This window comes from Paenibacillus sp. RC84 (assembly GCF_041260495.1).
Taxonomy (GTDB): domain Bacteria; phylum Bacillota; class Bacilli; order Paenibacillales; family NBRC-103111; genus Paenibacillus_F.
In genome coordinates this window covers 229,633-344,975 of record NZ_JBGBYL010000005.1, presented here as the reverse complement: position 1 = coordinate 344,975, position 115,343 = coordinate 229,633, and the positions used below count along the sequence as shown (strand labels likewise).

Sequence of the window (115,343 nt, the reverse complement as noted above, 5' to 3'; positions counted from 1 at the left end):
CCGATTATTCTTGTGTATACGTATTCAAACGACGTGACTTTCAATGTCGTCAGCACAGAGCTGCAGAAGTCCAGCACCAAACAGCTTACGTTTTTGTCGGGTCAGATCGATTCGCGCATCAGTCAGATGATGGATTTCAGCCTGGTCTTCGCGAAAGATCCGAATGTGAGTAAATTCAACGGATTGAATATATGGGAAGACCGCTACGACCGGATGCAGACGCGGTATGTCATTCAGGAGAAAATGGCGCTCCAGTCCCGGGTGACCGACATTTGGCCGGCCCGGTACGCGGTCTACTCCCAGCAGAACAAAGACGTCATCTCCAATTACAAATCGCCGGCCTTCGACGAGGACTATTTACAGAATAACAGGAGCGGGAAATGGACCTACGGGGACGGAAGCGGCAAAGCTCCGGGAGGGCTGGACGCTTTTTACTGGTTCTATAATGACTCTCTTGCCCAGCCCGGCATGTTGACGGGCAGCAGTCTCGTCATCGAAGCGAGCTTCAGCTATGAGAATATCCAGAATATGCTGGATACCTACAAAGCGGGCGGACAAGGCGATCCGTTTTTTTACCACAAAGGGGATACGCCGATCTTGAACCGCAGTGCGGATAAGCGCCTGTCGGAACAATTGATAAGCTACCTGGACGAGCACTCCCCCGACAATACGACGCAGCATGTCGTCAAGCTGGACGGCAAAAATTATCTGGTCAGCTCCGTAAAATCGTCCTACCTGGATTGGCATCTGGTTGATGTGGTTCCGCTCGATCAGATCCTGGGACCCATTTCGTTCAGCCGGGATCTGTTCTACTTCTCGATGTTCCTCCTGTTCGTTGTCGGCATTTCGGCCTCGATTCTGCTGTACCGGAACGTCCAGAAGCCGATTCTCAAGCTGATCAACGGACTGCGCCGTGTTCAGCGCGGAGACTATTCCGTCCGTCTGCATACCCGGGACCACAACGAATTTTCGTTCCTGTTCTACCGGTTTAACGATATGTCCCGCCAGATCCAGGACCTGATCGAGAACGTGTTCAACGAGAAAATTCGTGCCCGGGAAGCGACGCTCAAACAGCTTCAGGCTCAAATTAATCCTCATTTCCTGTATAACTGCCTGGGCTACATTATTAACATGGCCCAGATGAAAGATGAGGAAGCCGTCGTCGCGATGGCTTATAATTTGAGCGCCTATTACCGCTATACCACGAGGATGGAACGGGAGACGGCCTCTCTCGAAGAAGAGATCAAGCTGCTTGTCAACTATCTCGATATCCAGAAGCTCCGGAACGGCCGGATCGACTACCGGATCGACATTCCCGAAGAAATGCGCAGCCAGTCCGTTCCGCGCCTGATACTCCAGCCGATTGTGGAAAACTCCGTCATTCACGGAGTCGGCAAATCCTATACCTCCGGCGAAATCCGGATCACCGGCGAGATATCGGACGGCTTCTGCAGAATCTATGTCGATGACGACGGACCGGGATTGAATGCCGAGCAGGAGTCGGCGCTGAACCGGAAAATGCGGGAGCCGCTGCAGGAAGAAATGGGCTGCGGCTTGTGGAACACGAATCAGCGCATCATGCACCAATTCGGCAGCCGGTCTTATCTGGCTTTCGTCAAATCGCCTCTTGGCGGACTCCGGACCGAAATCGTCTGGGAGCTCCCTCCTGCCGCACATATATCCGACTATTCGAGACCTCAAGGAGACCTTAGACATGCAAATGATCATCGTTGACGATGAAGCCCACTGGGTAGACAACCTGTCCCTGCACAAGCCGTGGCACGAACTCGGAATCGAACAGGTGCACCGGGCTTACTCCGCCCACGAGGCGCTGCAAATCATCGATACCCATCCGATCGATATCGTGATCTCGGACGTTCAGATGCCCGAAATGACCGGCATCGAGCTGATCGAACGAATAAGAATCCGCGACAAGAAGATGAAGTGCATCATCCTGTCCGGACATTCGGAATTCGAATACGCCAAAAAAGCGCTCCGGCACAACGCCGTCGATTATCTGCTTAAGCCGCCTACCGACCAGGAGCTGTTCGGCGCCGTCAAAACCGCGATGGATCAGCTCAAGGCGGAATGGGAACTGATCAGCTCGCTGGAGCGCACCCGGCATACGCTTCGCGAGAATTTGCCTATTCTGCGCGGACAGCTTCTGCTCGATGCCCTGCAAGGCCGTCGGCTGTCCACGGACGAATGGCACCGGAAGCTCAGCGACTACGGGCTGCCGTTCCATTTTGAGAACAGCGCGTTAATGCTCGTCAGGCTCGAAGAAGAATTCGGCCGGTACAAGAACAACGGACAGCCCTTGATCGAATATGCAATCATGAATATGGCCGAGGAGATCATGGGCGAATTCATGGAAGTGTGGGGCGTCAAGGAGGAGCACGGCTATCTGGTGTTTCTCCTGCAGCTCAAAGAATCCGCCGGCGGCGCCGGTCAAGAAACCCTCCTGGAGAAGCTTTCCCAGCAGCTCCAGCACAAAGTGAAGCAGTTCCTGAAAGGCTCCCTCTCCATCGTCATCACGGAATGGTTCGCCTTTCCGGAGCAGCTGCCCGACCGTTTCCGGCAGGCTTCCTCCTATTTCCGGGAAATCGTTGGCGACGAACGGGATTTCGTTGTACGCGTCAACGAAGTCGACCACACGCCGGCGCAGGGGCCGCTGAACGCGCTGTACGTTCCCCCCTCCCTCATTAACCTGCTGGAGGCCGGTCACTGGGATGCGGCGGAAGCCAAGCTGGCGGCCGTTTGTACGGAGCTGGAGGAGAAATGGCCGGAATCCTGGGAGCACTGCATGGAAGCCGGATTCCTCATCACCGCTTCCTTCAGCAATCTCGCCCACCGCAGCGGCTATACGCTTACGAAGCTGCTCGGGCCAGAAGATATGGGAGCGCTGCAAAGCGGAGAGGCTTTTGTCACCATCAAAAAACTCGGAAAATGGTCGCTGAGCGTGCTTACCAAGCTCAAAGAAGTCAGCTCCAGCAGCGTCAAGGACAGCCGCTCGCAGTACGTGAAGAAGATACAGGAGTATGCGGATAAACATTTGCACGAAGACGTCTCCCTGCGGGCTTTGGCGGACCATATCAATTTGCATCCGACCCACTTGTCCAAAATATACAAGATCGAGACGGGCGAAGGCATCAGCGAGTATATCTCCCGGCTTCGCATGGAACGCGCCTGTCATCTGCTCAAAGCCACCGGCAAGAAAGTGTATGAAATCAGCATGGAAATCGGCTACATGGACCCGGCCTATTTTATCAAAGTGTTCAAGCGCCATTTCGGGGTTACCCCCCAGGAATACCGTGACGGGGCTTTATTACCATGACAGATTCCTATCGAAACTAACAAACTCATATAGATGCTTTCCCCGGAAAATTGATACAGTAACACTTGTAAGGATCACACAAGTAGGGGGAAATGACGAATGGTCAAGTTCAGGAAATTGGGATCGGTTCTCATCACGGCGGGACTTGTCACGCTTACGGCCTGCGGCGGAGCATCCAATGACACATCGAAAGGCAGTCCTGCTTCCTCCGGAGCCGAAGCCGCCTTCTCCAAAGGAAAATATGATCCGCCGATTGAAATCAGCTCGGTGCTGATGCCCAAGAAGTACGTTCAGGGCGACACCAAGGAGAACAACGTCCACGATCGGTGGATGCTAGAAACGTTAGGCATTAAACATAAGGATACCTGGTATCCGGCCAATGATGACCAATATAAGCAAAAGCTTCAGCTTGCGATCGCTTCGGGTGAAAAACTGCCTGATTTCGTATCCGTGCCGACCAATCCGGTCCTGACCAATCAGCTCATCGATTCCGGCCAGTTCATGCCGATTGACGAGCTTTTCGACAAGTACGCCAACAAAATTTTAAAAGATCATTCCGCAGCGCATCCGGAATTATGGTATCCGTTCACGAGAGACGGCAAGAAATACAACATGCCGATTCTCGAGTATACCGACAATGACGACACCCTGCTGTGGCTGCGCGAAGACTGGATGGAAAAGCTGAACCTTCAGGCGCCTAAGACGATTGCCGATCTGGAAAATATCATGGACAAATTCAAAAACCAAAACCCGGACGGTCTCGCTCCGAAAGACGTTTTTCCCCTAGCTATATCGCTGAAAAACAATACGAACACTTGGATGGGGTCGCTTGACTGGCTGTTCGGCGCATACGGAACGATCCAGGAGCAGTGGAACAAGGACGCTTCCGGCAGCCTTGAGTACGGCTCCACCAACCCCGGCGCCAAAGAAGCCCTCGCCAAGCTGAAAGAATGGATGGACAAAGGCTACATCCATACGGATTCCGCTTTGTGGGACGAAGCCAAATCGGCGGAAAGCTGGACCAAGGGTACCGCAGGCATTCTGCCCGGAGCCAACTGGGTACCGGACTGGCCCGCACCGGATTTGCTTAAAAACGTAAAAGGCGCGAAATATAAAGCCTATCCGATACCTGCCGGACCTAACGGCCAAATCGGGACGAAATGGCAAAATTCCGGCGTTAACGCCAGTATCATGATCAACAAAGACGCCAAACATCCGGAAGCGATCTTCCTGTATTACAACTACCTGCTCGACAACCTGGCTAACCCGGCAGCCGGAAGCAACTATGAATACGGCTTTGCAAAAGGCTACGACTGGGATCTCATCGACGGGAAACCGACCAGCGACAAAGAGAAAATCAAAGATTTCTCGAATGAGTTCCCGTTCTTGACCGGTCCTGCCCGAATTCCGGATCTGTATATGAAAACGCTCGTGAAACTCGCCGACGGTAAAACACCGGAGACCCCTTACGAGAAGCAGATGGCCGAATTCCGCAAACCGGAAAACTGGGCCGCGGCCAAAGTCGTCATGTCCCAGCGGGACATCCGCAAGCAGAACTATTTTACAGGTGCGGCTACGCCGACGATGGTGTCCAAGTGGAACCTTCTCCGTCAATCGGAAATGGAAACGTTCAACAAAATTATTTACGGCAAACTGCCCATCACGGCTTTTGACGAATTTGTCGCCAACTGGAAAGCAAACGGCGGCGAGCAAATTACGAAAGAAGTCAACGACTGGTATAAGTCGGTCTCGTCCAAATAGCGGTTTCACCGAAAAAAGCCCGGCAAACGGATCGCTTGACGATCCGCTGCCGGGCTTTTTGGTATGCGGAAGTCCGGAACTTACCTCCGGACTTCCGTTTTTTTCGTGTGCTTATCGTGCTTCTAATACCGTCCTTACCGGTCCGTCCCGCAATCACTCCCAGATCGTCTCAGTTCCCTTGACTGCCGTCTTCGGCAAGAAACGCATCCACGTGACGGGTGTATTTCTCGTACCACGCTTCCCATTCCTTCTTCCGGGAGGGAATTTCCTCTCCGTCCAACAGGAGCCGGACCACCTCCAGGCATACGTGCCAGCCTGCGAGGTCTTTCGGGGTATGCGCGGTTATGGCTTGCAGCTTTTCGATCAAAACCAAATGGCATCCTTCCTGTTCGGGATACAGTTCAAAACGTACCCGGTCCTCTCCCCACGTATATTCGAATATAGAGGGAGGGTGCAGCTCCAGGATGTCCAGTTTTTCAAAGCTGCCGTCCGGCATATTGAATCGGATAAATCCGCCTTCACGCAGTTCCCCTACCTCCAGCTCGGAAAACCAGCGGGACAGCTTGTCATTCTCCGTAAGCATGGACCACAACGCCTCAGCGGAATGCCCAAAAGAACGGTCAAAACGTGCGACGTATCCGTCCGGGTCCTTTTCAAGAATCGCCAGCATCATAATCTCCTCCTGGTTAACCTCCACAATTTCAGATCATTTCGACGGCGACCGTCTGACCGGTTGTTCTTCTGTTAGTTTATCAGTCGGGGATGTAAAAACAAAATGGCTAAGCATTTTCGAACAATATCTTCTTTTCAAAGAAAATTAATAAAGGATTATACCATCTAGTCATCAATCTACCAGATATAGTAATTAGGATCATCTATTGGAATCCCCAAAAAGATTCTAGTATATGGGTGTACTTCTATTTAGTTGTAATAGAGTAAACGCTTGGGCGATTACGACTAGCGCTCCGAAAAAAATTAACGAAAGAAGGTCATTTGATGAAAAAAATCGGTATTTCACTGCTCTCCCTCTTTACGTTCCTGTTCTTTGCCTCGTCTGCTTTTGCCGTCACCGGACAAGGCGCCGCGCGTCTGATCACGACCACCAAGCATACGGCGATCCAGGGGACGCTGACGATCCCGAGTACTTGGAATGTATCGAATGACGGCAGTTACATCGCGTTCTACCTCGGGCTGGACGTCGTATGCGAAGGCGGCATTTCATTTAAGCCTTCCACGGGCTGGAACAAATTCCTGAACTGCGGCGGCGGCGAAGGAAGTGCCTCGAACAAAACGGCGCCGCTGACTGTCCAGCCCAACCCCGGGGATACAATCTCCCTGAAGCTGGTCAATAACTTGAACGACACCGCCACTCTCTATGTAAACGGCGTCGCGGCTTATATAAACCTTCCGGTCGCGAATGCGGGTGCGCTTAAAGCGGCAACAACCGTAAAAATGGTTCATTCCACGCTGGATAACCAGGACAAAAACAGCTACACCAACGCTTCTTTCAGCAACGTGCTCGTGCAATCGCAATCCGGCGGTAGCTACACCGCTTTCCCGAGCAATATTTCTCCGGACTTCCCGCTCGGCGGCCAAGGGGATTATGTGATCAATTCGAGCAATCCGCTGGGCACCACGTTAAAAGCCGGCAAATAAAACGACGGCTTTATGATCGGACGGCAGCGCCATCCGTGTCCGAAGCGGCTCGTACACCGCTTACCTTCCTAAAAAGAACCGCTTTGCGCGGTTCTTTTTTGATTTTATGGGATGAAACCGGAATTTCTAAACTAAAAGATTAAAGTGCTAAGATAATCTTTATGTACGCCGACTCCCTAAAATCCCCGCGATATCGCCGCTTCCTTATCACTTGCATCCATGTTGTATAGTGAGGATATAGGAAGAAAGGAGAGGTTGATATGTACGTTAAGCATGAGCGGCCCGCCCCTGTGGAGTATGCCGAGTTGAGGAGACTCACAGGGTTAGCTCCCTTGGAAGAAGCCGCAGCCGCGGCCGGTTTGAGCGGCTCCATTTTCACGGTTGTTGCCCGTGACGAGAAATCCCGGCTCATGGGAATGGGAAGAATCGTCGGGGACGGAGCCTGCTATTTTCAAGTGGTGGACATACTGGTGCATCCTTCTTGCCGGGATCAAAGAACGGGTACCGAAGAGACGCTTATGAAGGAAATTGTCCGTTACCTGGAAGAGAATACGTCTGAAGGTTCCCAGGTGATTGTCATCTCGGATACGCCGGGAATCCGGTTGTACCAATCGTTCGGGTTTAAGCTTATGTACCCGGACTTTTACGGAATGTCGAGAATTTCCCGGCAGCCGGTTTAAAAGGCGTGGAAGATTAGTCTCAGGGGAGTCACGGGTGAGCTTCGGTTCGCTCCTGTGAGCAAATGCTTGCCGGCGTGTCTGAAGCTTCCCCTCCCATAGAGCCGCCCGGCGAACCCCGTCCCCGCACGAGTAAAAAGGTTCCTGAACCTGCCTTGAGAACAAGGTGGTACACGAACCTTTTTTGGTCTGGCATCCCGTACCGGAACGTAGCGCTCCTACCCCATCATCTGCTTCACAAGCTCGCGGTTCCGCTTCTTGAAGATGTCGTTGTGGGAAGAAACCATGCCGGTTTTATCCGAGCCGGGCTGGATATACTGCTTCGCCTGGTTGACCGCATTCGCCGCGTCCTGGAAAGCGCCTGCGATTAAATGCAGCTTGCCGTCATGCTTCAAAATATCCCCGGCCGCATAAAGCCCTTCCACGGTCGAGACGCTCGAAGCATTGCCCGCAATGTAGAAATCGTCCGCAAGCTCAATATCCAGCCCGCTGCTTTTGAGCAGAGTGCTGTCCCGTTCATAGCCGTGATTGATGATCACTTCATCGACCGGCACATGTGTAAGCTCACCCGTCAGGTGATTCGTCAGTTCGACATACTCGATAATGTCATGGCTGGAAGCCGCGATCAGCCTCGTGATCGACGAATTCAGGAAGCAGACGGCGGAGCCTTCCATCAGCTGTTTAACCTGAGCTTCATGCCCGGTTAGCGCATCTTTGCGGTGGGTCAGATACACCTGCTTCGCTACGGATTCCAGCTCGTTCGCCCAGTCGACCGCCGAATTTCCGCCCCCGGAAATGATCACCGTCTTGTCCTTGAAGCGCTGCAGCGATTTCACCGTGTAGTTCAAGTTCGAAACCTCGTACCGCTCCGCTCCCTCGATTTGCAGCCTTTGCGGCTTCAAAATTCCTCCGCCGACAGCCACGATCACCGTTTTGGAATAATGCGTTTGCCCGGATGCGGTATGTAAAACAAAATTTCCTTCGTCGTCGCGGTTAATCGACTCCACCTTCTCATTCAGCACCACTTCGGGACGGAACGTCAACCCCTGTTCCACCAGCTTTTCAATGAGCTGGGCCCCGGTAAGAGGCGTATGTCCCCCGACATCCCAGATCATCTTCTCCGGGTACACATGAATTTTCCCGCCCAAATGCGGCTGAAACTCGATGATCTTCGTTTTGAGTTCCCTTAACCCACTATAGAAAGCGGAGTAGAGACCCGCCGGCCCCCCTCCAATGACGGTTACATCGAATAGTTCTTTCTCGTTCATGTTCCCTCACTCCTTGCCTTAGAGTTGTGATTGATTATCATTCTCAATAAAATATACGATCTTTTCTTGAATTTTACAAGTCAAAATGCAGGTTGACAAATGTTTGCCCCCCCTTTAAAGTAGTTATGTACTGATGATGATAATCATTATCAATGAAAAGGTATTTATTTTTACACAGCTACTGGGGGTTGCATCATGGTTCGCCTATATACAGATGAACTGAATATTGGGTATGGGGAACGTTTAATCGTTAAAAATTTGAGCGTATCGTTTCCCGACAAAAAAATCACGACGATTATCGGCGCCAACGGCTGCGGCAAATCGACGCTGTTGAAAGCCGCGACCCGGATTATTTCCCATCAGTCGGGCTCTATCCTTCTGGACGGCGAACTGATTTCCAAGGAAAACACTAAAGTTTTGGCCCGAAAAATGGCCATCCTCCCCCAGTCTCCGGAAAGCGCAAACGGGCTTACGGTCGGCGAACTCGTATCCTACGGCCGGTTTCCGTATCAGACGGGCTTCGGCCGGTTATCGAAGAAGGACTACGAGGTCATCGATTGGGCGCTTGAGGTCACGGGCACGAATGAGTTCAAGTACCGCCCCGTCGACGCCTTGTCGGGAGGACAGCGGCAGCGCGTCTGGATCGCCATGGCGCTGGCTCAGGAGACGGACATTATTTTCCTTGACGAGCCCACCACGTACCTCGATATGGCGCATCAGCTGGAAGTTCTTGAGCTTCTGCAAAAGCTGAACCTGGAGCAGGGGCGCACCATTGTCATGGTCCTTCACGACCTCAACCAAGCCGCCCGGTTCGCCGACTATATCATCGCCCTTAAAGACGGCGAAGTCGTAAAGGCCGGGAATTGCGAAGAAGTAATAAGCCATGAAGTTCTGAAGCAAGTGTTTCAGATCGATGCGGAGATCGGCCGCGATCCGCGTACGAACAAGCCGATGTGCTGCACCTATAATTTAATAAAGGGAGATTGACATCATGAAAAAACTTCTGCTACCCATTCTGCTCGTTCTGGTTCTCGCTCTATCCGCCTGCGGCGCCAAGCGGGAAACCACCGCCGATAAAGGAGGCGCTTCGGACAACAAACAACCTGCGACCATCACCTACCAGTCCGAAAGCGGTCCGGTTGAAGTTCCCGCAAACCCCCAGCGTGTTATCGTGCTTTCGTCCTTCACCGGTAACGTGATGGCTCTCAACGTAAACCTGGCGGGCGTGGATTCCTGGTCCAAAAAGAATCCCCGTTTCGACAAATTAAAGGACGTTCAAGAAGTTTCCGACGAAAGTCTGGAGAAAATCATCGAGCTGAAGCCGGATCTGATCATCGGCCTCTCCAATATCAAAAACGCCGACAAGCTGAAACAGATCGCCCCTACCGTTACCTTTACATACGGAAAAGTCGATTATCTCACGCAGCATCTGGAGATCGGCAAACTGCTCAATAAAGAAAAAGAGGCTAAAGCTTGGGTCGACGATTTCAAAAAACGGGCGGCCAAGGCCGGAGACGAGATTAAAGCCAAAATCGGAGCGGATAAGACGATTTCCGTCATTGAAAGCTTCGACAAACAGCTGTACGTCTTCGGCGATAACTGGGGACGCGGCACGGAAATCCTCTATCAGGAAATGAAGTTGAAAATGCCCGATAAAGTGAAAGAAATGGCGCTCAAAGACGGCTACTACGCTTTATCGGCCGAAGTGCTGCCGCAGTATGCCGGCGATTATGTCATCTTCAGTAAAAATCCGGATGCCGATCATTCGTTCCAGCAGACGGAAACGTACAAAAACATCCCGGCGGTTAAAAACGGCCATGTGTTTGAAGCAAACGCCAAAGAGTTTTACTTCAACGATCCGCTTACCCTCGATTATCAGCTCGATTTCTTTATCAAGAATCTCGGCAAATAAGCAGCGCCACCCTGAAGGGATTCTTTCTCGAAAGAATTCCTTCTTCCATTCCAGTACAGAAAAGATGAGACGGATGAACAAACAAAACCCGCGTATCCTACCTTTTTCATTCAAGCTTGCAGCAGGTATCTTCGTATTTGCCGGCCTGTTTATGGCGGCTATGCTTTTCGGCGCGGCCGATGTCACCGTGAAGGATGTCTGGCTTGCTCTCACCTCTTCCTCCACGAACGGGCAGATCACCCTCCTCCGAGAAATTCGGCTCCCCCGCGAGGTTGCCGCCATTTTCGTCGGAGCGGCGCTGGCCGTATCCGGAGCCGTCATGCAGGGCATGACCCGCAACCCGCTGGCCGACCCCGGCCTGCTCGGCTTAACCGCCGGCGCGAACGCCGCGCTCGCCTTCACGATCGCGTTCGTCCCGGCGGTGGGCTACTTCGGGATCATGGCGGCTTGCTTCGTCGGAGCCGTCATCGGGGCCGGACTCGTTTTCGGCATCGGGACACTCAAAAAAGGCGGATTCTCTCCGCTCAGAATCGTACTGGCGGGCGCCTCCGTGTCCGCTTTCCTGTACGCCGTTTCCGAAGGCATCGGGCTTGTTTTCAAAATCTCGAAAGATGTGTCCATGTGGACCGCAGGCGGTCTGGTCGGTACGACCTGGGGCCAGCTTCAGGCCATCGCCCCTTTTATCGCGGCAGGGATACTTATCTCACTCGTTCTCTCGAAGCAGCTCACCATTCTCAGCTTGAGCGAAGAGGTTGCCGTAGGGCTGGGCCAGAAGACGCTCCGGGTGAAAGCGATCCTTTTTGTGGTCGTCGTTCTGCTCGCCGGCGCTTCCGTCGCTCTCGTCGGAAATATGGCGTTTATCGGCCTGCTGGTTCCCCATATCGTCCGTGCCATCGTCGGAACCGATTACCGGCTCATCTTACCCATGTCGGCCGTATGCGGCGCGTCTTTCATGCTCTTCGCCGACACGCTCGCGCGGACTATCCATGCCCCCTACGAAACGCCTGCGGCCGCGATCGTAGCTATGCTGGGTCTGCCTTTCTTCCTGCTCATTGAACGCAAAGGAGGGAGAGCCCTGTCATGATCCATCCTTCTCTAATCAGAAAACAGCGGCTTCTGGTCGCGGGCGCTATCGTGCTTATTGCGTTAACCATCCTGGCCGGAATGGGCCTCGGGTATTCTTCCCTGTCGTACGACCGACTGCTTCCCACCCTGCTTGGGCAAGGCTCTTTCAAAGAAAATTTTGTCTTGTTCTCCATACGGCTGCCGCGGATTATCATCACCCTTCTGGCGGGAATGGGACTTGCCCTGTCCGGAGCGGTTCTCCAGGGCATTACCCGCAACGACCTGGCCGATCCGGGTATTATCGGGATTAATTCCGGCGCCGGCGTCGCCATTGCCGTTTTCTTTTTATTCGTTCCGATCGATCCCGGATCTTTCGTCTATCTGCTGCCTGTCGTCGCTTTCCTGGGCGCTCTGATTACCGCCTGCCTGATCTACCTGCTGTCGTACAGCCGAAAAACCGGCCTGCAGCCCGTAAGACTCGTACTGATCGGCGTAGGATTTTCCATGGCGCTGTCCGGCGTCATGATTGTGATCATCTCGTCCGCGGAACGGGTCAAGGTCGATTTCATCGCGAAATGGCTGGCCGGAAGCATCTGGGGAGCGGATTGGCCGTTTATCGGCGCCATTCTCCCTTGGCTGGTCCTCCTCATCCCGTTCGTCCTGTACAAAGCCAACCGCCTGAACCTGCTCGGCATGAGCGAAAGCGTCGCGGTCGGCGTCGGCGTCGCGGTCGAAAAGGAGCGGGCCGTCTTGCTGCTTGCTGCCATCGCACTGGCGGCCTCCGTCGTTTCCGTAACAGGCGGGATCTCCTTTATCGGTCTTATGGCGCCGCATATCGCGAAATCGCTCGTAGGCCCTAGAAACCAGATGTTTATTCCCCTCGCCATCCTGCTCGGCGGCTGGATGCTTCTCGTTGCCGATACGATCGGCCGCAATATTATCGAGCCCGACGGCATCGCGGCGGGGATTATGGTCGCCTTGATCGGCGCTCCTTACTTCATCTATTTATTGCTGAAAAAATAAAAGAACCCGTCAGCGCAGAGGCTGACGGGTTCTTTTCTGTGCCCGGATTCGGTAAAGCGCGATCTCCTTACTCATTTCAGAAGATCGGGACCGATCAGTTTTGGAAAAACCGGCGGGCAAAATTGAGTAAGCCGCCCGGTTCAGTGGCTTTTTGCCGGTAAAATTCCGGGTTCCGATCCAGCCGGTAGAGCCGGGCGGCAAAACAACCCCGGAAACGTTTGTGGGGGATTAATACCGCGATATCCCGCCCCTTGTGCGTAAAGGAGTCTACACGGCCACGGATTTGATCAGCGTCCCCTTGACGATAATCCGGTGGGTCGGATTTTTCATCGGGTGGCAAGTGATGAGAGTAATTTCACTATCCTTGCCGTTGCCTTGAAGTACCTCCACCTGATGCGGCAGTACGTACCGCTTCTCTTTGACTTGGTAAATAAACTTCCCGGATGAAGTGTCCACTTCGATCGTATCGCCGACGGCCACTTCATCCAGCCGGTTAAAGTTTTTTCCGTAAGTGAAGTTTCGGTGACCGGCAATGGCATAGTTTCCGATTTGCCCCGGTTTCCCCGTATTGGAGATGCTTGCGAGAGAAATCTTCATGTTTTCTGTAGTGGCGTCTGTCAGAACGGGGAGCTTCAACTGGATTTTGTCGATCACCAGGACCCCCTCCACGTGTTTACCGCCCGTCGCAAGTGAAATCGGGTCTTCCGCTGCGCTCGGAGCTTGTCCGGCAGAAGAAGCGTCTGTTTCGTTCTCCGGCTCCGATTGGTCGATAATCCTCAAATTGGTCTGCCACTGCTCCAGCAGCCTGCTCTGCTGTATATTCTCGTATCGGTCCTGCAGAGTCGGATACAGAAAGACAGCGATGCCCAGGATCACGCACAGCAGAGGGAGTATCCGTTTTGTCATCTGAACGCCCCGCTTTGATTTTAATTTTAGTCCCGTTTCTTTCCCCCGTAGAAAAACCCTTTAAGCAAACCCGTTTAGTCTCTAAACAAAGTTTACTTAAAGGGTGTCCATCCTTCAATAGCCGCCTTTTATTTTTTTAGGGCTAACTTTCTTCTCCAAAGCAGTCCGAGCACAATTAAAGCGATACCTGCGGCTTGTACACTCCAACGGCCGGTTTCACCCGTTTGAGGAAGTACGGCCGCCGGTAGGTTACCTTGTCCAGTAATCGGCTTTGTCTGCACCGTGACATCCAGAAGCGCAAGGGTCGTTTCGTTGCCTTGGCTGTCCTTGGCCGCTACGGTAAAGCGGTCCTTGCCTGTATAGCCTGGATCGGGGGTATACGTCCAACGGCCGTTTTCGTCAATCGTCACTTTGCCGTGTTCCGGCTGCTTGCCGATCAACGGCTTCTGCCCTTCCGGTACATCGACTTTTCCTCCGGTAGGCGTATCTTTGTCCGTTGTGACTTTACCTGCGGCCGGAGAGGACGTTGGCTCCGGAGTTGGCGTCACCGACGGTGTCGGTGTTGGCGTCACCGGCGGTGTCGGCGTCGGGGTTACCGACGGTGTCGGCGTTGGCGTCACCGACGGTGTCGGCGTCGGCGTCACCGATGGTGTCGGCGTCGGTGTTATCGACGGTGTCGGCGTTGGCGTCACCGATGGTGTCGGCGTCGGTGTTGGTGTCTCCGACGACGAATTATCGGACGGTGACGACGACGGTGTCGGTGTTGGCGTCACCGGCGGTGTCGGTGTCGGTGTCACCGGCGGTGTCGGTGTTGGTGTCACCGGCGGTGTCGGTGTCGGTGTCACCGGCGGTGTTGGTGTCGGTGTCACCGGCGGTGTCGGTGTTGGCGTCACCGGCGGTGTCGGTGTTGGTGTCACCGGCGGTGTAGGTGTCGGTGTCGGTACGGACACCTTGGCGTTTGTCACGTTCAGTGTGAAGCCGGCTGTGGAATTAATCGTAACGGGACGGTCGGTATTGTCAAGCACATAACCGGACGGCGCCGCTTTCTCTTTGATGATATAATCGCCGGCCAGCAGCTTTTTAAAGATCAATGTGCCTGTCGAATCCGTTGTTCCGCTATCAATCAGGGAACGCGAGCTTCCGGATTTGCGGTACAGTTCGAACACGGCACCCTGAAGCAAGTGCGAAGAGTCGGCCGCATCCGTTTTTTTGACGGTAAGCGAACCTCTGATCCCGCTGCCTGTACCGGAACCGCTGGATACTCCGACGATGATGCTGTCGGTGGTTTCTTTCGATACCACGCTTACGTTATTTCCGCTAAAGCTGACTTTGTTGGAAACCGTATCCTGATCGTTCGCAACGATTAAAGACTGATAGTCCAGAACGTAAGGCGCTGTAATTTCATGCAGGAAGCTTAGCTCGAACGTCTGCTTGCCATCGTCGTCCGTCAATATCACAAGCTTGTAATCATTCCCTTTGGCAGCCTCGGTGCTTTTGACAACGTCTCCGTTAGCGGCTACAGTCGTCGTGTACAATCGGAACGATTCCGGCATGAGCAGTTGGTTCTCTGTAGGCGTATCCACGATTTTGGCATCCGCTACCGTAGATTGTCCCCGGTTGATATGAATGGTCCAGTTGATTTTGTCTCCGCTTTGGGAACCGGTTTTGTTGACGTACTCGCCGCCTTTCGGAATCGTCACCTTGGCGGTCAATTTCTCCGATACGGGAGCGGTAGCGTCGAACAATTCCGCCGTGTTGTTAACCGTGCTGTCGATAAGCTCCCCGTCCAAACTCGTTTTATAAACAATATAGAACGGAGTGGAGGATGGCTTAAGAAGCGTCACCACCAGCTTATTCGCACTGTCAACCGAATAGCTGTACTCGGAGCTGTCGATGATCGTACCCAGGGAAGGGTTTCCGTTCGCTGCAATATTCATCGTATACAGAGCAAGCGAGCCCGGGACCAGAGTTTGTTTCGATTCGAGAAGGTCTTCGACGCTCGGGCTTGTGAGAGGCTTTCCGTTGTAGTTGACGCCGATTGTCCAGCTTAGCTGTTTCGTCGAGGCATTGTACGAACCGTTTTTGAATCCGTTGTTTTTAGCCTCGCTGCGCGGGGTGAAAGTAGCCGATACGGACTTTGTTTGCGCTGCGGATGTGCTGTCTTTCCACGTGATGCCCGCATTGTTCACAAAGTTCTTCGTGCTGCCCGGAGGCGTAATCCAATCGAAATTGTACTCCGTTTTATAGCTGATCGTAACGGTCTCCGAGAAAGGACCCGCGAAGGTCAGCTTGAATCCGGAATCTTCCGTTACCGTACCGTCCAGCGTATAGTCGCCAGGGCTGTTCAAAACCGTGCTTCCCTGCTTGACTTTAAACGTGCCCGGTACGATCTTCATCCCCTTATTCGGGAACGCATCCGTAATGACGACTTCGCTCATGGGCTGCTTATCGCCGTTTACCGTTAATGTCCAAGAAGCCGTTTTGTCCTGATAATTAGCGGCATCCATGCTCTTAATCAGCACGACCTGTTTGATTGTACGGCTATCGGTCGCACTGTCTCCGCTTCCCGACGTCACTTTATTGGCGATGGTTCCGTCGGCGATCACGCGGTCGGCCGTCTTGGTCTGATAGGCCACTTTATAAGCGGTGCTAACCGGCTGATTGAACTGCAGCTTAAACCCGTTCTTACCGGCAGCGGATGCGGATGTCACCGTATAATCGCCGGCCGGAATTTCGCCGCCGACCGTTTCGTTACCTGCGTTATCCAGCGTAACCGGGTACACTTTGACCGAGTTCGCTACCAGTTCGTGAGCATTGTCGAACAAATCGGTCAGAACGGCGTTCGTCTGGGATATCGCTCTTTCGTTGTAATTATACTTGATGGCCCAGCCGATCGTTTGTGTGGCCGCGTCGTAGCTTACGGAGCTCTTGCTGAGCGCGCTTCCGCGCTGTACGGTTACGGTCGCGCTCGCGCTGACCGCGCTCTGGTTGCTGCCCTTAAACGTGGCCGTGTTGTTAAATGTCGCCGGTGAGCCGTCCGTTACGGGCGTAGTAAACTGAACGCGGTACGCGGTCGTAATCGGACTATCGGCAAAACTCACCTTTACCGTTCCGCCCGATGTGTCCAAGGTATACTTGCCGGGATCGACAAGCGCCCCCTGAACGACCGTACCGTCCAGATTTACGTCCAGGTTATAAACCGCGGCTGTAACCGGAACGGAAAGTCCCGCCGGAAGCGGATCTGTCATCACCGCATTTTCGACGGATTTTAATTCTTTGTTAACGTCCACGGTCCAATCGATATGTTTAGCATTGTATCCCTGGGGAACACCGCTTTTTCCGATTGTCGAGGCAACGTTAGGTTTAAACTGGAGTGAAATGACCTGCTCTCCGCCTTTAATCGGAATTTTAATTTTCTGAAGGGTCGAGCCGGTTATCTTCTGTTTGTCAAACTGGGTTTGGATCGTTAAAATCCCGCGTACGTCATCATGTGTCTCTATGTAGGAGTTGAAGGTCATCACTACTTGACGGGTATCCTTGTTGACCGTAAACGAACCCACGTCATCGGATTCAATGAGAAGAGGTCCGCTTATGTTGTTGAAAAGAAGAAACTCCGTAGGCAGGGTGAAACGGAACGTATCCCCGTCCTTGTAACCGTGCCCGTCAGGCAGAGACCAATGATAATCCACCTGCACTTTGGAGCCCTGTTCGTAAACATTGTCAGTCACGACGTTACCGGCCTTGTCGTACACGGCCAAGGTTACGCTGTCCAAAATAGATCCGGTAATACCGGCCGCATTCGCCGCGCTCCACTGGCCGAATCCGTTAAAAACCTGGACGAAGACCAGCAGCGCAACAAGTGCAGCGCTAATTTTTTGCTTCAGCATGAACGTTTCACGCCTCCATTCCCTCATTTATTTGCTGAAGTCAATATCACCTTATGTTTGTAGTTAACTTGCAAGAGCATCGATCACCTGCGCCGTGCAGGAAGAAGACTCCGAGACGCTGAAGACGTCCGGCTCCTCATCTCTTCGGACAAGTGCATACAAAGTGGACAGAGACTTCAACGGTGATTTTTTTTGCCGTCCGGCATCATCAGGGTCTGATCTCTCCTGTTTCTCTCCTTTCTCCCGATCCGTTTATGCCGCAAAAAGGCACACTTTGTATTGTAGCGCGGCCATCTCGACAAAATCTAAACAACGGGAGCGGCACAAAAAAACCGGCCTGTATATACAGCCCGGTTTTCCTGATAAGCGGCTTGCCGAAAAAAGGACGGCCTCCTGTTCAAAGCACACTTGCGGCGCCTTCCCTCCACTCTTCCATCCACATTTGAACGGAACCCTCGGGAAGCACGTCCATTTCTTTGAGCAGCGCGCCCAGCCGGTTGAATTGTTCTTCTACGGCCTTGCGGTCCCTAAGAGAAGCATACAGCTTCATCAGCGGGAAATAGCTGCCTTCGAAGTGCGGGTATTTCTCCTGCATCCGGCTGTAAATCATGACGGCTTCATTAACCTGGCCATGACCGGCATAAAATTCTCCCAGCTTCCGCGCATGCTCGATCCACAAAATGCGCAGCCGCTGCCGCTCATTCTCCGCCCAGAGATAATCGCAATCCGCCAGAAAGTCTCCGGGATACAGATCCAGCACCTTGCGATGCTCCGCCGCATTGCCGGTATGAACGGCTTCCAGCCGGCTCAGATCCTGCTCCCATTCCTCCGAGTCGATCCGGATGTCTCCGGCGTCCAGTATATAACCTTCTTTTATGTTCATACTCCGGATTCCGATATCCGTTCCCGTATGTTTTAACGCCTGCCGGATATGATAGATCGTCGTATACAGATGTGCGGCCGCTTTCTTGGCCTCCATATCCGGCCAGAACATCTCCTGCAGGTCGCTTTTACGGATAGCCTGTCCACGGTGATGAATCAAGTAGGCGAAGAGCTCCTGCGCTTTGGCGGTACGCCACTTCAACCGCTCTACGGTACCGTTCAGGCGTTCGAATTGTATCGTCTGCAGCAGACGAATCCGCATGGAGCGGGACGAATCGTCCGTACGGGCGCGGCGGAAGAGCTGCGTTTTATCCGTCAGACGCTGGACGGTTTTTAAGAGCCGTTCCTTTCGCAGCGGCTTCATCACATAGTCGACAGCGTTCAAATCAAACGCGTGAACAGCGTATTTATCGTAGGCCGTAACAAATACGATGTCCAATTCCGGGCAAACCTCCTGCAGAAGCTCGGCCGCTTGTATCCCGGATTTACCGGGCAGATGTATATCGATGAACGCTACATCCGGCTGCAGCCCTTCGGCCTTGGCTATCGCTTCGTCCGCATCCGAATAGGAACCCGCCACTTCAATTCCCGGGATTGCTTCCAGCATGCGGTTCATCTGCAAAGCGGCAAGGGGCTCGTCTTCCAGAATTATCGCTTTTAACATCCTCAGTCCCTCCGAATCAGACTCTATTCTTTCAAACGAACTTATGTATCTTATCGGTCTTTTATCGTGTTGTGATAGATCGGCTTTTGGTCCAAAAAACAAGGGTTGGGTTTTCGCACCCTCTTCTCTACCATATCAGAAATGTAAGAGCCTTCCTACCTATTTTTATCAGGCCAAAAGAATTAGATCGTACGGAAACGCATTTTGAGATGTGAAAGGATTTCAAGGAAGTTTGTAGAAATGCAACAAGATGAAAACCTACAAAAAATTAAGAGTGTTTATATGGGTGCTTCTTTTTTTCCTGTCGCTCGGCGGACTGCGTCTGATCTGGTCCCAAATGACCTCCATCCCCGCTCATCCTCCGGCCGTTAAAGGATCGCTCAATTTGCAGAACTGGGATTTTGCCGAAAATCCGCTGGTAACGCTTGACGGCGAATGGGAATTTTATCCCAATCAACTGATTCCTTTCGAAAGCGGGTCGGAGGCACCGGCGAGGATGCAGGTTTTGCAGGTTCCCGGTTCCTGGGAGCAGGCCTTTGCCACGGAAGCGAAAGACAGCTACCGCTTCGGCAGTTACCGGCTGCGTGTGTCTCTACCCCGTGATACGAAGCTGACATTCAGCATCCGCCTGCCCGATATCCGCTCGGCTTCCGGCGTGTTCGTAAACGGTCAGCCGATCCATCTAATCGGCCGGCCGGCGGAGACAGTCGAAGGCTTTATCCCGGGCTACCGCCCCTCCTTCGTCACGTTTACGGCGGACAGCGGCCAAGCGGATCTGATCATTCATGCAGCCAGTCCGTCCTCTATGAAAGCCGGAGGCATTACGGGTTCGGTCCGTTTCGGTGAAGAGGGCGCCCTGACGCGCACCGTATGGATCGGCATCGGTTCGCAGCTTGCCATCGCCCTCGTTCTGCTGATCCACTCGGCCTATGCGGTGCTGCTTTATTTGATCGGCGCGCAGCGCAAATCCGTCCTCACATTTGCTTCGCTGGGTCTCTTTGCGGCGGTCGCCGTGCTTTTGGACGACGGCAAACCCCTGGCCGTCTGGCTGAATATGGGTTACGAAACCGCCACGAGGACGATATTGATCGCCTACACGGGAATCGCCCTTTGCCTGATTCAACTCGCAAGACTGTGGTTTCTCAAACAGACCGGCAAACGGATTTTTAGAATGCTTCAATTTGTTTATGTCCTGTACACCTTGTTCATTCTGTTCGCGCCCGCTTATATGGTCTCCCGCTCTTCCTTATTTTTAACGTTATCCGGCTTGTCGACGGATCTCGTCTTTCTTGTCCTTATGCTGAGAACGGTAAAAAGGGAAAAGGAGGACGGCATGTTTCTGCTGCTCGGGATTACGGCGGTCGTCTCCAACGTGTTCTGGGCCGCCATAGAGCCGGTAACCGGTCCGGAACCGGATTTTTATCCGCTTGACCTGCTTGCCGCTTTGTTTGCGCTTGCCGCCTACTGGTTTAAACGTTATTTCCGCACTTCCGCCAGGACGGCGGAGCTTGCCGAAAGATTGCAAAAGGAAGACAAACGGAAGGATGACTTCCTCGCTAACACGTCCCACGAACTGAGGAATCCGCTGCACGGAATTTTGAATATGGCTCAGACGGTTCTCCACACGGAACAGGTCAGGCTTACGGAGGACAGCAGAAAAAACATGGAACTGCTCTTGACGGTCGGGCAGCGGATGTCTCTGCTGCTCAATGATTTGCTGGACATCACGTTATTAAAAGAAAACCGCGTCCGCCTGCAGCCGAAGGAGCTGAAAATTCAGTCCGTCGCGGCCGGCGTGGCGGATATGCTGCGTTATATGACCGGCGGCAAGCCCCTGGAACTGAAGCTGGATATTCCCGAAACATTTCCGCCCGTCCTTGCCGATGAGAACAGGCTGACCCAGATCCTGTTTAATCTCGTCCACAACGCTATTAAATTTACGAACGAGGGGACGATTGTCATCGAAGCGCGTGTCCGGGACGGTCACGCCGAAATCCGGATTGCAGACACGGGAATCGGCATGGACGAGCGGCAGTTGGTCCAATTATTTCAGCCCTATGAGCAGGCCGATTCCGGGATTACCTCACCCGGTGGAGGGATGGGGCTCGGTCTTGGCATCTGCAAAAGCCTGGTGGAACTGCACGGCGGCGTGCTCGAAGCTTCCTCCGTGCCCGGGCAGGGCAGTGTATTTTCTTTTACGCTGCCTCTCGCGGAGCCGTTCCGGGCCGCTGTCTATCCGGCTTATCCCGCCGGACCGGACAAGAACGGTCCCTTCGGGCACGACGCCCTGTCCCCCGCTCCCTTAGCGGCCGCCGAAGAAGAACTCTCCCCAGCCAGCCCGACCGGACAGGCCGCGCAAGCCGTCCCGCAAGAGCAGACCGGTTGGCCGGAGAAGCGGCCGAGTATTCTTGTCGTCGACGACGATCCCGTCAACCTGACGGTGCTTCGCAACCTGCTGGCATCCGAAGGCTACCGCGTCGAAACGGCAGCAAGCGGCCGAGAAGCTCTGTCCCTATTGGACGGAACCGGCTGGGACCTTGTCGTCAGTGACGTCATGATGCCGCTCATGTCCGGTTACGAACTGACCCGGACCATCCGCGGCAGGCATACGCTGGCCGAGCTGCCCGTCCTCCTGCTTACGGCACGGAGCAGCCCGCAAGATATTACGGCGGGCTTTCTGGCAGGCGCGAACGATTATGTCACGAAGCCGCTGGGCGCTTACGACCTGAAGGCGCGGGTCCGCTCCCTGATCGGCCTCAAACTGTCGGTAGAAGAACGGCTGCGCATGGAAGCCGCATGGCTGCAGGCTCAAATCAAGCCGCATTTTTTCTTCAACGCGATAAACTCCATCTCCATCCTAAGCGAAATCGACCCGGCAAAAATGAGGTCGCTTCTGGAGCAATTTTCCGCTTACTTGCAAAACAGCTTCGATTTTCAAAACTCAGAGCAGCTTATCCCTCTTCAAAGAGAGCTTGAGCTTGTCCGCTCTTATCTCGCTGTAGAAACCGTCCGCCACGGAAACAGGCTCCGCATCCACTGGGAGATCGATGACATTCCCGGGCTCAGACTTCCGCCTCTATCCATACAGCCGCTGGTTGAAAATGCCCTCATCCACGGGGTGCCTGACAAAAAGTCGGGAGGCGTTATCCGGATCGAAGTGAAAAATCGCGAAAACGGGACGGAAGTCCGTGTTACGGACAACGGCACGGGGATGGACCCGGCAATCCTGGGGAAGCTCCAGGGCGTCCACGCCGGAGAAGAGCGCCGGGGAATCGGGCTGGCGAACACCGACCGCCGGCTGCGGCACATGTACGGCACGGGATTGACGCTCGAAAGCTCTCCCGGTCTCGGGACCGCCGTTTCTTTCTTCATCCCCGCCAGTTCAATGTCAGGCGATAGCTTGCAGCCGCGTAAACAACAGAAAAACTCAGTCTCTCCGGGGAGAGACTGAGTTTTTCTGTTGATTTCCCGCACATCCGTCAGTCCGGCAATCCTTGCGGCGTCTTGGCCGCGGACGGCTCGGCTCCTTGCCTGCCGCCGAATTTGAACAGCACGATGCCGGCGACGATGACCAGCACTCCGATCAGCTTGTTCAGCGTAAACGGCACCTTCTCCAGTCCCAGCCATCCCAGCGAGTCCCACAGCAGGGCAAAACTGAGCTGCGCCGTCAGCACGATTGAAATGGCATATGTCGGGCCCAGAAGCTTCATTCCCTGTACGAGGCAGATAACGACGCCGACGCCGATCATGCCGCTTACCCAATACCACAGCTGCATGTTTTGCAGGGCGAACGTTTGCTTCCCTTCCACCAGCAGACTGATGGTCAACGAAGCCAGGAACCCCATTCCGAGTACCAGGGTCGTCGTTGCCCAAGATCCCGTCCGCTCGTTTACTTTGCTGTTGAAAACCGTCTGCAGGCTGACCAGCGAACCGGCCAGAACCGCCAGCATTATCCCCAGTATCATGGTTTTGCTCCCCTTCTTTCTACAAATAACGCTATTCCCCGCACACGGTGAGGACCGCTAAACTGTATCACTCATAAATATTGTGACCGGCCAGCGCGCTCAGCCCTTCCCGGTCTTTAATCGTAATAAACCCTCTCGTACGCTGAAGCAGCCCTTCGCTGCAAAACTTTTGGATCACCCTGTTCAGATGCCTGTAGCTCGTTCCGATCAAATTAGCCGCATCCATGAGATGAGTCGTGCTCAGTTGCCCCCGGACGAGATTATCCGACTCTTCACAGAAAACCGACAGCAAGTAGCTGGCGAGCCGAACTTCTACCGGATACATCAAATTAAAACTGGAAAAATTCGAGTCGATGTAAAATTTCTGCGTAATAATCCCCAATAAAAATCGCAGCAGCGGAGCGTGATCGTTCCCGTACTTCTTGAGCCAGCGGTGATGAATTCCGATCATGTGAACCGGCGATACGGCTTCAACCGTGTTCACGATATCGCTTCCTCGTATATATTCAATATCCCCGATCACTTCAATCGGCGTCTTGAAGCAGAGAATCAGCGTTTTGCCTTCCGCGGAGGACGTGTAAATTTTAATTTTCCCTTTAACCAGCACATACAAATAGCGGGCCGGCTCGCCCCTGGAACAGATCATCTCTCCCTGCTCGAAGCTGAACAGAGACAAATGAGGGTTCAAGGCTTCGTTAAAAACCGTTTCCAGCCGGTGTTCCCGCAAATAACGGGACAACTGCTCCCGGTCCTGAATTTCTTTCACTGCCGGTCCACCTCCAGCCTTTTCCTTTTCCTTTTCCTTATCCTTTCCTCGAATCATTATCCTATCACAGTTTCAGGATCACGACACCCGCGATCATTAACCCGATACCGATGAACTGCGGCAGCTTCATTTTTTGTTTGGCGACGCCGAACCATCCGTTGATATCGACGAGAAATGTAAGGCTGAGCTGAGCGATCAGCAGCGCGGCAATCGTAAACGTAACCCCGATTTTCTGAATGGCCGTGACCTCGCTGAAAATGATGACCGCTCCCAGTGCGCCTCCGATCAGATAGAGCGGCTTAATCCCTTTGAAACTTTGCAGGCTGCCGTCCCGCACAAAAAGCAGGATAACCAGCGCTATCAGAAAGCCCGTCAGCTGGGTTATCGTGGCGGCCTGCCACGTGCCGATATCGTGGCTGATGCGTGCGTTGGCGACACCCTGCAGCGTAATGCATGCCCCGCCTAAAAATGCAAATAAAATCCCTTTCATTGCGGCCGTCTCCTTCGCTTAGAACTTCTTTCTTATTAAATCCCAGCCATAGGAGTGCAGAAAAGGACATATGTCCTGAAAGTCCATAAAAGGCTTCCAAGCTCACCGGAATCCCGAAAAAAATAACCGGCCTCTCGGGAGGCCGGTTATTCGGGTGCTGCTTTAAAGCAGCAGTGTGCGGAGACCTGCATAAAAACCGTCCGCTTAACTAACGGCACCGGGGCTTAGTCGTTCCTTCGCAAGCTCCGGAGACGGCAAGCAAACGAAGAGGATGAATTAATCTTCCAGTGTAGACAGGTCGCCGGTAGGCAGCCCCAGTTCCCAAGCCTTCAAAACGCGGCGCATAATTTTGCCGGAGCGCGTCTTCGGGAGCTTGTCGCGGAACTCGATTTCACGGGGAGCCGCGTGGGCCGCGAGACCTTTTTTGACAAACTGCTGAATTTCTTTGATCAATTCCTCTGAAGGCTCGTAGCCGTCCCGCAGCGCGATAAACGCTTTAATAATTTCGCCGCGCACCGGGTCCGGTTTGCCGATTACGCCCGCTTCCGCAACGGCCGGATGTTCCACCAGCTTGCTCTCGACTTCGAAAGGCCCGACACGCTCGCCGGACGTGTTGATCACATCGTCGACGCGGCCCTGGAACCAGAAGTATCCTTCCTCGTCCTTGTAAGCGGAGTCGCCGGAAATATACCACGGCTTCAGCCGGTAGTACTCGTCGTATTTCGCGGGATTGTTCCAGATGAGGCGCATCATCGAAGGCCATGGAGCGCGTACCGCAAGGTTGCCCATCCGGTTCGGCGGCAGCTCGTTGCCTTGATCGTCGACGATGGCCGCGATTACGCCCGGGATCGGCTTGCCCATGGAGCCGGGCTTAATCGGCATCGCCGGATAGTTGCAGATGACCTGCGCGCCGGTTTCCGTCATCCACCACGTATCGTGAATGCGCTTGCCGAATACTTTCATCCCCCAGCGCACCACTTCGGGATTAAGAGGCTCGCCCACGGACAGGATGTGGCGCAGAGAGGACAGATCGAACTGCTTGAGGAGATCGTCGCCCGCCGCCATCAGCAGACGGAAAGCGGTCGGAGCCCAGTACCACACCGTGACTTTGTAGGTTTCGATCGTCTGGTAGCTGTCATTCGACGAGAAGCGGCCGCCGCGTACAAGCGAAGTCGTCCCGTTCAGCCAGGGCGCCCACATTCCGTATACGGTCCCCGTTACCCAGCCGGGATCGGCACAGCACCAGTAAATATCGTCCGGCTGGAGATCCAGGACCGTTTTGGCGGTATGAAGATGCTGGATCATCGCGTTATGGACGTGCAGAACCCCTTTCGGTTTGCCGGTGGAACCGGATGTGTAATGCAGCTGCATGCCGTCTTCCAATCCAACCCACTCGATTTCCAGCTCATCGGACGCTTTTGCCATCAGATCATCGTAGGAAATTTCCCTGTCGCCCGGCTCGCTGTTCTCGCCGACCACGATGACATGCTTGAGCGCGGGCAGCTCGGAAACGGGAATGCGGTCTTTAAGCGCAGGGGTCGTGACAATAGCTACGGCTTCGGAATCCAGAAGCCGATCCTTCACCGCCGCTTCCATAAAAGCTTCGAACAGCGGGCCGACGATCGCCCCGATTTTTACGGCCCCGATATAAGCCGTATAGAGCTCCGGAGAACGCGGCATAAACACGAAAATACGATCTCCTTTGCCGATGCCGAGAGACCGCAGAGCATGACCGAATTTGTCTGAAAGTGTTTTCATTTGTGCAAACGTATACGATTCATTCCGTGCCGCGTCCGTGTAAATAAGCGCCGTTTTGTCCCCCCGGCCTTCTTCCACATGGCGGTCAAGCGCCTCGTAAGCGATATTTACTTTCCCCGTGCGGGACCACGTAAATTCCTTCTCCACATCCGCCCAGTCGAAATTGGCGTACGCCTCTTCGTAATCGGCCAGATTATTACCCGATGTAAGAACCGGTATGATTTCCTGTTCTTCCGTTTGCATCGTCATCCTTGCACTCATCCTCCCATTTTCTTTCCCGAATTCAATTTGTAATTTATCCTAATAAATTCCATCGGAATTGATTATATCTTACATTCACGGACACGACAATAAAAAACGGACGAAGAAACGGCATTTTACCCGGAGGTAACCGGCCCATGATTGTGCCCTGCCGCAGCGCGCCAGCCCTCTCTTTTATTGACAATGATAATCATTATCAGTATACTGTTGTTTGGAAAAGGCTACCCTTACAACCTACATATATGGAGGAATTCTACCGTGTTTAATCTCAAAAAGTCCGGCACGCTCGCTTTATGTATCCTGCTTCTACTTGCCTTGACGGCAGGCTGCGGCAATAAGGAGAGCGCACAGCCCCGCCAGCAAACGGTCACGGACGGGATGGGTCACCAAGTGAACCTACCTGCCGAGCCCAAGAACATTATCGCTTCTTACCTGGAAGATCCCCTGCTTGCCCTCGGCATCAAACCCGTGGCCCAATGGTCGGTAAAAGGCGGAAACGTACAGGAATATTTACGCCCTCAGTTGGAGGGAATTCCCGCCATCCCTTCGAATCTGCCGCCGGAGACCGTTCTCAGCTTCAACCCGGACCTGATCATCCTCCGCCCGGAAGCCGCCGCTCAAGAGAGTCTTTACGAGCAGTATGCGAAAATAGCCCCTACCTTTGTCCTCTCGAAGGAGGACGCCGACGATTATAAAAAAACATTAACGAAAATGGCCGAATTGTTAAACAAAAAAGAGGAAGCGAAAAAAGCGCTGGATGCCTACGACCGGAAGACAAAAGAGTCAAAAGACAGCTTGCAGAGAACGCTCGGAGACAAAAAAGTCGCGGTTCTGTGGCTCACCAAGAAAACCTTCTACGTCGTCAACGGAAATGTTTCCAGCGGAGCGGTTTTGTATGGAGACTTGGGCTTGAACAAACCGAGCCTGCTGAATTCCTTGCCGGACTCCAAGGCCAATTGGGTGCCCGTTTCGCTGGAGAAGCTGGCCGAGCTGGACGCCGATTATCTTTTTCTCGTCAATTACGATAAAGGCCAGGCCGGAAACCTGGAAGAAGACCTCTGGAAAAACATCCCGGCAGTTAAAAACGGTCACGTTTATGAGATCGCTTCAACCAGCAGTTGGCTGTATAACGGCGTCATCGCGGCCGAGAAAATCGTGGACGACGTCATGAAAGCGCTGCGTCCTTAACGACCGGACTCCATTCACACCTATACCGCCTGCTGACGTTCGCACTGCCTGCGTTCCCCGTTCCGGTTCCGCTTCGGCAACGGACGGCTGCCTTCTTGTGCAGGATTAGGCGGCCCCTATGGGCTTCGCCTCTAAAGTACCGTTTCGCAGAAAATCAAGCGTCTCCAAGAAAAAAAAGGACACCGGGGCAGCCTCCCCGATGTCCTTTTTACATGACGGTTATCCCACGGTGACGCGGTAATAATCGTTTACGCTGCGCTCGACGAAGCCCACCGATTTGTATAAACCCAGTGCGCGGTCATTGCTCGCCGCCACCTCCAGAGCCAGCTTGCCCGTAAGCCGGTTCGACTCCGCTATGGAAATCGCTTTGCCCAGGATCACTCTGCCGTGACCTTGTCCGCGGTATTCCGGGAGCACGCAAAATCCGGAAATAAACCCGCCGTCGTAGAGCTGAATGTTGATTTTCCCGATGGGAATCCCCTCAAGCTCGGCAATCCAGAAGCTTTCTCCGGCCGCGGCCAACTTCTGTTCGTTGAATCCCCTGGCATCCGATTCCGTGACGCCGAACCCGGCAACGTCCAGCCGGATCGCTAAGTCCATATCCGCTTGCTCCGCGGGACGCAGCTCGATTTGACCGGCAGAAATGACGGAGTTCAGCACGTCCCGGTCATAACCCGAGGGCAGCTCCATCCAATACTCGGAAAATTCATAAGCAGCTCCGGCATATCCGGCGAAAGAGCGCCCCGACTCCGACCCCCGCTGCACAATAAGCAGTTGTTCGGGTATTCCGCGCTTCCGGCATTCCTCGTCGGCCGCTTCGAGCAGCTTCCGAAAAATTCCCCGGCGGCGGTATTCCGGGTCCACCATGCCGCTGATTTCCGCTTCGCTGCTTTTAAAGGCAAACAGCGCCAGAAAACCGACTGCTTTTCCGTTCTCGACATAAAGCCAGTCGCTGCATTCTTCCGCTTTCCGGTTCTCGAGCATATCCCAGTTCAACTTTAACGTAATGGAATCGTATTCGTTACAGCGCTTTTCCAGCTCTTTCACTTGTGCCAATTGGTCGTGGGTTAAACGATTTACAGGTAGAACAATTCCGGTATCCGGCATTCAGATTCCCCTTATCCATGTAGTAAGAGCCGTGAAGGCTCCCGGTCCTATCCATTGTAAGCGAAAAATAGACCGCGCCGTTAAGGTGGATTTGATTATAGTCGTTTTTTCGGCCCGGGCGGCTGGTCATACCTTAGAGGCTTATCGCGCGCGATTGAGGCGGCAGACATACGGCGCGGCTCCCGGCGCACGGTGCGGAGCCGCATGACGGTGAGGACCGCGCCGCCCGTCTCGGCTCCTTCAAGCCCGCAGGGGGCCGGGATCGGAAAATGCCCCTGCTCGCGGCCGAGATTTCGGCCGTGAGCAGGGGCTTCTTTTAATAAGCGGCGGCCAGCGCTTTTTTTAAGAAGCGTCCGGTATGGGAAGCTGCGACCGCCGCCACCGTCTCCGGTGTGCCTGCGGCCACCACTTCTCCGCCCTTGTCTCCCGCTTCGGGCCCGATATCGACGACCCAGTCGCACTCGCGAATCATGTCGAGATTATGCTCCACGACGATAACCGTGTTGCCCGCGTCGACCAGCTTGTTCAGAAGCACGAGCAGTTGCCGGGTATCCCGCGGATGCAGGCCCGTCGACGGCTCATCCAGCAGATACAGCGTGTGCTGCTTCGTTTTGCCGCCCAGCTCCTTGGCAAGCCGGATCCGCTGCCCTTCTCCTCCCGACAGGGTCCGGACCGACTGCCCCCAGTGCAGGTAACCTAATCCCACTTCAGTCAAAAGAGCGATTTGTCCGTCCATCTTGATTCTGCCCTGCAAGAGAGGCAGGCTTTCCTGAACCGTCATGTTCAGCAGGTCCGAAATGGAGTACCCGTTGCAGGTGACTCGCAGCACTTCTTCCTTGAACCGACTCCCCCGGCAGACCGGACAGCGGACTTCAAGACCGGGCAGGAAGAACATGTCCATCGGCACAACACCGAGCCCCTGACAGTGCTCGCAGCGGCCGCCCGGCGTGTTGAACGAGAAATGCTTGGCGGTAAGCCCCGCCCGCTTCGCTTCGGGCAAGCCGGCATACAGACTCCGCATCGCCGTGAATACGTCGGTGTAGGTCGCAACGTTGGACCGGCTCATCCGGCCGATCGGCGACTGGTCGACCGTCACGATCCCGCCGATGCCGCCGAAACCGGTGATGCTCCGGCAGCCGCGGCGCTGCTGCTCGTCGCTTCCGCCCGCGGCCACCAGACCGAAAAGCAGGGTCGACTTTCCGGAACCCGATACGCCGGTGACGGCGGTCAGACAGCCTAGAGGAAAGGACACGTCGATATGCTTCAGATTCCGTTCATAGGCATCGTGAACGTTCAGAAACCGGCCGTTTCCCGGCCGTCTCTGCCGGGACAGGGACGCGGTCATGCCGGAAGACTCTCGCAGGAACGCTCCCGTGACGGAATCGGGGGTGGCCATAAGCTCCGCGAGCGTCCCTTCTCCGACGACACGGCCCCCGAAGCTTCCCGCACCGGGGCCCATGTCGATCACGTGGTCCGCGGCCTGCATCATTTCGACGTCGTGCTCGATGACGAGTACCGTGTTGCCGAGGTCTCTCAGCTGCTTCAACACGCCAATCAGCCCTTCGGTATCCCGCGGGTGCAGCCCGGCCGTCGGCTCGTCGAGGATGTACAGCACGCCGGTCAGTCCCGAGCCGAGGATGGAAGCGAGCCGGAGACGCTGCGCCTCTCCGCCGGAGAGCGATACCGTCTGACGGCTCAGGGATAGATAGCCCAGGCCGACAGCCACGATCCGCTCCGTCCGGACGGTCAGATCGTGCAGAAGCGAACCGACCATCTCCCTGGCCTCGGGCTGCAGCTCTCCCATCAGCCGCTGCAGCCAGCCGAGCGCATCCTGGAGCGCCCAGCCGGAAATATCGGAGATGGAAGCGCCGCCGACCGTCACCTGCCGGATGCTCCCCTTCAACCGGGCGCCGTGACAGGCGGCGCACGTCTCTTCAAGGAACAGCGCCGACTCGCCCGATTCGCCGCCTTTCTCCTTGTAGCGTCTCCAGATGCCGGTTACTACGCCTTCGAACTTCCCGCCGCTGACCGACTTGGGCGGCTTTACGTCCGGAAAATGCCCGGAGAACGCCTCGCTCTCGACACCGTAGTAAAGCAGGTCGCACTGGACGGCCCCGTATTCTTTAAGGGGCAGATCGGCATCGAAGGTGAAGCCGTAATGTTCCCCCGCCGCTTCGAGGATCGACAGGTTGTATTTCGTGATCATGTCATACCATGCCGTTACACAGCCGTTCCGCAAACTTTTCTCCTCATCGAAAACGGCATCCATGTTCAGTGTAACCGTATGACCGAGACCGCCGCATTCCCCGCAGGCGCCTTCCGGCGTGTTGTAGGAGAAATACCGGCGCGTAAGACGTTCCATGCCGGAGCCGCAATGCGGACACTTCACGGCCGGCTGCATGTCCTCCCCGTCTTCTCCGTCCCCCTGTCCGGCCGCTTCCCCGTCAGGTGCCGGTACGAAGCGCTTTCCGCAGTCCGGACAGGGCCGCTCGCCCAGTTTCTCGTAAATGACCCGCAGGTACGTATGAATATCCGTAATCGTACCGACGGTCGATCTCGGATTGCGGTTCGTGACATGCTGCCCTACGCTGATCGACGGGGATAACCCTATAATCGCGTCTACCTTCGGCTTGGCAATAGCGTCCGAGGTCATGCCCATCGACTCCATATACTGCCTCTGGCACTCGCGCTGGAGCGTATCCATGGCCAGCGTCGATTTGCCGGAGCCCGAAGGTCCTGTCAGCACGACCAGTTTGTATTTCGGAATGCGAAGCGTCACGTTCCTCAGATTGTTTTCCCGGGCTCCCCGGATCAAGATCTCGCTGCTCACAAATAAGTCCTCCGTTCGTATTTGATTCTTCTTCCTTAGTAGAAGCATTTTTTCCAGCCACACAACCTTATTCTATAACATTCATGCAAATGAGAAGGTTCAAGTCTTTTGGGCTTGCTGTATCAGGCACTTGCTTACAAAATGTGTAGCCATGCACTTTAAGGTTCTAAACGAATTGGAACGACAACCGTGCGGCAAAAATCCCCCGTTCTGCGTACAGAAGCTCTTCGGCCAGGAAAATGGCGTGCTTGATGCCGATGACTTCTTCTCATTCGACGAATGATTGGACGGAAATAAAAAGACACAGCACGTACACGTGTTGTGTCTTTAAACCGCAACGGATAGCTGCCGGTGTCCGGTCCGTATGTATTCTTTTTTTATTCGGGCGGGCCGTAAAATTTTTCAACCCGCGCTCGCATACATCCGGGTACTTTTTAACTCGCAGGGGTCCGTTGGTTCTACACCGTGATTTCTATGCTGTTTCCTTCCGGGTCCAGAACAACACTTTCAAAATAGCCGTCGCCGGTTACTCGGGGCTCGCCCTCGACCGTATATCCGTCACGTCTTAGCCGTTCCGTCAGCTCCACGACCTTGTCTTCGCTTCCGACCGAGAAGGCGATATGGGCATAGCCCAGGTAAACCCGCCCCTCATCTTTCCCGATACACGCCGGTTTGGTCATCAGCTCCAGTCTTGCACCGCTTTCGAACTGCAAAAAGTACGATTGAAACTGTTTCTTGACGTTCGTGTACTTATCGCCCGCCGATGCGCCGAAATAAGTTTCATAAAAGGCTTTCATCTGCTCCAGATCGGCCGTCCATAGGGCCGCGTGCTCGATTTTCATAAAAATCGCCTTCCCTTCCGTAAAATAACCGGTGATCGTCCGGCGGCTTGCGTGACGGCGAATTCAAGCTGCGCTTCGACGCTGTAATTGACCGCCCAGACATCTTTGGCGTAGCGTCCGTGCGTCTGCAAGCCGTCCAGCCACTTCCGGGCTTCGTCCGGGCTTACCTGATGGATATTCGCGTAAGCCTGCCGGATTTCCTCTTCCACGTCCGGCGCCATCCGGCTTCCGTCTCCGCATACATACAGCCGCCCGCCTTGTTCGAGCAGAGTGATCAGCTCCGCCGCATTCTCTTTCATCAGGTGCTGCACGTACGTCTTCGGCGTTCCTTCCACTGAGGGATCGGGCGCCCCCCGAATTTCACACGGACAAGGAGAAACGGTCCATGCTTGTCGAAGTAGTCCTTCGGGATATAACGGCTTATAAACGGAGGCGGACTATGAAAGTTAAACGAATCATTGCGAACCTGGAATCGCCGGAACTTGCGGCGGCCAAACGTTTTTATCAGGAGGCGCTCGGTCTCGATTTGCTGATGGATCACGGCTGGATCGCAACATACGGGAACCGCGAGACGATGAACGTCCAGATCAGCATCGCTTCGCAGGGAGGCTCCGGCACCCCTACACCCGCTCTATCCATCGAAGTGGACGATCTGGAAGAAGCGCTTGCACGCATGGAGAAGGCCGGCTTTCCTGCGGAGTACGGCCCTGTTGACGAGCCCTGGGGGGTCCGGCGTTTTTTTGTGCGCGATCCGCTGGGCAAGCTGGTCAACATTTTGTCCCATGGGCAAGAAGAATAAGCCCTTGTAAGCCCCGCTTGCGGAATATCGTTTTAAGATCCTGGCATAGAACGTCAAAAGCCGCATTCGGCCGTTATCGCAACGGTTCGAGTGCGGCTTCCGCCTGTCCCGGCATGCTTATCCCTTCAGCCGGAGGGCTTGTATGAACATAGCCAGAGCCGCTAGGCACGCGGCCGTACGAACATGATTCCAGGCGGTCCATTTGACGACATAACGCGACCACAAGTCGGCACCTTCCGCGCTTCCCGGGTTCACGGCATCGAGCGTGTTATTCAGCGGAACGTTGAACACCATCGTTACCGCAAAGCCGGCGGCATAAACCAGGCTGCCTGCCACTAACCAGCCGCTGCCCGGCTCTCCCCAGTTCAAGCACGAGGCGACCGCCAGCACGCAGTTTAACAAAGCCGTTCCCATAAACACGATGCCGAACAAGGGATTCAGAATGGTGACGTTGATCGACTGCATCGCCGCAATGCCCTGCTCCGCCGGTATCCGGGCGAGTGCGGTCATAACGAACGCCGAGAAGGCGAAAAACAAGCCCGCGTTCAATCCCGAACCGAGGGCGGAACAAAACGTTAAAACCGTAAGCAAACTGCCGCTCATTACGAATCTGCTCCTTCCGCTGAAGCCGGCTTTATCCGGCTGTCTTCTTCCCTCATTTTATAGCGGACATGTCACGCCGGGAAAGCCGCATTTCGTTATAACCGATTTGTACCGGAATCATCCCGTCGGCAGGCTTCCCGCCTTTTCTTGCCGTTCCTTTATTTTTTGCCAGTCGCAATGGGCCGCCTCGACTCTTTTCCACAATTCCTCCCGCTCCGGCTTGCTGTAGTTGACAAGCTGTTCATCGAACACACCGGCCAAAACCTCGAGCCATTGCGATTTCGTGCGAAGCTCGGTTTTTTCCAGTCCGCTTGCATCCCGCCTACTCCAGATACAGCCTCTGAGTTCATTGCCATCCGCCGCATTCCGTTGTCTGATCAGAAACTTATTAAACCAGGGAGATTCCTCGGAACGGATATAAAACTCGTGGTTCGGCTTGAACTCTTCAAGATCCGTCAGCACGTCGGGTGCGTAATCGACACCCGGAAAAGAAGCGAGGGGATCATGCTCCAGCCGCCAGCCGTCAGCCGCAACGCCCGACTCCGTCACCTTGTAGGTGTAAGGCCCCTGAACATAACGGCCATAGCTTAGAGGCAGCGGCTCGAAAGGCATATCCCCAAGCCCTACGTCGGCGATCCAGGTCCCGTTCCCCGCTTCTTCATCGGAAAAATCAACGGTCAGTCCCAGATGAAAAGAATTGATCCGCGGCTCGGCTCCCATCGGCTGAACGCCGGCACGATGCAAATTCACCCGGTAGCCGAGAGAATGCAGAAGAACGCTGAACGCACCGTTCAAATGGAAGCAGTAGCCGCTTCGCTGATTCAGAATGAGCGCCACCGATTCTTTAAACCCGATAGGGGCCGGTTTTCCGCCGAAAATGTCCAGTGTCTGCCAGGAAAGATGTTTGACGTGAGCTTTGTGCAGCTCAGCCAGATAAAGAAGCGTGGGCGCCCCGATTTCCGAAATCCCGATTCTTTTTAAATAAGCGCGCACTTCTTCCCTCGTCAATGTATACATAAAGAGTCACCTCGGGTACCCGTATTACGCTTGCCCGGAAATGGATTTCCTGCCGCGTAATTCCATTCTAGATGGGAGCGGAGGCACCTACAACGCCAAAAAGGAGCATCTGTACCGGTACAGATGCTCCTTGGAGTGCGGCTGTACATCTTCATGCAGTGCCTCACCGCGGGTTGAAAGATCGCGGGAGGCCGGGCTGTCCGCGCTAACATCCGCTGCCGCACCAAGAAAACAGGCGGACGCTCTCCACTGCAAAGCCTGCCTGTTGTCACCTTCGGTTTGGTATTTACATTTTACATGCGGGTGCCCGGAGGTGCCGGGTCTTATTCTATCGCGTAATTAAAAGCTTGGCGCCCCGGGCACGGGTGTCCGGTAAGTTTCGGACTGCGTCTGCGGATACGGCTGTCGTGGCTGCGCGTACATCTGATTGTACGCTGTGTTGTATGCCTGGTTGTGTGTCTGGTTCTGGTTGTACGCCTGGTTGTGCGTCTGCGTCGTATATGCCTGCGCGTTCGGCCGGGCATAGGGCTGGCCATACGAATTCCCCGCAGAAACGGAATTTGCGTAGAACGGCGAAGAATATTGAGCGGGATATCCGGAAGCAGGGTACCCGGCGCTGGAGATGCTCCCGTATGGAGCCGCCGGACCGCGATAGCCGATCGGAGCATTCACGGGCGGATACGGCTGGGCGGGAGCGGCCCCGTTAGAAGCGGCCGGGTAACCCGGCGGAAGAATCGAGCCTGCGTTAGCGGCAGTTCCGCTCCCCCGAATTTCATCGTTCGTTTCGCCGGAATTTCTGACTGTCTGCGGCTTTTGGCGGCAGTTGTCCAGCGGTCCGATCGCAACGGTTTTCGTAATGGGGGCGATCGCTTCTTTCCACTTTTCTTCATCCAGACAATAGGTTTCAGCCATTACACGGGCGGGGGTCAGCCTCAGAATATCCGAGCCCAGAATCACTTCCGGCGTAGGCGCATCGAATATCGCGATAAGATGGGTATCGTCTTCGGACGCCTCCTCATAATGCCACCACCCCTGCGGCACATTGGCTACCTGCCCCGTTTTAATGGGAATATGATAGAGCTTATTGGTAAAGGGATTGATAAACGAAACCGTAGCGGCACCCGAGACGCAGTAAACGAGTTCCGACGCGTTTTGATGATAATGCGGCTCCACATAATGCCCCTTGCTTAAATAAATGTCGAGCAGAGAGGCGTTGCCCAGCGTATTGAGCTGCTTATAGCCGAGCAGATTGATGTAATTGCGGCTGTTCGTTTTGAACACGGTGTTCTTCGGCAAATCATAAAAAAACTGGAGATCCGGTGAAGTGTAATCCATATAGGAAATCGCCAAATTCATCTTCTCCTTATTCGTGATGACGGAACCTCTCCTCCTTCCTATTTGTATGGGGGGACGAAATGTTTTATGTGCTTAAGTAAGTCCGGACTTCCAAACCCGTAAGGAAGGAGTACTCGCACGAATCCGCAGCAAACGGCACTGCTTGGCACTTCATGAAGCATGGCGTTTCTCGGCTTACAGAGATCGGCCGAACATGACAAGGGACACCCTCACCGAATCCCGGGGTGTCCCTTGTTTATTTCAAGCACGTAATTCCCGTCAATCACTCGCTGCCCGGTTCCATCAGCTCCAGCCCTGTCTTGCCGGAAAGGCGGACTGTTCTTGCACAGGTTTCCCCGGAATCGGTTCCCCGTGCCGCTACTTCGACAACGCCCTCCGAGCGCCGTTTAAGATCTACCGCTTGTCCGGCCCGGTAAACGTGGATAAAATCAGCGGACGCCCCCGTATGGCTGTGCACAATCGCGGTCAGAAGCCTGCTGGGATCGACGGAATCTCCCGGAGTCTGTACGGCAAGCAGCTCATCGCCCACCATAACTAGCGCCGTGTGGTACACGGATTCGCCGCCCAGCTCATACCGCATCTGCACGGCAGCCGGAGCCGTCGGGTCCTGGTCCCGCTTGCCGGTTAACAAAGACCTTCCGCCGGACGCCCGCGTAAGCGGTTCATCCTTCAGGCTTTCCGCAAGCAGGACGGGATTCGCTCCCACGCTCCCTTCACACGTTCCGGCTGCGGCCGGATGCCCCTTGCCCGGCCGTTCTCCGTGTTCCTCCGAAACAGGCAGCGGTTCCGCAGCCGGATGCATCCACCACTCTATGGATCGCGGCCCGCTGTCATCCGTGGTTACCCGGAACCAGTCCAGCAGCCAGCCGTCCGTCAGCAGCAGATGGCGGTCCAGAGTGCAGCCGGGATACGCTCCGGTCGATTGAAACCACGCGTAGAGGGCCTCCTCCGTTTCCTCGAATCGCCTGCACTGCCCCGTGTGGGGCGCCTGTGACAGGCCATCCAGCGTAACGGTGTTATGGCTCCGCGTTTCGGAGTACCACGCTTGACGCAGGGCGGACCCGTAAGGCACCACCCCGAAGTCGGGCGTCAGCGTCCCGGCGGGGTGCATGACGGTGAGATGAAGCTTGTCGAAATGGCCGTGAGCACCGCCGTGCCCGCCGAAATCGGCGAGGAACGAGAGCGGATTCCCGGCCCTCCTGCCGGCAGCGAAGCCGGTATCCGCCCAAAGCCTCGCGCCTCTCCGGGGCTCCCCTCCTTCACCGGCGGCATCCGGCTGTACGTCCTCGCCGTACAGCAGCGCCTCCAGCCCGCAGCGGGCACGCGGCGACGCGAGAGTCCCGCCAAGCTGGCGGTACGCCTCGCGGAGAATCGGCCGCAGGCCGCCGATCCCGTAGCGGGACAGCCCCTGCTCGGCGATCTCGGCGATCTCCCGGGCGTAAGGCCCCCGCTCCATAGGGCCGTCGTGCAGGGCCGGGAGCACGCCCCGGTCGTCGGCCAGATCCGCCATGGCCTCGAACATTCCGCGCATCGACCGGCCGTTCCCGCCTTCGCAGGCGTACAGGTCGATGCCGAACCTCTCCGCCATCCGGGCGGAGATGAGATAGGCGCGCAGCACGAACACGTGATAATACGTGCTGCCTTCAAACTCAAGTCCATCCGCGTTAACTCCGATGGACAAATGGTGCTTGAAGCCCCCTTCGCCTTCGATCAGCGCCTCCAGCGCGTCCTTCCGGCCTTGGGCCGCATAGACGCAGGAAAGGGAGGCGTTCAGCCAGGCGGTATAGTTGTTCTCGGCATTTTGCCGCTCGTGGATCAGAATATGACGATACTCCGTCATACTCTCCTCCAAGAGTCCCATGAAGATGCCGAGCGCTGCCGTCTCCTCCTCGCCGAACGATACGCCTTCGTCGCGCAGCAGAAGGTATGCGCCGATCAGCGTCGTCGACCAGATGGCTTCGGTCAGCGCCTGGTGGAAGGCTCTGCCCTTCAGCATCCAGCCCTGCGCGCCCGCGTGCACGGGATAGAACGGGAACTGCTCCGCGTACGCGATGAGCAGTTCCTTGCCGAGCTGCGCGCAGGGCTCGTCGCCAAGGGACGCATGCACGGCAGCCGCTTCAAGGGCTGCCCGGGCCAGCGACTGGTGCTTGAACACCAGCCAGGCGCCCCGGTATTCTTCGCCTTCCAGCACGCATCCGTACGGACAGCGGAATGACGAGGCCTCCGCCTCGGCCGGATCGAACAGCAGCTCCGTATGATGGACCGGGCACACATACTGGTGCCACCAGCCGCCGGGTTCCTGCGGAATCGCCAGGCTGCCTGCGGCATTCAGCCGGAGAAGTTCCTCACGGATGGCTTCCGCCGTCTCTCTCGCCCACGGAAAACGGGCCGCCTTGTCCCGGAAGCTTGCCTGTGACCGGGACAGCGGTCCCGAAGCCTCGGCCGGGCCGCCCGCTCCGCTCGGCTCGTTCTGCGGCATGACTCCTTGGGGTGCGTTCCGGAGCTGCGGCCCCCTCTTGCCATGGCGCTGAGGTGCGGGTTTGCCCGGGCCCTGCTGTCCGGATGCGTTCTCAAGCTCCTGTCGGGATTCACTGCCATCGCGCAGCCTAATACGCTCTCGATCTCGCTCCCACTCCCGTTCTCTTGTCATCTCATCATCATCCCGCCGTTAACCTCGATTGTCTCCCCTGTCAGGTAAGATGCCAGATCGGAGGCGAGGTATAGCACCGCTCCGGCGACATCCTCAGGCGTCCCCTCGCGCTGAAGCGGGATGCCGTTAATCGTGGCCTGACGGGCGGTATCCGTCGTAAACGTGGCGTGGAACATCGTGTTCCCGATAAACCCGGGAGACACATTGTTGACCGTGATGCCGCTTCCGGCGGCTTCTTTAGCCAGCCCTTTGGCGTAAGCCATCACGGCGCCTTTGCTGGCCGCGTAAATGCTGGAACCCGGCCCGCCCCCGTTATGGGCGGCGACGGAGGTCATATTGACGATGCGGCCGGAGCCTTTGGCAGCCATACCGGGCAGCACTCTTTTGCACATAAAAACCGTGCTCTTGAAGTTGACGTCCATGATCCGCGTATACATGTCTTCGGTCATTTCCGCGTTCGGAACACGCTGCACCAGGTGTCCGGCATTGTTGACCAAAATATCGACGGTGCCGCCGAAGGCCGCTTCCACCTCGCTTACCAGACGGTCGATTTGCGCGATGTCCGTCACATCGGCCTGAACCAGAACGGCTTCGCCGCCGGCTGCGCGGATTGTCTCCGCGACTTCTTCTCCCTGGGCCGTATTGCTCAGGCAGTTAATGCCGACCTTCGCTCCGTGTGCGGCGAGAGCGACCGCGACGGCGCGCCCTATTCCCGCATTGGAACCCGTTACAAGTGCAATTTTTCCCGTTAAATCGATAGCCATTTCAAATTCCCCCAGTTTCTCGGATAGATGTGCGCAGCTCGGTTAAAACCGGCTCAAGCAGTCGCGCCAAATTTTCCCCCATGCGGATATGCCCGTAATCGGAGGGATGGATAAGGTCGGTCGTCAGAGAAACAAAATCGGTCATGATTTCGCTTCCCTCCAGCAAATGAAGCCGAGGATGATTCCGGTCCGAAACGTATCGTCTGAGCCTGTCATTGAAAATCAGGTCGCGTTTCGTAAACACATGCTCCTCATCCCGAAAAAAAGTCGCCCGGTTCGGATAGATCGTCGTGACGAAAACAGGCTTGTGCGGGTTGCGCCCCGTCACCTCATCGAGCAAGTACGTGATCCGGCGTTCGAATTCCGGCGGGTCCATGACACTGCGCATATTGACGCCCAGCTCCAGAAATGCGGCATCCCAGCCGCTTCCGAGCGCCAAATGGTCGGCGGCTTCCTTCTCGCAGTAGCAGGTTCCGCTCAGCCCCAGATTAAGGGCATCGATTCCCAGCCTTCTGGCGGCCTGCTGCACGTAACTGTCGGTGTGGCTGAGCGAGCCCGCGCCCTGTGTGATGGAAGATCCGTAGGCGAGCAGAGTCAGCTGCGGCATCTCCGCTTTATGCGGCGGCCGAACCTCGTAACCGAAAGCGTCGACGTCATAAAAAACTGCCGTAAAGCGGTCGCAGTAAACGCGCCACACATCGGATGAGAACGCCCCGCTTTGCAGGGCGGACCTGTGCACCTCGGCAAACCTTTCCGGCTCCTCCAGCTGCAGGGTGACGGCCGTCCCGGCTTTCAAATCGTAAGCGGCGTGGAAAAAATCGCCCCGGAACACATAGACGCGGCCGTCCTTTTCCCGGGCTCCGAGCGTGATCCGCACATAGGGCGCTTCCGTCACAAAGCGGATTTCGCATCCGCTGGACTCCGCCGCTTTTGTGCGCCCTTTGGCCGACAGCGCCTCCCGGACTTCCCGGGGAAACCTCTGAAGGAGAAGACCCGGCAACCCCGGCCTCTGCTCCAGCTCCGAAACATTATGAAAATACACTCCGTTATGCAGCATGCTTACGCCTTTCCCCGCCCATCCGGCAGCGGATAAGATGGCCCGGGATGTTTGGACTCCCGAGCTTTTGACATCTTTTTTGAACGGAATTCCGATAAGTTCTGTGCTTAGTTACGGATTAATCGTCGTGATAAGCAGGACGGGAGCCTTGGCCGGATCCGTTCCTTCGAGGGAAGCGATTCTGGCCTCCGAGGTGACGAACAGCTTCAACTGGACCGAATCGACCGGCTGCGCGAGCGCAGGGAGAGTTACTTTAACGTAACCGTTTCTGCGGCTGGCCGATTTCCGCTTAATCTGCATCTCGGACTCCGTGCTGAAATTCGTTCCCGCCTTGTCGGACAGAATATTGTCCACATAGGTGTCTCCCCCGATTGCAAACGGATTCGTGGAAGAAGGACGCACCGTGTACACAACCGCCGGGGCGGTTGTGCCCCCGTAAGTTGCGCTTACCGAAGAAGTGCCCGGATTTGCCGGAGTCAGCCTCCCTTCGGCCGAGACGGCCAGCACGCCCGGCTGGCTGCTTGTGAATACCGCGCCGGAAGGCACGGGCTCAGTAGACCCGTCGGAATAATGCGCGACCACGACTAGCTGTTTCGGCACTCCGCCGAGAGCGAGCTGGGCCGGTACGCCCGTGAGGCTGATTCCCGTAAAAGCGGGCGTTGTCACACTAACGGTGTTACTGGCTGTCGTATGCCCCGCTCTGTCCAGCGCTTCGATCTTGAACGTGTAAGCCGCACCCGGCTGCAGAGAACCCGCCTCGTACGACAAGACATCTCCGAATACGGTGTCGATAAGAGCGCCGCTGCGGTAAATGCGGTAGCCCGTAATTCCCGTGTCGTCCGATGCGGCGGCCCATTTCAGCTTCACCGTACGGGGTGTCACGCCGTCCGTCGCCAGCGGATTCGGAGACGGCCAGGCGGGCGCTGCGGCGTCCGTCCTGCCGTCGGCTACATACTCATCCGCTCCGACATCGGGTATACCCGACCGGGCTTCTCTCTCCATGTCTTCCGTTACGAAAGACAAAGGACCGCCGCTCGCGTAATTGCCTTTGGAAGCGTTGATGGCCGGACTGTCCGCAGCGAGCTTCTTATAGGAGATATGACGCAGCGGCTCATATTCGCTCGATGCCCACAACCACGGGTAGTCTTGTGGTCCGAGCTCCAGGGTGGCGTTTTGCATGCTCGGGTAGACGACTTTGACCTCGTCTTCCGTCAGCGGCGCGGAATTTCCGGTAACGAGCGGCACGCCTTTCTGCGGGAACATCAGGTTGCCCGACCACGTCAACCCCGGAATCGGCGTCATGATACGGATCAGCTCATCCCGGGAACCGACGACGATATTGTTGGCGAAGGTGAGATTTTTCGGCGCCGTTCCGTAGCGGACCATCCCAAGCTCGATCCCGCTTTTGTTGTTCACCAGCGTATTGTTGGCGATCACGATGTTTTTGGCGATATAGTGATTGTTCGTCGGATCGATGGGACTCGTCATGTTGTCGTTGTCGCCGGTCGTGAACGCAAGCGTAGCGTCCCAGTTCGTGCCGGTCAGACCTTCGAAATAATTGTTGTACACGTTGTGGTTCTCGCCGTAGACACGGACTCCGCCGGTGCCGAGCGGAGCATCGTCGGGATCGGGACTCAGCACCTGACGACCTTTGCCGATGAACATGTTGCCGTACACGCTGGAGCCGCTGCCCGTACGCAGCGTTACGCTTCCGAGCGACTCGACGAAATAGTTGTAGCGGATGGTGTTCGCCCCGCTCTTCACCGAAACGATCTCCGTGTCCGAATCGCAGTGATCGAACAGGTTGTACTGGATCGTCGCATGGGCATCGAGGCCCGATAAAACCGATACCCCGATGCGGATCGGCTCCGATTCGTTGGACTGCCGCTCCAGCGTGTTGCGGAAAACGTTGTACTCGACCGTATCGTACTGGGTAATTTCGTACGGGATCGTGGAGCCTTCCGGACGGCTGGAGACACCGTCGAACAGAATGAACTTGCCTCTGTCGCGTTTATTTTCCATCAAATTGTGATCGATGCGGTTATGGTGGCTGTTCGTTCCTTTGATGTAAATCCAGTTCGATTTGTCCGCAGCCGTCGTGGCGCTTTGGGAACGGAAGGCATTATTCGTAATCCGAATATTGTTGGAGCCGTTCAGGTTAATCCACTTGTCCTGCGGATTCATCCGGAATTCCATATCCTGAATCGTGATATAGGAGCTCGTTTCAACCGTTATGCCCGTAGAAGGGAAAACGGCCTTGCCCTTGTGCTGCGCTTTCACGACAATCGGATTCTGGGCGGTGCCGTTCTTGCTGCGGACCGTAAATCCCGTGTAACTGCCGTCCGCCAGCTCGATCACTTCACCGGGCACAGCCGCGTTGAGGCGGGTCAGCAGCTCCGCCGTCGTCGTGACGGGCGGCTTTGCGGACGCCTGCGGCACGGTACTCACCGGCGCGCTTGCGCCGCTCTCGCCCGAGGCGTTCACGGCGCTGACCGTGAAGTAGTACGTCTGCCCCGGCGTCAATCCGGCGGCGGTGTACTCCGTCGCCGTGACCGGTGACGCGTTGAGCGTCGTGAAAGGTCCGCCGGCATTCGCGGACATGCTCACGTTATAGCCGGAGGCGGATGGCACGGCCGTCCACGCCAGCTTGACGGTCCCCGCTCCCCAAGGGGATGCGGACACGCCTGCCGGAGCGGACGGAACACCCGGCTGTCCGGGTCCGCCGCCCGTGTAGGCCGCCGCCTGAATGTCGTCGAAGGCGGTGGTGCCCGACTGGCTGTAGAGGCCAACCCCGCCCGATGTCAGCGGGGAAGCGTCGATGCCCGACAGGACAAGCGTGCCGCCGTAGTAGCCGTCCAGCTTAAGGCTTCCGTCTCCCTGGTGAATCACGTCCAGCTTCAGCGGCAGGTAGCCCTGGCTGTCGAAGGAAGGATTCAGCACGGTATTCGGAACCGATACGCCGCTGGCGTTAGGACTTCCGGGCGACTGCGGGACGGCCGTTTTGGAAGTACCCGTCACCCTCTCCAGATAGAACTGATAGCTGACCGAATTTTTCTTGGTCATAAACCGGTAATAGATCGGCTTCGTACCGCTGACCGAATATTTGGCGGCCAGTCCCGCGTAGGTGCTGTTGGCACCGGTTACCTTCACCCGGCCGGACAACGTTAGACTGCCGTCCGTAAGGGCGGGATTATCCGTTCCCCAATAGCCGTTGGCGATCAGATAGGCCGTGCCGCTGGTCGGATCCGTCTGCTGCAGGAAATGATTGGCATCCGCAGACCCTGTGGCGGGCTCCTCGCCTATGCTCCAGCCGGCGCTCCCGCCCATGACCGATTTCCAGGGTTGTGCGGCCGTAGGGCTGACGCCGACCGGAGATGTGTATCCCGTCTGGGAAGAACCGTAGCTCTCGAAAGGTTCAAGCCACGGGCCGGTCAAGCCGGCGGCAGGGACCGGATCGGTTAATTCCGCAGGCCCGCCTGTTTCGGTAGCGCTTACAGTTGTGACGAAAGCTAAGGAAAGGCATAGAGAGAGAACCAGCTGCAAACTTAGAAAAACACGGACGCGCGTTCTAAAACCCGGCATGCTCTTAATCATCCATCCACCATCCTCTCGGTTTCGATTCATGCCTATTATAAGTTCCGCCGGACCGCAAACCCATGACGCCTTTTAATCTGCATTGTGTTTTTTTAATTTCCGCCGCCTCCAGGAAAATAAAAAAACGCCTGCTCTAAACGAGCAGGCCCTGCTTACTGTAGCATCTGGTTCAAGTTCAGGAGCCGATGTTCGGAAACCGGATGGAAATCGAGGTGCCTTGGCCCTGGACGCTGCTTATGGACAGGCCGTACTTTTCTCCGAATACGAGCTGAATGCGGCGGTGCACGTTCATCAGCCCGATTCCTCCGTGCCCTTTACGGCCGGCGAGCGTGGAATCCGCAAGCTGGTTAGACTCCAGCTGGCGCTGCAGGGAAGCCAGCTTCTCCGGAGGAATGCCTACCCCGTTGTCCTCGATCGCGATTACGAGATCTCTGTCCTCCTTGTCCGTCCAGGCGTCCAGCCGGATATAGTGGTAATCCTCGATACCGTCCGCGAACGCGTGCTGAAACACATTCTCGATAAGCGGCTGGAGCGTGAGCCGGGCCGTTTTTTTCAGGAAAAATTCGGGCGTAATCCGCACATCCAGTTCGAAATCCCGCCCTACCCGGTGCTTCATGATCGTCATGTAGTTCAGCACATGCTTAAGCTCGTTGACGATGGCGGTTTCTTCGATATGCGTCTGCACCGAGTAGCGGAACATGGCGGCGATCGCGTCCACAATTTCCGTGATCTCTTCCGACTGCCGGATTACCGCGTAACAGATAATATTTTCCAGCGTATTGTACAGAAAATGCGGATTGATCTGGAGCTGAAGAGACTGAAGCTCGGCCTTCTGCCGCTCCAGCTCCGCGTCTTTCTTGTCCAGCTCCGTTTTGTACAAGGTATCCATCAGTTCGGACAGGCTTGCGACCATCAAATTGTAGCGGTCGATGAGTTCGCTGAATTCATTGCGCGTGCGCAGTTGGGGAATCTTCATCCAGTTTCCCTGCTCGGTTTGCCGCATACCTCTTTTGAGGATATGGATCGGTTTCGTGATGACCCGGCCGAACCGGTACGAAATGAGCAGCGCGATAAGCAGCGTGATGCCTCCGACCAGAAACGATAAATACCGGATGCTGGCGATAGGCCTGTTGATGTCTTCGGTCGGGATCGACACCATGAGATTCCATCCCGAATACGAGGACTTCCGGCTGACGATCATGCGCTCTTCTCCGAACGATGCGTCCGTGAACGAGGTCAGCTGCATGTTTTCGAGCTTGGCCAGCAGTTCGCTGTCTATCACCTGGCCGATTCGGGTTTTGTCCGGATGATGCACAATCCTTCCTTCATGATCCACAATAGAGAAAAAACCGCCCGGTCCGAGATTGACTCCCTTCCACAACGTGGAAAATTCATCCGATTTGATTTGGATCGTCAAAATGCCTTTGAATTCGTTAAACACCTGGCCGTGTATTTTACGCGAGAGCGTAATCAGTTGGGTGTCGCTTTCCGTAAACACGCTGTTATTGATGATTGTGAGGTTGCCGTTGGAATCGGTTTCCTTGTCCAGCTCCTCCAGAGTCGCTCCTGGAACCGGGTCCTGGATAATTTTCAGGGCCGGGTTTACGAAGTACACCCAGTTTTTGCTGTAATCCGTCAAATAGACGGTCATAATTTCCGGTGTTTTCAGAAAAAGCGGATCAATGACCTGCTTCTTGAGCGTATCCGTATATTGAAAATACGCGTAATCGTCCTTCGGCGGAGAGTCGAGAAATTTTCTTATATCCGGGTGGGTAAAAAGAGAAAGATGGGCGCGCTCGTACAGCTTCAAATACAGATCCGTATGGTTGACCGCGTTGGATACCGCCTCGATCAGATGCTGTTCGTTTTGCTGCCGCAGCTGACTGGATGAAATATGGTAGGAAAACCACCCGATCGACGCCGCCGTGATGATCACGACAACCGCGATGTAAATAAAGATCGTCCGGGACAACGTCTTTTTCATTTATTTGATGCCCAGCTGCTGCCGGTATTCAAGCGGAGAAACGCCGGTCACTTTTTTAAACATCCGGGAAAAGTGCGGGTAATTCTCGTAGCCGACCTCGTACGCGATATCGTTAGTACGGTAGCGAGGGATTTCCAGCAGCTTTTTGGCCAGCTCGATCCGTTTGAGAATCCGGTACTGGACGAACGTCTCTTTGTGCACTTTTTTGAACAGAAAGCTTAAATACTGCGGGGTGATGCCCAAATAATCGGCCGTATCTTCCAGCGACAGCTCCTTCGTGATATGAGCGTCCATATAGTCTTTGGCTTTCAGCATCAGATCTTGTCCCCCTCTTTGCAGCGCGAGCTCGTCGATAATTTTCAGAATGCTGACGTGAAGCTGTTCGAAATAATGAAGGTGATCGCCCGAATCCGGAATTTCCCCGACAACCGGGTGAAACCCTTTCAGGGCAAGCCTTTTCTTCAGCATCGGAAGACAATCCTTCAACAGCTGGACAAAATCGTAGTCCGTCCGGGAAGCCGTCAGGCAGTAAGTCTTGAGCTGCTCGAAATACGCCTCCATTTCCTCGATCCGCATCGACCACACCGAATCCGCTAAGTTCCCGATGAGATCCTCGTACTTGGAAATGGACAGAGCCGGGTTCCCCCGTGAAATGAGCCGGCCCAGCAGATCACCGATTTTAGCGGGTGTAAACGGTTTCAAAATATATTCTTTTACCCCGTACGAAATACAGTTCTGCGCATACTCGAAATCCCCGTACCCGGAAATGATCACCTTCTGCACGAGAGGGTATTGGTCGTGCACCTGTCTGCACAGCTCCAATCCGTCCATTTTGGGCATGCGGATGTCGGTTAAAAGAAGCTGAGGCAGCGATTCCTTCATCCGTTCAAGCGCCTCCTGGCCGTTACCGGCGGTCCTCACCCACTCGAAATCATACGGCAGCCGCCCCAGCATGGCGACCAGCCCCTGACGGATCAGCGGTTCATCGTCGACCACCAAAATTCGCTTCATGCCGTTCCCTCCTTCGTATACGGATCTGATGTTGTTGTGGAAGGCAAAAAACACATTTACCCGCCCCGGAGAGCGGATAAATGTTTAAACCGTTAGTTCGAATCGCCGAGCTTGACGCCTTCTTTCTTGTTGTACCGCTCGGTTGCTTCCTTGATGATATCATTTCCGCCTTTGGCTTTCCATTCCTCCAGCACCTTCGGCCAATCGGAGATCGGTTCTTTGCCGTACACCATTTTGAGCATATGGTCGAGGATGACCGGCGGCATATCGGAGAACTTCAGCCCGGCATCGGTGAATTTGGCGCTGGACGTAAGCTCCGGTGCGAACGAAATACCGTCCCGGCCTTCTTTGGCCACGATCGTATCGAATTGTTGGATCAGCTTCTTTCCGTCTTCCGTCTGGCTCAGCAGCGTACGGTTCAGAGCCGTATCCTCGACCAGGCGCAGAATGACCGAGCGGAACTGCTCCTCGTACGTTTCTTCCGGCGTTTTAGGCTGCTTGTAAACCACTTTGCCGTCCTGCGTCTGATACGTGTCTCCTTCGATCCCGAAGTTGAAGAACTTGTCGCCCTGCTCGGTCACCATGAAATTGAGCATTTTGACGATGGCGGCCGCTTTTTCCTTGCTCGCCTTGCTGTTGATATACGACAAGCCGCCGGTGTAGCTGTATTTCATCATGCCGCCCTTGCCGTCGTCTCCTACCGGTGACGGAATGATGACGACTTCGGATTTCGGATTCGTGACCTTCGTCGTGTTGATCCACGTCATGAGCAGGTTGGCGTTATGATTCCAGATGCCGGACTTGCCCGCATTGATGTTGTTCGTCCATTTGTTGCCGTCCACGCTGGCGAAATCTTTCGTCATCAGCCCTTCGTCGTACATCGTTTTGTAGACCTGGAGGGCCTTCTGCATTTGTTCCACCTTGAAAAATTTCGGTACGACTTCGTCGCCGATTTTCTCGAACATCGTGCTGTAAGGCATCACATCGTAGGCGCCGAAAATAAAATCGGAGTAGACGAAATTTTGCCGGAAAGCGAACGGCTGCTCGACCCCGTTCTTTTTCATGGCCCGCAGCACATTCAGAAACTCGTCGATCGTCTTCGGAGCCGGCAGCCCCGTCGCGTCCAGAAGATCCTTACGGATAAAAGTGGCTCTGCGGGTCGGTACCGATAAGTATTCCGGAATGGCGTAGATTTTCCCTTTGTATTTGACTTCCTCCCACGCTTCTTTTGGAATCGCTTTCAATAAATCCTGGCCGTATTCTTTCAACAGATCGTCAAGCGGCATGAACAGCCCGCCTTTTATCGCGCCAAGCATATCCGGCCCTTCCGGGAACATCCCCTGGATCGTATTCATGACGTCGGGGAGGTCGTTGCTGGCGAACATGAGAGCCGTCTTGGGCTTGAATTCGGCATGCGGCACCAGCTTGATATCCAGCTGTACGCCGGTCATCTCGCCGAGCTTTTTCACCCATTTGTCGTTGTTGATATCGGTGCTGGCGAGCGCATATTTGTTCAAGGAATCGCTCAGCGACAAGGATACTTTCACCGGTCCGGGCGGTTCCTTCGGACTCGCCCCTTGGCCCGAGCAGGCCGTCAGAGCCAAAGATGCGGTCAACGTGAGGAGCAGCGCGCTTTTTTTCCATCTTTTCATGTGGACATCCCCCTTAAGGTGCGTGTGTCTAACCTGATTCATAGCATCTTGAATCCTGGGATTAAGACTTGATCGATCCGATCAGCATGCCTTTAATAAAATGCTTCTGCAGGAACGGGTAGACAAGCATGATCGGGATCGTCGCAATGACGATAACCGCCATTTTGAGGCCTTCCGGTGACAAGTTGGCTATGTCGCCCGCCGTATTGGCAAGGTCCGAAGAATCCGTGACGACGTATTCCCTCAGCTTCACCTGGAGCGGGAACAAGGCCCGTTCGTTTATATAATAAAGCGCGTTGGAATAGTTGTTCCAGAGGGCTACGGAATAAATGATGCTCATCGTGGCCATCGCCGGCTTCGAAAGCGGCAGAATCATCGTCCACAGGATGCGCAGCTCCCCCGCCCCGTCTATCCGCGCCGACTCGATCAGTTCGTTCGGGATCGACTGGAAGAAAGAGCGCATCACGAACAGGTTAAACGCGCTGATCGCGCCCGGGAGCATCAGAGCCCACAGGCTGTCGAGCATTCCCAGCGAGCGGATGAGCAGGTAGTTCGGAATCAGCGGCGCGTGGAAGATCATCGTGATCAGCACGAGCACGAGAATCCCTTTGCGTTCCCTGTATTCGGACCGGGACAGCGGATAAGCCAGGCTGGCCGTCATCACCAGGGCGATCAGCGTCCCGGCGACCGTAACGAGAGCACTGATGCCGAACGCCCTCCAGATCGCCGACTGCTGGAGCACGGTGGTATAGTTCGACAGCGTCCAGTCGGAGGGCCAAAGCAGTACGCTGCCGCTGCTGAGCGCTCCGGCCCCGCTGAACGATTTGGCGACGATGTTCAGGATCGGCAAAATCATGGCAAGAGAGATCAGCAGCAGGATCACGGGATTCAGCAGCGCCGTCTTGCTTTGTTTTTCCAAGGGAGACAAGCTTGTTCCTCCTTCCTAGTATAATCCTTCTCCGGTAGTTTTTTTGCTGAATTTATTCGCCGATACGATTAACACGAAACCGATTAAGGACTTGAACAGGCCGATTGCCGTCGTGTAGCTGTATTCCCTCTGGATCAGGCCCACTCTGTAGATGTACGTGTCGAGAATATCGCCGCTTCCGTTCGTCAACGGATTCAGGAAAACGAAAACCCTTTCAAAACCGAGATCCAGAAAATTCCCGATCTGCAGCAGAAACAGAATCGTAATCGTCGGCATGATCGACGGAATCGTAATCGAGAACGTCTGCTTCCACCGGCTCGCTCCGTCCATCTGCGCGGCTTCGTACAGATCGGGGTTGATGCCGCTCATGGCCGCGAGATAAATGATCGTGCTCCATCCCGCGTCCCGCCAGATTCCGGAGCTTACGATAATGGAGCGGATGTACGAATCCTCCCCCATAAAGTACACCGGTTCCCGGCCGAAGAGGCCCAGAATGTAGTTGATGGCTCCGCTTGTCGGGGACAGAAGCTCGATCACAATTCCGCCTACGACGACCCAGGAAAGGAAGTGCGGCAGATAAACCGACGTCTGGACAAAGCGTTTGTAAGCCGCATTGCGCAGTTCGTTCATCATCAGCGCCAGAATGATCGGAATCGGGAAGCCGAACAGTAGCGTGTAAAACCCGATGGAGAGCGTATTCCCCAGAATACGCCAGAAATCCGCATACTCGATCATTCGCCTGAAATTGTCGAGTCCGATCCAATCGCTTTGCCAGATCCCCGCGAAGATGTTGTAATCCTGAAACGCCATCACAGATCCCGTCAGCGGGATGTATTTGAAGATCAGGAAATACGCGATACCCGGGAGTGACAAGAGGTATAACACTTTGAACCGGCTGTAATAGGAGAAAAAACCGGCCTTCTTCCCCGTACGCTGTCTTTTCGCTTCGGCTCCGAGACCGGCCCCGCTGTAGCTCACATTCCATCACCCTTGCTTTGTTTGGTATGATTGAAGTGTACCTTACGGGCCGCTCAATCGGGATACCGTGACTTAACATGAGTTATCTTTTTTTAAGGTCCCGCAATTCCTAAGAAAAAACATCATGGGCCCCGTGGTATAGTAAGCATAACTTCAACCGCACCGTGTTAAGACATGCACACTATTCACGGAGAGGAGGTAATGACGTGCCGACTAACCTTCCTGACGAGCCGAATAAAAAAGCGGCGGCATCCGGACCGGAATCCGATTTTCCCGCAGGCCTGTCCAAGCCCGCACTCCGCGCGCTTGCCGGAGCCGGCTTCCTGCGGCTGGAGCAGCTGACCCGGGTCACCGAGAAAGAGCTTCTGCAGCTGCACGGCATGGGTCCCAAAGGGATTGAACTGCTGCGCCCCGCCCTGGCGGCCAAAGGACTGTGTTTCGCAGCAGCAGCCGGAGCATCCAGAACATCCGGAACATCGTCCTAAACAAACGCTGAAACCGCCGATTTCCGTGCGGAGAAAGGCCCGAGACATGGAGTACTATAAGCCCATCGACATTGCCCGACAACTGAACATCAGCACGAGCGCCTTGCGGCATTACGAATCGTGGGGCGTCGTTCCGGCGCCGGACCGGGCCGCGAACGGGTACCGCCTGTACACACGGATGCATCTGGCGTATTTCCGCTGTCTGCGCGCCATGTTCCCCGCCTTCGGCGTCGGACTTAGCTGCGATGTGCTTCGCCATATCCAGCGCGGCAATATGGACGGCGCGTTCTGGCTCGTCAGCCATGAACAGTCCGTCCTCCAGCATGAAAAAGCGGTGGCCGACAAGACACTCGCTCTCCTCCAAGACCCCGAGCTGCCGATCCTTGCCAATAAAAAGCTGAAAAACTCGATGACCATCGGCGAAGCCGCCTCTCTCACCTGTGTCCAGGATTCCGCCATCCGCCATTGGGAAAAGGAGGGGCTCCTCAAACCGGGAAGAGATCCGGACAACGGGTACCGGATTTTTACGCCTATGCACATCCGGCAGATTCTGCTGATCCGCACGCTGCGCAGAACGGTTTACTTCCTGGAAAGAATGAAGGATATCGTACAAGCCGTGGAACACCAGAGCATCGAGAAGGCGAAAAAAGTGACGGAGCAAGCGCTTCATAGCATTCATGAAAGGAACCGGCAGCAGTTCCGGGCTGTCTCTGAGCTCGTCGAGCTTTGCAAAGAAGTCGGATTAATGGAACGGGATTGACCTGACCGCCCTCCCCCTTTCATCTCCATACAAAAAACCGCCCGCTTCCTTCAAAGGAAGCGGGCGGCGGTTCTATGAGCCTTCCTATGCGTATACGTGCCGGACGTACGACAGGAACAGGCTCCTTTCTATTTTCAAAGCATGCTTTACCGGCAATCGTAAGTTCACTCTTGTACTACTCTTGTACGCCTTTAGTTCCTATGCGCAGTCACCGTCCGGGATGAACGGCTCAGCGCCGGTCGGCGGCTACTTCAAGATTTTACTTGCTACGGCAGAGAGATCCTGATTGTCGATTTTACCGTCCTTCTTGATGTCCAGGTGCTTAACCTGCTCCCAGTCCGGACTTTGTTTCGTTTTTCCGTACGGAGCCGCCACGATGGCCAGGTCACCGACGCTCACTTTGCCGTCTCCGTTATAATCGCCTGGAACCGATCCCGGGGTTTGTACGGTCAGAGACGAAGGCGCGGCCTCCGCTTCTTTTCCTTCGCGGTCGCCCATCACCGCACTCGTGACGGAGACGACTCCTTTGATCGTCTGATTGTCCTTTTTGCTGCGGAAGGTCAATTCGAGCAGCTTGGCGGGACCCGTCACGGCATGGCTGTCACCTTGACTGGCCATCAGCAGCCGGAGCTGTCCCGGCGTTTTTTTGTCGGTTTCAAGCAGGGAGATTCCGTCCATGACAGGCTTCGCGGACACAAAATCCATAAAGGCGGCGTCATATTCGACTTTAAGATCTTGCGCGTATACCGCCTGCGATCCTCCGGTCAAGCCATAGGTCACGGAGAACTTCTCCCCCGCCGGAACCGTTCCGCTGCCTGTCAATACGGTCTGCCAGCCCGTCTGGCCCGCCGCAATCGTCACCGTTACCGTGGCAACGTTGGAATCCGTCTTGCCGTCGCTGGCTTTGAACGTGAACGTATCGGTCCCCGTCTGTCCCTTACCCGGCGTATACGTGAACGTTCCCTTGGACGCGTCCGTCACTTGGGCATTTCCTTTGGCGCCGTTGCGCACAATGCTGTAAGTCAGCGCATCGCCGTCGTCGTCCGTCGCTTGAAGAGCACCGGAGACGGGCGTATCCGGCGCTGTGCTAAGCGCGCTGTCCGAAGCGACCGGAGCCCCTCCGGCTGCCGGTCCGTTTTTAGTGAACTCGTAAAGTTTGTCGTACACGCCGCGGATTTCCGGATCGGAGCTTGCCGCCGACTGGGCCATGACCGGCCCGCTGCCTTTATAATAAGCCTTGAAGGAGTTCCCCTTAAAGCCGAACTGCTCGCCCGCATCCAGGTATTCCAGGAATCTCTTGCGGAATACGGCATCGGTCAGCAACCGGTCGTCGAATTCAAGCTCGACGCCCATTCCGAACCGCTTGGCCGTTTCGGCCGCGTCTTGCAGGCGGTCTATGTTCAGGGGCTCGAAATAATAGTTCGGCTGGAAAGTGACCGCGTCAAACCCGACATCCTTCCACATGTAGCTTTTGTACGCGAGGAAATGGGGAATCCAGAACGACTTCAGCCCTTTCTCGTGAACGAGACCGTTCGTAAAGCGCAGAAGATCCGGCCCCGAGCTGCTCGTTCCCACCTGTTCCTGCAACCAGTAGTAACCGGAAAGCTCCAGATTGGAATAGTGCTTTTCTTCGAACTTGCGGCTGACCTCGTCGATCCACCAGCGGATCACCTTCTGCCGGTTGGCGATGGCTTTATCCTTGCCGACCGCGCCCTCGTTGAAATTCTCGGTGACGCCGTCTCCGTCGATATCGCCGAAATCGGTTGTATATTCGCCCGGATTAGGGATCATCATGACCGTTTTCGTTTTGTGGCCGGGCTGTCCCAGCTTCTGGCCGACTTCCTTCGTCGCTTCGTTAAGCTGCTCCAGGTCTCCCTGATCCGCGAACGTTTTATCCAGGTACCATTTCCAGTCCGTCAGCAGCGCCCCCCCTTCTCCGAAATCGCGTCCTTGTGGCGACTGCAGGCCGAGGACAAGGGCTCCGTCAAAAAACCAGTCGACGGGCTTTCCTTCCTTGTTCACATAGCCGATCTCGGGAACCAGTTTCTCCTTCGTCATTTTGACGCCGTCCGAGTAGTATCCGTTGTACAGTAGCGACAGATTGCGGATACCTGCGGTGTTTTCACCGGGCTGCATATAATCGAAAGCTTCCGCAGGCACCTGCTTCGCCCCTTCGATTTTGCCGTCGGCTCCCCAGATCTCGATCTCGTCGATAAACTCCCACGCCTTCGGATGCATGGAGAACGCCACTTTGACATAACGGGCATAGGCCATCTTCGCATCGGAGCCCGCATTCGGGATGCCGTCCTTGCTTCCGTCCCACGTATAGAACTGGTCGACAGGCGGACCGTCCGTCCACAAATGCTCCGTCGCCTTATGGGCTACCGTTCCCCAGTTCTGCTTATCGTCGGACACATACATGGAGACCGTCAGAGGGAAAAGAACCGCCGATCCCGGCCAATCCTGCAGAAAATGCGCCCGGATCTTGGAAATAGACTTGGCTTCGCCCAGATCAAAGACGATTTCACGGGTCTGCTTATTTAAGCTTCCGACCCAGGACGGGTCCGTCACATTCGCGCTGCCGATCACTCCGTCGGTAAGCTTGCCGGACGGATCCGGATAGTTTGAATGAGGAGCTTCGGACCATTCGTACTTCAAGCCTTTGGCAAGATTGCGCACTTCCGGCTGAGCTTGGGCGCCGTATGCCTGGGGAAGCATCGTAGCCATCAAGGTCACTCCCAGTGCCAGCGATAACCATTTCTTCTTCGAACTCATAATTTCCCTCCTAAAATGGGTGATATGAAAGCGTCTACAATGTAACCTTAAGAGACGCGCCTCTTGAATAAAAGAGATAACTTCCGACTTTTATATACACTTCTTTACTTCACGCTTTCAAATCGTGTGTCCTCAAGTTTTTGCATAATAGGGCCTTTTTGGCTTTCCGATCTCTTCCCTCCAGCCGTAATTTACACGCGGAACGGCAAAAAAGCCGATTACCGCGGCCTGTCGAAAGCCGGCTATTCGGTTTGGCTGTTGGGATCGGCCGCTGCCCTCCTCCCGCTTTTTCTTACCGTTACGGGCTGGTCTTCTCCACTTTGTTAGCCAGCGAAATCCGGTCAAACCATTGGCAAAAAGACGAGTCGGATTGAGCCTCGGATGGGCAGACGCATAAGCAACTGTCTTGATCTTGAATAAAGTGTCGTAGTTCCCATTAGAAAGGCAGGACTGCGATCCATGTTGAAAGCAACCCTTATCCCAAGAAAATCACCACCGAAAGTCATTGCTACGATTCCTGTAAATTCTCCCCTTCATGTTGCCATTAACCGCAAAACGAACCGGGTGTTCGTAACCCGGAGCTTGGATGCGCTGGCGGTAATCAACGGCTTTACCAATCGTGTCATTAAAACCATACCTATCGAAAACGCGCCGAATCACCTGGTGGTCAACGCACGGAAAAACCGTGTTCACACGTTAAACACGGCAGTAACGGCGAATCCCCGCGGACTTACCGGAAGCGTGAGTCTGGTGAACGGCGCGACGAACCGGCTGGTATCATCCGTTAACGTCGGCAAGGACGGCGCGGCTATCGCCTTGAACGCCGCAACCAACCGGGTGTTTGCCGTCAACGCGGGCAGCGACTCCGTCACCGTGATCAACGGACGCACCAACCGGGTCATTACAACCGTTAAAGTAGGCGACACGCCGTTTAACGCGGCCGTCAATCCGTTCACCAACCGGATCTTTGTGTCCAACAACAGCGCCGGCACGGTTTCCGTCATCAACGGAGCCAACAATAAAGTAATCGCTACCGTTAAAGTAGGCACAGGACCGGACACCATCGCGATCAATCCCCTGACCGACCGGATCTTTGTCGCGAATACGAACAGCAGCTCCGTTTCGGTCATTAACGGAAAAACGAATAAAGTCATCAAAACAATCCGTGTGGGCGCATTTCCTTCCGACATCAAAGTCAACCTAAAAACCAACCGGATCTACACCGCAAATTCGTCCGGCAATACGGTTTCCGTCATCAGCGGAAAAAAACTGTCGGTTATCGACACGATCGGAGTCGGGAGCCAGCCGTCCGTTCTCGGTATCGATACAAAGAAGAACCGCATCTTCGTCGCTAACGCTTCTCCGAATCTATCGAGAGGAACCGTTTCGGTCATCAGCGGTTTCAAGAACAAGGTCATTGCCACCCTTACGGTCGGTGCCCAGCCGTCGGACCTCAGCGTCAATTCCAAAACGCACCGGGTGTATGTGACCAACAGCAACGGTGACAGCGTTTCGGTTATCCGTTCGTAATCCGCGCGCAAAGTTTACCCCCGGGCCTGACTGCCGGCAGGGAGCAAGGAAGCCCGGCCTCATTCATTCGAATGAACGGCCGGGCTTCTCAATCCTCTTGAGGTGCCGCATGCATAAAAAAGATGACTCCCGAATATTCGGAAGTCATCCTGGGACTAACGGTCAGCGGCGGCTGTTATGGAATCACTTTCCATACGCCGGAGTTGCTGCCGGGTGTTTCGCCCTGCGTCCACCACTTGGCTTCGTAGTTGACGCCGTTGTACGTCACCTTGCTTCCGCCCGTATAAGCGGTCGAAGCGTTCCAGGCCGGATAAGTCGTGCCAACGCTTGTCGTGAAGCTCGCGGTGTTGCTGGCAGCCGATACATTGCCCGCAGCGTCAACGGCTTTGACCGTGATGGCGTAGGCCGTGTTGGCCGTCAGACCCGTCAAGTTGAAGCTGAGCGCTCCGCTGGTCGTGCCGATTTGAGTGGAACCGTTGTAGATCCGGTAGCCGGCTACACCGACATTGTCGGAAGACGCCGTCCAGGATACGGTTGCGCTTGTAGCGGCAACATTGGAAGCCGTCAAGCCTGTTGGCGCCGTCGGAGCTGACGTGTCGGGAGTTCCCGGAGATCCGCCGAAGTTCACGTCGATTACGTTGTAGAAAGCGTTGGCCGTATCGGAGATTTCCCAAACGGCAAGGATTACTTGATAGCCCGTTCTGCTCGGAACGTTACACGTGTCGGAGTACGAACCGGAAGGTTGTCCCTTGTACGGAACGTTGCAGAAAGGCGTCAGGTCGAAGGAAGCGCGGCTCAGAGGCGCATTCGGGTTCCAGTCCTGCTTCGTGATGTAGTATTTCCAAGCGGCCGTCGCGTGCGGAACTTTCAGCGTCCAGTTGAAAGTCGTCGGGCCCGGGCTGAGGTTTACTTTGGTCCAGCGGGTGGACGACTGCTCGTCGAGCGGTGCGAACAGACCGTTCGCGCTAGCGATTTTACCGTCGGCAGGTCCCGCGGCGGGGAAGCCTTTAAGCGCTTCGAGGCTGTAAGGCTCGTAAATAATCAGACCGCAATTTTTGTTCACTCCGCTGGCGCAAAGAGCGGCGCGGCTGGACGGGTTACTGACATACCCGTGAGCGGAAGCTTTATTTTCCAGCAGAAGAAGCATGGCGATGGACAGCATGAGCATAATAGCCCCGGCCGCAAGCATCTTGATCATCCCTTGATAGGGTAAACGAACGGTCACTATAAATTCCTCCTTTTAGTGGGTGATGAAAATGAAAGCGTTTTAACAAATGCCGGCGCTGGAGCCGGGTCTAGCGTTAAGTACAAGCGGGCAGCGGCAAAGATTATCCCTGCGGATACCCCTGCATCCTCCTCCTTTCACGGGATCGCGGCTGGCTGCAAACAAAGCTAACCGCCTCTCTCCTCTTCGCGACAGTGTGCGTAAGCGATTTCATAAACAGCCGGATAGTAAGCTGCATGGCCACAGCCACCCGGCTAGAACGTGGAATCCGGTGCACACGGTCGAAAATACACCTCATATTATACCTCATATTACAAATTATACAAGAACATGATACAACTGTTTGTTTTCTTTTAATGACGACATAATAACGGTTCTTTTCTCCCCATCTAAAAAAGACACACCCGCAGAAAACGGATGTGCTTTGTAATGCCGTTCGGTCGCCGGCAGGAGGAACAGCGCATTAGGGGATCACACCTGCCGCCGGAGCAGGCGAAGCGCCGAGAGGCCGGAGCCGGTCAGAGGTTTCCGTAAGAAGCCGCGCTGTTAAGTTCCAGAGCCGCTTTAACGGCCTCCAGCACCTGATAGCCGTACTTCGTGTCCGGCTCCAGATATGCTCCCTCCGCCCATTCGTTCCAGGCGTTGATAAACAGAAATTCGCTGCCGAAAGTCTCCCTGGCTCTTGCGATTTGCCGGGACAAGTACCAGCCGAATTTCCGCGGAGTCATGCCCAGAGTGCTCTGGCCGTCAACTCCTTTCCGGGGCGTATTATCCCAGTTGACGAAAGCGCCGGGATAAATCACTTCGCCGTCCCTGTGCGGCGTGCGCCCCAGGATGTTTGTCCATGTCCGGTCGTAATCAACGGCCAGATGCCCCTTTCCCATGACCGGGATTTGCAGCCAGGGCGGATGTATGCTGCCGTGGGCGAATGTGTAATGCGGTTCGAACTCCACGCTGGCGTCGAACCCGTGCTGCGTGCCGACGGGGAAACCGCCGAGCGTCCGCACCAGATGAAGCCCCTCCAAGCCGTTGAGGCGCGCCAGGTTTCTCCAGTGGTTGAGCATGGCTTCGCACTTCGGAATGCTCGCGGGCCTGTAAATCAGGAGCACCGGCTTGCCGTCGACGCGGATGTACCGTTTATCCCTGAATGCATCCAGGAGCGCATAGAAGTGCAGACTCCAGTCTGCTTCGTTCCCGTAATCCTGGGGCATCAGCACATCCGACTCCATACCGTCCCATCTCCGTGTCCAAGGCTCGTTGGCCCAGGACAGGCAGAAGGGAAAATCCGGATCCCCGCTCGCCAATATATGCTGAACGGGCTTCTCAAGCAGCCGCTTTCCTTTAAACCAGTAATGGTAATAGCAAAATCCGTAAATGCCGTAGTCCCGGGCTGTCCGGGCCTGCCACTGCCTTGCGCGCGGATCGGTCAGGTCATAATAATAATCGTTCAGCGGGGCTCTGGGCTGACTGTGATGCCTGTATAACGAAACGGATTTCTTTACGTTCGTCCACTCCGTGAAGCCTTTTCCCCACCAGCGGTCGTTCTCCTCAATCCGATGAAACTGGGGCAGTAAAAAGGCAATGAGCTTCAACGTCTATCCCTCCTTGTTGAATAAGAACACATGCCGGATGTCCTCCGCCGGTTCAGTCGAATACAAGGTCCAGCAGTTGTATGCCTTTTTGAAGAAAAGAATGATTGTACTTGTTGTCGGCCAGAGCTCTCGAAGCGGCGAGCCGCCGGTGATCGACGTTTTCCCGGTAATACAGAAATTTATCCGCAAATTCATCCTGCGTCTGAAAGGTGACCCAGTCCCCCGCTTCCAAAAAAGGCGTCAATTCGGAGTGCTGCTGGATGAGCTGAAACGCGCCGCAGGCCGCCACTTCCAGCGTCTGCATGAGGGAACCGCTGCAGTTGATCACGATGCGGGCTCCGTTGTAATAAGGCGCCAAATCTTCATCCGGCGGAATAATAATCAGAGAGGGGAACGTTTCCCAGCCTCTTCCGCATACCCTAATCTTCTCATCGGCCGGCAAGTCCGAAAAGGCGAACGAATACAGAATGCTTTTGGGCTCGGCGTGACCGATCAGCAGCAGATCGGATTTATAGCGGTCCTCGACCGGTCTCGGAAAATACATGCCGGTATCGGAGGCGTAGGGCAGACAGCCGCAGTTTCGGCATTGTAACGCCCGGTAAACGGGGATGTGGGCCATTTTCTGAGTAAGGATATAATCGAACAAAGAAACCGTCCGCGAATCCAAATCGAACGGCTTCTCTTTGTCGGACAGCCAGAGCACCTTACGAACCGGTGTGTTTTTCAAGGCGTCCGTACTTTCATCGGAGAACGGCTCTTCCCCGCCTATAATCAGAATCAGGTCAAGGTCCGGCCGGTTTAGCTGCTCCGCCATAGGCTGGGTGTATTTGATTGTCGTCACATTTCTCGCCAAATGCCTCAACTGCTCTTCAAGCAGTATCTCGTTCGGTGCGCCCGGCATAGGGTGGTCGGGTGCAACAAGAAGCAGGTTCATCCGCTTGTAAGGCCGTTTTTTAGTGATCTCCCGGCTCTGGACATCCCGCGGCAGCGGCAACTCGTTCCGAGTACCGGGCCGGTTAACGGACATCGTGTGTTTGAGCGGCTGAGGCTTCTTGTTTAACGGTTTTTTTACATCATTTAAAATCCATTTATTTTGCGCCTGTTTGGAAGGGGATTTCTTCTTGATCGTTTTTTTCATGCTGCTCCTCATTTCCGCATAGTCCTCGGATAGCGACAACGTCCGTTTCAAGGGGGCTTTTAAGCTAGCATATGCACAGGTAAAATCATTTGATTTAGTGTGTTTATCCCAAATTGATAGGCAGTTGAACAAAAAAAAGCTCATTTCGGTGATTTAGGCGCTTTTTCGGCCGAAAATGTGTCAACAGATCATATCTTCTTGATAGTTGTCCTCATAGAATGAGATATACCAATTGAAAGAGAGTGTGATAGATTTGCCGACATTCGATAACGTACAGGTAACAGGCAGTCAGACAATCGGACAGGATCTTCAGGTGAACGGCAATGAGACAGTCGGTTCGCATCTGAACGTGAATGGAAATCAGACAATCGCCGGCAGTCTGCAGGTGAACGGCAGCGAAACGGTCTTAAACCACCTGGCTGCGGGCGGAACGATTACGGCCGGCGGAAGCATTCGTGCGGTCGCACAAGTGGGAGCGCTCAACCAGCCTACACTGCCGGTCAGTATTCCTTCCGTTCAACAGGTACGGTACTATAACCCCGGCGTTCTGAATCAGCCCGGGCTGCTGTTAACGGGTACGGACGGCCTGGCCTACGTCCTGTTCGTCGATGTGAGCAGCGGCACGCCCAGCCTAGCCATCCAGAAAGCTTAAAAACCGGTGGTCCGTTCCCCCCTGCCCCTCACGGCTGTTAGGATCTGAGCTGCCCCGGTTTCCTCAAAAAAAAGAAAGGCTGCCGTTTCCGGCAGCCTTTACCTATGAATCCCATCGGCGATTAGTTAGGGAGTGTCGCCTGATATTCTGTCCAAAGCGTATTAACGTTCGTGCCCGTTAGCTCCTGGATTTTGCCTTCCGTCCAGTCCTGTCCGTCGAACGGGGTCAGGCTTGCATTCAGCTGGCGGATAAATCCGGGCTTTTTCGTGTCCTCGATCCAGCGGAAGAAATTGCCCGTCGTGCCGTAACCGTCCTGCCACGTTCCGCCCTTGGTCATGCTGTAACGATCATGATAGCCGACTGCGAAGCGAATCGTATCCGCCAAACCCTCGACCATGTAGCTGACACCGCCGACGCTTTTGTCGGCATACCGGTTATCATCGTACTGGTAGCAGTGAGTCAGCTCGTGATACAGGACGCCGAGAATTTCGTCACGCACCGATTTGTTCGGATCGTTCGCGATATCGCGCAGAAACCGGGAACTGAAACCGACCGTTTTCTGGATGTGGTCGCCGGACGCCCAAGCCACTCCGGGAACGTCTTCGATCGTGACCTTGATTTTCTGCACGCCGCCCTGCAGCTCGCCGGGATTATTGTACAGCAGCTCGTTTACTTTGCGCACGATAACCCGGATATCATCCGTCGCGTTAGGCAATGCCTGGTCGAACAGTTGACCATTGCCTGCGGCGTCAAGATTTTGGACCTCGATGACCGGGTTCACGGCATGCCACATGTCGTCCTTGCGCGAGAATTCGACTTCGGACAGCTGCAGGATGCCCCCGCTGTGGTTTTGGAGATTATTCAGACGGTAATACTGGTAAGCGGTGTTGTTGCCGTTCAGAACGTAATGATTCCGCTGATGCCGGAGTCTGAACGATTCATTGCTCTTGGTATCCAGGCTTGTCCAGTTGGCGTTATCGTTAGAGCCCTGAAGCACCCAGCTTTTGGGATCGCGTTCGGCAAAGTCATTGGCGGCCGTCAGCGCGTAGCCGTCGATCGTAACCGGCTTGCCGAAGTCGAATTTCAGCCAGCCCGTGGCATTGAATGTCAGCCATTTGGTCACGCTGGTTCCGTCTACCAGATTATCTTTGCCTTCGTTAGGCGTATTTTCAGCGCTGGCCGTAACGGTCGGCTTGATCGTGGTCCAGGTATCGACGGAGCCGTCGAATAATTTGATCTCCGAGATCTGGAGGATTCCGCCTGACTGGTTTGTAATGCTGTCGAATTTAAAATATTTAAAAGAGGACGTGTTCGCAAACGAATAGGATTTTGTCTGATTGCGGTATGTAAAAGCTTCATTTTGCCGGGTATCGAGTACGGTCCACGTCGATCCGTCATTGGAGCCTTTGAGAACCCAGCTTTTCGGGTCTCTTTCGGGAAAATCTTCAGCGGCCGTAATCGAGTAAGAGGTGACCGTCTTCGCGGTGTCGAGTTTGACTTGAATCCATCCTGTGGAACTGAACGTAAGCCATTTTGAATAAAGAGACTGGTCGAATGCGCTTTCCTTGGTCTGGGTCGGCGCATATTCGCCGCTTGCCGTTACGGAGCCTCCCGCCGCCACATTTTTGGGGGTAGTCGTAGACGTTGTTTGAGCCGCCTCTGCCGTAGATATACCGAAACCGCCGATCAAGCTCAGTCCCAGAAAAGCCGCTGCCGTCAGGTAAGTCAATTTTTTCATGGTTTTCTCCCATCCTTCTCTCTCGTTTTGGTCAAACCGAAATCCGGGGTTATCCGCGTCCGCCGGTAACTTTTTTATCACCTCTCTATTAAATCGGGTGGATTCTTCTTCATTTTAGCAGAAATGTGTAATTTTTATCTATTGAGGTTTTTTATGCCTTTTCTAGCTGAACCTGAATTTATGCCAATTGAAAAGCCGTTTCCCGCAATAGGAAACGGCCTGCAGGAAGAATCGCCGTCAAATCCGCCGGAAACCGGCTCTCTCCCTATCCGTTCACGCCGACCTCCGCCGAACCGCGTTTGCTGAAATGCCCTGCTTCGGCCCGTTCGAGGCCCAAGTGATCCCGCAGCGTGGTTCCGTTGTATTCCGTACGGAAAAGGCCTCTGCGCTGAAGAATCGGAACCACCTCGTCGGTAAATGTCTCCAGGTCTCCCGGCAGGACCGGCCCCATGACATTGAACCCGTCGCATGCTTTCTCCCGGAACCACTGTTCCATGAGATCCGCAAGCTGCTCCGGTGTACCGACGAATTGCAAGTGTCCCCGGGCGCCCAGAATCCTCTGCCCCAGCTCCCGGATGGAAAGCCCCTCGGAACGGGCGGTATCCATAATAAGCTGGACGCGGCTTTTCATCCCGTTGGACTTCTCCACCGGATCGGGAATATCGGGCAGCGGGCCGTCCGGCGGGTAAGCCGACAGATCGTGGCTGACCATGCCGGACAGGGCCATGACGGCCAGCTCGGTCGGGATAAGATCCGTCAGCTCCCGCTCTTTGCGCCGGGCTTCTTCCACTGTCGCTCCGAGAATCGGCGATATTCCCGGCATAATTTTGAGGCTGCCCGGCTTTCTGCCTGCTCCGGACAACCTGCCGTTGACGGTGGCATAGAACGCTTTGGCCGCCTCCAGCGACTGCTGCGCGGTGAAAATCACCTCGCCGTAACGGGAAGCGAACTCCTGTCCCTGCGGGGACGAGCCCGCCTGGATCAGGACCGGATTCCCCTGGGGAGGGCGGGGAACATTCAGCGGTCCTTTGCTGGAGAACCATTTCCCCCGGTAGTCGACCGCCTTCACCTTGCCGGGATCGGCATAGATACCCGCTTCCCGGTCGAGCACCAGCGCGTCGTCGTCCCAGCTGTCCCAAAGCCGGGTGACCGCTTCGACGAATTCTTCGGCCATCTCGTAGCGAAGCGCATGATCGGGGTGCTTCGGCAGGCCGTAGTTGTGGGCTTCGATATCGAGCTGGGAGGTCACAATGTTCCAGCCCGCCCGCCCCTTGCTGATATAATCGAGCGACGCGAACTTCCGGGCTACATTGTAAGGATGATTGTAGGTCGTGGATACGGTCGCCGTAAGGCCGATCCGTTTCGTAACGGCGGCCAGAGCCGACAGCAGCGTTATGGGGTCCAGCATGCCCGAGGCCGCCCTATCCACATGCTGCACATACAACAAATCCGCGAAAAAAATCATGTCGAACTTGCCGCGTTCGGCCGTTTCGGCAATGGAGCGGTACAGGTCGAAATCGTACATCCCCTCCACCCCGGATTCCGGATGGCGCCAGCCCGCATGATGATGGCCGGCATAATAAATGAAAGCTCCCAGATGGAGCTGGTCCGTGCGTTTAGACATTCGCATTCAACCTCCTCTAATTCAAATGTCTCGGTCAACCCTTGAACGTATCCCGCCAGCCCAGCCAGCGTTTCTCCAGAGCGTGGACCGCGAGGTCCGATAAAGAACCGACGCACGCGAACAGGATAATCCCGACGAATACGATATCCGTATTCGAATACGTCCGGGCATCCTCGATCATGTATCCGATGCCCGCGCTCGTCCCCATCAGTTCGGCGAAAACGAGTACGAGCCACGAAACGCCCATGGCCAGACGCAGACCCAGCAAAATTTGGGGCAGCGCGGAAGGGATAATGAGTTTCCTCAGCTGCTGGCGGCGCGAATACCGCAAAATGCGGGTCACCTCGTAGAGCTTGGAATCCACACCCCGGATTCCCGTGAACGTATTGAGGTAGACCGGGAAAAAAGCGGCCAGCGAAATCATCAGAATTTTGCTGAATTCCCCGATTCCGAACCACAGGATAAACAGTGGAATCAGCGCAAGCAGCGGCACCGTCCTCAGCATCTGGAGCGAAGGGTCCAGCGTCCGTTCGATCATTTTGCCGATTCCGGTGAACAGCCCGGTCAGAAGCCCGGTAAGCGCCCCAAGCAGAAAACCGCTTGCGGCCCGGACGAAGCTGACGCCGATATGCCGCAGCAGTTCGCCGCTCAGGCCTAGCTCGGCGAAGCGCCGGGCAATGGCCGAAGGCGTCGGCAGCTGCTCCTTGCCGACCAGTCCGCTCATACCGGCCGCCTGCCATACCGCCAGCAGGACGAACGGGACAAGCAGGCCGTGCGACCAGGACGGGAACACTCCGAGCCAGCCCAAGTCGTTGGCCGTCCTGCCGTAGGCGTTCGGAGCCGTTTTGCCCGAAAACGTTTTGGCAAAGCCTTTTGCGGATACGGATTTCGCCATGCTTATCCCCCCTCTCCCCGGAAACTGTCTCTCCAGCGGAGCAGCCTGCGCTCGGCCAGAAGTACAAGCGAGTCGGACAGCTTGCCCATCACCGCAAACACGATAATCCCGACGAACATAACCGTCGTGAGCGACATGGACCGGGCATCGTTGATCATAAAACCGATGCCGGTGCTGGAGCCCATCATCTCGGCGACGACCAGCCCAAGCCATGCGACGCCGAGCGACAGCCGGGTGCCGAGCAGGATGTTAGGCAGGGAAGCGGGCAGAATCAGCTTGGCGATCATCTGAAAACGACTGAACTCAAGCACCCGGGCGACATCGAACATTTTATTGTCCACAGAACGTATGCCCAGGATGGTTTGAATGTAAAGCGGAAAAAAAGAACCTTTGGCTATGAGCAGGAGCTTGGATTCCTCCCCGAAGCCGAACCAGAGAATAAACAACGGCGCGATCGCCAGATGCGGCAGCGTGCGCAGCATTTGCAGCGTGGGATTCAGCAGTCTTTCCGCCTTGTGCGAAAATCCGACCCACAGCCCGGCCGCAAGTCCGAGGCCCCCTCCCAGCAGAAAACCGTACAGCACTCTCCATGCCGAGACTCCGAGGTTGCGGAACAGTTCCCCGCTTAGCAGCATCGCCCCGAATTCACCGAGTATATCGGACGGGGCCGGCAGCAGGATGGGATTCAGCCACCCGGCGGAGCCGGCGATCTGCCATCCTGCAAGCAGACCGAGGGGAAGCAGAAGTCCGGTGAGCCGGTTAACCGCAAGAAGAGATTTCTTGCGTGATTTTCCGGCCGCCGGCGAACTTCCGAACCGCTTGCCGGCCATAAGTTTGTTTCGGGTACTCGCCGAAAGCATGTGCAGCGCCTCTCTTTCGGATCTTATTTGGCCGCAGAGGCCGCTTTAAGAGCCTCTTCGATAAAGGTGTTGTTTACGGCGTCCGCCACTTTGATCTTCTTGCGGATCGTTCCGGCCGACTCTTGAAAATCGGCCGTTTTCTGAAGCTCCGCAGCCGTAGCCTCACTGACCGGAATATTGATCGATTTCGAACGTGTCAGCATGCCGCCGACGACCGCTTCCGGGATTTTGTAATCCGCCGCATACCGTTTCAGAACTTCCGCGGAGTTCTGTTCCTCCCACAGCCTCGCCTTCTCAAGGACGGACAAATAGACGGTGGCAAGCTCCGGATATTTATCCGCGATCTCTTTGCGCACGATGACAAAAGACGGGGCCAGAACGCCCAAAGTCTCGCCTTCGGCCAGCACTTTTCCTTTTCCCGTCAAGGTGTTGACGGTTATGTACGGGTCCCAGGCGGCCCAGGCATCGACCTTGCCTGAATCGAAGGCGGGCTGAGCTTCGTTCGGCTGCAGTTGGATGACCTGAACGTCCGCAGGGTTAACTCCGGCATCGTGCAATCCCCGGGTCAGCAGATTATAAGCGTTGCTGCCCTTCGTAACGGCAACCTTCTTGCCTTTCAAATCCCGGATGTCCTTAAGCGGGCTGTTCGCCGGTACGATAATGGCCGTATTCCGCTTGCCGTCGAGTATCTGGGAAATAATCTGGAACTTGATGCCGGCCGATTGGGCGGCGATGACCGGCATATTGCCGAGGGAAGCGAAATCCAGTTTGTCCGAGGCCATCGCTTCCGTCATGGGCGGACCGCTTTGAAATTCCGCCCATTCGACTTTTACGCCAAGCGGTTCGTAGGCTTTCTCAAACCATTTCTCTTCCCTCGCTTTGGCGTACATGCCCCCGCTTCCCTGGACGCCCAGCTTAAGGGTAAGCCCCTTATAATCCGGCTTGCCTCCGTTTGCGGACGGGGACGCTTCGTCTTTCTTGGCGCAGCCGGCCGCGATCAGAACCGTTGCAAGCAGAAGCAGCGCCGTTGTCCATGTTTTCATATCCGTATCTCTCCTCCGTATGTCGTTCAAATTTACGCTCGATGCCAAAAACAACAAAACCGATCTTTTTAATTGGTTTTAAGAAATAAAAAATGGCCGCAGGACTATAAGCAGGTTCGTTCCCCGCTTGTTTGCCTACCGCCAATCTCCAGCTGTCTGGTCGAATGCGTTAAAAAGGTCTGGGTCTGAATTCGGTTGTTCGTTTCACAACCTGAATATTCATTCGGTTTGTTACCAGCATTCTATCAGGCTGAAAAGAAAATTGTCAATACTTTTTTCCTATCGGATAAATCGGAATTGAATCAAGCTTCAAAAAACCGGATCAGCGCGTCCACTTCAATGGATACGGGGATTTCGAAACCCGGCGCCCTCTGCAGGGTCAGGCCTTGAATCAGACTCACATAATAAAAAGCCAGCTGCAGCGGATCTCCGGCCCTAATATCCCCCCGGCCTTGTCCATCCTCCATAATGCGCGCGATCGGCTGAAGATTGGCCGTAAACCGGTCCGTAACGGCCTGCCGGATCTCCACGGGCACGGTTTCGGTCGTCCGTGCGCTCTGCAGCATGATCGTGTAGGCCCAATTGATCGGATTGGCAAGCCAGCCCGCGGCGAATTCGTGCAGCTTGACCAGCGGCGGCATCGTTTGCTCATCGGCGAGCTCCGCCGCTCTCTTTCCGTAATCGAGCTGTCCGCGTTTTAACACGTCGGCGAAAATCTCGTCTTTGGAGCTGAAATAATGGTACATCGTGCCGATGCTGATGCCGGCCGCCTTTGCGATATCGCTGATGCTCGCGGCTCCGAACCCTTTTGACGAAATAACCGTTATGGCGGAATCCAGAATGAGCTGAATCCGTTCTTCTCTGACGCGTAAATCCCGTTCCGCATTTCTCGGCGACACCCGGTTCCCTCCTTGCGAACTGCTCTGTATTTACTGGCTTCCCTGCGTCTATGATAATCAACCTGACCTCAAAAGCCAAGACTAACGGATCGCACAGGATCATCGGACGTTAAAAAAAGCATCCTCTCTCCCGGTCCGGAAGAGGGGGATGCTTTGCAATTGCGCCGCTTACAGTTTGCCGCCTTCTGTAATGACGTCGTTCGGATCGGTAGCGGAGCCGAGCTCCTCTTTGACGTACTTGTCGTAAAGCTGCAGCAGGAACTTCTCCTGCCCGAGCGTCTCCAGCTCCTTGTTCACCCAATCCCGGAGCTCGGTATTCCCTTTCTTGACCGCCGGAGCGATCGGCGCTTCTTTCTCCAGCTTCTCCGGGATAAGCGTGAAGCCGGGGTTCTGGCGGGACCAGGCGAAGAGAACGAAGTTATCCTGGGCATAGCCGTCTCCGCGCCCGTCTTTCAGCGCTTGCAGGGATTCGGTATTTTTCTCGTACTTGACCAGCTCTACGTCCGGGCGGTTTTTGGTCAGAAACAGATCGGCTGTCGTGCCCTTCGTGACGATGATTTTTTTGCCCTTCAGATCGGCCAGCGTCTTAAGCCCGCTTTTCTCGGACACGAGCACCTGTGTCGCCACTTTCATCGTGGGATTCGTAAAATCCACCGCTTCCTTGCGCTCCTCGGTCACCGTCATATTCGCCACGATGAGGTCCACCTTGTCGCTTTGCAGAAACGGGATGCGGCTGGCGGGCTCGACCGTCACGAACTCGATCTTCGATTCGTCCCCCAGCAGATCCTTGGCGAAACGCTTGGCCAGATCGCTGTCGAAGCCGATCTTGTTCCCTTTGTCGTCGGTAAAGCCGAACGGGGGCTTGTCCGTAAATACGCCTACGATCAGCTTCCCCCGGTCTTTGATTTTCCGGATGCTTCCTCCGCCGCTTTCACCGGCCGATGCGGGTTTGGCTCCGCTTCCCGAAGCGTCTTTCGAATCTTTGGCGGCTCCGCAAGCGGCCAATACGCCCGCAAGCAGGACGACTGTTACCCATACAGCTATTCTTTTTCTCATGCTTCTTCTCTCCCTTTTCCGGTCTCCATTTCGAAAAACTGGTTTAAAAAATGCTTGGCGCGGCCGCTTTGGGGACTGCTGAAAAATGTATCCGGCGGCGCGATTTCGCGAATTTCGCCTTCGTCCATAAATATGATCCGGTCGGCAACCGCACGGGCGAATCTCATTTCGTGAGTCACGATCAGCATGGTCATGCCCTCCCGGGCCAAGTCCAGCATCACCTCCAGCACTTCTTTCACCATCTCGGGATCGAGCGCCGCCGTTACTTCGTCGAACAGCATCACCTCGGGCCGCATGCAAAGCGCCCGGACGATGGCGATCCGCTGCTGCTGGCCACCCGATAGCTGACGGGGATATGCGTTCTTTTTATCCAGCAGACCGACGCGCGCCAGCAGCTTCTCCGCATCCGCGGCCGCTTCGCGCCGGCTCCGTTTTTGTACTTTGAGCGGTCCCAGCAAAATGTTATCGAGCACCGTCATATGCGGGAACAAATGATAGCTCTGAAAAACCATGCCGATTTTCTGCCGGGTCACCCGCCACGGCACTTTCCCGGCGTTCAGGTCTTCCCCTTTGAACAAAAGGGTGCCGCCCTGTATCGGTTCGAGTCCGTTCAAACACCGGAGCAGCGTGCTTTTGCCGCATCCGCTCGGGCCCAGAATGACGACGACTTCCCCCAGTGCCACATCCAGATCGATCCGCTTGAGCACCCGGTGCCCGTCGAACGATTTCTCCACTTGTCTAAGCTGCAGAAGCGCTTCCCCCATAAGTACCTCATTTCCGGCCGTTCAGCAGGCTAGTCGGCCCATCTTCTTTCCAGTCTGCGCGAGAACACAGACAGCGGGTAGCATAAGGCAAAATACAATAGAGCCATGAGGCCGTAAATAACGACGGAGGCGTAAGAAAACGTGTAATGGCGCTCAATGATCTGCTGACCCGATTTGATCAGTTCCGTCACACCCACCAGCACCGTCAGAGAACTTGTCATGACGATCCGCGTAAAGACGTTGATGGCCGGCGGCACCATACGCCTCACCGCCTGCGGGATAAGCACGTATCCCAGCAGCTGCCACCCGCTCAGTCCCAAGGATTTTCCGGCCTCCGTCTGCCCTTTGGGAAGAGATTGCAGGGCTCCCCGGACGATTTCCCCGATTTCGGTCATCCCCCACAGCGACAGGACAAGCAGGGCCGAAGCGAATGCGGGAAGATGGATGTCGAAGAGGATCGGCAGACCGAAGAAAAAGAAAAACAGCCAAACCAGGATCGGAACGCTCCGGACCAGCTCCAGAATCGTTCCGGACAGCAGACGCGCGAGAAGCAGGCGCGAAGTTCTCAGCAGCCCGAAACCGATTCCTCCGGCCACGCTGAACACAATGGTCAGAAGCGAGATTCGCAGCGTGGCCCACAGCCCTTCCGCAAGCTGAGGCAGGCTCCTGACGAGAAGCTCATAAGCCGAAAGCGCCATGCCGGAACCTCCTTTCCAGATAACCCAGCAGAAAGGACAGCGGCAGAAAAATAACGAGATAACAGAGCGTCATCATCAGAAGCATCTCGTACGTTTTGTAATACAGCGAAATATAATTCGTCGTCGTATAAAGCAGCTCCGGTACCGCAATCGCCGACACGACCGTCGTTTCTTTAAGCAGGAAAATAAAGTTCGCGAATAACGACGGGATGGAAATCCGCAGCGCCTGCGGCAGGATGACATACCGGAACAACTGCCATTTCGAAAGCCCGATGGCAAGCCCCGATTCCGACTGCGACTTCTCAACGGCCTCTATGCCCGAACGGAACACCTCCGTAAAATATCCGCCGCCCAGGAAGGTCATCGCAATAAAAACCGTCGTCATCGCGGACAGTTTAATCCCCAGCTGCGGCAGGGCGAAATACAGAAAAAACAACTGGATAAGCAGCGGTGTGTTTCTCGCCAGTTCAACATGCAGCCGGACGGCCCAGGTCAGGGGACGGATGCGAAAATACAGAATAAACGAATGAATGACAGCCACGAAAAGGGAAAAAAAGATGGCGATGCCCCCGATTCTGAGCGTCTCCCCTCCGGCTCGCACAAAATCGGGCAGATGCTTCCACATAAAGTCCGTGTCGAGATGCACAATTCTCCTCCTACTGTTAAACCTTCTATTCTTACCCGATAACAAGGTTTAAAGGCGGCCTTGTACCGGATCGGAATTTCCTCCCACCTCCTGTGCAAACAAAAAAACAGCCGCGCGGCTATCACCTGATGGGTCCGCCTGAGGCTGTCTGGATAGGAAAAAATCATGCTGTTCAACCCCGCACGGAGCAGGACGATGCCGTTATTTCCATATCTTATAACATATTTTTCCAAGCTGTCAACTTGGTTTTATTCCACTTCTCTTTAAACCAATTCGGAAATATAGAGCGGAACAGCGCCCTGTTCCCCCCGGAATCCAAGCGAACGGTAAAAGGATTCCGCTTCCGCGTAAGAAATCAGCACTTTCGTTTTGTATTCCCTGTACTTGCCGAGAATCTCGGTCATCAGTGCTTTGCCGATCCCGTGGTTCTGGTAATCCGGCCTCACCAGCATGTAATGAAAATACGCCGTCATTACCCCGTCGGAAAGAGCGTTAACCAGCCCGACCAGCTTATCGCCGTGCCATGCCGTCACGACCGAGTGGGAATTCAGAATCGCCTGATGCAGCTCTTCAGGGTGTTTTCCCGATTCCCAGTCTACGGACAGGAACAGCTCCCGGAGCTCGTCTATATTGACTTCGTTGGAATGACTGTAGCGGATGTCCAATTGGATGAATCCTCCTTGACGGTTTCAGCTCAGCACCTCGACGACAAAGCCGCCCGGGGCTTTTACATAAAATGTCCAGCCGTGCATTCTTTGAGGCGGTTCCACGTCGAACCCGTCCTCTTTCAGACGCCGGTTGATCTCGTTTACCTTCTCTTCGCTTTCCTGGATAAAACCGATGTGAAACGTTTTCGGATAGCTGACTTCCGCGCCTTTCATCAGGGTCAGGACCGCTCCGTTGTCATCGGACAATACCGCGAACGCGCTTCCGCGTGTACTCCGCGTTGTCAAACCGAAATACGTTTCCAGAAAAGCCTGAGTCGCCGGGACGTCCGTAACCGTTAAATTAAGATGGTTCAGCTTCATCTTCGCACCGCCTTTGAACAGATTTGGAATGCGTGATCCGTCTTCTATAGTTTACACCCTTTTGTGTTCCCCCGCACCCAATTCATGGATACGGTTCAGCACGGACTCCCACTCCCGTTTCATCATTTCCCGCATATACACGTCGTCCAGCATTTCCTGATGAATGGAAATCGTGGTCCCTCCCGACTTTGCGGCCGCCAAAGTAATTTGAAGACGCGAGGGATTCGGCCATTCCTTACGCTTCCAGGTCATCCGGAGCTTTCGAAACGGATCGACCACGGTAAGTTTTCCCGTAATACCTTCGGCGGAAGCGAATTCCGCCCCTTTCTCCAAAGGAAACTCGGACACGCTGCCTATCCACAACGGCAACCCTTCCCTCGAAGTCAGATAGCTCCAGGCTTGCGGGGCGGATATCGCAACCGTTTTTCTTACCCCGATCTGAACGCCGGCGTCCTTAGTCACACCTACGGGAGTCCTTCCCAAAAAGGGAGCGTACATGGCAGCCAGCCATTCTCCCCACTCGCCTGAAACGCCGTAACAGCCGCAAATGTGATCCCTGATCTCCTCGTGCGACCAAAGCTCGTTCACGGAACGCCGGAGCTTGATGACCCATTCTTCCCAGGCAATTCCCGTTTCCTTCCGAACGTTTTCTTTAAAAAGTGCTCCGGGCATACTCTTCCTCCTGACAGTTATTTATCGCTAATCGGCAAAAGAGCCGCCGCAAGTTTTCCCGGCGGATAATCCGGACGGTCCCGGAAAAGCTTCTCCAGCATATCCATCACGGCAAGCACCCGGTCTTCCCGCCAGGGCGCAGCCGCGACCTGGACACCGACAGGCAGCCCGGCGCTGTTCAGGTCCGCTTGCGCAGCGGCCTGGACCAGTCTGTCCCGGCTTCGGACGGCCCGCATTGCATCCGCTTCCTCGACCCGCACCTGACTGAGGCTGATGACCCCGGCAGGCATGCCGAGATAATTATACAATAGCGCATAAGAGCCCTCGTACGTCATTGCGAGAGAATGATCGTGCGGGATTGCGGGCGTAAGGAAGGGCGGCGACAGCAGGACATCGACCTGCTGCCGCTCCATCTCCGCCGCGAACTTTTCACGGTAAGCTTGGCGGAGCTCCGCGGCTTTCACGAGATCCTCTCGGGTTTTGCGCCCGAGGTAAGGAAGAATGTGCGTGCCGGCGATTTTCTGTCCCGCCCCCCGCAGAAGCAGCGCCAGGATGCGATTCGCCGTCCGCGAACGCCCGAAGGAACGGCGTGTGCCCTCCACCTGCGGGACAAGCGCATCCGCGCCGGCCGTCTCCGCGATGCCTTCCGCCCCGGCGGCCGACATCAGCGCGTAGAACTGATGCAGCGCCAAATCCGGCTCCGGCAGGCGGAACGGCTTCACGGTCACGCCTCGGGCACGCAGCGCTTCCGCGGCGTCCAGGACCGCCCGCTCCACGGCGGGAGACGGCGGCAGAATGCCGTCCGACGTGTAGAAGCCGATCCGCAGTCCCGCCGGATCGGTTTCCCCGGGACGCTGCAGGGGATGCGCCTGCAGCGTCTCCGGCGCAGCGAGCACCTCCATGGCGAGCGCGAGGTCTTCGACCTTCCGCGCCAGCGGGCCGGTGCTCGCCATCTCCGCCGCCTCGCGGCAGATGTGCGCGATGCCCGCCGGCGGGCGCGAGGCCACCCGGCCCGGCGTCGGCTTCAGCCCGTGGACGCCGCAGAAGTGCGCCGGCGTGCGGATGGAGCCGCCGACGTCCGTGCCGAGACCGAGCGGCGATCCGCCCGCCGCGATAAGGGCGGCTTCACCGCCGCTGCTTCCGCCGCACGAACGCCCGGCGGGGTTCCACGGGCTGCTTGTGCGCCCGTATACCGGGCTCACGGTTTCGCAGCCCATGAGCAGCTGCATCGCATTCGTCTTCGCCAGGACGACCGCTCCGGCCCGGCGGAGAGCGGCGACGGCCGGATCGTCCTCAGAAGCAGGCGCCGTGCGTCCCGTCAGCCCCCACGTTGACGCGGTTCCCGCCGAGTCAAGGGATTCCTTGACGCTGACCGGCACTCCGTGCAGAGGACCGAGCGGTTCTCCCGAAGCGGTCCGCCTGTCCGCTTCCGCCGCTGCCCGGCGCGCCTCCTCGAACAGCGGGACGGCAACCGCTCCGATCAGCGGCTGGATCTGTCCGATCCGGGCGATATGCGCCTCCACAAGCTCGCTCGACGTCCATCTGCCCGCTTTAATTCCGCGGGCCATTTCCGCGGCTCCGAGCTCCGGCAGCTTTGCGCAAGAAGCGTGCGATTCAGCTTCCCCGCTGCCTATGGCGGAAGAGGCGAGTGCATCCGGGCTTTTTGCAGGAATATTCATAGGATTCACGCCTTCTCCTTTCTGCCGGGCTTCTCTTGGGCACCGGAACCTCCATCGGACTGTTTCGTCAGTTCCTCGTCTATCCAGCGGAGGGAAAACTCAAGCTGGGCAATACCCATCTCCAGCGTTTTAAGACGAAACGCATCGCTGTCCGGATCATTCAAAGCTCCCTGCCGCATATGAAGAAGGCCTTCTCTCGTATGTGCAAGCCTCGCCCGTTCCTCCAGCAGCCAGCCTTGTATCTGATCCGCGGCGGCATACCTGCCGAAAAAATAACGGACGAGCAGATCCGATTTCTGCACACCGGGCGACAACGGAGACTTCAAATAGTCCGCAAACGACTGCCGCCCTTTCTCCGTAATGCGGACTATATTTTTGGAAGGCTTCCCCTCCTGGACGACGACTTCCTTCTCAATGAGCGCCTCCCTTTCCATCCGCCTGAGCGCCGGGTAAATTCCGCTGAAAGTCGCTCCGAAGAAATGGGCGACCGATTCGTCGAACCGTTTTTTCAGCTCATAGCCGGTCATCGCTTCCCCGTAAATAAAACCCAAAATCACTTGTTCGATATTCATAGGAATAAACCGCCTCATTTATATTATCATTGATAATATGATTATAGGTTATATAGTACCCTATATTTTTCCATCTGTAAATGGGGGCGTACTCCCTGTCTCCGAATTTCCGCATACAAAAAAAGCCTCCCGCTCTGGAAAGATGCGGAAAGCTTTTAGACGAACGGCGGCCTCCCGGGCCGAACGAAATGCCTAGGTTTTCTTTTTTTCGTTAAGATAGGGCTGACCCGGGGTGGCCGGTTTTCCCGGTTCGCTGTGCGCAGGAACCGCCGGTCCGATGCGGACCGACTCCGTAATCGGCGCGAAGGCTTTGCCGGCAAGAGCGGCATTGACATTATAGGCGTTCTGCAGCACTTCCGGCGGAGTCAGCCTCAGGATATCGGAGCCGTGCACCGTCTCGGGCTGCTCGTGATTGAAGAACGCATGAAGATGCACCTTCTCGGAAACCGGCGTAATCCAGTGCCACCAGCCTGCGGGAACAAAAACGACCTGCCCTTCCTTCGCGCGGTAGTTCACCAGTTGGGGGCTGTCGGGGCACATCACCGAAATCTCCGCCTCTCCCGCTACAATGACATGAAGCTCCCACGCGTTCGGATGCCAGTGGGGTTCCCGGATATGTCCCCTGCCGAGCCGCAGATCCGTAAAAGCTCCACCCGTCATAGGCGGAAGCTGCGTTGAGGTGACTTCATACGCCACGTTGTCTTCGTTGCGCTTAAACAGCACGTTATCGCGTACGTTAAAGGCGAGATTGGGCATGCCGGAATTTTTGTGACGATTCGTCGGGCCGGCCCTATAACCGTATCCGCTCACTAGCCAAGCTCCTCTCCGCATTCCGCATTCCGTATCCTGCATTCCTTCATACATATGCCGTCAGCCGGAACATTATCCGAAAGCGGAAGAAGGACAAGTTCAACGCAGCCAAGCAGCGTAAAGAATGAGTTTCCCGCGGTGAGGGAGAAGTTTTCATAGAGTTCAGACCTATTCCAGCTCCATCGTCTGGCCGGACGAAAACCGCTTCTCTATCTTTTTGCTGACGATCAGCGATACGGCGACGAAAAGGACGACATAGAGCAGCTGGTACGGATTCTCGATATATTTGGCCACATCGTAACCGATATACGAAACGGTGAACACCATGATGCCTTTGCCGATCAGAACGGCCATCAGAAAAGAACGGAGGCGCATGCCGGCCAGTCCCGCCGCTATGTTAATGACCACGAACGGACCCACGGGAAACAGGCTCAACAGAAAAACGTAGCTGTAAGCGTTCCGCCGGATCCACTTCGTCGTTCTTGCGATTTTCGGCTTGCGGGCCAGCCTTTCGAGATAAGAATGACCGGCGATCTTGCGGACGATCAGGAAGGTGACGAGACAGCCGCTCACGATCCCGATCCAGGAGTAAAGAAAACCGGCCCACAGTCCGTAAACCGCCGCATTTACCCCTACGATGAGCAAAGTCGGCAGAGGCGGGACAAACGATTTCATAAAAGTAAGCAAAATACCCGGAAGCGGACCGAGCGACCGGTATTGTTCCAGCAGATGTTTTAAATTGTCTTCATTTGTTACATAGGACACGATGTCTGAAATATCCATGAATTCCGCTTTTTCCTTTCGGGGGGTCATTTGGAAGGTCATTTCCGCTAGCCTAAGCTTACCTTAAAAACCTCGTCTTTCCCACCCTTACTTCCGGGAAAACCAGGAAGCATTTGCATGCCTGCCCGCAGCTGCCTCTCTTTTTTCCGGAGACCGCTTATCTGCTCTGCCATTCGCCGCTTCTCCTATCTCTCATTCTTCATATGCTAGGGATAACTTACCGGATAAGGAGGCCGCATCCTGCGGTTCATACGAAAACCAAATCCTATACCTATAAAGTGGGCAAAAACAAGTTTCTGGTCATCCAGATCTTCCAGTCCGCCATCGCCAAAACACACGCCGGAAACGCGCTGGCCAGCAACGCCGTCCATGTGAAAGTGTTTAAAAAAGGCAAGAAACGTTAACCAATCGGCCAAGGCGCATACGGGACAAGGCGGCAACGCATTCGCCATCAACGCTTCCGATGTGGGCGTAGTAAGAACCGACGTAGCGGCCAAATAAGGAAGCAGGACCCAGAGAGGGCGGCGCTCCGTGCGCCCGCCCTGTCTTTCATGCCCTTCCCGCTTGCCCGAAAGCGGCAGTCAAAAAGCCTCCCCAAGCGGATTTGCCCGCTTACGGAGGCTTGCTGTACTTTTATCTCGGGAGATCCCGTTCAGTTCGAGCGATCACCGTTAAACGCCAGCCCAGACATCTTTGGCGTAGCGTCCGTCCGTCTGCAAGCCGTCCAGCCACTTCCGGGCTTCTTCCGGGCTTGCCTGATGAAGCTTCGCGTAAGCCTCCATTAGCTGCTCTTCCACGTCCGGCGCCATCCGGCTTCCGTCTCCGCATACATACAGCCGCCCGCCTTGTTCGAGCAGAGCGATCAGCTCTGCCGCATTCTCTTTCATCAGGTGCTGCACGTACGTCTTCGGCGTTCCTTCCTCCCGCGAATACGCCGTGTGCAGCTTGACGATGCCTTCCCGCTCGTACCGCTCCAGCTCCTCGCGGTAAATGTAGTCGCTCTCGCACCGGCAGCCGAAGTACAGGTGCGCTTCCCCCAGCTCCGTTCCTTCCCGCCGCAGCGCGCTGCGGGCCTGCAGGAACCCGCGGAACGGCGCCACGCCCGTGCCGGGGCCGACCATGATGATCGGCGTCTTCGGATCCTCCGGCAGCCCGAAGCCCGATTCCGGCGTCCGGACGAACATGACGACCGCATCGCCCTCCCGGCGCTCCGCCAGGTAGTTCGACGCCACGCCCCGGTACTCGCCGCGTCCGCTCCACGCCGGTCCCTTCACGACCCCGACCGTGATGCTCGCCTCTTCCGGCTGCACCTGCGGGGCGCTGGAGATCGAGTAGTACCGCGGCTTCAGCGGCGGCAGCAGCTCCAGGAAGCGCTCGAACCCCAGCTCGCACGCTTCGTACCGCTCCAGCAGGTCGAGCATGGACACGCGCTTCTTCCACACCTGCTCGCGGTACGCGTCCTCTTCCAGCAGGGCTTCCAGCTCGCGCTTGTGCGGCGGGCACGCCGTGCAGCCCGCCAGCTCCCGCAGCTGGGCCCGGGTTGCCGCTTCCTGCAGGTCCACGCTGTGGCCCAGCAGATCTTCCAGGCTCACCGGTCGGTCCAGCGGCAGATGGGCGGCGCTTCGTCCGCTTCCGCTCAGAATGAGGTGGTCGCTGCCCTGCAGCCCGAACCGGCGGAGCACACGCGCCACGCTTTCGCGCGAGTTGCGCGGCAGGACGCCCAGGTGATCGCCGACCCGGTAGGTCACGCCTTCGGGCAGCTTCACCTCGATCCGGCGGGTGCTGCGCCCGCTTCCCTCCCGCTGAAGCTCCGTGTTCCCGGCGATGACCGCATGCACGGCATCGTAGGATTCCGCCAGCGGCGTACCGGCGAAGCCGCTCACAAATTGCAGGCTGAGCGAGCTTTTCTCCTTCTCCGAGATCTCGGCGAGCTCCAGGCCCAGCGCCTTCATGACGTCCGGCCACAGCGCTTCGCGCCAGTCTTCCAGCTGCTTCTCGAAATCGCCGCTGGCATCGCCTTCTCCCCGGCCGGCAAGGCGCTGCCCTCCTTTGGAGGCAAGCAGCTCGTCGGCCCGGCGCGGAACGTCCTGATACGTGCTCGCCCAGTTATGATCGCCGCAGCCGAACACGGCGAACCGGACGCCGGCGATTTCGCTTGGTTCCGCGCTTTCGAGCCAGTCCATGAAGTCTTTGGCGTTGCTCGGCGGCTTGCCGTTGTAGGAGGCGGTTACGAGGAACAGAGCCCCTTCCTTTGGCAGCTTCCCGGCATAGTCGTTCATGGAAGCGACTTCGGGGCGGAAGCCCTGGTATTTCGCCGCATCGGCCAGTTCGCGCGCAATGCCTTCGGCGGTACCGAGGTTCGAGCCGTACAGCACAAGCAGCGGCGTATTGTGGGCGTTCACGCTGAGCGGAACGGCTTGTTCTTTGACCCGCTTGTCATCCGCCGCGGAAACCGCAGTCCCCGGAATGGTGACGGCAACGCCTTGCTGGCGCGGCTCCACTTTCATCGTGAAGCCTTCGGGCTTCATCGTCAGCGTTTCTTTTACCTTCAGGACATAATCCCTATGCGGCATAATGTTAAAATGCTTCAAAACCATCCCGAGCACAAGCGTAGCTTCCTGCATGGCAAACTGCTGGCCGATGCAGGCCCGCTGTCCGTTGCCGAACGGCTTGTACGCATCGTAAGGAATTTTCCCCGGGTCTTCGAACCGCTCGGGAATAAACGATTCCACGTCATCTCCCCACACGGTCTTGTCCCGGTGAAGCTTCGGAATGAGCACTGTCAGGCTATCCCCTTTTTGCAGCGGATATTTGTCGGCCAGCACGGTGTCTTCTTTCGCGTAAAGCACGAAAGCGGGAGCCGTCGGCCAAAGCCGCAGCGCTTCGTTCAAGATCATCCGGATGTAGGTAAGCTCGCGGACTTGTGCGTAAGTCGGCACGGGATCGGTCAGAACCCGGTCCACTTCTTCGTACGCTTTCCGGAGCTTGTCGGGATTTTTAAGAAGAAAATAAAGGGCGAACGAGAGAAGTCCGCTTGTGGTCTCGTGGCCCGCGATCAGGAACGTAATGATCTGATAGCGAATATTCTCGTCACCCAGGGATTCGCCCGTTTCCGGGTCTTTGCCGTTCAGCATGTGGGACAGCAGGTCATCGATCCCTTCCGTTCCCTGGGCCCTTCGTTCGGCAATCAGTTTGTCCACCAAGGCGAACATCGCCTGGATGTCATGGTTGAATTGTCTCTTCGTAATGACCATCAGCTTGTCCTGAAGTCCGAGACGCTGGGTCTGATTCATCGCTTCGTGAAGCGCTCTTACCATGCTTGTAATAAAAGGATGCGGCTGCTCCCGGTAAAAGCTGTTAAACCGGTAATTGAACCCGCACAATCCGATCGTATCCAGCGTCAGGCGCGTCATATCCTCCGGTACATCAATGATTTCGTCCGCGTTTAGCCGGGACCACTTCTGGATGAGCTGGACCGCAATGTCCACCATCATGTTGTGGTACGCCTTCATGGCACGCTGGCTGAACGTCGGCAGCAGAATATGATGAGCCTTCTGCCAGTTCGGTTCATCCGTGTGCGCGGTAAACAACCCGTCTCCCCCAAACGCGCGCACATTCGAAAGAGCGGCTCCGATTTTCTTATCAAAACGGGATTCGTCGCAAGCGTCTGCGACCAGCTCGTGGCTGGAGATCAGCAGCTGCGTTCTGCCGGGCATCTCCAGCTTGAAAATGGGACCCAGCTCATCCGCCAGTTTCATCATCGATTGCAGCGGGCTTTCTTTATCAATTAACGGAAGATTGCCGAGCGGCCCGTAGGTTTTGGGCTGCGGAATTAACGGTTCTGATTTAGCCAAGACACTCTCGCCCTCCTTGTTCATGCCATACTGGTACTTACACATCCTCCCTACTATTTGAAAAGAAAGGAACGGCTATCCATTTTTCTCGCTCTCCAGCGGCTGCCTGCGAAAAAATTACCACTTGTATGGATGCCTTATGTAATCATTTCCAGTGTAACGCAAAAAACCGCCCCCGCAAAATAGACAATTCCAGCGAATTGTCCAAAAACAAAACACTTTACCCGGATTGTCTATTTATGAATCCGATTTTTCCGTTAACGAATCGCACGTATCCGTTCCTACATTTTTAAAAAGATCTCAATTCCTTTATACTGGAAAGTGGAGTGTGAAGAACCATATCGAGGTGACATCATGACCGATTCGCAAACGACCAAAAAAGCGCTGGCCGCATCGCTTAAAAAGCAGATGGAAACGAAACCTTTGGCTAAAATCAGTGTTCAGGATATTTCCTCCGGCAGCGGACTGAACAGACAGACCTTTTATTATCATTTTAAAGACAAATACGACCTGGTTCACTGGATTTACTATTCGGAAGCGGTGGAAAGCATCGCCGATTACCGCGATTACGAACACTGGAGCGACATGGCCGTACAAATCCTGCATTATTTGATGAAAAACCGATTGTTCTATATCAACGCGCTCCATACTCCGGGACAAAACGCGTTTGACGGCTATTTGTTCGAGGCTACCAAGGACATGATCAAACGAGTAGTGGACGATGCTTCCTCCGGCCTTGACGTATCGGATGCGGACAAATGTTTTATTGCGGAATTTTATACCTTCGCGTTCGTAGGCATCGTCGTCAAATGGGTCAAAACGGGCATGAAGGAACTGCCCGAAACGATGATGAAACGGATCAGCGACCTCGTAGACGGTACGCTGCTCCGCGCGCTCAGCCGACATGCCGGACCGCAGCCGGTTGAAGCCGCGCCTTAACGCCAAAAAGCCTCCCCTTCTAACAAAAGGGGAGGCTTTTTTTATAGTACAGGACTGCGTGCGATGCCGTTTGATTAGTCGGTGCTGTCCGCTGCCGCTGCTGCGCCTTGGCTCTCCCGGGGAGGTTCCGTCCGGCGCAGCATTAGCGGAACTAGCAGCAGCGCACCGAGCAAGAAGAGAATTCCGCTTCCGGCATAAACCGTTTGAAGGGACAAAATATCCTTCATAAATCCAGCGGCAGACATGCCGATGACCATAAACCCCATAAACATCGGCGTTAATACGCCTCCCACGCGGCCGATAAAAGCCGCTTCCGTGTTTTTCATCATCATGGTGTTAATTCCGATCATGATGCACGGATAAAACAGCCCATTCACCACCTGGAAAAAGATCGTCAGCGGAACGCTTGTGGACAAGCCGATTCCTATCGTTCCAACGGTGCTGGCGATAAGCCCCGCCGCAAGCAGTGATTGCGGCTGCATTTTTTTCGAGAGTGCCATGACGAAACCCCCGCCTGCCAGCATTGCCATTCCGTTCGCCGCCAGAAGCCATTGCAGAAACAGTTTATCCTGCCCGAGATTTTCGATAGCGATAAACAGCATCAAAGGCTGAATAACCCCTACCGCCAAGCCCGAAACGACGAACGTTCCTCCAAGCGTCTTCAATGCACGGCTGTTCCACACGTAACGGAGTCCGTCCTTCATTTCCTGCATGAAATTGCGTTCCGCCTTAGCCGGATTCTCCTGATCGGCCGGTAGTGAAGTAAGAACGGCGGCGGAAGCGATGAAACAAACCCCCATGACCGCAATCGAAATTTCCAGACCGTAGTGCTGGTACACGAATGTCCCGAGAATCGGGCCGAATACCATAAAGATGGCCATTAACGTCTGGAACATCGCCATGACCCCTTGAAGCTGCTCTTCCGGGACATGCTGTTTGAACAGTTTCAATGCGGACGGCTGGGAGAATTGCGACAAAATCGCCGACACCAGCGTCGCGAAAAACAGCGCCTGCCACGAACCGAACATGACGACAAGCAGGACGGCGAATACGGACAACGCCGAGAGAAGATCGCAAACGATCATCGTCCGCTTCGGTTTCCACCGGTCCGCGAACGTTCCGCCGATAATCGCGAAAAGAAAAATCGGAGTAAATTCGGCGACTGAGATTAACGATACAAACTTGGGATTGTTATTCGTTATATCCGTCACGTACAGCAGAATGGCAAAGTTTCTTACCCAGATGCCAAGCTGGAGCAGAACGTTGGATAAAATAATCGTTCTGACAAAAGTATTTTTAAACACGACTGAGAGCCCCTTCCTGTGATTTCCCACTGAGATTTTGTTCAGACTCAGAATAAGACCTGGTCAACAAACGATATCTCGTTCGGTTTATTTAATACATAAACATAATATAATAACGTTTGGTTTTAGGTCAACAATTATTTAAATTGTCTACATAAAAACTAAAACCCGTTCGTTTCGGTTGTTGACCTCCTACCCCTCCCTTCGCTTTTCCGAAGGAAGTTTCATCCCCCAAATCCCTTTGACCGATGCCAGTTCCTCTTCTTTGTAGCTTTTTTCCTGGAGCAGGTAACTCCTGACTCTTTCCGCATAGGCCATTTTATTTCCCTGAACATAAACAAACGGAGCCAGTAAAACGATCAGAACGATTGACAGTGCAAAAATTTTTCCCCGGCTTAGGTTCCGCACGTTTCCGGCTCACTTCCAATTCGTCCCGACAAATCCGCGTACGCCTCTCTAAGCCATGGATGAACGACTCTCAGCGTGTCTTTCCGGTTCCATAAGTAGCGGATATAGGCAAACGCGGCATGGTCTATCGAAAGCGCAAGTCCCCTATTCAGCTCTTCGAGATATGGAGGATTGCCTTTCTGATCCCAGGCGATTTTGTCGGCTGTGAAAAGAAGCTTATCCATCTGCGATGCCTGTTTTTTGAGCGTGGTGTGGCATTCAACGGCACTCAAGATCTGAGGGTCCGCCACTCCGAATAGATCCCGTGCTATCGCTTTCGACATCTTCTGGTGAATGATCATCGGAAAGCTTTCTTCCTCCGGAAGCACTTCGATCCCAAGCTGAACCGACACGGAAATACGCGTATCGTTGGAAAAAACGGCGCTGATATCATGCAAATAACCGGACGATGCCGCTGTTTCCGGGTCCGCCCCGAAGCGGACGGCCAGTTCGCGGGCTTTCTCGCCCACCTTCATGCAGTGCTCCGCGGTTTCGCGGTGTCCGTTTTCGGTCAGAAAAGCATACACATCTTTTTTCAGGTCGCCTGACCGTTCCGGTTGGACCAGATGCTCGTAAACGTTCATTACCTCACTCCCCATTAGTTTTATAAGGGCCACTTTGTAAGTATAAAAGGATATCCCAGGTAATTCCAAATAAACCTTTCCTAAAAACAAAAAAGCCCGCCGCACGCTTCCGTAAGAAACGCATAACGAGCTGCACATAAAGAAAAGAACGGATGCACTCAAAGAAAAAGCCAGCCGGCAATCCCGGCTGACCTTTGATATCCTTATCGCGCTCGTTACCCTGCCTTTACAGGCCGATTTGCAGCATTTTACGGGTAATTAAGCCCAATTCCCTTTGCGGAAAATCGGTTCAATCGTCCCGTCGGCCCGTTCTCCGTCAATGTCCATTTCCGCCGAACCGATCATGAAGTCCACGTGGGTAATACTGTCGTTGAGGCCCGCCTTCGTCAGCTCCTCCACCGACATTTTCGTTCCGTCCGGGATGCTGAAGCCGAAGGCTTTCCCCAGAGCAAGGTGATTCGACGCGTTCTCATCGAACAGCGTGTTAAAGAATATGATGTTGCTCGCGGAAATAGGCGACTCATGAGGCACAAGCGCAACCTCGCCCAGATGGCGGGCTCCTTCGTCCAGTTCGAGAAGTCCTTTTAACGCTTCATAGCCTTTCTCTGCCTGAAAGTCCACGACACGGCCGTTTTCAAACGTAAGCGTGAAATTCTCGATCAGATTTCCCTGATAGCTCAGCGGCTTCGTGCTGCGAACCACTCCGTTCGTGCCGTCCTTAAGCGGAGATACGAATACTTCCTCCGTCGGCACGTTCGGATTGAAAGCATCCCCCTTCTCGTTCACAGTCGAGCCTCCGCACCAGATGTGCCGCTCCGGCAGCGTTACGCTCAGCTCCGTGCCCGGCGCCCGGTAATGAAGCTTCCGGTATTGTTTGGCGTTCAGCTCTTCCACTTTGGCCATGAGCGTGGCATTATGCCGCTCCCAGACCTGAACGGGATTGTCTTGATCCACTCGGGTAGCTTTGAAAATCTCCTCCCACAAAGCGGCCACGGCTTCATCTTCCGGCAGATCGGGGAACACTTTGCGGGCCCAGCCGGTGGAAGGCGCCGCAAGAATAGACCAAGTCATCTTGTAGGAGGTCATGTATTCTCTCCACTTGACGAGCGCTTTGCCCGCTGCCTTGGAATAAGCCGTGATGCGTTCGGGCTTCACTCCCTGAAGCAGTTCCGGGTTGCCTGATTCGATAAGCAGATAAGCGCCGCCGTTTTCGGCCAGCTCTTCTACCGCCTGCGCTCTCCACGCCGGATAGGTATCGAACGAATCGTCGGGAGCAAGCGTATATCTCAGCTTCGTAATAACATCGTCCATCCATTCCACGTGGACCGATTTCGCTCCCGCTTCGTATGCTTTTTGCGCAATAAAACGGGTTAGAGGGGCCTGCTGAATGGAAGCATTCACCCATAAGGACTGACCCGGCTGTATGTTCAAACCGACTTTCACCGCTAGCTCGGCGTATTTTTCCAGATTTCTTTCGAATTGATCGGCCATATTCATTCTCCTTTGTAGGTAAATTCACTCTCGGTCTGCTCGTTATGTAGGTTCCTCTTACATCTTCGACTTGCGAAGCCGTATTCCTTGTTACACGGCCGCAAAATACTCCGGCGCCGGATCAATCGTTTTCTTTCCGGCGTTTCCGGAAGCGCCTGACTTTCATCAGGTTGCCGCACATCTTATCGTCGCACCACCGGGCCGTCCGGCTTCTGCTCTCGTCGAAGAAAACCCAGCGGCAGTCTTCATTGGCGCACATTTTGAGCCGCCGCACGTCTTCTTCCGCCAGCAGCCGCGCAAATGCGACGGCCACCTGGCCCATGACCGCGGCCCAGCCCCTATCGCCCGTCCTGCGCTCCAGCCGCCAGCCGCCTTCTTCCCTCGCCAGAACCGGTCGGGAAGGCACTTCAGCCATCGCTTCGTTCAGCCTGGCGATGTCCGCGCGATCCGGCTCGCTGTTAGTGCAAGCGCATTCCGTGATCGCGCGCATAGCCTGCCGGAGCTCGCCGAGGGCGGCGCGTTCGTGGGGCTGCGGAGGCACCTGGGCCTGCAGCTCCCACTTCTCGAGAAAAGCTTCCAGCCAGCCCGGCCGGTCGAGCCTGTCCTCGCTCCGCCCCGTTCCCCGCCAGTCGTACCACTGGCTGTTCATAAACTCTAAAGCCGAATTTTCCAAAACAACCTCCGAATAAAGATTGAGTCTTTTTCCAATTGATGTTAAAATCCAGTGTGTAACCATCATAATCGTTTTAGATGGTTACAATAAACCTGTCGAATTGTTCGCTAACGGGCAGGCTCATTGCACAACCTGTCCACGCATGATGACATCGCTTTTCTAATTTTACACCATTCTTAATTCAGGAGGAAATCGAATGAACGGATTGGATCTTCTCAAACGAGGTTGGGAACACGCTTACGGAACGGAAGACTGGTATGCCCCTCTGAAAGACGCCGTTAGCGGGATAAGCGCCGAGCAAGCTTCCTGGCGGCCGCCGGGTGAAGCGGGCAATACCATCTGGGAGACAGTCAACCATCTGGTCTACTACAAGCAGCGGCTGCTGGAGCATCTCCAGGGCGAAGAACCGGACCACTGGGCCCAGAATAACGACGACACATTCAAAACGCCCGATACGCACGGTTCCGAAGAAGCGTGGCAGCGGACGCTTCGTGAGCTCGACGCCGTTCATACCCGCATCGGCAGCCTTCTGGATACCAAATCCGATCTGGACATGGACGCTCTATACCGCGATCATCCGATCGGTTTCCGCATCGGCAGCGTCATCCAGCACGACGCTTTTCATACCGGCGAGATCGTGCTGATCCGCAAGCTTCAAGGCTCCTGGCCGTCGACTCGCAGCTGCGAATAAACGCGCGGGCTCGTTAAACCGGCAACAAAAACCGTCTGAAACTCTTCTTTTCAGAAGAAGCTCAGACGGTTTTTGGTATCATTGCCGGAACGGTACATCTTGCCGTCCATGATCGGAAAGCTCTGCGGCCCCAAGCGGCTTCTCAAATCCGCTCTCTTACTTGTATCAAAGCATTCCGCTTTATTTCTTCCGATTCGCTCAGCAGAAGCGTTCCTTTGTCTCTGTATATGTTCCGGCTGTCGGCGGACATGGCATTCAAGTTGATTTCCACCGTGATCCAGGCGGATTGTACCGCGGCTTCCAGCATCAGAACGGCAATTCCCAGATCGGACACCACATTCTTGTTGACTTCCGGGGCCAGGGCCGCCAGCCGCCGCATGACCCCGAGGCACGCCTCCATCAGTTCCAGCGGCACATCCGCCGCATAAGCGGAGGCTTCCCGGATAGCGAGACTCCGGGCTTCTTTCTCCACGGAAGTGGAAGCCGGCAGCTTCAGCGCCTTCATGAACCGGCTGAATGAAGCCATATCTTTTTCCTGCAAGGATTCGAACCGCACGATGGCCTGCCGAAAAAGATCCGCATTCTCGAGCATCGCGGCTTCTTGCTCTTTAAACTTGGCGCCCGTGGTCAAGCTGGCGGTCATCGATCCCATGGACGCTCCGAGGGCTGCGGCCAAAGCGGCAATGCTTCCTCCGCCGGGCACCGGGGAGCCCGAAGAAGCCTCGGCCAGAAATTCGCGAATCGACTGATCGTACACCCTCATTTGTGCGCTCCCTCCCCGATCTGCATTCCGACCGCTTTTAACAGATTTTCAAACAAGATCAGCGTCGTTAACGTCCCTACGCCTCCCGGCACCGGCGTCATCGCCTTTACCCGCTGCAGAGCGTCCGGGCTCACATCCCCCGTTAATCCCGTGTCCGTTTCGTTGATGCCCGCATCGACAACGACCAGATCCGGGTGCACCATGTCCGCGGTAACCATCCCCGCCCTTCCGGCCGCTGTAATGAGGATGTCCGCACCGGCAATATGACGCGCGAGATTCTCCGTGTGCGAATGGCATACCGTAAGGGTCGCGTGCTCCCGCAGCAGCATAGGCATCAAAGGCCTGCCGACAGTCTCGCCTCTCCCGACGAGCACCACATGCCGCCCTTTCAGTCCGAATCCGAATTCCTGCAGAATGCGGATACAGGACTGGGGCGTTGCCGGGTACAGCCCTTTTGTGCCGAGGAAACAGGCAAGTTTGCTGCCGGGCGTAATCCCGTCCACATCTTTGTCGGAGCGGATAATCTCGAAAGCTTCGGACGGGTTCAAATGCCGGGGCAGCGGAAGCTCCAGCATGATTCCGTGCACGCTTTTGTCTTCGTTCAGCTCTCCGAGATGTCCGAGCAATTCCGACTGCGTAATAGCCGGATCGAATTCCATCAGCCGGTAGCCGATGCCGAGTTTTTGCGCCGTCTTTTCCTTGGCTCTGGCGTAGTATTCGGAAGCCGGATCTCCTTTTAGGAGTACAACCGCCAGGGAAGGTTCTATTCCCCGCTTTTTCCACGCGTCCGTTTCTATTCGGATCGATTCCCTTAACCGACCGGCAAGATCTGCCGTTTTCATTAACATTCCCATGTGTTCCGCCCCCCGATTTATTGGTTCCCTGCAAAAAGAAAACAAAAAAAGTATCCGCAGATCGCGGTTTCCCGTTATCTGCAAATACTTTCGCCCAGGCGTACGGCTATATTTCCCGTGTGCTCCCCCGTGGTTCCCCACGTTCCGCCAGTTACACACCGTTCCAGTGGCCTCATTTTAGCACAGCGAACGTTTTACGGTAAAGTGCCGGAGAAGCATTTTTTTTCAAGATCGGTTGGCACACCGCCTCACTTACAAAGTTTGTACGTTTCCCGGTTTTCTGCTGCCGCGTTCTTTCAGCATCGTTCTCGTGATAAGCAGCATGGAGACGACAATGAGCGCAGCCGGGATATAAAAGATGGACGGCGTGATGCCATCGATCAGCAGCGGCAGGAAATAGCCGACCAGAGAAGCCATTTGAGTAATCACGACATACAGGCTGGCTCCGAACCCGGTTTTGTGCAAAAACATCCGCTGGACGTAGCCCATTGCCACCCCGAGCAGCACGGCCACGTAAAACGAATATAGCGGCTGCATGGCGAAAAAGAACGGCAGATAATCGACATTGGCGTATACCAGATAGACGATCAGAGCGAACAGGCCGGCGAATAGAATGACCGGCTTGAAGCCGTATTTCAGCGCCCAATAGCCCGCAACCGTCATAAACAACAATTCGAACACCGCCTGCGCGCTCCAGATGTAAGACATCAGCTCGGGATTGCCGAACTTCTCGTTCACGACAAGGGGAAGATACAGTCCCCGAATCGCATCGGCGCACGACAGCATAAGCAGCGCGGCCAGCATAGCCAGCGAGAAGGGTTCGCCGCTCTTCTTAACGACCGCTTTGGAAGGCGCTTCCACCGTTTCCCGGTAAAACATCAGAAGGACGAAGAGTGCCGCGTATCCCGCAAGATTGCCCCAGAGTACCCCGTAGAAGGTGAACCATAAGTAAATGTTCGCTCCCAGCAGCAGTCCCGTAAAAAAACCCACGCTGAAAGACGCGCGCAGCCAGAGCTGCGAAATCTCCACGATGTCCGGCGCCAGCTTCGAGAAATGGTTTCGGGCCATGGCAAACATCTGACCCATAACCATCCCGGACGGGGCCGATGCGATCGACATGCCCACCAGCGCGGATACGTACCCGTCGGCTCTCATATAGATCAGCAGCCCGGCCGCACACACCACGGAAGCCGCCATGGGGATGATTTTCTTCCGCGGAATCTTATCGCTTAGAATGCCCACGCTGATCGTGAAAATCATATTGAGCACAAGCGAAACGGCAAAAATCGACGCGATCTCGCCTTTCCCGAGTCCGATCCCTTCTTTTAAGTAAATGGCGTTCATGGGCGCCAAAATCCCGACGCCGATTCCGTACAAAACCATCGCCAGGACCAAAATCCATGCTTTTTTGACGGAAATAAACAATTTGATGTCTGCCGCAACACTCATAACCGGCTCACTCCCTTCCTCTTCCGCATTCGTATACTTCTAATTCGTTTCTTTCGACAATTTCCCTTTTAATTCTAGTTTATTTTCGAATTTACGATTTTTACAAAAAAATATCCAAATTTTCGGGATATTTCGGAGGAGATGTTTTACTATTTACACCATTTTATGTCTATAAATAGTTCTAAAGACCTACTTTCATTGCTTCTACCTTATACTATAATATGGATATGAGGAGGTGAATTGATTCATTTAGACATAAATTGACAGGAGGTAGATGCTAAACTTTTTGACAGGCAGGAATTAAAGCTCATTTGCTGCTCTCGGTAGATAGCCATTCACTGCTTACGATGCCGAATCCTGACCTATCCACCAGAATCACTCTGGTTTGTGTCATTATGATTTTTTACGATTCGCAGCAGTATAGTTCTAAATTCCCTGTATTCCAAATTCACTCAAATCGGAGGTATTAAACTAATGTCCCAATCCATTTCATGGAACCGCTCTCTTTTCAAAGTTTCTCCTTTTCTCGTAGCATTTGCTGCGCTCGTAATCGGTGCCATCTGCTCGCTCGTTTTCGCTGAAAGCGCTTCCGCTCATGGTTATATCACAGGTCCGGCAAGCCGCGCAGCCCTCTGTAATCAAGGCATTAACAAAAACTGCGGAGCCATCGTGTACGAGCCGCAAAGCCTTGAAGCACCTGGCAGCTACCCTGCAGGAGGCCCTGCTGACGGTCAAATCGCCGGCGCTGGCGCCGCTTTCCCTGAACTGAACGCTCAAACTGCAGACCGCTGGTCCAAAGTGAACATCAACAGCGGAAGCAATACGTTCACTTGGAAGCTGACTGCCGCACACGCAACGAGAGAATGGAAATACTACATCACGAAAACTGGCTGGAATCCTAACGCAGCTCTGAAACGTTCGGATTTCGAACTGTTCTGCTCCTTCAACGACGGCGGTAAAAAACCGAACCCTTCCACTTCCCACACTTGTGACGTTCCTGCCCGCAGCGGTTACAACGTAATCCTGGCTGTTTGGGAAATCGCCGATACGCCTAACGCTTTCTACAACGTAATCGACGTTAACGTAAACGGTGGCGGAACTGGTACACCTACAGACAATCAAGCTCCTACTGTTCCTGCAGGCGTGACTGCTTCCGGCGTAACAGCTAACTCCGTAACTCTGAACTGGAGCGCTTCTTCCGATAATGTCGGCGTAACGGGTTACGATGTATACCAAGGTTCCACTCTTGTAGGAACTTCCACGACAACCAGCTTCACGGTAACAGGCCTGACGGCTGACACTAGCTACACGTTCACGGTTAAAGCGAAAGACGCAGCAGGCAACACTTCCGCTGCAAGCTCCGCTGTAACGGCTAAAACAACGGCCGGCGGTGGCGGCACGACTGCACCTGCTTGGAGCGCATCCTCCGTTTACACAGCAGGCAACCGCGTTACTTACAACGGTGTCGTTTACGAAGCCAAATGGTGGACACAAGGCGAAACTCCTGGTAAAGCCGACGTTTGGAAAACCGTTTAATTCACTCAACAAGAAGGACCATCCGAGCTCTTATCGGGTGGTCTTTTTTATTTGAAGAAGATGGGTCTGCACGGCAGCACCGCCCTCTCTTTTTAGTTTATTACGCGGAAAAATGTTTAGCATCGGGCTGAGCGGGTAATTTTCTGTAGAGCCAGCAACCTTAACATACGAGGAGGTAAACGAAAATGGGTAAAAAAATGATGTTTACTGCAATTGGTCTAGGAGCTGCTTACTTACTCCGCAATAAAGACGCCCGCCAGAAATTAAAGGATCAATTTCAGACCTTTGCGGGTTCCGCTAAAACTCAACAGTCTCTGTAATAAAGCATAGGAAATTTTAAAAAAACCTCCATCCCCTTTAATGGGCGTGGAGGTTTTTTTTCGCTTTGAAAAATAAAGGACTTTTTACCCGGATTACAAAAACATAAGGAAGCTCTGGAAGCTGCCTTCCACTCCCCTCCTAATGAAGACATTCCGTTTGCCGGACAGCACTGATTCCTGTACAATAAATTTAAACGTAACGATTACGATTTTTGTTGCATGTTCGTTCCCGGACAAGAATACAATGAGAACATATCTTTTATTTCAGAAAGGAACTAAAACCGTGACAATACCTGTATTCGTACTTAGCGGTTTTTTGGGCAGCGGTAAAACGACCCTTCTGCTCCGTATGCTCGAAGAATCCAAGAAGCTTGGTCTGCGCCCGGGAATATTGATGAACGAGCTGGGCAAGGCGGATGTCGACGGCTTAATTCTGGAAGGGCACAGCTCCGCTTCGATTGAAAAACTGCTGGACGGCTGTGTCTGCTGCAGTAAGAAAAGCGAGCTTACCGGCAGCTTGCAGGCTCTGCTTCTGCGCAATCCGGATATGTTGTTCATCGAGTTGACCGGCGTGGCCAACCCCGAAGAAATTGCCGATGTGCTTACGGAACCCGGTCTGCTGGACCGCGTTGCCCTCAAGCAGGTCATCACTGTGCTCGATGCCGAAAACTTCATGGATTACAACAGCCTGTTCGCATCGGACAAACAGCTCGTGCGAACGCTTCGCAGGCAGGTCGAAGTTGCCGACCTTATCCTGGTCAACAAAACGGATTATGTGCACCGCATCCGGCTGCACCAAATCGAGAAGGCGATACGCAAGCTGAACGGGCACGCTATGCTCGTGTATACGACTCACTGCCGCATTGAGCTTAAACCGATCCTGGAGGGAGTCCAGCCTGCGCAGAATGTGCCTCTGACGGTCCGGCCTATCCGGATGACGAAGATCCGGACTCATCCGAAGGAGCCCAGCACAGCCGGCTCCGGACGCGGCATGCATTCCGCAGATTCGCCGGCACCGGCGGAAACCGCGTCTTCCCACTCCCGCGTCCGTACCGTCACCCTCCCGTGGAATCGGGCTGCGGGGCTGACCAAAGCGGATGTGGACGCCTTCCTCCAGCGGTGGAAGGACGGTCTGATCCGCGCCAAAGGTTATGTGACGTTCGCGGAATCCGGGCACATGCATCTGCTGCAATACGCAGGAAAACGGAGCTACTGGGAGCCTTCCTTTTATCAGGGAAAGCCCTATCTCGTGTTTATCGGGATTGATCTGGATGCGGACCGGCTGAGCGAAGAATGGGAACGTCTTCTGGATGCACCGCAGTCCCTTGAACCCGAGTCCGGCAGACGGAAATAGCTTCAGGCACGGATAGGGAGGCACCTTCTATTCGGCACGATCTTTACGATTTTTTTGTCCCCTCCTCCCTGTTCTGCCTGAGTATGTCTACCGATTAAGAACCTTCTGCATCCGGCTCTTGCACCGCACAAAACCGCCTTCCGTCGGAAAGCGGTTTTTGTTTTTGCCACAGCCTCTATTTCCCCAGATCGGCGAAATCACCGGCATACGGATACACGTAAGGGGATGAAGGCTCTTTGATTTTTTGGATTACGGCTCCCTCCAGCTTCATCACGTCTTTATCTTCGTACACGGACTTTCGGATCGTGCCTTTCACCGTCACCCATGTATCCTTGAGATACGAATCCGCTCCCAACGCTTCAACGATAACGCCGTACGGGGATGCATCGGCCGAGCAGCACTGCATCGTCAGTCTTGCGACGACGAACTGGTTTTTGGGCATGCCGTCCTCCCGGTAAACGAAGCCGCTGATTTCCATCTGCTTTCCGGCAAAATTCCCGGCGAACAGATCTACTGCCGTCAGCTTCTCCATAAAGCCTTTATCTCCGATAAGAATGGTTTTGTTTTTGTAAAGCCGCATGGCCAGCTTCGCGTAGTCTTCCGTAAACCGGCTGCCTTTGAACATCTCCTTGAGTCTGGCTTCTTCCGTGTCTTCCCCGCCCTGACTTGTCCCCCCGGAAGATAGTTCCTTCTTGGGCGGATCGTCCTGGGGACCTGCGTTCCTCTGCGTTTGGAAGCCGGAGGTATTCAATTGAATCCCTTTGACTTGAACGATATCGCTCCCCGTTACCCGGTCGGGCAGCAGAAAGCCGAGCAGCAGCGGTAAAAGGAACAAGGAATAAGCCGCACCATGCGAAAGCTTCGATTTCTTTACATCGGACTCGCATCCGCAGTCGGGTTCATTGCCTGCAGCAGGCTGCAGAGCCAGATAAATCTGGATCACGGCCAGCACGAACAGGGCGATCGCCGAAGCTTTGACGTACGGTACCAGTCGGGGCGCCAAATAATGCGGCATGCTGCCCGTTTTGACCAGATAAACGATATAGAACGAAAACCCGCATAGAATCGCCGCCCGGATAAAATAATGGAAGGCGTAAGCGCGCTTGTCTTCCACCCGGTTCACCTCCCCCAATTCAAAGGGTTACCTGAAATAAAGATGCTCGACCACTACGGAACCGGCAAACACGGTCACCGTGATAAGAACGGCCAGCAGCAGGAGAAACTTCGTTTTGAAGACGGACAGAAGCATCAGCGTGCTTTTAAAATCGAGCATGGGCCCGAAAACGAGGAACGTGAGCAGGGAGCCTTTGGAAAACGTCTGGAGAAAGGAAGAAGCGACAAAGGCGTCCGAGGTGGAACAGAGCGACAACATGTAGGCAAATCCCATCATGAACAGATGCGGAAGCACCTCCCCCTCCCCCAGCGCCGACAAATCGCCTCTCGGCACAAACGCCTGAATAACGGCCGTAAGGAGAGAGCCGAAAATGAGATATTTCCCCATATCGAAAAATTCCCCGCCCGCGTGACCCATCATCGTAACGAATTTGCCGCCGCCCTGCACGTGCGCGCAGTCTTGTCCGTTCCCGGCGTACAGCGAGTCCAGCCTGTGTTTCAGAGGATTTTTGTTAATAAACGCGTACACGAACAAGCCGATAAACGCGCTAACTCCAAGGGCCAGTCCCATCCGGGCGTACACCATTTCGGGATTCATCCGGAACGCCGTGTATGTCGCCGCATAGACGACCGGGTTGACGATGGGACCCGCCAGAATGACGACTACGCCTATGTACAGCGGCATTCCCTTGTTGATCAGCCGCCGGACGACCGGGATCATGCCGCACTCGCAAATCGGAAACAGGATGCCCAGCAGACAGGCGAACACGAATCCGTGCAAAGGATTCCGGGGGATCGCTTTGCGGATCCAGGTCTCCGGGATGTAGACCTGCATGAACGAGGAAAGCAGCACACCGAGCATAATAAAAGGAACCGCTTCGAGCACGATGCCGATAAACATCGTCTTGAACAGGCGGATGACCGAAGGGTCCGGCAACGCCGCATTCCCTGTCCGTACGGCTTGCCAAGCCAGTATAACCAGGAAACTTCCCGCTGCGATATAAATCAGGTGTCTTTTTCTCATCCCTCTGCTTGCTCCGCTGAAATGCACGTTCTCCCCTCCTGTGTAAAACAGTATCTTTATTTTAATCGTAATTATTACGTTTTTCAACAAAAAAGACTTCTCCCTTATCCCGATCCTCTTCTTCATCTCTATGCGAATCTGCCCGAATCTATGACAAGCTTCCCTTGTCCGGTCCGTGAAGCCAAAAAAATCCCGGCACGCGAAACCGCGTTACCGGGATAATACTTCAACGGCTCGGATTTAAACCTGCACGATCCGTCTCACTTCCGCAGGCAGGTCCGCAGGTTCCAGCCGTTTTTCCGGCTTCCAGTAAAGGAGAGCCGCTTTGAAATTGTGCGGGTAAATCAGCCTGCCGTCTTCTTCACGCACATAAGAGTACAAGAGATCAATGGCCTTCCTGCGGTCATATTCCTTGTCCAAAACCGCGCTCAGGTTGTCCTTGAGCAGCTCTTCCTCCGTATCGTAGGCATACGTTTTGTGCAGGTTGACCATTTTACAGTTCGCATCGATTCCCAATTCATAAAGCAGATTCTGCAAATGGATGTAATCTCGGCGTTGAAATTTAATCCGGCAGCCCAGCTGCTCCTGAATGTCTTTGTAATGCGGTCTTTCAGGACCGCTAACCATGCCCGCGATTCCAAGACGCTTCGCCGTGTTGTTGATGTGCAGCAGCGCCCGGTCGATTTCCTGCATCCGGTAGTAACAATTGACGCCGAATACCACGTCGGCTCGCTCCACCTTGGGAAGTTCTTCCCACTTGGCATGTACGAAGTTTAAATGATTCCAGCCCTTCCGCTCCGCTGCGGCTTTCAGGTAAGCAAGCACGCTCTCGGAGCTGTCGACGCAGGTGAGGGAACCCGCTTTCTCGGCCGCTTCGAACGTATAGTTTCCCCAGCCGGGACCGATTTCCAGCACATCCTCGCCGGGATCGATAAAAGCGATCAGCTCCTTGCGCAGGTTGGCGACCCAGGAATCCACCCCGGCTTGTTCTTTCTTTTTCATAAAAGCGTTCCAGAACCCTTCTTCCTTGACGTCATCGGTCATCCGTACGGGAAGATTTCCGTCCCAGTCTTTCATCCCCTCCTGCCAGAGGGTTTTGTAATTCGTATTTAGTTTGACTCCGTAATACATCGTTTGCCTCCCCATACGGTTTGAAGATCTTGTTAGTCATACTTCTTTCGATCAAAATGCGGCGGACTTCATTTTACCTGTAAAGCCGGAGGAGTCCATCGATCCGAAACAAATAAAAACATCCCGCCGGAGGCAGGATGTTTGGGTTCATCGCATGAATACGCTCGGGTCAGGACCCGGACGATTAGGGAGAACATTCGCATCAACGCCATCCTATCTGCGTAGGAATGAAGTTACCGGTAAACAGGCAGGTCTCCTGACTCGGGAACCCTATGCGCGCCTTCCCGGATTAACCAGTGACGTGATGCGCTTCGGCCGGGGCTTCTCCCCCCTTTTCCCCTTACAGTGGCGGGACCGTATCGGAATTGCACCGAACTTCCCTTTTAATCCGTTCCCTCTCCCCGGAGAAAGAACCGGAACCTGTTTAATAAAGAATGTTTGATAATCCATTGTCTTAAGAAAAACGTGCATGCCAAACAACTTCACGGTTAATAGTAGTCCAAATCCGGCTTTTTGGCAAATGACCGAAGCGTGCGGGCAAGCAGATGTACCGGTAAGGCGGGCCCGCCAAACTTCGGACTATTAAGTGGAGCCGCGACGGTTTATGACTCCGCTATTTCCCTTCAATAATCAGGTTGATTTGATGAATAAATTCTTTTGCCAGCCCAAGCTGTTTATATGCGAATTCCAAATCTCCGCTGCCTGAAAGTGCGAAATCCAAGTTACCTAAAGTGGACATCAGTATGCGTGCGGTAACGGCAAATCCAAAAGCTTGCTTATTCGGCCTGATTATTCATCTGACTCCAGATATACTGAAAGGTTGGCTCCTGAATTCCGTTGAATAATGCAAGATTGCCTACATATGAAGCCAAATCCCAGTAGGCGGGCATCCAGGATAAATCTTCAAAGTCCGACCAGATCCAGCCTTCCGGACTCGGTAATAAGTTTCTTGAATGGGCATCTCCATGAGACGGTAGCAGCAAACTTGTTTCGAGACGCATCTGTCTATCCATCGCGAAGAACAGACTTAGCAAATTTTGTATACGCCGATCCGGATGCTTCATTAATCTAAAAGCCGATTGACATGTCCGCTCCCAAACACCAAGCAGAGGAATCTCGTCGGTAAAATCTTTCAATGCCAGTGAAAGTCTATTAACCAGTTCAACTGCTTCGCTTGGCGAAGGGCGCCGCAGTTCTGTAGGGGGAACATACTTCCAAAACGTCATCCATGTGCCGCCAATATCGTAGGGTCCTGCATCCGTACGGTCCGTTGGCAAGCGTACCGGCACTCCCTTCGATTGGAGATGACGTGCGGCTCTTAATTCACGCACCAGTACCTTGTAGGCGTAATCTGCATGATTTTTTGAAAGCACAGTGGCTATCCGGGCCACAATCGGATACGGGGCCAAATGAACGATCAGGTTCCCGCCATTACCAAGCTCGAGAGGAGTAATGTCCTTTAATCCGGCTTTTTCTGCTATTAAAACGGTTTTTGAAATAAGGCTGCTATTATTCGGCACTCCGAGGGCTCCTTAGTTAAGGTTAAAAATATCTTAGCATCGTTGTCGCATCCCTGATAGGTATTAAATATTTATCAATTAACTTTACCTATTCACCGTTAACTTTTCTGTAAACTTGAACTTCCGTCTGTAGATGCTGACAACTTACTAATTTCCGCCCCTTCACATAGGCTGTTAGAAACCCCACGAACGGAGTCTGAGAAGATGAGCCTGCCGAAAGTCCCCAAGCATCTCGCCTGGCACGAAACTTTGGAGCTTCACGAGCTTGTGGGCCTTCAAACCGGACAACTGATCGCTTTTAAACAAAAATTGCCGACGCTTACGGACGAAGGGCTTCAAACGCTCTTCAGAGAGGCGATACAAACATTGGAGCAGAATCTGAACGAGCTGCTGGCGTATTATCCCAAAGCGCCTGCTTCCTCCAGGAATAAAAATCGGGAGTTGCCGGTCCTGGAAGCGGGACAGCTTCTCGGTTTTGCCAAAACCGCCGTACGCGGCTACGCCTGTGCCCTCACGGAAACCGCGACTCCCCGTCTCCGGGCAACCTTTGTGAATCATCTGTTGAGAGCAGTCGAATTTCACGCCAAAGTGTTCAACCGGATGTATGCGGACGGTGCGTACCCCGCTTATGACCTGAAGGAACTGCTGGAAAACGACGCGGCCAACGCTCAGGCCGCCCTCTCCCTCGAATAACGGTAAAAAACCGCCAAGGAACGATATGCCTGCTCCTTGGCGGTCTTTCGGCGTGCGGCAAACGGCTTCCGCTCCGCACATTCTTTTATTGAAACCGGTAGGTCCATAACCGCTCGTGGCCGAACCGTTCCTGCACCTCTTTGTCGTCCGCGGATTTGCCGCTCAGCTTTCCGTTGAGCTGGAACTGGGAGCTGTGTGCAAGGATCGAGCCCAGCTTCTGCCCCAGATACGGCCTGACATCGCTCACGATATCCGCTTTGCCGAGCACATCTTCGCACCCTTTGGAAAAAGCGATGCAGTGAACGACCGGTCTCTCTTCCACGGGGATTCGCTGGACCGTGTCAATCACGGCGGCGCCCGTTGCGTCATGATCCGGATGCACGCTGTAGCCCGGGTAGAACGTAATGACAAGCGAAGGATTCAGCTCGTCGATGAGGCCGCGGATTTTGCCGACGAGCAGTTCGCGGTCTTCGAATTCAATCGTTTTATCGTGAAAGCCCAGCATGCGCAGATCCTGAATTCCGATTGACCGGCACGATTCCTCAAGCTCGGCTTTGCGGATTTCAGGCAGCGTCACGCGGTTGGCCGCAAGGGGATTGCCCATGTTGCGTCCCATCTCTCCCAGAGTCAAGCATGCGTAAGTCACCGGGGTTCCCTGCCGTATATGGCCGGCAAGCGTACCGGATACGCTGAACGCTTCGTCATCGGGATGCGGCAGGACGACCAGTATGTGTCGTTCCATCTCCATCTACCTTCTCTCTTTGTAAGTTAAAAAGGGGCGCGGCTCAGCTGCAGCGAAACGACGAGCTTGCCGTCCTTATCATGTCCCGACAAAATCAGTCTCTGCGTCTCTGTTTCATCCCAATGGGTAAGTCCCTCGGAATAAACCCAGCCGTCTTCCATTTTGAGCCCTACCCGGTAAGGGCCGTTTCCGGCAATGGACCCCTGCAGATAACGGATCTTCGAATTGCGGATAAACGTCGAGGCCGTATGTTTGGACTGGTCAAGATGAGAAGCATAAGCCCCGTTCGTCATTTCCAGATGAATATACAGGTCTTGGCCCTTAAGCAGATCAAGAACTTGCTGGACGGCCGCCTGATTAATAAACTGCATGAAGATTCCTCCAGTAATATACTGACGTATTCACCTAAACTATTGTATGCGGCTAATCTATTGTAGGTTTAAATGTAGCTTATTATAAAACATTCGGATCGACTTCACAAATCGCATACGGTGCGGATAGGCCCGGTATTCGGGCCTGTACAAACAAAAAACCCGCTTCACGGCGGGTTTTCACGGCTTCTATCGATCTTTTATCCGAGCGGACCACTCGGCAATCAGACGCTTGAGCTCATCGGCAAGGATCGGCTTGCTGATATAATCGTTCATCCCGGATGCCAGGCACTGTTCTTTGTCTTCTTCTCTGGCAAAAGCGGTTACGGCAATGATGACGGGAGATACTGCCTTCTGCCCGTGTTGTTCACGGATTAGACGTGTCGCCTCGAGCCCGTCCATGACCGGCATCTGCACATCCATGAAAATCAAATCATACGCCCGCTCTCCTGCAGCATGCACGGCTTCCGCTCCGCTGTTTACGACATCCGCCGAATAACCCAGCTTGCCGGTTAACGTATGAAGCAGCTTACGGTTCATGGGATGGTCGTCCGCAATGAGCACCCGCAGCGGCGCAGGCTTCGCCTCCGGAAGGGACGGAACAGACGCGGTTTCCGCCGGAGGGATCGCGGGAGCCGTGTCCGGCGCTTCTGAGCCGCCTAAACTGGAGTGCAGGGTAAAGAAGAAAGTCGAGCCGGCGTTCTCTTCGCTCTCGACGCCGATTTCGCCTCCCATCAGCTCGACCAGCTTCTTGCTGATCGACAAGCCGAGACCCGTACCGCCGTATTTGCGGTTAATGGCGGGATGAAGCTGGGAGAACGATTGAAACAGCTGGTGGATTTTCCCGGCAGGAATTCCTATTCCCGTATCCCGGATTTTAAATTCCAGCAGGACCGACTGGGGATCGGGAGAATTCGTCATCTCCACCGCTACCGATACGCTGCCCTGCTCGGTGAATTTGATCGCGTTGCTGATCAGATTGATCAGCACTTGTCTGACTCGCGCCTCGTCCCCCAGCACATACCGGGGCACCCCGGCCGGGATATCGTACGAGAGCTTCAAGTTCTTCTCCTCCGCTTTTACCCGGAAAAGCTCCAGAACGCCCGCCAGCGTTTCCCTTAAATCGACCGCGCCCAGGTTTAATTCCATTTTGCCGGCTTCGATCCGGGAGAAATCCAGAATTTCATTCAAAATATGCAGCAGGGCGTCGCTGCTCTCCCGGATAATATCCGTATAGCTGCGCTGCTCTTCATCCAGCATCGTTTCCTGGAGCAGCCCGGTCATTCCGATAATGCCGTTCATGGGCGTGCGGAGTTCGTGAGACATAATGGCCAGAAACTCCGACTTGGCCCGGTCGGCCTGTTCGGCAAATTCTTTGGCCCGGATAATTTCTTTCTCGTTCGTCACATCCCGGAAAACGACTACGACGCCTTTTCTCTCCCCCTTATCGAACAGGGGCGTAACTTGATAGGACGCCAGAAAGCTCGTTCCGTCCTTCCGCCAGAAAATTCCTTCGCTCGGCGATACGGAAATGCCGTCTCTTACCGCCCGTTCAATCGGCGAATCGCCGGGAAGGTAGTGATTGCCGTCCGGACAGGCCTGCTCGACGGTCTGAAGGTGCCGGTTCCCGATCAGTTCTTTCGGGTTAAACCCGAGCATAGATGCGCCCGCGGGGTTGATAAACATCCCCTGCCCCTGCAAATCCAGCCCGAAGATCCCTTCGGAAACGGAATTGAGAATCAGCGCGTGTTCGTAGCTCAGCTTCTCGATTTCTTCCGTATATTTTTTGCGGTCCGTAATGTCGCTCGTCAGGACATATACCCCGACAATGTTCCCGCCCAGCACGATGGGAACATTCATGACGTTCGCTTCGATGCGGTGTCCGTCTTTATGAATGAGCGCCGTCTCGTAAGTCTGCGGTTCGCCCTGTGCCGCCAGTTCGAAATGCCGGAAGGTCTTGTCGTAATCGGCCTCATGAACCAGCGATGCGAAGTAACCGTCGGTCAGCTCCTTTTCGGAATAACCCGTTAGAACCTGTTGACCCCGGTTAACCGTTAGCAGCTTTCCATGAAGATCGAGCGAAGCTACGCCGACCGGATTGTAGTCAAACAGCGACTTGTATTCCTGGAGCCGGAGCTCCGTGTTTCTACGTTCTGTAATATCGCGTGAAATGGCCACGATTTCCTGTTCTCTGCCCTGGTCGTCCAGGGTGTAACGGCTGGTCGTTTCGAACCAGACATACGTGCCGTCTTTACGGAAGAACCGGAACGTAACCTTCTCCTCTCCTTCCCCGTGGAGATTTTCCTGCAGATACTTTTTAACATAGCCGACGTCGTCGGGGTGAATGTAGCCGAGTCCCGCCGTACCCACCATTTCTTCAGGCTCGTAACCGAGCATCGTGCGGCAGATCGGAGACACGAACAGGAACGTCGCCTGCTCATCCACGGCATGTCTGGAAATAAAATCAAGCGAATATTCCGAAATAAGCCGGTAATTCTGCTCGCTTTCCAGAATCCGCTCTTCCATCCGCCGCCGTTCGGTGATATCCTGCACCATCCCGATTATCTGGATAGGTTTATTGAATTCGTCGGTCACGACTTCCCATTGGCCCGCAATGGTGCGTACCGATTGGTCCGGCAGACAAATTTTGTAGAAAACTTCACCGGATTCCCCGTTTTCGAGCGCCTTTTCTATGCTTCCGCGGACACGCGGGAGATCTTCGGGGTGAATGCACCCCAGAAACAATTCCGCATTGGAATCCGTGGAATGGATCGCATAACCGAAAATGCGGCGCATTTCGTCCGAGAAAGAAAGCCGCGAGTTAAGCAGATCCCACTCCCAGGAACCGATATGCGCAATCCGCTGAGCCGCGGCCAGCGTTTCTTCATACTTTTTGCGTTCCGTCACGTTACGGCCGATCGCTAAAACTTTGATGACGAGGCCTTCGCTGTTACGCACGAGCTGAAAGGCGGTCTCCAGCCAAATATAATGTCCCTGTTTGTGCCGGACCCGTCTTATGAAAACCTCTTTCTCCGAATAGAGCTTGTCCCGGTTCCTCATTTGCAAAGCATCGTCGGGATGATAGAAATCGACGCGTTTGCGGCCGATCATTTCTTCCGGCTTATAGCCCAGCAGCCCTTCGACAGAGGGCGAAATATATAGAATTGTCCCGCTCGAAGAGCTGAACGAAATGACATCCTGAATGTTTTTGGAAAAAAGCAGGGAGAGGTCGCGGTTGTCCTCAAGCTCTTTTGCGGCTGCTTTCTGGTCCGTAATATCCGTGATTTCATGAAGAAGATACAGCGGCTGTCCAGCCTCCGGATCGCGTGCCAGTGTCGTGCGGACGTTTAGCGAAATGACGCGCCCGTCTCTATGAAAATATCGTTTCTCCCTTTCGAAGACCTCACCGGGAAAAGCGGCAAGCTTCTCCATCACGTGTTTGTGTTCACTCCTAAAGCTTTCGTCGTCCGGATGCAGAAGTAATTTTTCGGTTCTCCCGAGCAGTTCCGCTTCCGAGTAGCCGAGGATTTTGCATAAAGCCGGATTAACGCCGAGCCACTCCCCGTTTTCAGGAGATACGAATACCAGGCCGTTCGCCGCCTGACCGTACAAATGGGTAAAAAGCGTTTCTTTAGCCTGCGAAGGGATGTTCACGGGAAGCCTCCTTGATTCCGCCCCTGAATCAGGGGCTCTGTTTCACCAAAACCGGCGATGCGGCCGGGAAACAGATAGGTTCGATGTAGTTATTATAACAACAACGAACCATTTAGAAACGCCGAAATCGGCTTCCGCTCTCTAAAACTTTCAATCTTTCTTCAATCCGCCGACAAAAGCCGGATTTCCTTCGTCTGCAAGGAAAATCCGGCTGAGAGCGGAACCCGTGCGGCAGTATGCCGCGCAGCTTTGCCGAAGCAGGGGGCCGTTAAAGCTTCGGTGCCTCTGGCCGGACTCTCCAGGTTACGGTTACCGACTTCCGGAGAGCCGTGCCCAGAGCAAGGAGCCACACGATCATCCCGGCTGCTGCCGTGAGCGTCCAGGGCGACAGCTCGGCGACGGACATGCCCGAAGCCGTCTGGAATCCGATGCCCGCGACCGCCAGCATCCAGCCGAGTGAGCCGGCGTGGACGAGCACGACTTTGCGGGACTGCGCGTCATCCGATTTTTCCAGCAGCCAGCCAAGCAGCGGAAGCGTCTGAACCGCATGAAACCCCAGCCCGTGCAGAACAATCAGATTGCCCGAAGAGCCGGTGAAGCGGCTCTGGAGCACGATCATGCCGATACCCGCCGCGACAGCCGCCATCGTGGAGAGAAACCCGTAACGGATGCCGAGAATAACAAGCGGCCGCTCCGCAAGTACCGATTTTCTAAAAAAAGCCGCGGCAAGCCAGACGATGAGAACAATCAGCAGCATGGAGTCAAGACCGAAGGTGATGCCTGCGATGTGATCGACGGCGGAGCCCGCCTGCGTAAACCGCGGATTGATTCCCCTCAGATGCTGGACGGATTCCAGCAGATAAGCTGCTCCTGCCGTAAATGCGAGCAGCCAGCGGAATACTTTGCGCGAGCGGCTGCCCATTCCGGCCAATGGAAGAATGGCCGCTATCGACAAGATGAAAATACCTAGCGCCGCATTAAAGGAAAAGGCGCTTTCCACATTGCCTTCCGGGAGGACCCGGCTTCCGTATAAGGTCATATAAACCGCCATAAAAGCGGCAAGGACCAAGCCTGCCAAACCCGTCCAGATGAGTACGCGTTCGCCTGAAAACATCGATTTGGAGCCGTCATGCCCGTTATAAAAAGCTGGTTTCATTTTGCCCACATCCTATTCTTGAATATTTATTTATTAGTCAATAAATGATCCTGCAAAAAAATAGGCAGCCTTAACGTGCCGCCTTGCTAGGTTTCCTAGCAGTTCAAATCTTTGAAAGGAAGCATCTCGGGAAGCTGCAGCACATCCGAAGTTACGATCAGAAGTCCGATTGCCATGAAATTTCCGGCTGCCGTCTCGACCTCGTCCATTCCGGTTTCTTCGAATTTTCGCACGATGGTGGTGTGTATCAGCGCAAACTTCTCGCTCATATGCCTGCGGATTTCGGGTTCTGATATGGCAGGCGCCTGCAAGACCATCAACATTTCCGCCCGGTTAGCCCGCATGAGATCTTTGAACGCCTGGCCCATTGATTCCATAATGAGATCCCCTGGAGCTTCCACCTGCATGAAGACATCATAGAGCCGCTGTACGGCCCGGTCAATCACCGCCTTGAACAGTTCTTCTTTGCTTTTGAAAAAATGAAACACATACGGCTGGGTCACGCCCGCCGCTTTAGCCACCATGGCTGTCGTTGCTTTGTAATACCCAAGTTCCGCGAATATTCCAACGGCTGCGTTTATAATCTGTTCTTTGCGATCTTCGCGGACAACCAATTGCGTACCTCCTTTTTATTTATCGATAAATAAATAATAAAAGCCGAATGACCGTTTCGTCAAGAGGCACCGTAAAAAAATGTTAAAAAGCCGCCAGGCTTGGATGCCCGGCGGCCGTTATTTTTAAAGTCTTATTTGCTCAAAATGTCTGTAAGAACGGGAACGATCTGCGATTTGCGGGAAACGACGCCTTTCAGCACCGCTTTGTTGTCGGCAAGCGTTACGTTGTACGCTTCTTCCACCGCTTTAGCGGAGGAGCCGAGCGCCAGACCGATGGAATCGTTGTTAAGAATATCCGTTACGACAAACAGGAAAAGATCCAGCCCTTTTTTCTCGATAATCGCGTTCAAAGCCGCTTCCAGCTCGTCCTGGCGGGCGAGTACTTCATTCGTGTCCACCGCGTTTACCTGCGCGATTTCCACCTTGCGGGAGCCCATCTGGAACTCTTTCGCGTCCAGCGAAATAAGCTGCTCGATCGTTTTGTCGCTGAGGTCCGCGCCCGCTTTGAGCATGTCCAGTCCGTAGCTTTCGAGGTTAACGCCGGCGATCTCCGCCAGTTCGCGGGCGGCCGCCACGTCCTGCTCCGTGCAGGTCGGCGATTTCAGCAGCAGCGTGTCCGAAATGATGGCGGACACCATCAGTCCGGCAATGTTTTGCGGAACGGACTTGCCGTTTTCTTTGTACAGCTTGTTCAAAATCGTCGCCGTGCAGCCGACAGGTTCGGCGCGGTAGTAAAGCGGGCCGCTCGTCTCGAAATTCGCGATGCGGTGGTGGTCGATGACTTCGGCTACGCGCACTTGATCGATGTCGCTGACGCTCTGCTGACGTTCGTTATGATCGACGAGAATAACGGTCTTGACTTCGCCGGCAACCGTCTCGACAAGACGGGGAGCTTCTGCCTTAAAAGTATCCAGCGCGAATTGGGTTTCGCCGCTTACGGCTCCCAGGCGGACCGCTTCTACGTTTTCGCCAAGCTGGGTCTTCAGGTCTGCATATGCGAGTGCGGAACAAATGGTGTCGGTGTCCGGGTTTTTGTGTCCGAAAATCAATGTTTTTTCCATCAATAAAGGCTCCTTACTTCGTTTGAATTTGAAATGGATCGCAAAAAGAGCTAAAAATCCTAACTCGATTATAGCGTTAAAATCATCTTATTCCAATCCCTATACAGAGAATAATCGGACGGCCGCTTTAAAGTCTCCTGCCCACGTACAAAAGGTGCGAGGAAGAGCCGAGATTGTAGGGATCTTCGGCCGCTTGCATGATCAGATCCAGCACTCTCCGGGAGACTTCCTCCCCTTGCGAGCGCCAGTAATCCCACTGCTCCTCCGTCATTCCGCCGGCGATACTTCCGGAACCGATCAGCTTGACCGTCCCGAAGCCGTTCGTCTCCATGAACGGGACGATATCGCCTACCGGAAAATAGTACGCGCCGGTAAAACGCCCGTCATCGCTGTGATCGAAGCGGCCCGTTTCGGCGAAAGCCTCCAGCCCGCGGACCGTATCGCTCGGCTTCCAATTCAGCGGATCTCTCAGGGAATTGGCGAGGTGCCTTATCCGCGGCATAAAAGCGACAAAGACCCAGCCGTCTTTGGCGGTTACCCGGTGAAGCTCGCCTACCGCCTTCACCCGGTCTTCAGCGGCTTGCAGGTGATAAAGCGGACCGAGCATCAAGGAGGCGTCGAACTGCCCGTCTCCGAACAGGCTGAGGTCCCTGGCATCGGCTGCATGAAAGCCGCGGAACCGGTCCAGCAGCCCCAGCTCGCCGGCTTTGCTCCGCGCCGTTTCCACGAGCTTCGGCGTCAAGTCGGCCAAGGTCACGTTGTGGCCCCGACGAGCCAGCTCCATGGCGTATTTGCCCGGCCCCGCCCCGTTATCCAGAACAGCGGAGCCCGCGGGCAGATACTTTTTTATAAAAGACAAATTTATGGTGTATTCCCACGGTTCCCGGTCCAGCCTCCCCCACTCGTCAAATTGGCTGTAGTAGTTTACGATAGGTTCCATTTTTGCGCCTCCCGATTGCTGTTACCCCAAACAATTCGAGCTGAAAGCCGTTTTTCCTTTTCACGAGACAGGAATTAGGAGACGGATGTTTAATAGGAGTAAAGGTGTGGAGTTATTTAGAAGACAGAAACCGTATAAAAAGGAGAAAAAAACGATGAACATTACGGAACTGCGTCATGGCGAACCTTATCCGATGGACCTGCTTCTGCTTGCCGATCCTTCGGAAGAACTGGTTCGGGAATACATACAGAGAGGACGCTGCTTTACCGGAGCGGCTGCGGACGGGACCGTGATAGGCGTCTATGTGCTGCTGCCGACCCGCCCGGGGACGGTCGAGCTCGTCAACGTGGCGGTCCGCGAGGATTGTCACGGCAGAGGCTACGGCAAGGAGCTGGTTCTCCATGCCGTCGGGCAGGCCCGGGAGATCGGCTTCAAAACGATCGAAATCGGAACAGGCAGCACCGGGGTCGCCCAGCTTGCGCTCTATCAAAAGTGCGGATTCCGGATTACGGGAATCGACAAAGATTTTTTCGTCCGGCATTATGCCGAAGAAATCTATGAGAACGGGATGCAGGTTATCGATATGGTCCGGATGTCCCAGGATTTATAAGATTTTAATGAATTCGCTCTCAACCTCCGACATTTTCTTCGCTTTCCGTTTGGTATGCTTAGGATGCGCTTAGAGAACTAAGTGTACAAATGGAGGGATGAACGATGGCAGAGTCCGAAAATGAAATTCAATTGTCTGAAGAAGAAGCCGCAGCCTCAGAAACAGCCGCTGCCGGCGAGGTAGAAGCAGCCCCGGAAGCCCAAGCGGAGGCGGAAAGCGCCGCCGATGCTGAGGAAACCGAAACGGCGGAAGATGTCGCCCCGGACGCGGATGCCTTAGAAGACAGTACGGAAGAGGTCGACGGCGAAGTCCCGGAAGCCGATGGAACCGGTGAAGCGGATGAATCCGTCGAAGACACGGCATCCGAAGACGTTACCGATTAATCCCTGCAATCCCTTCGCAATCCTTACTTACATCTGCCGAGCCTGTTCCTGTAGGAACAGGCTTTTTATGCGGCCGGCCGGCATCCGTTCGGCACTCAAAAAGCGGCGGATCTCTCGTATACAGCACAAAAAGCATGAAAAAAGGCTTCCCGCGGCCATCCGAAGACGCGCCTGGTAAGCCTCTTGCCAGCCAGCATGACGGGATTCGGTAAAGGCAATAAGCCGTCCCTTCATCCCCGCATTTTATTCGTCCTGCGGAAGATGCTCCCTGCAGAACGTATCGACGACCGCAAGCTCTTCGTCCTCAAGATCGAACTCAAGGTAGGTATCCGTCGAATTTTCATGGAGATCGTACTTGATTATCCGGCTTTGGCCTTCGTCCACGCCGTATATGACCCGCAGATAGATTCCGTTAGCCGTGTACAGCTCGTCGTCTTCCGGAACGTCTACCTCCAGATTAAATTCATAACGCTTTCCCGGAATAATCCCGAACGGGTCTTTTACAAGTTCTGCACTAAAAGCTGTAATCGTTAGCATGTCAGCATTCCTTTCTCATCAAAACCTTCGAAGCCTATTATACACCGAATCCGGGAATTTCCCATCCCCTCTCTTCCGGGCGATTTTTTAGGATATCAGTCCGAGTGCTTTAGCCTGTTCTTCGGTCAGGACAAATTCTTCGTTGGCCCACACATCGTCCTCTTGATTCAAGCCGAACATTTTCATCACTTCGGGCCAGATTCCCTTTTCCAGCGCCTCGCTCTGCGTAATCATGATCTTCATCTCTTCTTCCCCCTTCGAATGGTCATTGCTTCATCCCGCTTCTCTTCATTCATTACCCAGAAATGCAAGTACTATGACAGCCGAAGCTTCCTGAATTTTAAAAGCAGGAGCGGTCTGTCTGAAATCCGTTCATTAATCTTATTAATAATTATCCCCCTTAATTAGATGGATATCTGAAAGGCAAACGGGACATTATTGCAAAAAGGCCTGCCGAGCAAATGCTCGGCAGGCTTTTATGTCAATAAGCTAGGGTATGTGCCGGTCGGTTAAAGCGCTCAAGTTGAGCGATTAACCTTCAAGCAGCAGGGATTCCGGATCTTCGAGCAGTTCTTTGACGGTTACGAGGAAGCGAACCGCCTCGCTGCCGTCTACGATACGGTGATCGTAGGAAAGCGCGATGTACATCATCGGACGGTTTTCCATTCTTTCCGCATCGATCGCAACCGGACGGATCTGGATTTTGTGCATGCCCAGAATGCCCACTTGCGGAGCGTTAAGAATCGGTGTGGACAGCAGGGAACCGAATACGCCGCCGTTCGTGATCGTGAACGTACCGCCTTGAAGGTCGGACAGCGCCAGTGTGTTGGCACGCGCTTTGCCGGCCAGGTCTCCGATTTGCTTCTCGATATCCGCAAAGCTCAGACGATCCGCTTCGCGAACGACCGGAACGACTAACCCTTCTTTCGCGGATACGGCGATACCGATGTCGTAGAACTGCTTCACTACGATATCGTCTCCGTCGATCTCGGCGTTCAGATGAGGGAATTTCTTCAACGCGCCAACGACCGCTTTCGTGAAGAAGGACATAAAGCCCAGACCCACATCGTGCTTGTCAAGGAACGCCTGCTTGCGGCGTTTGCGCACGTCGAGAATCGCCGTCATGTCGACTTCGTTGAAAGTCGTTAGCATGGCAGCCGTGTGCTGAGCTTCCACCAGACGGTTCGCGATAGTCTGACGGCGGCGGGACATGCGCTTGCGCTCAACCGGTTTGCCCGGTACCGCTTGCTGTGCGGCTTGTGCGGCGCCCCCGGACTTCGCTGCAGCCGGCGCGCTCGCCGGTTGTGCCGCTTGCGTGCCGTGGGACTTCACGTCGTCCGAGTATACGCGGCCGATCGGATCCTGCGATTTGACCTGGCTCAGGTCGATACCGCGCTCTCTGGCAAGCTTTCTGGCTGCCGGCGAAGCGGCCAGCGACGCGCTGTCGCTATCCGCTGCGGAAGCCGCTGGAGCTTTGGCAGGAGCTTGAGCCGCCGGGGAAGCTGCAGGAGCTTCCGCCGCTTTCGGAGCCTCAGGCGCTGCTGCAGGAGCCGCAGACGCCGGTGCGCCGGAGGAAGCGCCGATCACGCCGACGATTTCGCCGACCGATACGTTGTCGCCTTCCTGTTTGCGGATCTCAGAAAGGACGCCGTCTTGTTCCGCGCTGATTTCCAGGTTCACTTTGTCCGTTTCAAGTTCAACAAGCAAGTCGCCTTGACTTACCGTATTTCCTTCAGTCACAAGCCATTTAGAGATGGTTGCCTCAGTAATAGATTCGCCTAATTCAGGCACTTTAATATCAGCCACGATGGTGACCTCCTATGCAGGTTTATTATTCCGGTTGTTTAAGAGCGAGCGAGATAATCTGGTTATGTTCGAACGTATGAATCTCCTGGAAGCCGCTGGCCGGGCTGGAGCGGTCAGGCAGACCCACGTAACGCACGTTGACTTTATCCGGCGCAAGGGAACGGATTCTGGATTCCATGAAGTTCCAGGAGCCCATGTTCCGGGGTTCTTCCTGTACCCAGACGATTTCTTTCAGTCCAGGGAACTTCGCGATGATTTCCGAGATATCCTGTTCCGGCAGCGGATAAAGCTGCTCTACGCGGGCAATATGAAGCCACGAGAAATCGCGGTCTTCGGAAGTTTCAAGCGCTTCTTCCAGATCGATCGCCATTTTACCGGTGGTCAGCACAAGACGTTTCACTTTCTTCGGCTGATCGCCAAGGCCTTTCTGTTCCATGACCGGCAGGAAGGAGCTTTCGCTGAATTCCTTGCCGTCGGACGATACGCGCGCGTTACGGATAAGGCTTTTCGGCGCCATAATCACGAGCGGACGAGCCTCTTCACGTTCCGTAATGGCAGCCTGGCGGCGGAGAATATGGAAATATTGCGCCGCGCTGCTCAGGTTCGCGACCGTCCAGTTGTTCTCTGCGGAAAGCTGCAGGAAACGTTCCAGACGGGCACTGGAATGCTCCGGTCCTTGACCTTCGTAGCCGTGCGGCAGAAGCATCACGAGACTGGATTTTTGCTCCCATTTGGAGCGGCCCGCGGAAATGAACTGGTCGATGATCACCTGCGCCGCATTGGCGAAATCGCCGTACTGGGCTTCCCAGATCACGAGAGTTTCCGGCGAATACACGTTGTAGCCGTATTCGAAAGCAAGGACAGAGCCTTCGGACAGCGGGCTGTTGTAAATCGCGAACGATGCGCGCGCCTGAGGCAGCTTGTGCAGCGGCGAGTAGGTCGAGCCGTTCTTCACATCGTGAAGAACGAGATGGCGATGCGCGAACGTTCCGCGCCCTACGTCTTGTCCGCTGATCCGGATCGGCTTGCCGTCTGCCAGGATCGAAGCGAATGCCAGCGTCTCCGCGAGCGCCCAGTCTACCTTGCCGCCTTCGTTAAGCGCGTCTCCGCGGCGTTCCAGGATACGCTGCAATTTCGGGTAGACGTTGAAATCTTCCGGCCATGTAATCAGCTCGCGGTTGATTTCCTGCAGTTCCTGAAGCGGAACGGCTGTCTTGATTTTCTTGAGATCGTCGAAAATAGCCGGCTCGGCGACACGCTTTCCCTTGCCTTGGTGATTTTTGACGAGTTCGTACGCTTCCTGAAGCGTGTTCTGGATGTTCTGGATCATCTGCTGGTAGCCGTTGTCGTCTACGAGCCCTTCCTGCTTCAGCTTTTCCGCATAGAGGACGGAGATCGTCGAATGGTTCTTCACTTTGCCGTACATCAGCGGCTGAGTCGTTTCCGGATCGTCGTTCTCGTTGTGTCCGTAACGACGGTAGCCGATCAGGTCGATCAGGAAGTCTTTCTTGAACCGGTTGCGATATTCGCAAGCCAGACGCGCCGCCGCAAGGCATGCTTCCGGGTCGTCCGCGTTAACGTGAACGATCGGAATCTCGTACCCTTTGGCCAGGTCGCTCGCATAGTGAGTGGAGCGGGAATCCGTGCTGTCGGTCGTGAAACCTACCCGGTTGTTGACGATGATATGGATCGTTCCGCCGTTCTCGTAACCGGTCAGCTTCGTAAAGTTGAGTGTCTCCGCAACGATACCTTCACCAGGGAACGCGGCGTCGCCGTGCATGACAATACAAGCCGCCTTGTTCAGATCCTGTTCTGGATAGCCGGGATTTTTGCGATTATCTTGTGCCGCACGCGCAAAGCCCTCAACGACTGCGCCTACAAACTCCAAGTGACTCGGGTTGTTCGCGAGTGTCAGCTTGGCTTCTCTAGTTTCGCCTTCCTTGATTGAGCGTCGTGCACCCAGGTGGTACTTTACGTCCCCTGTCCAGCCGTAGTTGATTCCCGTGGAACCTTCGGATGGAATGATGTCTTTGTTCGGCGCATGATGGAATTCCGCAAAAATTTTCTTATACGGCTTACCCAGAATGTGAGCGAGCACGTTTAAGCGTCCGCGGTGGGCCATCCCCATCAGAATGTGTTCCGCTCCGTCGTGAACGACTTCATGAACGATTTCGTCTAAAAGTGGAATAAGTACGTCCGTACCCTGCAGGGAGAAACGCTTCTGACCGACGAACGTGCGGTGCAGGAAGCTTTCGAACTGCTCTGTCTGTACCAGGCGGTCCAGAAGCTTGGTCCGCTCTTCTTTGGTCAGCGGCTCGATAGATGCGCCCGATTCCGCTTGACGGTTCAGCCAATTACGCTCGTCTTCCTCATGAACATGGCTGAACTCGAAACCGATCGACTGGGAATATCTTTGACGCAGGCGCTGGATCGCTTCCCAGCCGTTCGCCACGTCGGACGGAGCTTCTTCCCACACGATTGAAGCCGGCATTGCCAACAGATCTTCTTTGGTCAGACCGTATGTGCCCGGCTCAAGAAGTCTGGTATCCGGGTTGGTGCTCAGACCCAGCGGGTCCAGGTTGGCAGCTAAGTGCCCGTATGTGCGAATATTCCACACCAGTTTGCCGACGGCGACGACTTTCTTCAGTACGTTCGGGTCGCTGGTGGTAGTGGTTCCTGCGTTTGCCTGACCTTCGGATTGAACGGTTTGTACCGATGCCGGAGGCGCTCCAAAACGCGCAAACAGGTCCCGATAAGCTGCTTCCACAGAGTCGGGATCGTTCAGATACTGCTCATACTTCTCTTGAATGTAACCTAGGTTCGGCCCGTAATAAGATTCCCAGGGCCACCGACTGCCTTCCACTTCATTCCTCATAGCTGTAATTTTCCGCCTCACTTTTAAGATATTAGTTCTGCTCGTATAGAACATCCTAGCATAACAATAACGATAGCCCTCCTCGTCGAGAATTTCTCCTCAATTTCAGGTATCGTCATCAAATGTGGAAATTACAATACTTATTATAATGCAGTCTATAGAAAAGTCCAAAAAAATTGCGCATTTTGTCACAAGAGTTCACAATTTAACCGGCAATTATGACTTTTTTGGTAAAAACCTCATAGATTGCCGGTTTTTTCGACAAATTTTCAGACAATTCACCTTAAAAAAAGAGGAATTTCAACCGTTATTTCTTCTCCGGCATCGCCCGTTCTTCGAAATGTTCAGAAAGTGTTCGCAATCCTTCCGCCAATTCTGGTCCGGAAACCGGTCTTCCGTGTCCGGTGACGGCCAAAGACGGCTGTAATCCTTCCAGAAACCGGACGGAGATTTTGGCCGCTTCCCAGTCGGTCGTAAAATATTTCGGGGGTCCGTTTACCTCCGGCGTCTGCATGATCACTTTATAAAGCGACTCCTGCTTGACGTTCACGAAAGCGTCACCCGCGATCAATGCCTTATCCTTGTCCCGGAAAAGGGAAATATGCCCGGGTGTGTGTCCCGGCGTATGAATCCATCTCCACTCCTGCATTTCGGGTATGGAGCCGTCCGGCGGAAGCTTGCGCAAATAGTTGCCCAGATCAATCCCGTCGTTCGGGAAAACGGGCGACATTTTGGCGACGAGTCCGCTGTCCACGTCCGGGTCGGCGGGCGGATAGTCCTGCATGCCGTTCAGATAAGGAAATTCGAGCTCGTGCGCGTAGACAGGCGCGTTCCACCGCTTAACAAGCTCGATGATGGCCCCGACATGGTCGAAATGACCGTGGGTCAATACAATCGCGCGCGGAGGCACGGTCCCGAACCGCTTTTCCGCGGCTTGGATAATCTCGTCCGCTGAACGCGGCATTCCCGCGTCCACAAGCACCCAGCCCTGCGGATTGCTGACTTCCCCCACAAACACGACATTCACGATCTGCAGGGTGAGGCAGTAGATGTCCGGGGCGGCCTCGGTCCCTTCCCCGCTCTTGATAGACGTAACCGGCAACCTTTTGTCTTCAAATGTATTTTCCATCCATCCGGCTCCTCTCCGTACTCCGTAGTTTTCCAGATAAGGCTGCGCCTGCTTATACTTACCCCATTGCCCGCAAAAAAATCGGCTCTTTCCCGGGTTTTCTGCGTGTTGTCGGATGCGTTCGTGCGTTAAAGCCGAATAAGGGGACAGGAGGTATAAATCTTCCCTCTTTTCACAAAATAGGAAAAACCGCCGGAAAGGTGATCGGCTATGCGTTTCAAAAAATGGATACGTTTGTTTTCCAGTACGAATCCCCCTTCGCCCGTCATCCGGCAAATTCATGCCGATCCTCCCGTGCTTTCCAGGATCAAGGAACAGTTTAAAGACTGCAGCGATCTTACCCAGCGGGAGTTTCCGGAGCCGGAGATCACGCTTTTTTATTTCAAACACATGGTCAGCCCCGATTTGCTCGAGCGTGAAATTCTGACCCCGCTCGAAAATATCCAGGAGAACGAAACGGACCAGCTGCTGCAAAATTCGATTTTTCTCCGTGTGACCGAGGAAAACATCCTTGTCGAGAAAATCGTCAGCGGCTGGGCCGCCCTGTTCGTCAAGGGGGCCGCCTATGCCGTCGATATTTACGGGCCCGAAGTCCGGGTCATCGAACAGTCGGAGACGGAAGGCGTTATCGTCGGCCCCCACGACGCTTTTACGGAATCTCCGGAAGCGAACTTGTCTCTCATCCGCAGGCGGGTGAAAAGCAACCGCCTGAAAGTCCAAGCGTTTACCGTAGGCGAGGTTACGAACAGCAAAATATTCGTCCTCTACATCGATGGAATCGCCAACATGGATTACGTCAATACGATGACGCAGCGTATACAGGCCATCGAGACGGACGCGATCTTCGATGCAACCATGCTCGTCCAGCTCATCGACGATTTTCCCAACTCGTTGTTTCCGGTTATGCTGAACACGGAACGCCCCGACGTTGCGGCCTCCAAACTTGTGGAAGGCAAAGTCGTCACTATTGTCGAGCAGAGCCCGTCGGTCATCTGCGGGCCGACTTCCTTTTTCGAATTTTTTATTTCGCCGGACGACTATTACAGCCGTTGGGCGGTCGGCACCGCGACCCGCTTACTGCGTTACACGGCTTTTGTCATCACGATTTCGTTTACGGCTCTCTACGTCTCCGTTACGACTTACCACTACGAGATGATTCCGGACAA

Annotated in this window: 95 protein-coding genes, 1 pseudogene and 2 riboswitches (2 of these 98 only partly in view); of the genes and pseudogenes, 25 read left to right on the top strand and 71 right to left on the bottom strand. The window is 54.7% G+C overall.

Annotation, left to right across the window (positions count from 1 at the left end; all coding sequences use genetic code 11):
• The 3 genes from ABH899_RS14145 to ABH899_RS14135 all read left to right on the top strand — a co-directional run.
• A protein-coding gene (locus tag ABH899_RS14145) for a cache domain-containing sensor histidine kinase (protein WP_369997172.1) crosses the window boundary here: on the top strand, nt 1–1,734 show its 3' portion. It extends 105 nt beyond the left edge of the window; only the last 1,734 of its 1,839 coding nucleotides appear in the window; the start codon falls outside the window, past its left edge; the stop codon is at nt 1,732–1,734.
• Entirely contained in the window at nt 1,715–3,334 is a 1,620-nt protein-coding gene (locus ABH899_RS14140) for a response regulator transcription factor (RefSeq protein ID WP_369997169.1), read from the top strand. The genes ABH899_RS14145 and ABH899_RS14140 overlap by 20 nt, the downstream gene beginning before the upstream one ends.
• A gap of 99 nt (nt 3,335–3,433) precedes the next feature.
• The gene (locus tag ABH899_RS14135; RefSeq protein ID WP_369997166.1) at nt 3,434–5,095 is read left to right on the top strand and encodes an extracellular solute-binding protein; all 1,662 of its coding nucleotides are present in this window, start codon (nt 3,434–3,436) and stop codon (nt 5,093–5,095) included.
• 169 nt (nt 5,096–5,264) lie between these two features.
• Here the strand turns inward: ABH899_RS14135 and ABH899_RS14130 are convergent, their stop codons facing one another.
• A complete protein-coding gene (locus ABH899_RS14130) occupies nt 5,265–5,768 on the bottom strand; it encodes an SRPBCC family protein (protein WP_369997163.1) in 504 nt (167 codons plus the stop codon).
• A gap of 323 nt (nt 5,769–6,091) precedes the next feature.
• Between ABH899_RS14130 and ABH899_RS14125 the strand changes: the two genes are divergently transcribed.
• Together ABH899_RS14125 and ABH899_RS14120 are read left to right on the top strand one after the other, a co-directional pair.
• Nucleotides 6,092–6,751, top strand: a complete 660-nt coding sequence (locus ABH899_RS14125) for a hypothetical protein (protein ID WP_369997160.1) — start codon at nt 6,092–6,094, stop codon at nt 6,749–6,751.
• Nucleotides 6,752–7,011: 260 nt separating this feature from the next.
• A complete protein-coding gene (locus ABH899_RS14120) occupies nt 7,012–7,431 on the top strand; it encodes a GNAT family N-acetyltransferase (protein WP_369997158.1) in 420 nt (139 codons plus the stop codon).
• Between the two features lie 215 nt (nt 7,432–7,646).
• Here the strand turns inward: ABH899_RS14120 and ABH899_RS14115 are convergent, their stop codons facing one another.
• Nucleotides 7,647–8,696 (bottom strand): NAD(P)/FAD-dependent oxidoreductase, encoded by a 1,050-nt coding sequence (locus tag ABH899_RS14115; RefSeq protein WP_369997155.1) that lies wholly within the window; start codon nt 8,694–8,696, stop codon nt 7,647–7,649.
• Nucleotides 8,697–8,891: 195 nt separating this feature from the next.
• Here ABH899_RS14115 and ABH899_RS14110 point away from each other — a divergent pair, with 195 nt between their 5' ends.
• The 4 genes from ABH899_RS14110 to ABH899_RS14095 all read left to right on the top strand — a co-directional run bounded on the left by ABH899_RS14110 (nt 8,892) and on the right by ABH899_RS14095 (nt 12,696).
• Nucleotides 8,892–9,683: an ABC transporter ATP-binding protein gene (locus ABH899_RS14110; protein ID WP_009674244.1), complete on the top strand. Its 792-nt coding sequence runs from the start codon at nt 8,892–8,894 to the stop codon at nt 9,681–9,683.
• A gap of 4 nt (nt 9,684–9,687) precedes the next feature.
• Entirely contained in the window at nt 9,688–10,608 is a 921-nt protein-coding gene (locus ABH899_RS14105; protein ID WP_009674252.1) for an iron-hydroxamate ABC transporter substrate-binding protein, read from the top strand.
• Between the two features lie 73 nt (nt 10,609–10,681).
• Nucleotides 10,682–11,692 (top strand): FecCD family ABC transporter permease, encoded by a 1,011-nt coding sequence (locus ABH899_RS14100; RefSeq protein ID WP_369997150.1) that lies wholly within the window; start codon nt 10,682–10,684, stop codon nt 11,690–11,692.
• Complete coding sequence (locus tag ABH899_RS14095; protein ID WP_009674253.1) at nt 11,689–12,696, top strand: FecCD family ABC transporter permease; 1,008 nt, start codon at nt 11,689–11,691, stop codon at nt 12,694–12,696. Before ABH899_RS14100 ends, ABH899_RS14095 begins: the two co-directional genes overlap by 4 nt.
• Nucleotides 12,697–12,963: 267 nt before the next feature.
• On the opposite strand, the gene ABH899_RS14090 is transcribed toward ABH899_RS14095, so the two are convergent.
• The 3 genes from ABH899_RS14090 to ABH899_RS14080 all read right to left on the bottom strand — a co-directional run bounded on the left by ABH899_RS14090 (nt 12,964) and on the right by ABH899_RS14080 (nt 19,035).
• Entirely contained in the window at nt 12,964–13,602 is a 639-nt protein-coding gene (locus ABH899_RS14090) for a class D sortase (protein WP_369997147.1), read from the bottom strand.
• A gap of 128 nt (nt 13,603–13,730) precedes the next feature.
• Nucleotides 13,731–17,489: a collagen binding domain-containing protein gene (locus tag ABH899_RS14085; protein ID WP_369997144.1), complete on the bottom strand. Its 3,759-nt coding sequence runs from the start codon at nt 17,487–17,489 to the stop codon at nt 13,731–13,733.
• Nucleotides 17,490–17,886: 397 nt separating this feature from the next.
• A complete protein-coding gene (locus ABH899_RS14080) occupies nt 17,887–19,035 on the bottom strand; it encodes a response regulator (RefSeq protein ID WP_369997141.1) in 1,149 nt (382 codons plus the stop codon).
• 250 nt (nt 19,036–19,285) lie between these two features.
• Between ABH899_RS14080 and ABH899_RS14075 the strand changes: the two genes are divergently transcribed.
• The gene (locus ABH899_RS14075) at nt 19,286–22,486 is read left to right on the top strand and encodes an ATP-binding protein (protein ID WP_369997138.1); all 3,201 of its coding nucleotides are present in this window, start codon (nt 19,286–19,288) and stop codon (nt 22,484–22,486) included.
• A gap of 28 nt (nt 22,487–22,514) precedes the next feature.
• Here ABH899_RS14075 and ABH899_RS14070 read toward each other — a convergent pair whose 3' ends face one another.
• The 4 genes from ABH899_RS14070 to acsA all read right to left on the bottom strand — a co-directional run bounded on the left by ABH899_RS14070 (nt 22,515) and on the right by acsA (nt 26,263).
• Nucleotides 22,515–23,000: a DMT family transporter gene (locus tag ABH899_RS14070; RefSeq protein WP_369997136.1), complete on the bottom strand. Its 486-nt coding sequence runs from the start codon at nt 22,998–23,000 to the stop codon at nt 22,515–22,517.
• 67 nt (nt 23,001–23,067) lie between these two features.
• A complete protein-coding gene (locus ABH899_RS14065) occupies nt 23,068–23,766 on the bottom strand; it encodes a Crp/Fnr family transcriptional regulator (protein ID WP_009674241.1) in 699 nt (232 codons plus the stop codon).
• A 64-nt stretch (nt 23,767–23,830) separates the two neighbouring features.
• A complete protein-coding gene (locus ABH899_RS14060) occupies nt 23,831–24,256 on the bottom strand; it encodes a DMT family transporter (RefSeq protein ID WP_009674265.1) in 426 nt (141 codons plus the stop codon).
• A gap of 276 nt (nt 24,257–24,532) precedes the next feature.
• Complete coding sequence (acsA, locus tag ABH899_RS14055; RefSeq protein WP_369997132.1) at nt 24,533–26,263, bottom strand: acetate--CoA ligase; 1,731 nt, start codon at nt 26,261–26,263, stop codon at nt 24,533–24,535.
• Between the two features lie 270 nt (nt 26,264–26,533).
• Between acsA and ABH899_RS14050 the strand changes: the two genes are divergently transcribed.
• On the top strand, nt 26,534–27,463 hold the full coding sequence (locus ABH899_RS14050; protein ID WP_369997129.1) for an ABC transporter substrate-binding protein: 930 nt from the start codon (nt 26,534–26,536) through the stop codon (nt 27,461–27,463).
• A gap of 219 nt (nt 27,464–27,682) precedes the next feature.
• Here ABH899_RS14050 and ABH899_RS14045 read toward each other — a convergent pair whose 3' ends face one another.
• The 4 genes from ABH899_RS14045 to ABH899_RS14030 form a co-directional block, all read right to left on the bottom strand.
• The gene (locus tag ABH899_RS14045) at nt 27,683–28,570 is read right to left on the bottom strand and encodes a GNAT family N-acetyltransferase (RefSeq protein WP_369997126.1); all 888 of its coding nucleotides are present in this window, start codon (nt 28,568–28,570) and stop codon (nt 27,683–27,685) included.
• Between the two features lie 316 nt (nt 28,571–28,886).
• Nucleotides 28,887–31,400: an excinuclease ABC subunit UvrA gene (gene uvrA / locus ABH899_RS14040; RefSeq protein ID WP_369997123.1), complete on the bottom strand. Its 2,514-nt coding sequence runs from the start codon at nt 31,398–31,400 to the stop codon at nt 28,887–28,889.
• A 458-nt stretch (nt 31,401–31,858) separates the two neighbouring features.
• On the bottom strand, nt 31,859–32,242 hold the full coding sequence (locus tag ABH899_RS14035) for a VOC family protein (RefSeq protein ID WP_369997120.1): 384 nt from the start codon (nt 32,240–32,242) through the stop codon (nt 31,859–31,861).
• Nucleotides 32,239–32,577, bottom strand: coding sequence for an NADPH--cytochrome reductase (locus ABH899_RS14030; protein WP_369997117.1), 339 nt, complete (start codon nt 32,575–32,577; stop codon nt 32,239–32,241). Before ABH899_RS14030 ends, ABH899_RS14035 begins: the two co-directional genes overlap by 4 nt.
• A 104-nt stretch (nt 32,578–32,681) precedes the next feature.
• On the opposite strand from ABH899_RS14030, the gene ABH899_RS14025 reads away from it, so the two are divergent.
• Complete coding sequence (locus tag ABH899_RS14025; RefSeq protein ID WP_218228727.1) at nt 32,682–33,041, top strand: VOC family protein; 360 nt, start codon at nt 32,682–32,684, stop codon at nt 33,039–33,041.
• Between the two features lie 117 nt (nt 33,042–33,158).
• Here the strand turns inward: ABH899_RS14025 and ABH899_RS14020 are convergent, their stop codons facing one another.
• The 12 genes and pseudogenes from ABH899_RS14020 to ABH899_RS13965 form a co-directional block, all read right to left on the bottom strand.
• Nucleotides 33,159–33,644: an anthrone oxygenase family protein gene (locus ABH899_RS14020; protein ID WP_369997113.1), complete on the bottom strand. Its 486-nt coding sequence runs from the start codon at nt 33,642–33,644 to the stop codon at nt 33,159–33,161.
• A 117-nt stretch (nt 33,645–33,761) separates the two neighbouring features.
• Nucleotides 33,762–34,661 (bottom strand): arylamine N-acetyltransferase family protein, encoded by a 900-nt coding sequence (locus tag ABH899_RS14015; protein ID WP_369997110.1) that lies wholly within the window; start codon nt 34,659–34,661, stop codon nt 33,762–33,764.
• A gap of 789 nt (nt 34,662–35,450) precedes the next feature.
• Nucleotides 35,451–36,017: pseudogene (locus ABH899_RS14010) on the bottom strand (cupin domain-containing protein); the annotation flags it as partial.
• Between the two features lie 262 nt (nt 36,018–36,279).
• Nucleotides 36,280–38,667, bottom strand: a complete 2,388-nt coding sequence (locus ABH899_RS14005; protein ID WP_369997107.1) for a heparinase II/III domain-containing protein — start codon at nt 38,665–38,667, stop codon at nt 36,280–36,282.
• Nucleotides 38,664–39,431, bottom strand: coding sequence for an SDR family NAD(P)-dependent oxidoreductase (locus ABH899_RS14000; protein WP_218228722.1), 768 nt, complete (start codon nt 39,429–39,431; stop codon nt 38,664–38,666). Before ABH899_RS14000 ends, ABH899_RS14005 begins: the two co-directional genes overlap by 4 nt.
• Before the next feature lies 1 nt (nt 39,432).
• Nucleotides 39,433–40,488, bottom strand: coding sequence for an SGNH/GDSL hydrolase family protein (locus tag ABH899_RS13995; RefSeq protein WP_369997103.1), 1,056 nt, complete (start codon nt 40,486–40,488; stop codon nt 39,433–39,435).
• Nucleotides 40,489–40,599: 111 nt separating this feature from the next.
• Nucleotides 40,600–44,082 carry a chondroitinase-B domain-containing protein gene (locus ABH899_RS13990; RefSeq protein ID WP_369997100.1) on the bottom strand — a complete coding sequence of 1,161 codons (3,483 nt, stop codon included), beginning with the start codon at nt 44,080–44,082 and terminating at the stop codon, nt 40,600–40,602.
• Nucleotides 44,083–44,257: 175 nt separating this feature from the next.
• Nucleotides 44,258–46,066: a cache domain-containing sensor histidine kinase gene (locus tag ABH899_RS13985; protein ID WP_369997097.1), complete on the bottom strand. Its 1,809-nt coding sequence runs from the start codon at nt 46,064–46,066 to the stop codon at nt 44,258–44,260.
• Nucleotides 46,067–47,077: a response regulator transcription factor gene (locus ABH899_RS13980; RefSeq protein ID WP_369997095.1), complete on the bottom strand. Its 1,011-nt coding sequence runs from the start codon at nt 47,075–47,077 to the stop codon at nt 46,067–46,069.
• A gap of 92 nt (nt 47,078–47,169) precedes the next feature.
• The gene (locus ABH899_RS13975; protein WP_369997092.1) at nt 47,170–48,729 is read right to left on the bottom strand and encodes a type 2 periplasmic-binding domain-containing protein; all 1,560 of its coding nucleotides are present in this window, start codon (nt 48,727–48,729) and stop codon (nt 47,170–47,172) included.
• Nucleotides 48,730–48,790: 61 nt separating this feature from the next.
• Nucleotides 48,791–49,657: a carbohydrate ABC transporter permease gene (locus ABH899_RS13970; RefSeq protein ID WP_009673943.1), complete on the bottom strand. Its 867-nt coding sequence runs from the start codon at nt 49,655–49,657 to the stop codon at nt 48,791–48,793.
• A 15-nt stretch (nt 49,658–49,672) separates the two neighbouring features.
• A complete protein-coding gene (locus tag ABH899_RS13965; protein WP_369997089.1) occupies nt 49,673–50,635 on the bottom strand; it encodes an ABC transporter permease in 963 nt (320 codons plus the stop codon).
• 206 nt (nt 50,636–50,841) lie between these two features.
• Between ABH899_RS13965 and ABH899_RS13960 the strand changes: the two genes are divergently transcribed.
• Both ABH899_RS13960 and ABH899_RS13955 read left to right on the top strand, forming a co-directional pair.
• Nucleotides 50,842–51,120, top strand: a complete 279-nt coding sequence (locus ABH899_RS13960; RefSeq protein ID WP_369997087.1) for a helix-hairpin-helix domain-containing protein — start codon at nt 50,842–50,844, stop codon at nt 51,118–51,120.
• A 46-nt stretch (nt 51,121–51,166) separates the two neighbouring features.
• Nucleotides 51,167–51,880, top strand: coding sequence for a TioE family transcriptional regulator (locus ABH899_RS13955; protein ID WP_369997085.1), 714 nt, complete (start codon nt 51,167–51,169; stop codon nt 51,878–51,880).
• Nucleotides 51,881–52,126: 246 nt separating this feature from the next.
• Here ABH899_RS13955 and ABH899_RS13950 read toward each other — a convergent pair whose 3' ends face one another.
• Nucleotides 52,127–54,655: a DUF4855 domain-containing protein gene (locus tag ABH899_RS13950; protein ID WP_369997082.1), complete on the bottom strand. Its 2,529-nt coding sequence runs from the start codon at nt 54,653–54,655 to the stop codon at nt 52,127–52,129.
• 459 nt (nt 54,656–55,114) lie between these two features.
• Between ABH899_RS13950 and ABH899_RS13945 the strand changes: the two genes are divergently transcribed.
• Nucleotides 55,115–56,185 carry a YVTN family beta-propeller repeat protein gene (locus ABH899_RS13945; RefSeq protein ID WP_369997079.1) on the top strand — a complete coding sequence of 357 codons (1,071 nt, stop codon included), beginning with the start codon at nt 55,115–55,117 and terminating at the stop codon, nt 56,183–56,185.
• 175 nt (nt 56,186–56,360) lie between these two features.
• On the opposite strand, the gene ABH899_RS13940 is transcribed toward ABH899_RS13945, so the two are convergent.
• From ABH899_RS13940 to ABH899_RS13930, 3 genes are all read right to left on the bottom strand, one after another.
• Nucleotides 56,361–57,410, bottom strand: a complete 1,050-nt coding sequence (locus tag ABH899_RS13940) for a lytic polysaccharide monooxygenase (protein ID WP_369997076.1) — start codon at nt 57,408–57,410, stop codon at nt 56,361–56,363.
• A gap of 518 nt (nt 57,411–57,928) precedes the next feature.
• A complete protein-coding gene (locus ABH899_RS13935; RefSeq protein WP_369997074.1) occupies nt 57,929–59,002 on the bottom strand; it encodes a glycosyltransferase WbsX family protein in 1,074 nt (357 codons plus the stop codon).
• Between the two features lie 52 nt (nt 59,003–59,054).
• Entirely contained in the window at nt 59,055–60,140 is a 1,086-nt protein-coding gene (locus ABH899_RS13930) for a glycosyltransferase family protein (protein WP_369997071.1), read from the bottom strand.
• 232 nt (nt 60,141–60,372) lie between these two features.
• Between ABH899_RS13930 and ABH899_RS13925 the strand changes: the two genes are divergently transcribed.
• The gene (locus ABH899_RS13925; RefSeq protein WP_016423408.1) at nt 60,373–60,792 is read left to right on the top strand and encodes a hypothetical protein; all 420 of its coding nucleotides are present in this window, start codon (nt 60,373–60,375) and stop codon (nt 60,790–60,792) included.
• Nucleotides 60,793–60,913: 121 nt separating this feature from the next.
• On the opposite strand, the gene ABH899_RS13920 is transcribed toward ABH899_RS13925, so the two are convergent.
• The 19 genes from ABH899_RS13920 to ABH899_RS13830 all read right to left on the bottom strand — a co-directional run bounded on the left by ABH899_RS13920 (nt 60,914) and on the right by ABH899_RS13830 (nt 80,437).
• Nucleotides 60,914–62,530, bottom strand: coding sequence for a basic secretory protein-like protein (locus tag ABH899_RS13920; RefSeq protein WP_369997068.1), 1,617 nt, complete (start codon nt 62,528–62,530; stop codon nt 60,914–60,916).
• Nucleotides 62,531–62,795: 265 nt separating this feature from the next.
• The gene (locus ABH899_RS13915) at nt 62,796–64,154 is read right to left on the bottom strand and encodes an LLM class flavin-dependent oxidoreductase (RefSeq protein ID WP_369997065.1); all 1,359 of its coding nucleotides are present in this window, start codon (nt 64,152–64,154) and stop codon (nt 62,796–62,798) included.
• Between the two features lie 34 nt (nt 64,155–64,188).
• A complete protein-coding gene (locus ABH899_RS13910) occupies nt 64,189–65,049 on the bottom strand; it encodes an ABC transporter permease (RefSeq protein WP_369997062.1) in 861 nt (286 codons plus the stop codon).
• 2 nt (nt 65,050–65,051) lie between these two features.
• Nucleotides 65,052–65,909, bottom strand: coding sequence for an ABC transporter permease (locus ABH899_RS13905; protein WP_369997059.1), 858 nt, complete (start codon nt 65,907–65,909; stop codon nt 65,052–65,054).
• Nucleotides 65,910–65,932: 23 nt separating this feature from the next.
• Nucleotides 65,933–66,952, bottom strand: a complete 1,020-nt coding sequence (locus ABH899_RS13900) for an aliphatic sulfonate ABC transporter substrate-binding protein (protein ID WP_369997057.1) — start codon at nt 66,950–66,952, stop codon at nt 65,933–65,935.
• Between the two features lie 302 nt (nt 66,953–67,254).
• A complete protein-coding gene (locus ABH899_RS13895) occupies nt 67,255–67,851 on the bottom strand; it encodes a TetR/AcrR family transcriptional regulator (protein WP_369997054.1) in 597 nt (198 codons plus the stop codon).
• 168 nt (nt 67,852–68,019) lie between these two features.
• Nucleotides 68,020–68,907, bottom strand: a complete 888-nt coding sequence (locus ABH899_RS13890) for a transporter substrate-binding domain-containing protein (RefSeq protein WP_369997051.1) — start codon at nt 68,905–68,907, stop codon at nt 68,020–68,022.
• Entirely contained in the window at nt 68,904–69,671 is a 768-nt protein-coding gene (locus ABH899_RS13885; RefSeq protein WP_369997050.1) for an amino acid ABC transporter ATP-binding protein, read from the bottom strand. The genes ABH899_RS13890 and ABH899_RS13885 overlap by 4 nt, the downstream gene beginning before the upstream one ends.
• Before the next feature lie 29 nt (nt 69,672–69,700).
• Nucleotides 69,701–70,369, bottom strand: coding sequence for an amino acid ABC transporter permease (locus ABH899_RS13880; protein WP_369997047.1), 669 nt, complete (start codon nt 70,367–70,369; stop codon nt 69,701–69,703).
• Nucleotides 70,350–71,015, bottom strand: a complete 666-nt coding sequence (locus tag ABH899_RS13875; RefSeq protein ID WP_009673932.1) for an amino acid ABC transporter permease — start codon at nt 71,013–71,015, stop codon at nt 70,350–70,352. Before ABH899_RS13875 ends, ABH899_RS13880 begins: the two co-directional genes overlap by 20 nt.
• A 263-nt stretch (nt 71,016–71,278) precedes the next feature.
• Complete coding sequence (locus ABH899_RS13870; protein ID WP_369997044.1) at nt 71,279–71,680, bottom strand: GNAT family N-acetyltransferase; 402 nt, start codon at nt 71,678–71,680, stop codon at nt 71,279–71,281.
• A gap of 24 nt (nt 71,681–71,704) precedes the next feature.
• Nucleotides 71,705–72,043 (bottom strand): VOC family protein, encoded by a 339-nt coding sequence (locus ABH899_RS13865; RefSeq protein WP_009673939.1) that lies wholly within the window; start codon nt 72,041–72,043, stop codon nt 71,705–71,707.
• Between the two features lie 51 nt (nt 72,044–72,094).
• On the bottom strand, nt 72,095–72,715 hold the full coding sequence (locus tag ABH899_RS13860; RefSeq protein ID WP_369997041.1) for an SRPBCC family protein: 621 nt from the start codon (nt 72,713–72,715) through the stop codon (nt 72,095–72,097).
• A 17-nt stretch (nt 72,716–72,732) separates the two neighbouring features.
• Nucleotides 72,733–74,394, bottom strand: a complete 1,662-nt coding sequence (locus ABH899_RS13855) for an amidase (protein WP_369997038.1) — start codon at nt 74,392–74,394, stop codon at nt 72,733–72,735.
• Nucleotides 74,395–74,399: 5 nt separating this feature from the next.
• Complete coding sequence (locus ABH899_RS13850; RefSeq protein WP_369997035.1) at nt 74,400–74,966, bottom strand: PadR family transcriptional regulator; 567 nt, start codon at nt 74,964–74,966, stop codon at nt 74,400–74,402.
• 192 nt (nt 74,967–75,158) lie between these two features.
• Entirely contained in the window at nt 75,159–75,797 is a 639-nt protein-coding gene (locus tag ABH899_RS13845) for a cupin domain-containing protein (RefSeq protein ID WP_369997033.1), read from the bottom strand.
• Nucleotides 75,798–75,944: 147 nt separating this feature from the next.
• Entirely contained in the window at nt 75,945–76,559 is a 615-nt protein-coding gene (locus ABH899_RS13840) for a TVP38/TMEM64 family protein (protein WP_009673956.1), read from the bottom strand.
• 206 nt (nt 76,560–76,765) lie between these two features.
• Nucleotides 76,766–77,011, bottom strand: a complete 246-nt coding sequence (locus ABH899_RS13835; RefSeq protein WP_369997030.1) for a hypothetical protein — start codon at nt 77,009–77,011, stop codon at nt 76,766–76,768.
• A gap of 219 nt (nt 77,012–77,230) precedes the next feature.
• On the bottom strand, nt 77,231–80,437 hold the full coding sequence (locus ABH899_RS13830) for a bifunctional cytochrome P450/NADPH--P450 reductase (RefSeq protein ID WP_369997410.1): 3,207 nt from the start codon (nt 80,435–80,437) through the stop codon (nt 77,231–77,233).
• Between the two features lie 330 nt (nt 80,438–80,767).
• Between ABH899_RS13830 and dhaS the strand changes: the two genes are divergently transcribed.
• Nucleotides 80,768–81,352, top strand: coding sequence for a dihydroxyacetone kinase transcriptional activator DhaS (dhaS, locus tag ABH899_RS13825; RefSeq protein WP_369997027.1), 585 nt, complete (start codon nt 80,768–80,770; stop codon nt 81,350–81,352).
• Between the two features lie 74 nt (nt 81,353–81,426).
• Here dhaS and ABH899_RS13820 read toward each other — a convergent pair whose 3' ends face one another.
• The 4 genes from ABH899_RS13820 to ABH899_RS13805 all read right to left on the bottom strand — a co-directional run bounded on the left by ABH899_RS13820 (nt 81,427) and on the right by ABH899_RS13805 (nt 85,851).
• Nucleotides 81,427–82,656, bottom strand: coding sequence for an MFS transporter (locus ABH899_RS13820; RefSeq protein ID WP_009672320.1), 1,230 nt, complete (start codon nt 82,654–82,656; stop codon nt 81,427–81,429).
• 395 nt (nt 82,657–83,051) lie between these two features.
• Entirely contained in the window at nt 83,052–83,687 is a 636-nt protein-coding gene (yqeK, locus tag ABH899_RS13815; protein WP_369997023.1) for a bis(5'-nucleosyl)-tetraphosphatase (symmetrical) YqeK, read from the bottom strand.
• A gap of 258 nt (nt 83,688–83,945) precedes the next feature.
• On the bottom strand, nt 83,946–85,178 hold the full coding sequence (locus tag ABH899_RS13810; protein ID WP_369997020.1) for an aminopeptidase: 1,233 nt from the start codon (nt 85,176–85,178) through the stop codon (nt 83,946–83,948).
• A 121-nt stretch (nt 85,179–85,299) separates the two neighbouring features.
• Entirely contained in the window at nt 85,300–85,851 is a 552-nt protein-coding gene (locus ABH899_RS13805) for a CGNR zinc finger domain-containing protein (protein ID WP_009672317.1), read from the bottom strand.
• 196 nt (nt 85,852–86,047) lie between these two features.
• Here ABH899_RS13805 and ABH899_RS13800 point away from each other — a divergent pair, with 196 nt between their 5' ends.
• Nucleotides 86,048–86,542 carry a DinB family protein gene (locus ABH899_RS13800; RefSeq protein ID WP_369997016.1) on the top strand — a complete coding sequence of 165 codons (495 nt, stop codon included), beginning with the start codon at nt 86,048–86,050 and terminating at the stop codon, nt 86,540–86,542.
• 142 nt (nt 86,543–86,684) lie between these two features.
• Here the strand turns inward: ABH899_RS13800 and ABH899_RS13795 are convergent, their stop codons facing one another.
• The 3 genes from ABH899_RS13795 to ABH899_RS13785 all read right to left on the bottom strand — a co-directional run bounded on the left by ABH899_RS13795 (nt 86,685) and on the right by ABH899_RS13785 (nt 89,608).
• Entirely contained in the window at nt 86,685–87,305 is a 621-nt protein-coding gene (locus tag ABH899_RS13795; protein WP_369997014.1) for a cyclodeaminase/cyclohydrolase family protein, read from the bottom strand.
• Entirely contained in the window at nt 87,302–88,159 is an 858-nt protein-coding gene (locus ABH899_RS13790) for a bifunctional 5,10-methylenetetrahydrofolate dehydrogenase/5,10-methenyltetrahydrofolate cyclohydrolase (RefSeq protein ID WP_369997012.1), read from the bottom strand. Before ABH899_RS13790 ends, ABH899_RS13795 begins: the two co-directional genes overlap by 4 nt.
• An 85-nt stretch (nt 88,160–88,244) precedes the next feature.
• A riboswitch (ZMP/ZTP riboswitch) is annotated at nt 88,245–88,324 on the bottom strand.
• Between the two features lie 87 nt (nt 88,325–88,411).
• A complete protein-coding gene (locus tag ABH899_RS13785) occupies nt 88,412–89,608 on the bottom strand; it encodes an MFS transporter (protein ID WP_369997010.1) in 1,197 nt (398 codons plus the stop codon).
• 474 nt (nt 89,609–90,082) lie between these two features.
• Here ABH899_RS13785 and ABH899_RS13780 point away from each other — a divergent pair, with 474 nt between their 5' ends.
• From ABH899_RS13780 to ABH899_RS13770, 3 genes are all read left to right on the top strand, one after another.
• Entirely contained in the window at nt 90,083–91,144 is a 1,062-nt protein-coding gene (locus ABH899_RS13780) for a lytic polysaccharide monooxygenase (RefSeq protein WP_009672322.1), read from the top strand.
• A 185-nt stretch (nt 91,145–91,329) separates the two neighbouring features.
• The gene (locus ABH899_RS13775) at nt 91,330–91,464 is read left to right on the top strand and encodes a hypothetical protein (protein ID WP_369997008.1); all 135 of its coding nucleotides are present in this window, start codon (nt 91,330–91,332) and stop codon (nt 91,462–91,464) included.
• 283 nt (nt 91,465–91,747) lie between these two features.
• Complete coding sequence (locus ABH899_RS13770; RefSeq protein ID WP_369997006.1) at nt 91,748–92,818, top strand: CobW family GTP-binding protein; 1,071 nt, start codon at nt 91,748–91,750, stop codon at nt 92,816–92,818.
• Nucleotides 92,819–92,993: 175 nt separating this feature from the next.
• On the opposite strand, the gene ABH899_RS13765 is transcribed toward ABH899_RS13770, so the two are convergent.
• The 4 genes from ABH899_RS13765 to ABH899_RS13750 form a co-directional block, all read right to left on the bottom strand.
• On the bottom strand, nt 92,994–93,932 hold the full coding sequence (locus ABH899_RS13765) for a TIGR03943 family putative permease subunit (protein ID WP_369997003.1): 939 nt from the start codon (nt 93,930–93,932) through the stop codon (nt 92,994–92,996).
• A gap of 27 nt (nt 93,933–93,959) precedes the next feature.
• Nucleotides 93,960–94,982, bottom strand: a complete 1,023-nt coding sequence (locus ABH899_RS13760; RefSeq protein ID WP_369997001.1) for a permease — start codon at nt 94,980–94,982, stop codon at nt 93,960–93,962.
• Nucleotides 94,983–95,195: 213 nt separating this feature from the next.
• Nucleotides 95,196–96,086: a class I SAM-dependent methyltransferase gene (locus ABH899_RS13755; RefSeq protein WP_369996994.1), complete on the bottom strand. Its 891-nt coding sequence runs from the start codon at nt 96,084–96,086 to the stop codon at nt 95,196–95,198.
• Nucleotides 96,087–96,315: 229 nt separating this feature from the next.
• Nucleotides 96,316–96,525, bottom strand: a riboswitch (cobalamin riboswitch).
• Between the two features lie 337 nt (nt 96,526–96,862).
• Nucleotides 96,863–97,606 (bottom strand): aminoglycoside phosphotransferase family protein, encoded by a 744-nt coding sequence (locus ABH899_RS13750; RefSeq protein ID WP_369996991.1) that lies wholly within the window; start codon nt 97,604–97,606, stop codon nt 96,863–96,865.
• A gap of 204 nt (nt 97,607–97,810) precedes the next feature.
• Here ABH899_RS13750 and ABH899_RS13745 point away from each other — a divergent pair, with 204 nt between their 5' ends.
• A complete protein-coding gene (locus ABH899_RS13745; protein WP_369996988.1) occupies nt 97,811–98,299 on the top strand; it encodes a spore coat protein in 489 nt (162 codons plus the stop codon).
• An 85-nt stretch (nt 98,300–98,384) separates the two neighbouring features.
• Here the strand turns inward: ABH899_RS13745 and bshB2 are convergent, their stop codons facing one another.
• The 7 genes from bshB2 to ABH899_RS13710 form a co-directional block, all read right to left on the bottom strand.
• Nucleotides 98,385–99,041: a bacillithiol biosynthesis deacetylase BshB2 gene (bshB2, locus tag ABH899_RS13740; protein ID WP_369996985.1), complete on the bottom strand. Its 657-nt coding sequence runs from the start codon at nt 99,039–99,041 to the stop codon at nt 98,385–98,387.
• 26 nt (nt 99,042–99,067) lie between these two features.
• The gene (locus tag ABH899_RS13735; RefSeq protein ID WP_369996983.1) at nt 99,068–99,412 is read right to left on the bottom strand and encodes a YojF family protein; all 345 of its coding nucleotides are present in this window, start codon (nt 99,410–99,412) and stop codon (nt 99,068–99,070) included.
• A 189-nt stretch (nt 99,413–99,601) separates the two neighbouring features.
• Nucleotides 99,602–103,066: a PAS domain S-box protein gene (locus ABH899_RS13730; protein WP_369996980.1), complete on the bottom strand. Its 3,465-nt coding sequence runs from the start codon at nt 103,064–103,066 to the stop codon at nt 99,602–99,604.
• Between the two features lie 268 nt (nt 103,067–103,334).
• Complete coding sequence (locus tag ABH899_RS13725; protein ID WP_369996977.1) at nt 103,335–104,222, bottom strand: hypothetical protein; 888 nt, start codon at nt 104,220–104,222, stop codon at nt 103,335–103,337.
• A 95-nt stretch (nt 104,223–104,317) separates the two neighbouring features.
• Complete coding sequence (locus ABH899_RS13720; RefSeq protein ID WP_369996974.1) at nt 104,318–104,836, bottom strand: TetR/AcrR family transcriptional regulator; 519 nt, start codon at nt 104,834–104,836, stop codon at nt 104,318–104,320.
• A gap of 131 nt (nt 104,837–104,967) precedes the next feature.
• Complete coding sequence (locus tag ABH899_RS13715) at nt 104,968–105,897, bottom strand: manganese-dependent inorganic pyrophosphatase (RefSeq protein ID WP_326050379.1); 930 nt, start codon at nt 105,895–105,897, stop codon at nt 104,968–104,970.
• Between the two features lie 127 nt (nt 105,898–106,024).
• Nucleotides 106,025–106,837: a class I SAM-dependent methyltransferase gene (locus tag ABH899_RS13710; protein ID WP_369996971.1), complete on the bottom strand. Its 813-nt coding sequence runs from the start codon at nt 106,835–106,837 to the stop codon at nt 106,025–106,027.
• Between the two features lie 154 nt (nt 106,838–106,991).
• Here ABH899_RS13710 and ABH899_RS13705 point away from each other — a divergent pair, with 154 nt between their 5' ends.
• Nucleotides 106,992–107,447 (top strand): GNAT family N-acetyltransferase, encoded by a 456-nt coding sequence (locus ABH899_RS13705; protein WP_369996968.1) that lies wholly within the window; start codon nt 106,992–106,994, stop codon nt 107,445–107,447.
• A 104-nt stretch (nt 107,448–107,551) separates the two neighbouring features.
• Nucleotides 107,552–107,830: a hypothetical protein gene (locus ABH899_RS13700; protein ID WP_369996965.1), complete on the top strand. Its 279-nt coding sequence runs from the start codon at nt 107,552–107,554 to the stop codon at nt 107,828–107,830.
• 243 nt (nt 107,831–108,073) lie between these two features.
• On the opposite strand, the gene ABH899_RS13695 is transcribed toward ABH899_RS13700, so the two are convergent.
• From ABH899_RS13695 to ABH899_RS13675, 5 genes are all read right to left on the bottom strand, one after another.
• Nucleotides 108,074–108,367, bottom strand: coding sequence for a DUF6509 family protein (locus ABH899_RS13695; protein WP_218228678.1), 294 nt, complete (start codon nt 108,365–108,367; stop codon nt 108,074–108,076).
• Nucleotides 108,368–108,454: 87 nt separating this feature from the next.
• Nucleotides 108,455–108,610, bottom strand: a complete 156-nt coding sequence (locus ABH899_RS13690; protein ID WP_009672761.1) for a hypothetical protein — start codon at nt 108,608–108,610, stop codon at nt 108,455–108,457.
• Between the two features lie 288 nt (nt 108,611–108,898).
• Nucleotides 108,899–110,173, bottom strand: coding sequence for a 2-oxoglutarate dehydrogenase complex dihydrolipoyllysine-residue succinyltransferase (gene odhB, locus ABH899_RS13685; RefSeq protein WP_369996963.1), 1,275 nt, complete (start codon nt 110,171–110,173; stop codon nt 108,899–108,901).
• 25 nt (nt 110,174–110,198) lie between these two features.
• Nucleotides 110,199–113,048 (bottom strand): 2-oxoglutarate dehydrogenase E1 component, encoded by a 2,850-nt coding sequence (locus tag ABH899_RS13680; RefSeq protein ID WP_369996960.1) that lies wholly within the window; start codon nt 113,046–113,048, stop codon nt 110,199–110,201.
• 307 nt (nt 113,049–113,355) lie between these two features.
• Complete coding sequence (locus ABH899_RS13675; protein WP_369996957.1) at nt 113,356–114,177, bottom strand: MBL fold metallo-hydrolase; 822 nt, start codon at nt 114,175–114,177, stop codon at nt 113,356–113,358.
• A 210-nt stretch (nt 114,178–114,387) separates the two neighbouring features.
• Here ABH899_RS13675 and ABH899_RS13670 point away from each other — a divergent pair, with 210 nt between their 5' ends.
• Nucleotides 114,388–115,343 carry the 5' portion of a spore germination protein gene (locus ABH899_RS13670; protein ID WP_009672856.1) on the top strand. Its footprint extends 523 nt past the window's final position, so 956 of the gene's 1,479 nt are visible here — the first part of the coding sequence; it begins with the start codon at nt 114,388–114,390; its stop codon lies beyond the right edge, outside the window.

What these genes read in the sequence shown, in the direction of transcription:
- ABH899_RS13910 (WP_369997062.1), bottom strand. Translation starts at nt 65,049, where the DNA reads ATGGCGAAATCCGTATCCGCAAAAGGCTTTGCCAAAACGTTTTCGGGC.
- ABH899_RS14005 (WP_369997107.1), bottom strand. Translation starts at nt 38,667, where the DNA reads ATGACAAGAGAACGGGAGTGGGAGCGAGATCGAGAGCGTATTAGGCTG.
- ABH899_RS13840 (WP_009673956.1), bottom strand. Translation starts at nt 76,559, where the DNA reads ATGGATATTTCAGACATCGTGTCCTATGTAACAAATGAAGACAATTTA.
- ABH899_RS13855 (WP_369997038.1), bottom strand. Translation starts at nt 74,394, where the DNA reads ATGAATATTCCTGCAAAAAGCCCGGATGCACTCGCCTCTTCCGCCATA.
- ABH899_RS14100 (WP_369997150.1), top strand. Translation starts at nt 10,682, where the DNA reads ATGAACAAACAAAACCCGCGTATCCTACCTTTTTCATTCAAGCTTGCA.
- acsA (WP_369997132.1), bottom strand. Translation starts at nt 26,263, where the DNA reads ATGACGATGCAAACGGAAGAACAGGAAATCATACCGGTTCTTACATCG.
- ABH899_RS13995 (WP_369997103.1), bottom strand. Translation starts at nt 40,488, where the DNA reads ATGCTGCATAACGGAGTGTATTTTCATAATGTTTCGGAGCTGGAGCAG.
- ABH899_RS13980 (WP_369997095.1), bottom strand. Translation starts at nt 47,077, where the DNA reads ATGAAGCGAATTTTGGTGGTCGACGATGAACCGCTGATCCGTCAGGGG.
- ABH899_RS13795 (WP_369997014.1), bottom strand. Translation starts at nt 87,305, where the DNA reads ATGAGGGTGTACGATCAGTCGATTCGCGAATTTCTGGCCGAGGCTTCT.
- ABH899_RS13985 (WP_369997097.1), bottom strand. Translation starts at nt 46,066, where the DNA reads ATGAAAAAGACGTTGTCCCGGACGATCTTTATTTACATCGCGGTTGTC.
- ABH899_RS13715 (WP_326050379.1), bottom strand. Translation starts at nt 105,897, where the DNA reads ATGGAAAAAACATTGATTTTCGGACACAAAAACCCGGACACCGACACC.
- ABH899_RS13810 (WP_369997020.1), bottom strand. Translation starts at nt 85,178, where the DNA reads ATGGCCGATCAATTCGAAAGAAATCTGGAAAAATACGCCGAGCTAGCG.
- ABH899_RS14070 (WP_369997136.1), bottom strand. Translation starts at nt 23,000, where the DNA reads ATGATACTGGGGATAATGCTGGCGGTTCTGGCCGGTTCGCTGGTCAGC.
- ABH899_RS13880 (WP_369997047.1), bottom strand. Translation starts at nt 70,369, where the DNA reads ATGGCGCTTTCGGCTTATGAGCTTCTCGTCAGGAGCCTGCCTCAGCTT.
- ABH899_RS13735 (WP_369996983.1), bottom strand. Translation starts at nt 99,412, where the DNA reads ATGCAGTTTATTAATCAGGCGGCCGTCCAGCAAGTTCTTGATCTGCTT.
- ABH899_RS14015 (WP_369997110.1), bottom strand. Translation starts at nt 34,661, where the DNA reads ATGTATACATTGACGAGGGAAGAAGTGCGCGCTTATTTAAAAAGAATC.
- ABH899_RS14085 (WP_369997144.1), bottom strand. Translation starts at nt 17,489, where the DNA reads ATGCTGAAGCAAAAAATTAGCGCTGCACTTGTTGCGCTGCTGGTCTTC.
- ABH899_RS13845 (WP_369997033.1), bottom strand. Translation starts at nt 75,797, where the DNA reads ATGCGGAGAGGAGCTTGGCTAGTGAGCGGATACGGTTATAGGGCCGGC.
- ABH899_RS13745 (WP_369996988.1), top strand. Translation starts at nt 97,811, where the DNA reads ATGAGCCTGCCGAAAGTCCCCAAGCATCTCGCCTGGCACGAAACTTTG.
- ABH899_RS13865 (WP_009673939.1), bottom strand. Translation starts at nt 72,043, where the DNA reads ATGAAGCTGAACCATCTTAATTTAACGGTTACGGACGTCCCGGCGACT.
- ABH899_RS14000 (WP_218228722.1), bottom strand. Translation starts at nt 39,431, where the DNA reads ATGGCTATCGATTTAACGGGAAAAATTGCACTTGTAACGGGTTCCAAT.
- ABH899_RS13955 (WP_369997085.1), top strand. Translation starts at nt 51,167, where the DNA reads ATGGAGTACTATAAGCCCATCGACATTGCCCGACAACTGAACATCAGC.
- ABH899_RS13930 (WP_369997071.1), bottom strand. Translation starts at nt 60,140, where the DNA reads ATGAAAAAAACGATCAAGAAGAAATCCCCTTCCAAACAGGCGCAAAAT.
- ABH899_RS13725 (WP_369996977.1), bottom strand. Translation starts at nt 104,222, where the DNA reads ATGAAACCAGCTTTTTATAACGGGCATGACGGCTCCAAATCGATGTTT.
- dhaS (WP_369997027.1), top strand. Translation starts at nt 80,768, where the DNA reads ATGACCGATTCGCAAACGACCAAAAAAGCGCTGGCCGCATCGCTTAAA.
- ABH899_RS13905 (WP_369997059.1), bottom strand. Translation starts at nt 65,909, where the DNA reads ATGCTTTCGGCGAGTACCCGAAACAAACTTATGGCCGGCAAGCGGTTC.
- ABH899_RS13990 (WP_369997100.1), bottom strand. Translation starts at nt 44,082, where the DNA reads ATGATTAAGAGCATGCCGGGTTTTAGAACGCGCGTCCGTGTTTTTCTA.
- ABH899_RS13920 (WP_369997068.1), bottom strand. Translation starts at nt 62,530, where the DNA reads ATGAAAAAATTGACTTACCTGACGGCAGCGGCTTTTCTGGGACTGAGC.
- ABH899_RS13775 (WP_369997008.1), top strand. Translation starts at nt 91,330, where the DNA reads ATGGGTAAAAAAATGATGTTTACTGCAATTGGTCTAGGAGCTGCTTAC.
- ABH899_RS13860 (WP_369997041.1), bottom strand. Translation starts at nt 72,715, where the DNA reads ATGCCCGGAGCACTTTTTAAAGAAAACGTTCGGAAGGAAACGGGAATT.
- ABH899_RS14075 (WP_369997138.1), top strand. Translation starts at nt 19,286, where the DNA reads ATGAAAACCTACAAAAAATTAAGAGTGTTTATATGGGTGCTTCTTTTT.
- ABH899_RS13975 (WP_369997092.1), bottom strand. Translation starts at nt 48,729, where the DNA reads ATGAAAAGATGGAAAAAAAGCGCGCTGCTCCTCACGTTGACCGCATCT.
- ABH899_RS14035 (WP_369997120.1), bottom strand. Translation starts at nt 32,242, where the DNA reads ATGAAAATCGAGCACGCGGCCCTATGGACGGCCGATCTGGAGCAGATG.
- ABH899_RS13900 (WP_369997057.1), bottom strand. Translation starts at nt 66,952, where the DNA reads ATGAAAACATGGACAACGGCGCTGCTTCTGCTTGCAACGGTTCTGATC.
- ABH899_RS13705 (WP_369996968.1), top strand. Translation starts at nt 106,992, where the DNA reads ATGAACATTACGGAACTGCGTCATGGCGAACCTTATCCGATGGACCTG.
- ABH899_RS13710 (WP_369996971.1), bottom strand. Translation starts at nt 106,837, where the DNA reads ATGGAACCTATCGTAAACTACTACAGCCAATTTGACGAGTGGGGGAGG.
- ABH899_RS13695 (WP_218228678.1), bottom strand. Translation starts at nt 108,367, where the DNA reads ATGCTAACGATTACAGCTTTTAGTGCAGAACTTGTAAAAGACCCGTTC.
- ABH899_RS14020 (WP_369997113.1), bottom strand. Translation starts at nt 33,644, where the DNA reads ATGAGCGGCAGTTTGCTTACGGTTTTAACGTTTTGTTCCGCCCTCGGT.
- ABH899_RS14130 (WP_369997163.1), bottom strand. Translation starts at nt 5,768, where the DNA reads ATGATGCTGGCGATTCTTGAAAAGGACCCGGACGGATACGTCGCACGT.
- ABH899_RS13830 (WP_369997410.1), bottom strand. Translation starts at nt 80,437, where the DNA reads ATGAACAAGGAGGGCGAGAGTGTCTTGGCTAAATCAGAACCGTTAATT.
- ABH899_RS13680 (WP_369996960.1), bottom strand. Translation starts at nt 113,048, where the DNA reads ATGAGGAATGAAGTGGAAGGCAGTCGGTGGCCCTGGGAATCTTATTAC.
- ABH899_RS14135 (WP_369997166.1), top strand. Translation starts at nt 3,434, where the DNA reads ATGGTCAAGTTCAGGAAATTGGGATCGGTTCTCATCACGGCGGGACTT.
- yqeK (WP_369997023.1), bottom strand. Translation starts at nt 83,687, where the DNA reads ATGAACGTTTACGAGCATCTGGTCCAACCGGAACGGTCAGGCGACCTG.
- ABH899_RS13945 (WP_369997079.1), top strand. Translation starts at nt 55,115, where the DNA reads ATGTTGAAAGCAACCCTTATCCCAAGAAAATCACCACCGAAAGTCATT.
- bshB2 (WP_369996985.1), bottom strand. Translation starts at nt 99,041, where the DNA reads ATGGAACGACACATACTGGTCGTCCTGCCGCATCCCGATGACGAAGCG.
- ABH899_RS13700 (WP_369996965.1), top strand. Translation starts at nt 107,552, where the DNA reads ATGGCAGAGTCCGAAAATGAAATTCAATTGTCTGAAGAAGAAGCCGCA.
- ABH899_RS14120 (WP_369997158.1), top strand. Translation starts at nt 7,012, where the DNA reads ATGTACGTTAAGCATGAGCGGCCCGCCCCTGTGGAGTATGCCGAGTTG.
- ABH899_RS13780 (WP_009672322.1), top strand. Translation starts at nt 90,083, where the DNA reads ATGTCCCAATCCATTTCATGGAACCGCTCTCTTTTCAAAGTTTCTCCT.
- ABH899_RS13850 (WP_369997035.1), bottom strand. Translation starts at nt 74,966, where the DNA reads ATGAATATCGAACAAGTGATTTTGGGTTTTATTTACGGGGAAGCGATG.
- ABH899_RS14060 (WP_009674265.1), bottom strand. Translation starts at nt 24,256, where the DNA reads ATGAAAGGGATTTTATTTGCATTTTTAGGCGGGGCATGCATTACGCTG.
- ABH899_RS13755 (WP_369996994.1), bottom strand. Translation starts at nt 96,086, where the DNA reads ATGTATTACGGAGTCAAACTAAATACGAATTACAAAACCCTCTGGCAG.
- ABH899_RS14140 (WP_369997169.1), top strand. Translation starts at nt 1,715, where the DNA reads ATGCAAATGATCATCGTTGACGATGAAGCCCACTGGGTAGACAACCTG.
- ABH899_RS14125 (WP_369997160.1), top strand. Translation starts at nt 6,092, where the DNA reads ATGAAAAAAATCGGTATTTCACTGCTCTCCCTCTTTACGTTCCTGTTC.
- ABH899_RS13675 (WP_369996957.1), bottom strand. Translation starts at nt 114,177, where the DNA reads ATGGAAAATACATTTGAAGACAAAAGGTTGCCGGTTACGTCTATCAAG.
- ABH899_RS13800 (WP_369997016.1), top strand. Translation starts at nt 86,048, where the DNA reads ATGAACGGATTGGATCTTCTCAAACGAGGTTGGGAACACGCTTACGGA.
- ABH899_RS13785 (WP_369997010.1), bottom strand. Translation starts at nt 89,608, where the DNA reads ATGAGTGTTGCGGCAGACATCAAATTGTTTATTTCCGTCAAAAAAGCA.
- ABH899_RS14110 (WP_009674244.1), top strand. Translation starts at nt 8,892, where the DNA reads ATGGTTCGCCTATATACAGATGAACTGAATATTGGGTATGGGGAACGT.
- ABH899_RS14080 (WP_369997141.1), bottom strand. Translation starts at nt 19,035, where the DNA reads ATGTTAAAAGCGATAATTCTGGAAGACGAGCCCCTTGCCGCTTTGCAG.
- ABH899_RS14045 (WP_369997126.1), bottom strand. Translation starts at nt 28,570, where the DNA reads ATGCCGGATACCGGAATTGTTCTACCTGTAAATCGTTTAACCCACGAC.
- ABH899_RS13915 (WP_369997065.1), bottom strand. Translation starts at nt 64,154, where the DNA reads ATGTCTAAACGCACGGACCAGCTCCATCTGGGAGCTTTCATTTATTAT.
- ABH899_RS14115 (WP_369997155.1), bottom strand. Translation starts at nt 8,696, where the DNA reads ATGAACGAGAAAGAACTATTCGATGTAACCGTCATTGGAGGGGGGCCG.
- ABH899_RS13890 (WP_369997051.1), bottom strand. Translation starts at nt 68,907, where the DNA reads ATGAGAAAAAGAATAGCTGTATGGGTAACAGTCGTCCTGCTTGCGGGC.
- ABH899_RS14025 (WP_218228727.1), top strand. Translation starts at nt 32,682, where the DNA reads ATGAAAGTTAAACGAATCATTGCGAACCTGGAATCGCCGGAACTTGCG.
- ABH899_RS14105 (WP_009674252.1), top strand. Translation starts at nt 9,688, where the DNA reads ATGAAAAAACTTCTGCTACCCATTCTGCTCGTTCTGGTTCTCGCTCTA.
- ABH899_RS13885 (WP_369997050.1), bottom strand. Translation starts at nt 69,671, where the DNA reads ATGGGGGAAGCGCTTCTGCAGCTTAGACAAGTGGAGAAATCGTTCGAC.
- ABH899_RS13690 (WP_009672761.1), bottom strand. Translation starts at nt 108,610, where the DNA reads ATGAAGATCATGATTACGCAGAGCGAGGCGCTGGAAAAGGGAATCTGG.
- ABH899_RS13950 (WP_369997082.1), bottom strand. Translation starts at nt 54,655, where the DNA reads ATGAGTTCGAAGAAGAAATGGTTATCGCTGGCACTGGGAGTGACCTTG.
- ABH899_RS13835 (WP_369997030.1), bottom strand. Translation starts at nt 77,011, where the DNA reads ATGGCGAATGCGTTGCCGCCTTGTCCCGTATGCGCCTTGGCCGATTGG.
- ABH899_RS13790 (WP_369997012.1), bottom strand. Translation starts at nt 88,159, where the DNA reads ATGGGAATGTTAATGAAAACGGCAGATCTTGCCGGTCGGTTAAGGGAA.
- ABH899_RS14090 (WP_369997147.1), bottom strand. Translation starts at nt 13,602, where the DNA reads ATGACAAAACGGATACTCCCTCTGCTGTGCGTGATCCTGGGCATCGCT.
- ABH899_RS14095 (WP_009674253.1), top strand. Translation starts at nt 11,689, where the DNA reads ATGATCCATCCTTCTCTAATCAGAAAACAGCGGCTTCTGGTCGCGGGC.